Annotated in this window: 117 protein-coding genes, 2 tRNA genes and 3 pseudogenes (1 of these 122 running past the window's edge); 69 read left to right on the top strand and 53 right to left on the bottom strand. The window is 43.5% G+C overall.

Annotated elements, in window-relative coordinates; genetic code table 11:
- Positions 1-2 carry a 2-nt sliver of an AI-2E family transporter gene (locus IM475_RS06955; protein WP_287727106.1) on the bottom strand. The gene continues 1075 nt to the left of window position 1, outside the view, so a 2-nt sliver of its 1077-nt coding sequence is all that appears in the window; the start codon is cut by the window's left edge — 2 of its three bases fall inside, at positions 1-2; its stop codon lies off the left edge, out of view.
- A gap of 273 nt (positions 3-275) precedes the next feature.
- On the opposite strand from IM475_RS06955, the gene IM475_RS06950 reads away from it, so the two are divergent.
- Positions 276-1043, top strand: a complete 768-nt coding sequence (locus IM475_RS06950) for an ABC transporter ATP-binding protein (protein ID WP_287727105.1) — start codon at positions 276-278, stop codon at positions 1041-1043.
- A gap of 206 nt (positions 1044-1249) precedes the next feature.
- Here IM475_RS06950 and IM475_RS06945 read toward each other — a convergent pair whose 3' ends face one another.
- The 8 genes from IM475_RS06945 to IM475_RS06910 form a co-directional block, all read right to left on the bottom strand.
- On the bottom strand, positions 1250-1573 hold the full coding sequence (locus IM475_RS06945; RefSeq protein WP_287727104.1) for a hypothetical protein: 324 nt from the start codon (positions 1571-1573) through the stop codon (positions 1250-1252).
- Positions 1570-1854: a hypothetical protein gene (locus tag IM475_RS06940; protein WP_002803029.1), complete on the bottom strand. Its 285-nt coding sequence runs from the start codon at positions 1852-1854 to the stop codon at positions 1570-1572. The genes IM475_RS06945 and IM475_RS06940 overlap by 4 nt, the downstream gene beginning before the upstream one ends.
- A gap of 135 nt (positions 1855-1989) precedes the next feature.
- Positions 1990-2268 (bottom strand): YgiT-type zinc finger protein, encoded by a 279-nt coding sequence (locus IM475_RS06935; protein WP_159293795.1) that lies wholly within the window; start codon positions 2266-2268, stop codon positions 1990-1992.
- On the bottom strand, positions 2207-2524 hold the full coding sequence (locus tag IM475_RS06930) for a DUF4258 domain-containing protein (protein WP_287727103.1): 318 nt from the start codon (positions 2522-2524) through the stop codon (positions 2207-2209). Before IM475_RS06930 ends, IM475_RS06935 begins: the two co-directional genes overlap by 62 nt.
- A gap of 1 nt (position 2525) precedes the next feature.
- Positions 2526-2741 (bottom strand): hypothetical protein, encoded by a 216-nt coding sequence (locus IM475_RS06925; RefSeq protein WP_287727102.1) that lies wholly within the window; start codon positions 2739-2741, stop codon positions 2526-2528.
- A 16-nt stretch (positions 2742-2757) separates the two neighbouring features.
- A complete protein-coding gene (locus tag IM475_RS06920; protein ID WP_002803031.1) occupies positions 2758-3207 on the bottom strand; it encodes a PIN domain-containing protein in 450 nt (149 codons plus the stop codon).
- 91 nt (positions 3208-3298) lie between these two features.
- Positions 3299-4138, bottom strand: coding sequence for a PEP-CTERM sorting domain-containing protein (locus IM475_RS06915; RefSeq protein ID WP_287727101.1), 840 nt, complete (start codon positions 4136-4138; stop codon positions 3299-3301).
- Between the two features lie 453 nt (positions 4139-4591).
- On the bottom strand, positions 4592-5224 hold the full coding sequence (locus IM475_RS06910) for an HAD-IB family phosphatase (protein WP_287727100.1): 633 nt from the start codon (positions 5222-5224) through the stop codon (positions 4592-4594).
- Between the two features lie 86 nt (positions 5225-5310).
- On the opposite strand from IM475_RS06910, the gene IM475_RS06905 reads away from it, so the two are divergent.
- Complete coding sequence (locus IM475_RS06905; RefSeq protein ID WP_287727099.1) at positions 5311-6129, top strand: carbon-nitrogen hydrolase family protein; 819 nt, start codon at positions 5311-5313, stop codon at positions 6127-6129.
- A 253-nt stretch (positions 6130-6382) separates the two neighbouring features.
- On the opposite strand, the gene IM475_RS06900 is transcribed toward IM475_RS06905, so the two are convergent.
- Positions 6383-7600 carry a tRNA nucleotidyltransferase/poly(A) polymerase-related protein gene (locus IM475_RS06900; RefSeq protein ID WP_287727098.1) on the bottom strand — a complete coding sequence of 406 codons (1218 nt, stop codon included), beginning with the start codon at positions 7598-7600 and terminating at the stop codon, positions 6383-6385.
- Positions 7601-7694: 94 nt separating this feature from the next.
- On the opposite strand from IM475_RS06900, the gene IM475_RS06895 reads away from it, so the two are divergent.
- From IM475_RS06895 to IM475_RS06885, 3 genes are all read left to right on the top strand, one after another.
- Positions 7695-7943, top strand: coding sequence for a Ycf34 family protein (locus IM475_RS06895; RefSeq protein ID WP_002760106.1), 249 nt, complete (start codon positions 7695-7697; stop codon positions 7941-7943).
- A gap of 110 nt (positions 7944-8053) precedes the next feature.
- On the top strand, positions 8054-8311 hold the full coding sequence (locus IM475_RS06890) for a hypothetical protein (RefSeq protein ID WP_002793765.1): 258 nt from the start codon (positions 8054-8056) through the stop codon (positions 8309-8311).
- Positions 8277-8456 carry a PIN domain-containing protein gene (locus tag IM475_RS06885; protein ID WP_002795919.1) on the top strand — a complete coding sequence of 60 codons (180 nt, stop codon included), beginning with the start codon at positions 8277-8279 and terminating at the stop codon, positions 8454-8456. Before IM475_RS06890 ends, IM475_RS06885 begins: the two co-directional genes overlap by 35 nt.
- Positions 8457-8475: 19 nt before the next feature.
- Here the strand turns inward: IM475_RS06885 and IM475_RS06880 are convergent, their stop codons facing one another.
- From IM475_RS06880 to IM475_RS06870, 3 genes are all read right to left on the bottom strand, one after another.
- Positions 8476-11169 carry a DNA methyltransferase gene (locus tag IM475_RS06880; protein WP_287727097.1) on the bottom strand — a complete coding sequence of 898 codons (2694 nt, stop codon included), beginning with the start codon at positions 11167-11169 and terminating at the stop codon, positions 8476-8478.
- Positions 11170-11288: 119 nt separating this feature from the next.
- Positions 11289-13676, bottom strand: coding sequence for a DUF3769 domain-containing protein (locus IM475_RS06875; RefSeq protein WP_287727111.1), 2388 nt, complete (start codon positions 13674-13676; stop codon positions 11289-11291).
- A 140-nt stretch (positions 13677-13816) separates the two neighbouring features.
- Complete coding sequence (locus IM475_RS06870; RefSeq protein WP_002732356.1) at positions 13817-13933, bottom strand: photosystem II reaction center protein I; 117 nt, start codon at positions 13931-13933, stop codon at positions 13817-13819.
- 182 nt (positions 13934-14115) lie between these two features.
- On the opposite strand from IM475_RS06870, the gene rsmI reads away from it, so the two are divergent.
- Complete coding sequence (rsmI, locus tag IM475_RS06865; protein WP_287727096.1) at positions 14116-14955, top strand: 16S rRNA (cytidine(1402)-2'-O)-methyltransferase; 840 nt, start codon at positions 14116-14118, stop codon at positions 14953-14955.
- Positions 14956-14991: 36 nt separating this feature from the next.
- Here the strand turns inward: rsmI and IM475_RS06860 are convergent, their stop codons facing one another.
- The 5 genes from IM475_RS06860 to IM475_RS06840 form a co-directional block, all read right to left on the bottom strand.
- Positions 14992-16161, bottom strand: a complete 1170-nt coding sequence (locus IM475_RS06860) for an LptF/LptG family permease (RefSeq protein WP_287727095.1) — start codon at positions 16159-16161, stop codon at positions 14992-14994.
- A 31-nt stretch (positions 16162-16192) separates the two neighbouring features.
- The gene (lptB, locus tag IM475_RS06855) at positions 16193-16921 is read right to left on the bottom strand and encodes an LPS export ABC transporter ATP-binding protein (RefSeq protein WP_287727094.1); all 729 of its coding nucleotides are present in this window, start codon (positions 16919-16921) and stop codon (positions 16193-16195) included.
- A 156-nt stretch (positions 16922-17077) separates the two neighbouring features.
- Positions 17078-17578 (bottom strand): LptA/OstA family protein, encoded by a 501-nt coding sequence (locus tag IM475_RS06850; RefSeq protein ID WP_287727093.1) that lies wholly within the window; start codon positions 17576-17578, stop codon positions 17078-17080.
- A gap of 145 nt (positions 17579-17723) precedes the next feature.
- Positions 17724-18149: a DUF309 domain-containing protein gene (locus IM475_RS06845; RefSeq protein WP_287727092.1), complete on the bottom strand. Its 426-nt coding sequence runs from the start codon at positions 18147-18149 to the stop codon at positions 17724-17726.
- A gap of 9 nt (positions 18150-18158) precedes the next feature.
- Entirely contained in the window at positions 18159-18518 is a 360-nt protein-coding gene (locus IM475_RS06840; RefSeq protein WP_002760795.1) for a ferredoxin thioredoxin reductase catalytic beta subunit, read from the bottom strand.
- Between the two features lie 255 nt (positions 18519-18773).
- On the opposite strand from IM475_RS06840, the gene IM475_RS06835 reads away from it, so the two are divergent.
- Both IM475_RS06835 and IM475_RS06830 read left to right on the top strand, forming a co-directional pair.
- Positions 18774-19073, top strand: a complete 300-nt coding sequence (locus IM475_RS06835; protein WP_287727091.1) for a DUF1816 domain-containing protein — start codon at positions 18774-18776, stop codon at positions 19071-19073.
- On the top strand, positions 19042-19689 hold the full coding sequence (locus IM475_RS06830) for a ComF family protein (protein ID WP_287727090.1): 648 nt from the start codon (positions 19042-19044) through the stop codon (positions 19687-19689). The genes IM475_RS06835 and IM475_RS06830 overlap by 32 nt, the downstream gene beginning before the upstream one ends.
- Positions 19690-19733: 44 nt before the next feature.
- Here IM475_RS06830 and psbX read toward each other — a convergent pair whose 3' ends face one another.
- On the bottom strand, positions 19734-19853 hold the full coding sequence (gene psbX / locus IM475_RS06825; protein WP_002733679.1) for a photosystem II reaction center X protein: 120 nt from the start codon (positions 19851-19853) through the stop codon (positions 19734-19736).
- 546 nt (positions 19854-20399) lie between these two features.
- On the opposite strand from psbX, the gene IM475_RS06820 reads away from it, so the two are divergent.
- The gene (locus tag IM475_RS06820) at positions 20400-20699 is read left to right on the top strand and encodes a hypothetical protein (RefSeq protein ID WP_287727089.1); all 300 of its coding nucleotides are present in this window, start codon (positions 20400-20402) and stop codon (positions 20697-20699) included.
- Positions 20700-20734: 35 nt separating this feature from the next.
- Here IM475_RS06820 and IM475_RS06815 read toward each other — a convergent pair whose 3' ends face one another.
- Positions 20735-21667: a DNA adenine methylase gene (locus IM475_RS06815; protein WP_287727088.1), complete on the bottom strand. Its 933-nt coding sequence runs from the start codon at positions 21665-21667 to the stop codon at positions 20735-20737.
- Positions 21668-21682: 15 nt separating this feature from the next.
- The gene (locus IM475_RS06810; RefSeq protein WP_287727087.1) at positions 21683-21829 is read right to left on the bottom strand and encodes a type II restriction endonuclease; all 147 of its coding nucleotides are present in this window, start codon (positions 21827-21829) and stop codon (positions 21683-21685) included.
- Positions 21830-22113: 284 nt separating this feature from the next.
- Between IM475_RS06810 and ftsH2 the strand changes: the two genes are divergently transcribed.
- A complete protein-coding gene (gene ftsH2, locus IM475_RS06805) occupies positions 22114-24000 on the top strand; it encodes an ATP-dependent zinc metalloprotease FtsH2 (protein WP_287168432.1) in 1887 nt (628 codons plus the stop codon).
- 64 nt (positions 24001-24064) lie between these two features.
- On the opposite strand, the gene IM475_RS06800 is transcribed toward ftsH2, so the two are convergent.
- Both IM475_RS06800 and holB read right to left on the bottom strand, forming a co-directional pair.
- Positions 24065-24286, bottom strand: a complete 222-nt coding sequence (locus IM475_RS06800) for a neurohypophysial hormones like protein (protein WP_287727086.1) — start codon at positions 24284-24286, stop codon at positions 24065-24067.
- Positions 24287-24323: 37 nt separating this feature from the next.
- Positions 24324-25289, bottom strand: a complete 966-nt coding sequence (holB, locus tag IM475_RS06795) for a DNA polymerase III subunit delta' (protein ID WP_287727085.1) — start codon at positions 25287-25289, stop codon at positions 24324-24326.
- 12 nt (positions 25290-25301) lie between these two features.
- On the opposite strand from holB, the gene IM475_RS06790 reads away from it, so the two are divergent.
- Positions 25302-25643, top strand: a complete 342-nt coding sequence (locus tag IM475_RS06790; protein ID WP_002734498.1) for a hypothetical protein — start codon at positions 25302-25304, stop codon at positions 25641-25643.
- A gap of 199 nt (positions 25644-25842) precedes the next feature.
- Here IM475_RS06790 and IM475_RS06785 read toward each other — a convergent pair whose 3' ends face one another.
- Positions 25843-28173: a heavy metal translocating P-type ATPase gene (locus IM475_RS06785; protein WP_287727084.1), complete on the bottom strand. Its 2331-nt coding sequence runs from the start codon at positions 28171-28173 to the stop codon at positions 25843-25845.
- 157 nt (positions 28174-28330) lie between these two features.
- Here IM475_RS06785 and IM475_RS06780 point away from each other — a divergent pair, with 157 nt between their 5' ends.
- The 13 genes from IM475_RS06780 to IM475_RS06725 all read left to right on the top strand — a co-directional run bounded on the left by IM475_RS06780 (position 28331) and on the right by IM475_RS06725 (position 37219).
- Positions 28331-29209, top strand: coding sequence for a hypothetical protein (locus tag IM475_RS06780; protein WP_287727083.1), 879 nt, complete (start codon positions 28331-28333; stop codon positions 29207-29209).
- 413 nt (positions 29210-29622) lie between these two features.
- Complete coding sequence (locus IM475_RS06775) at positions 29623-29973, top strand: hypothetical protein (protein ID WP_287727082.1); 351 nt, start codon at positions 29623-29625, stop codon at positions 29971-29973.
- A gap of 349 nt (positions 29974-30322) precedes the next feature.
- Positions 30323-30598, top strand: a complete 276-nt coding sequence (locus IM475_RS06770) for a hypothetical protein (RefSeq protein WP_002733756.1) — start codon at positions 30323-30325, stop codon at positions 30596-30598.
- Positions 30595-30966, top strand: a complete 372-nt coding sequence (locus tag IM475_RS06765) for a hypothetical protein (protein WP_002793820.1) — start codon at positions 30595-30597, stop codon at positions 30964-30966. Before IM475_RS06770 ends, IM475_RS06765 begins: the two co-directional genes overlap by 4 nt.
- 260 nt (positions 30967-31226) lie before the next feature.
- Entirely contained in the window at positions 31227-31604 is a 378-nt protein-coding gene (locus IM475_RS06760; protein ID WP_002734748.1) for a DUF433 domain-containing protein, read from the top strand.
- Entirely contained in the window at positions 31601-31993 is a 393-nt protein-coding gene (locus tag IM475_RS06755; protein WP_193958987.1) for a DUF5615 family PIN-like protein, read from the top strand. Before IM475_RS06760 ends, IM475_RS06755 begins: the two co-directional genes overlap by 4 nt.
- A 139-nt stretch (positions 31994-32132) precedes the next feature.
- Positions 32133-32369 carry an antitoxin family protein gene (locus IM475_RS06750; RefSeq protein WP_002793822.1) on the top strand — a complete coding sequence of 79 codons (237 nt, stop codon included), beginning with the start codon at positions 32133-32135 and terminating at the stop codon, positions 32367-32369.
- A complete protein-coding gene (locus IM475_RS06745) occupies positions 32362-32775 on the top strand; it encodes a type II toxin-antitoxin system VapC family toxin (RefSeq protein ID WP_287727081.1) in 414 nt (137 codons plus the stop codon). The genes IM475_RS06750 and IM475_RS06745 overlap by 8 nt, the downstream gene beginning before the upstream one ends.
- A 403-nt stretch (positions 32776-33178) precedes the next feature.
- Positions 33179-33421: a GIY-YIG nuclease family protein gene (locus tag IM475_RS22945; protein ID WP_353737441.1), complete on the top strand. Its 243-nt coding sequence runs from the start codon at positions 33179-33181 to the stop codon at positions 33419-33421.
- Between the two features lie 365 nt (positions 33422-33786).
- Entirely contained in the window at positions 33787-34869 is a 1083-nt protein-coding gene (locus IM475_RS06740; protein WP_287727080.1) for a sulfate ABC transporter substrate-binding protein, read from the top strand.
- A 194-nt stretch (positions 34870-35063) separates the two neighbouring features.
- A complete protein-coding gene (locus IM475_RS06735) occupies positions 35064-35444 on the top strand; it encodes a DUF7980 family protein (RefSeq protein WP_002795947.1) in 381 nt (126 codons plus the stop codon).
- On the top strand, positions 35441-36109 hold the full coding sequence (locus IM475_RS06730; RefSeq protein ID WP_287727079.1) for a phosphatase PAP2 family protein: 669 nt from the start codon (positions 35441-35443) through the stop codon (positions 36107-36109). The genes IM475_RS06735 and IM475_RS06730 overlap by 4 nt, the downstream gene beginning before the upstream one ends.
- A 111-nt stretch (positions 36110-36220) precedes the next feature.
- On the top strand, positions 36221-37219 hold the full coding sequence (locus tag IM475_RS06725; protein WP_287727078.1) for a sulfurtransferase: 999 nt from the start codon (positions 36221-36223) through the stop codon (positions 37217-37219).
- Positions 37220-37393: 174 nt separating this feature from the next.
- Here the strand turns inward: IM475_RS06725 and cpcA are convergent, their stop codons facing one another.
- Both cpcA and cpcB read right to left on the bottom strand, forming a co-directional pair.
- A complete protein-coding gene (gene cpcA, locus IM475_RS06720; RefSeq protein WP_287659472.1) occupies positions 37394-37885 on the bottom strand; it encodes a C-phycocyanin subunit alpha in 492 nt (163 codons plus the stop codon).
- Positions 37886-37940: 55 nt separating this feature from the next.
- A complete protein-coding gene (gene cpcB / locus IM475_RS06715) occupies positions 37941-38459 on the bottom strand; it encodes a C-phycocyanin subunit beta (protein ID WP_002733930.1) in 519 nt (172 codons plus the stop codon).
- A gap of 666 nt (positions 38460-39125) precedes the next feature.
- On the opposite strand from cpcB, the gene cysK reads away from it, so the two are divergent.
- The 10 genes and pseudogenes from cysK (at position 39126) to IM475_RS06670 (ending at position 45983) form a co-directional block, all read left to right on the top strand.
- Positions 39126-40073, top strand: a complete 948-nt coding sequence (gene cysK, locus IM475_RS06710; RefSeq protein ID WP_287659471.1) for a cysteine synthase A — start codon at positions 39126-39128, stop codon at positions 40071-40073.
- 15 nt (positions 40074-40088) lie between these two features.
- Positions 40089-40223, top strand: a complete 135-nt coding sequence (locus IM475_RS06705) for a PLP-dependent transferase (RefSeq protein ID WP_287727077.1) — start codon at positions 40089-40091, stop codon at positions 40221-40223.
- A gap of 76 nt (positions 40224-40299) precedes the next feature.
- On the top strand, positions 40300-40836 hold the full coding sequence (locus IM475_RS06700; protein WP_002793801.1) for an MgtC/SapB family protein: 537 nt from the start codon (positions 40300-40302) through the stop codon (positions 40834-40836).
- A gap of 222 nt (positions 40837-41058) precedes the next feature.
- Entirely contained in the window at positions 41059-41733 is a 675-nt protein-coding gene (locus IM475_RS06695) for a hypothetical protein (protein ID WP_287727076.1), read from the top strand.
- Between the two features lie 157 nt (positions 41734-41890).
- On the top strand, positions 41891-42466 hold the full coding sequence (locus tag IM475_RS06690) for a Crp/Fnr family transcriptional regulator (RefSeq protein WP_287727075.1): 576 nt from the start codon (positions 41891-41893) through the stop codon (positions 42464-42466).
- Positions 42467-42496: 30 nt separating this feature from the next.
- Entirely contained in the window at positions 42497-43135 is a 639-nt protein-coding gene (locus IM475_RS06685) for a cadmium resistance transporter (protein WP_287727074.1), read from the top strand.
- Between the two features lie 241 nt (positions 43136-43376).
- Positions 43377-43856, top strand: a pseudogene (locus IM475_RS06680) (FAD/NAD(P)-binding protein); the annotation flags it as partial.
- 957 nt (positions 43857-44813) lie between these two features.
- Positions 44814-45527, top strand: a complete 714-nt coding sequence (locus IM475_RS06675) for an MBL fold metallo-hydrolase (protein ID WP_287727110.1) — start codon at positions 44814-44816, stop codon at positions 45525-45527.
- A gap of 40 nt (positions 45528-45567) precedes the next feature.
- A complete protein-coding gene (locus tag IM475_RS23115) occupies positions 45568-45774 on the top strand; it encodes a DUF6888 family protein (RefSeq protein WP_407069742.1) in 207 nt (68 codons plus the stop codon).
- A complete protein-coding gene (locus tag IM475_RS06670) occupies positions 45771-45983 on the top strand; it encodes a DUF6887 family protein (protein ID WP_002779089.1) in 213 nt (70 codons plus the stop codon). Before IM475_RS23115 ends, IM475_RS06670 begins: the two co-directional genes overlap by 4 nt.
- 34 nt (positions 45984-46017) lie before the next feature.
- Here IM475_RS06670 and IM475_RS06665 read toward each other — a convergent pair whose 3' ends face one another.
- The 5 genes from IM475_RS06665 to IM475_RS06645 form a co-directional block, all read right to left on the bottom strand.
- Positions 46018-47037: a hypothetical protein gene (locus IM475_RS06665; protein WP_287727072.1), complete on the bottom strand. Its 1020-nt coding sequence runs from the start codon at positions 47035-47037 to the stop codon at positions 46018-46020.
- A 21-nt stretch (positions 47038-47058) separates the two neighbouring features.
- Complete coding sequence (locus IM475_RS06660) at positions 47059-47553, bottom strand: hypothetical protein (protein WP_287727071.1); 495 nt, start codon at positions 47551-47553, stop codon at positions 47059-47061.
- 116 nt (positions 47554-47669) lie between these two features.
- Positions 47670-48761, bottom strand: coding sequence for a homoserine O-acetyltransferase MetX (gene metX / locus IM475_RS06655; protein ID WP_287727070.1), 1092 nt, complete (start codon positions 48759-48761; stop codon positions 47670-47672).
- Positions 48762-48776: 15 nt separating this feature from the next.
- Positions 48777-50075, bottom strand: coding sequence for an O-acetylhomoserine aminocarboxypropyltransferase/cysteine synthase family protein (locus tag IM475_RS06650; protein ID WP_287727069.1), 1299 nt, complete (start codon positions 50073-50075; stop codon positions 48777-48779).
- Between the two features lie 200 nt (positions 50076-50275).
- Positions 50276-51190, bottom strand: coding sequence for an exosortase-dependent surface protein XDP2 (locus IM475_RS06645; protein WP_287727068.1), 915 nt, complete (start codon positions 51188-51190; stop codon positions 50276-50278).
- A 562-nt stretch (positions 51191-51752) separates the two neighbouring features.
- Between IM475_RS06645 and IM475_RS06640 the strand changes: the two genes are divergently transcribed.
- Together IM475_RS06640 and IM475_RS06635 are read left to right on the top strand one after the other, a co-directional pair.
- Complete coding sequence (locus IM475_RS06640) at positions 51753-52559, top strand: prohibitin family protein (RefSeq protein ID WP_287727067.1); 807 nt, start codon at positions 51753-51755, stop codon at positions 52557-52559.
- A 71-nt stretch (positions 52560-52630) separates the two neighbouring features.
- Positions 52631-52783 (top strand): annotated as a pseudogene (locus tag IM475_RS06635) (YidH family protein); the annotation flags it as partial.
- A gap of 125 nt (positions 52784-52908) precedes the next feature.
- On the opposite strand, the gene IM475_RS06630 reads toward IM475_RS06635, so the two are convergent.
- On the bottom strand, positions 52909-54291 hold the full coding sequence (locus tag IM475_RS06630; protein WP_287727066.1) for a hypothetical protein: 1383 nt from the start codon (positions 54289-54291) through the stop codon (positions 52909-52911).
- Between the two features lie 187 nt (positions 54292-54478).
- On the opposite strand from IM475_RS06630, the gene IM475_RS06625 reads away from it, so the two are divergent.
- The 15 genes from IM475_RS06625 (at position 54479) to IM475_RS06555 (ending at position 77393) form a co-directional block, all read left to right on the top strand.
- A complete protein-coding gene (locus tag IM475_RS06625) occupies positions 54479-58246 on the top strand; it encodes a WD40 repeat domain-containing protein (RefSeq protein WP_287727065.1) in 3768 nt (1255 codons plus the stop codon).
- A gap of 21 nt (positions 58247-58267) precedes the next feature.
- The gene (locus tag IM475_RS06620) at positions 58268-58756 is read left to right on the top strand and encodes a hypothetical protein (RefSeq protein ID WP_002733689.1); all 489 of its coding nucleotides are present in this window, start codon (positions 58268-58270) and stop codon (positions 58754-58756) included.
- Between the two features lie 23 nt (positions 58757-58779).
- Complete coding sequence (locus IM475_RS06615) at positions 58780-60285, top strand: FtsZ/tubulin family protein (RefSeq protein WP_287727064.1); 1506 nt, start codon at positions 58780-58782, stop codon at positions 60283-60285.
- A 10-nt stretch (positions 60286-60295) separates the two neighbouring features.
- Positions 60296-63544, top strand: coding sequence for a cell division protein FtsA (locus IM475_RS06610; protein ID WP_287727063.1), 3249 nt, complete (start codon positions 60296-60298; stop codon positions 63542-63544).
- Positions 63545-63626: 82 nt separating this feature from the next.
- Positions 63627-64547 carry a hypothetical protein gene (locus IM475_RS06605; RefSeq protein ID WP_287727062.1) on the top strand — a complete coding sequence of 307 codons (921 nt, stop codon included), beginning with the start codon at positions 63627-63629 and terminating at the stop codon, positions 64545-64547.
- Between the two features lie 21 nt (positions 64548-64568).
- The gene (locus tag IM475_RS06600) at positions 64569-66146 is read left to right on the top strand and encodes a hypothetical protein (RefSeq protein ID WP_287727061.1); all 1578 of its coding nucleotides are present in this window, start codon (positions 64569-64571) and stop codon (positions 66144-66146) included.
- Between the two features lie 76 nt (positions 66147-66222).
- Positions 66223-67674 (top strand): hypothetical protein, encoded by a 1452-nt coding sequence (locus tag IM475_RS06595; protein WP_287727060.1) that lies wholly within the window; start codon positions 66223-66225, stop codon positions 67672-67674.
- Between the two features lie 41 nt (positions 67675-67715).
- Positions 67716-68474: a hypothetical protein gene (locus tag IM475_RS06590; RefSeq protein ID WP_287727059.1), complete on the top strand. Its 759-nt coding sequence runs from the start codon at positions 67716-67718 to the stop codon at positions 68472-68474.
- Positions 68467-69330, top strand: a complete 864-nt coding sequence (locus tag IM475_RS06585; protein WP_287727058.1) for a hypothetical protein — start codon at positions 68467-68469, stop codon at positions 69328-69330. Before IM475_RS06590 ends, IM475_RS06585 begins: the two co-directional genes overlap by 8 nt.
- Positions 69331-69332: 2 nt before the next feature.
- Positions 69333-70226: a hypothetical protein gene (locus tag IM475_RS06580; protein WP_287727057.1), complete on the top strand. Its 894-nt coding sequence runs from the start codon at positions 69333-69335 to the stop codon at positions 70224-70226.
- Positions 70227-70233: 7 nt separating this feature from the next.
- Positions 70234-72744, top strand: a complete 2511-nt coding sequence (locus IM475_RS06575) for a peptidoglycan-binding protein (RefSeq protein ID WP_287727056.1) — start codon at positions 70234-70236, stop codon at positions 72742-72744.
- A gap of 88 nt (positions 72745-72832) precedes the next feature.
- Positions 72833-74332, top strand: coding sequence for a hypothetical protein (locus IM475_RS06570; protein ID WP_287727055.1), 1500 nt, complete (start codon positions 72833-72835; stop codon positions 74330-74332).
- Between the two features lie 141 nt (positions 74333-74473).
- On the top strand, positions 74474-75517 hold the full coding sequence (locus IM475_RS06565) for an MFS transporter (protein WP_287727054.1): 1044 nt from the start codon (positions 74474-74476) through the stop codon (positions 75515-75517).
- Positions 75450-76835 (top strand): VWA domain-containing protein, encoded by a 1386-nt coding sequence (locus tag IM475_RS06560; RefSeq protein ID WP_287727053.1) that lies wholly within the window; start codon positions 75450-75452, stop codon positions 76833-76835. Before IM475_RS06565 ends, IM475_RS06560 begins: the two co-directional genes overlap by 68 nt.
- Before the next feature lie 159 nt (positions 76836-76994).
- Entirely contained in the window at positions 76995-77393 is a 399-nt protein-coding gene (locus IM475_RS06555) for a YidH family protein (protein WP_287727052.1), read from the top strand.
- A 77-nt stretch (positions 77394-77470) separates the two neighbouring features.
- On the opposite strand, the gene IM475_RS06550 is transcribed toward IM475_RS06555, so the two are convergent.
- Positions 77471-77710 (bottom strand): hypothetical protein, encoded by a 240-nt coding sequence (locus tag IM475_RS06550; protein WP_287659462.1) that lies wholly within the window; start codon positions 77708-77710, stop codon positions 77471-77473.
- 138 nt (positions 77711-77848) lie between these two features.
- Entirely contained in the window at positions 77849-78487 is a 639-nt protein-coding gene (locus IM475_RS06545) for a TerC family protein (RefSeq protein ID WP_287659483.1), read from the bottom strand.
- Between the two features lie 415 nt (positions 78488-78902).
- Here IM475_RS06545 and IM475_RS23110 point away from each other — a divergent pair.
- Positions 78903-78998, top strand: a pseudogene (locus IM475_RS23110) (IS30 family transposase); the annotation flags it as partial.
- Between the two features lie 532 nt (positions 78999-79530).
- Positions 79531-80145, top strand: coding sequence for a DUF4339 domain-containing protein (locus IM475_RS06535; protein ID WP_004160520.1), 615 nt, complete (start codon positions 79531-79533; stop codon positions 80143-80145).
- A 251-nt stretch (positions 80146-80396) separates the two neighbouring features.
- On the opposite strand, the gene IM475_RS06530 is transcribed toward IM475_RS06535, so the two are convergent.
- The gene (locus tag IM475_RS06530) at positions 80397-80582 is read right to left on the bottom strand and encodes a hypothetical protein (protein WP_287727051.1); all 186 of its coding nucleotides are present in this window, start codon (positions 80580-80582) and stop codon (positions 80397-80399) included.
- Complete coding sequence (locus IM475_RS06525; protein ID WP_287727050.1) at positions 80557-80841, bottom strand: BrnT family toxin; 285 nt, start codon at positions 80839-80841, stop codon at positions 80557-80559. The genes IM475_RS06530 and IM475_RS06525 overlap by 26 nt, the downstream gene beginning before the upstream one ends.
- A 552-nt stretch (positions 80842-81393) precedes the next feature.
- Here IM475_RS06525 and IM475_RS06520 point away from each other — a divergent pair.
- Entirely contained in the window at positions 81394-82200 is an 807-nt protein-coding gene (locus IM475_RS06520; RefSeq protein ID WP_287727049.1) for a creatininase family protein, read from the top strand.
- Positions 82201-82459: 259 nt separating this feature from the next.
- Here IM475_RS06520 and IM475_RS06515 read toward each other — a convergent pair whose 3' ends face one another.
- Complete coding sequence (locus tag IM475_RS06515; protein WP_287727048.1) at positions 82460-82846, bottom strand: type II toxin-antitoxin system VapC family toxin; 387 nt, start codon at positions 82844-82846, stop codon at positions 82460-82462.
- Complete coding sequence (locus IM475_RS06510) at positions 82843-83070, bottom strand: DUF2281 domain-containing protein (RefSeq protein WP_002734460.1); 228 nt, start codon at positions 83068-83070, stop codon at positions 82843-82845. The genes IM475_RS06515 and IM475_RS06510 overlap by 4 nt, the downstream gene beginning before the upstream one ends.
- Before the next feature lie 511 nt (positions 83071-83581).
- On the opposite strand from IM475_RS06510, the gene IM475_RS06505 reads away from it, so the two are divergent.
- Together IM475_RS06505 and IM475_RS06500 are read left to right on the top strand one after the other, a co-directional pair.
- Positions 83582-84250 carry a HEAT repeat domain-containing protein gene (locus IM475_RS06505; RefSeq protein ID WP_287670535.1) on the top strand — a complete coding sequence of 223 codons (669 nt, stop codon included), beginning with the start codon at positions 83582-83584 and terminating at the stop codon, positions 84248-84250.
- A 61-nt stretch (positions 84251-84311) separates the two neighbouring features.
- Positions 84312-84824, top strand: coding sequence for a phycobiliprotein lyase (locus IM475_RS06500; RefSeq protein ID WP_287727047.1), 513 nt, complete (start codon positions 84312-84314; stop codon positions 84822-84824).
- Between the two features lie 70 nt (positions 84825-84894).
- Here the strand turns inward: IM475_RS06500 and IM475_RS06495 are convergent, their stop codons facing one another.
- Positions 84895-85827 carry a hypothetical protein gene (locus IM475_RS06495; RefSeq protein ID WP_287727046.1) on the bottom strand — a complete coding sequence of 311 codons (933 nt, stop codon included), beginning with the start codon at positions 85825-85827 and terminating at the stop codon, positions 84895-84897.
- On the bottom strand, positions 85784-86383 hold the full coding sequence (locus IM475_RS06490; protein WP_287727045.1) for a DUF1517 domain-containing protein: 600 nt from the start codon (positions 86381-86383) through the stop codon (positions 85784-85786). Before IM475_RS06490 ends, IM475_RS06495 begins: the two co-directional genes overlap by 44 nt.
- A gap of 131 nt (positions 86384-86514) precedes the next feature.
- On the opposite strand from IM475_RS06490, the gene hpnH reads away from it, so the two are divergent.
- Positions 86515-87531 carry an adenosyl-hopene transferase HpnH gene (gene hpnH / locus IM475_RS06485; RefSeq protein WP_287727044.1) on the top strand — a complete coding sequence of 339 codons (1017 nt, stop codon included), beginning with the start codon at positions 86515-86517 and terminating at the stop codon, positions 87529-87531.
- Between the two features lie 2 nt (positions 87532-87533).
- Here the strand turns inward: hpnH and IM475_RS06480 are convergent, their stop codons facing one another.
- Entirely contained in the window at positions 87534-88907 is a 1374-nt protein-coding gene (locus tag IM475_RS06480) for an HD domain-containing phosphohydrolase (protein ID WP_149973544.1), read from the bottom strand.
- A gap of 184 nt (positions 88908-89091) precedes the next feature.
- On the opposite strand from IM475_RS06480, the gene IM475_RS06475 reads away from it, so the two are divergent.
- Both IM475_RS06475 and nblR read left to right on the top strand, forming a co-directional pair.
- Positions 89092-89574 carry a hypothetical protein gene (locus IM475_RS06475; protein WP_287727043.1) on the top strand — a complete coding sequence of 161 codons (483 nt, stop codon included), beginning with the start codon at positions 89092-89094 and terminating at the stop codon, positions 89572-89574.
- Between the two features lie 70 nt (positions 89575-89644).
- Positions 89645-90334, top strand: a complete 690-nt coding sequence (gene nblR / locus IM475_RS06470; RefSeq protein ID WP_287727042.1) for a response regulator transcription factor NblR — start codon at positions 89645-89647, stop codon at positions 90332-90334.
- Positions 90335-90480: 146 nt separating this feature from the next.
- Here the strand turns inward: nblR and IM475_RS06465 are convergent, their stop codons facing one another.
- Complete coding sequence (locus tag IM475_RS06465) at positions 90481-91278, bottom strand: glutathione S-transferase (protein ID WP_287659450.1); 798 nt, start codon at positions 91276-91278, stop codon at positions 90481-90483.
- A 332-nt stretch (positions 91279-91610) separates the two neighbouring features.
- Here IM475_RS06465 and IM475_RS06460 point away from each other — a divergent pair, with 332 nt between their 5' ends.
- The 3 genes from IM475_RS06460 (at position 91611) to IM475_RS06450 (ending at position 94357) form a co-directional block, all read left to right on the top strand.
- The gene (locus tag IM475_RS06460) at positions 91611-92798 is read left to right on the top strand and encodes a hypothetical protein (protein WP_287727041.1); all 1188 of its coding nucleotides are present in this window, start codon (positions 91611-91613) and stop codon (positions 92796-92798) included.
- Between the two features lie 33 nt (positions 92799-92831).
- Positions 92832-93824, top strand: coding sequence for a pentapeptide repeat-containing protein (locus IM475_RS06455; RefSeq protein ID WP_287727040.1), 993 nt, complete (start codon positions 92832-92834; stop codon positions 93822-93824).
- A 65-nt stretch (positions 93825-93889) separates the two neighbouring features.
- On the top strand, positions 93890-94357 hold the full coding sequence (locus IM475_RS06450; protein ID WP_287727039.1) for a retroviral-like aspartic protease family protein: 468 nt from the start codon (positions 93890-93892) through the stop codon (positions 94355-94357).
- On the opposite strand, the gene IM475_RS06445 is transcribed toward IM475_RS06450, so the two are convergent.
- Positions 94352-96013, bottom strand: coding sequence for a M14 family metallopeptidase (locus IM475_RS06445; RefSeq protein WP_287659442.1), 1662 nt, complete (start codon positions 96011-96013; stop codon positions 94352-94354). The two genes, IM475_RS06450 and IM475_RS06445, sit on opposite strands and share 6 nt — an antisense overlap.
- A 71-nt stretch (positions 96014-96084) precedes the next feature.
- Between IM475_RS06445 and IM475_RS06440 the strand changes: the two genes are divergently transcribed.
- Positions 96085-96297: a hypothetical protein gene (locus IM475_RS06440; protein ID WP_002803167.1), complete on the top strand. Its 213-nt coding sequence runs from the start codon at positions 96085-96087 to the stop codon at positions 96295-96297.
- Here IM475_RS06440 and IM475_RS06435 read toward each other — a convergent pair.
- From IM475_RS06435 to IM475_RS06420, 4 genes are all read right to left on the bottom strand, one after another.
- Positions 96294-97040 carry a circadian clock KaiB family protein gene (locus tag IM475_RS06435; protein WP_287727038.1) on the bottom strand — a complete coding sequence of 249 codons (747 nt, stop codon included), beginning with the start codon at positions 97038-97040 and terminating at the stop codon, positions 96294-96296. The genes IM475_RS06440 and IM475_RS06435 overlap by 4 nt on opposite strands.
- Positions 97041-97130: 90 nt before the next feature.
- Complete coding sequence (locus IM475_RS06430; RefSeq protein WP_287727037.1) at positions 97131-98402, bottom strand: type IV pilus twitching motility protein PilT; 1272 nt, start codon at positions 98400-98402, stop codon at positions 97131-97133.
- A 342-nt stretch (positions 98403-98744) separates the two neighbouring features.
- Positions 98745-99647 carry a three-Cys-motif partner protein TcmP gene (locus IM475_RS06425; protein ID WP_287659438.1) on the bottom strand — a complete coding sequence of 301 codons (903 nt, stop codon included), beginning with the start codon at positions 99645-99647 and terminating at the stop codon, positions 98745-98747.
- Between the two features lie 14 nt (positions 99648-99661).
- Positions 99662-100456, bottom strand: coding sequence for a DUF5131 family protein (locus IM475_RS06420; RefSeq protein WP_287659436.1), 795 nt, complete (start codon positions 100454-100456; stop codon positions 99662-99664).
- Between the two features lie 245 nt (positions 100457-100701).
- Here IM475_RS06420 and IM475_RS06415 point away from each other — a divergent pair, with 245 nt between their 5' ends.
- Together IM475_RS06415 and IM475_RS06410 are read left to right on the top strand one after the other, a co-directional pair.
- Positions 100702-101463, top strand: a complete 762-nt coding sequence (locus tag IM475_RS06415) for a hypothetical protein (RefSeq protein ID WP_287727036.1) — start codon at positions 100702-100704, stop codon at positions 101461-101463.
- Positions 101460-101870, top strand: coding sequence for a PIN domain-containing protein (locus IM475_RS06410; protein ID WP_287659433.1), 411 nt, complete (start codon positions 101460-101462; stop codon positions 101868-101870). Before IM475_RS06415 ends, IM475_RS06410 begins: the two co-directional genes overlap by 4 nt.
- Here the strand turns inward: IM475_RS06410 and IM475_RS06405 are convergent, their stop codons facing one another.
- Positions 101871-102929 (bottom strand): potassium channel family protein, encoded by a 1059-nt coding sequence (locus tag IM475_RS06405; protein WP_287659432.1) that lies wholly within the window; start codon positions 102927-102929, stop codon positions 101871-101873.
- A 126-nt stretch (positions 102930-103055) separates the two neighbouring features.
- Between IM475_RS06405 and IM475_RS06400 the strand changes: the two genes are divergently transcribed.
- The 3 genes from IM475_RS06400 (at position 103056) to IM475_RS06390 (ending at position 107349) form a co-directional block, all read left to right on the top strand.
- Entirely contained in the window at positions 103056-104339 is a 1284-nt protein-coding gene (locus tag IM475_RS06400; RefSeq protein ID WP_287727035.1) for an aspartate aminotransferase family protein, read from the top strand.
- 163 nt (positions 104340-104502) lie between these two features.
- Complete coding sequence (locus IM475_RS06395; protein ID WP_287727034.1) at positions 104503-105192, top strand: Uma2 family endonuclease; 690 nt, start codon at positions 104503-104505, stop codon at positions 105190-105192.
- 18 nt (positions 105193-105210) lie between these two features.
- A complete protein-coding gene (locus IM475_RS06390) occupies positions 105211-107349 on the top strand; it encodes an O-linked N-acetylglucosamine transferase, SPINDLY family protein (RefSeq protein WP_287727033.1) in 2139 nt (712 codons plus the stop codon).
- Between the two features lie 378 nt (positions 107350-107727).
- Here IM475_RS06390 and IM475_RS06385 read toward each other — a convergent pair whose 3' ends face one another.
- From IM475_RS06385 to IM475_RS06375, 3 genes are all read right to left on the bottom strand, one after another.
- A complete protein-coding gene (locus IM475_RS06385) occupies positions 107728-109650 on the bottom strand; it encodes a S9 family peptidase (protein ID WP_287727032.1) in 1923 nt (640 codons plus the stop codon).
- A gap of 131 nt (positions 109651-109781) precedes the next feature.
- Positions 109782-109855, bottom strand: a tRNA-Pro gene (locus IM475_RS06380).
- 92 nt (positions 109856-109947) lie between these two features.
- Positions 109948-111153 carry an FAD-dependent hydroxylase gene (locus tag IM475_RS06375; RefSeq protein ID WP_287727031.1) on the bottom strand — a complete coding sequence of 402 codons (1206 nt, stop codon included), beginning with the start codon at positions 111151-111153 and terminating at the stop codon, positions 109948-109950.
- A gap of 207 nt (positions 111154-111360) precedes the next feature.
- On the opposite strand from IM475_RS06375, the gene IM475_RS06370 reads away from it, so the two are divergent.
- Complete coding sequence (locus tag IM475_RS06370; RefSeq protein WP_287659422.1) at positions 111361-112203, top strand: methyltransferase domain-containing protein; 843 nt, start codon at positions 111361-111363, stop codon at positions 112201-112203.
- 336 nt (positions 112204-112539) lie between these two features.
- On the opposite strand, the gene IM475_RS06365 is transcribed toward IM475_RS06370, so the two are convergent.
- Together IM475_RS06365 and IM475_RS06360 are read right to left on the bottom strand one after the other, a co-directional pair.
- Positions 112540-112613 (bottom strand) — tRNA-Met (locus IM475_RS06365).
- 91 nt (positions 112614-112704) lie between these two features.
- On the bottom strand, positions 112705-114531 hold the full coding sequence (locus IM475_RS06360) for a peptidoglycan DD-metalloendopeptidase family protein (RefSeq protein WP_287727109.1): 1827 nt from the start codon (positions 114529-114531) through the stop codon (positions 112705-112707).
- Between the last annotated feature and the right edge of the window lie 812 nt (positions 114532-115343).

The following is a 115343-nucleotide window of genomic DNA, read 5'->3' as shown; positions in this document are numbered from 1 at the left end:
ATCAATAGCGATCGCCTTTTGGCTAGATGAGGACATTTCTGCAATTATGGCAGTTTTTCGTTATCGGTAGTGATTCGCTGGTAGTGGTGAGCCGTTTTGCTGATCTGGTGGGGATTGTGTAGAATGTTTTCTGATCAAAATAACTGCCCGATAAATCTTTAAAACTGATTCTTTCAGGGTAAATCTCCTGAGAAATATCTTTTTTTGGTCAGTGCAATGCTTACTTGCCATCGTCTTGATCGAGTAAAATCGACTAATTTAATCTATTAACAAGGATGCAAGCAAATTTATTAGAAGTGCGGGGAGCCACCCGTCGATTTGGGGGATTAGTCGCCGTCGATGGGGTTTCCTTTCAGGTACAAAAAAACGAGATTTTTGGCTTAATTGGACCCAATGGGGCGGGAAAAACGACTTTATTTAATCTGATCACCGGTTTAATTCCCCTATCGAGTGGTGATTTAATTTATCAAGGCGACAGTCTGGCGAATTATCGTCCTCACCAGATCGCTCAGGCGGGAATTGCCCGTACTTTCCAGAATTTGCGCTTATTTGGCGAATTATCGGCTTTAGAAAATGTGGCGATCGCTGGTCACATTCACAATAGCTCCAATCTTTGGACGGGAATTTTGGGTTTACCAGTTTCGAGAAGGGAGGAAGAAAAAACCTATAAAAGAGCAGCGGAATTATTAGATTTAGTCGGATTAACCGACCAAAGCAATCGGAAAGCCTGTAATTTAGCCTATGGTGATCAAAGACGCTTGGAAATTGCCCGCGCTTTAGCTTTGCAACCCCAGTTATTACTGCTCGATGAACCGGCAGCCGGGATGAATCCCAGCGAAAAGGGGTCATTAAGTCAGCTAATTCGACAAATCCGCGATAATTTAGCTCTAACCGTCCTGTTAATCGAACATCATGTGCCTTTAGTGATGGGATTATGCGATCGCATTGCCGTGTTAGATTTCGGTAAGTTAATCGCTTTGGGAGAGCCAGCTACAGTCAGGGAGAATCCTGCGGTGATTGAAGCTTATTTAGGGGATGAATAAGGATTTTAGATAAATACTCTTCAGGTTAATGGGAGATAAGTAGGTAGGCGTTAAAAATTATCAGACACCACCCTTATCAAGGGGGGACTAAGGGTAGGGTTGATTCATGAATCAACCCTACTATGAATCAACCCTAGGACTGAGGGGGAATCGAACCTAAAATCCATTTTTAATTTAATTATAACCAGCTACTTAACAATGATTATTTAATTACCAGAGATAGTCAAAAAAAGAGTTAAAGTTTCTCCCGATCGATATTTTGTCATAAGTACGGACGCACGATTATTTGTAGGATGGGTTAGCGGTAGCGTAACCCATGCTAACTCATCCAGTCGCTTAATTCCTTTAATCTTGTTAGCGCGTAACAACTCTCGACGCACCTCATAATCAGCAATTTCTGGAAGAATAACCCTAATACCTGCTTTAATTAGTGTTTGTAGCCAACAATTACAAGCTAGACTTTCAGGCGCTCGCTTAGGATTAGTAATTAAACCGATAATTCCCGTATCTAATAAAATTACTCTATTCACCAAGTTACTCCCTTTAAGTGAGCCGGAAATAAAGGACGCTCAGATAAACGATCTTGATCGAGTGCTTCGATTAAATATTCACCGGTTTCTTGTTGTTCCTGTTCATCTTCTTCATCAATCCAAGATTGAAGTAAATTAACCAGTTTGGTCTGTTTTTCTTGTTCTAAAATAGTATCTTTAAGTAGCTTGAGGACATAATCTTCTAGAGAAAGACCTTTCTCCGTCGCTTTTTGGCTGAGATATTGTTCGATTTCCGATGTTAAATTAAGAGTTAGTGGCATGGGCTTGACTTGAATCAATTTATCGTGTCTTTAACTATTATAAACAAAAAAGCGATCGCCCTCTACAAATATAGCGCAATCGCCCCTAATTTAAGACTTCAATTGTTGCTCGATTTGCCAGTTTTCTATTAAACACTAACTAGCAAAGTCAAATACTGGTGTTTCAATTACCCGTTTTGGTCGCTTATTTTCCCAGATAATTTCCTGCAAGCGTTCGACAGTTTCTGGTGCAAAAAAACGCTCTCCTGTTTCTACACAGACTCTAGCGGGGACATTTTCTATAATAAAAAAATTGCCATTGATTTCAAGGGTATAGGTAACTTCTTGTTCAATTAAGGTTTCTGGTCTAGAATTAGTTGACATCTGGTGTTCTCCTTGATTTAAAATCAATCCATAAATTTGGGTCGGGTTCATATAGGGTAATAATTTTGAGCAAAGGGCGATAGGGATAGCTACAATGAATGTGTAAGGCTCTATTAATTAGAGTAAATCCCAAAAGTAAACAGCTTGCGCCATACTTATCAGCTGGATAATCTTCAATAATTTCGCTTTGTTCCATCGCCTCCCGTAATTCTTGAACACTGATCTGACGCAGGATACTTTGATTGACAGCGTGTTGAGAAAATTCCAATTGGTTTTGTCTAACTTTTTGACGAATTTCCTCAATCATTTCAGTGATAGCCGCCTTTAATTTGATCGTAAATATCCGTCGCTGTCATTTCACCAAATAACTGATCTTTAATTTCTAAATAATTTAGAGGTTGGGATGATGTTTCTCTTAGAAAGAAGGCCGCTTTAGCAATTCCCAATCTTTCTACGAGAGCTTTAACTCCCTCTTTTCTAATTTCCTCAATCTCAGGAATCGTCAAATCTGTTGGAACTTTCATAGTAATTTTTCTCAATTCAAGCGTTGAAAATAATGGCGACAAACTCCACAGGAGTTTTAACAGCAAGAGTGCCACTGTATTTTTTAATCATTCGATCGTCGCAGGTAATGAAGTAGTCTGCTTCTATAGCTTCGGCACAAGCAATATGCAAAGCATCTACTCCTTTAATTTTAGCAGAGGTTTCGATTTGCTGCGATCTTGCTAAGACCTCTTCCGTAATCAGTTGAAAGTGCCTAGCTTGTTGCAGGACTAGCTCGACAAAAGTGCGGCGGTCGCTGTAAGGATTTCGCTGGGTTTCATATACTAGCGCATCAGAAGAGACAATTTCTATTGCTTCATTCTCCACCAGCAGGAAAATTAATTGCATCGAGATTGACTCCAAATAGATTCTGGCTTGAGTCTGATCGTCAAAGATTCGGTTGAGAACACTCGTATCAAGATAGACTTTCAATTTTACTTTAGTCATTCACACTTCTACTATTATAACCCAAAAAAGCGATCGCACTTTATCAATATAGTGCGATCGCTGCTAATTTAAAGCTAGATTGACCAGTTTTTTATTTTAATTTGCGCTTCAAGGCTGCACCCGCACCAAGAACACCAATGGCGAGTAAACCTAAGACTGAAGCAGGTTCGGGAACTTTTTGACTTTCAGCATAAGCCAGCACGTTGGGGGCATAAATTTGATTGAAGTTGTCTCGCGGCGGATTTGGTCCATTTCCCGCTAGGTAATAATCTAGAGGGATAGTCGCATAGTAAACAAATCCACTACCTAAACCATAGGAAAAGGCCGCTATTTGATTGGCATTGCCATCAATCTGCAAAATTGGAGTTGATCCTGCTGGTAAGGTGTTAAGCAGGGCAAATCCATGAGTTGAGGAATCTCCGCCATCCAGTGATGTGTTTGTAATTGTCCCAAAAGGCCCGCTGGTAACTAAAGTAGTTCCCGGTGGGACGACATCAATATCACTAGATATAGTGAAGTCCCGATCGAGTAGAGTAGTAGGAGCACCTACGAGCAAAGGATTTGACTGAGGATCCCCGATATTATTAGTTACAAATCGATCATGAACGATGAATTTACCACCTCCTTGTACCCAGGTTTGGATATCTCCCAGCCGCCCCAAAAGACCAGCCGAGATTCCACCATTGGACGACTCATTGACCATGAGCGCATCAACAGTGGATAGATTAAAAGTAGTAATATCCAAGATTTGGACGGGAGTGTATCCAGCTTGCGTAATCGGTGCAGCAGGAGCGGTGGTTGTTTGGTTAAAATCAGTGAAGTAACCGACAGTGAAAGCAAAGGCGCTCTGACTGCCTAACAGAAGTCCAAAAGTGATGGCTGAAGCATTAGCCCCTAGCTTGGCGAGATGATTGATAGTTGAAGTTTTCATGTTCAGAAAGTTTCCTCAAAACAAATAAACAAACAAATGTTCTGAATGCCCTTTAAAGGAGAAAACCTCGAATTAAGCGAGATTGGCAAGGGAGAAAGATTGATTTTTCCAAAATTGCCAATCACTAAATTTTAAGCTAGTTCCTCAATGACAAGACAGAGCCACAACTGGATTTTACCCCCCCCCGATTTTGTCAAGTGTAAACCAACACAAATTTACAAAAATTTATAATTATTGTTACCCTTGAGAGTAGGGTAGTAAATCTCAATTTGGTCGAAATATCTATATTACAGGGCGCACGCAGTTCGATAAACTCACTGACCACAGTGCGCCCCTACTATTGGCGCAATAATATTATTGTAGGGGCGAATTGCATTCGCCCTCTTTGATCCCCCCTTAATCCAAGGAGGGTATCTGACAATTTTTAACCCCTACCTAATTAACAGCTAATCCCTAATCTCTCAATAACAGATATTCGCAAATCTCAAAAAAGTTATCCCAAGGAATATAGGGTTGATTTTCCGCTTGCAGATAATCGATTAAACGATCCCTAGCAAAAACTAGATCAGCCCTTCTAGCCATGGTAATATCGGTGACAGAATCACCGATCGCAATAGTTTCTACTCCCGAATATTTGGCCATAATCAAGGCTTTAGCCACTAATTCCGTCTCATTTTCCCAATCGGAGTGAACTTGCAGATATTCCCCTTGAGTATGAAGATTGACCCCATAAATTGCCGTCACCTTATCTAATAGTCCCTCCCGTTTTAAGACCGTTTCAATCATGCCTTGGAGACCACCGGAGATAATAATAAAAGGGATGGATTGCTCCTGTAAAAAAGCGAGGAATTCGGCTAATCCGGGGCGAATTGGCTTGCTTTCGGCATAGGCGAGAATATCGGCGTATTTTTGGCTCGGTATCGACTCTAGCAGTTGACGGACACCCCGGCGCAGAGTCAGAGTGCGAGCGTACATTTGGGGCATAATTTGGGCCGATAAATCGGGGGCGAATTCTTTGAGCATACCCGCAAAAGTTTCCACGGCGGTGATAGTGCCATCAAAGTCACAGAAAACAATTTTACTCATGGGGTGACAAAATATCTGAAATTGGATATAATCGAAGGTTATGATTAATTTTACAGAGATTATCCGACTCTAGAGCTTCAACCCCCATGAAATCCTATCTCGCCGCCGCCATTCAAATGACCAGTCAGCCGGATTTAGAGAAAAATCTCGCTGCCGCTGAAGAATTGATCGAACTTGCCGTGGGTAAAGGGGCGGAATTAATCGGTTTACCAGAAAATTTCGCCTTTATGGGGGCAGAAACCGATAAAATCGCCCAGTCCGAGACTATTGCTCTCAAAGCCGATAAATTCCTCCGCACCATGGCCCAACGGTTTCAAGTGACCATTTTAGGGGGTGGTTTTCCCGTGCCGGTGACGGGTATTCCCGATAAGGCTTATAATACGGCTATTTTAGTCGATGGCAACGGTGCGGAATTAGCCCGTTATCAAAAAGTCCATCTCTTTGATGTCAATGTCCCGGATGGTAACACCTATCAGGAATCGAGTACAGTCATGGCAGGAATCGATTTACCGCCGATTTATGGCTCCGATAGCTTGGGCAAAATTGGCCTCTCGATTTGCTATGATGTGCGTTTTCCCGAACTCTATCGCTATTTATCGCAGCAAGGAGCCGATGTTTTATTTGTACCTGCGGCGTTTACAGCTTTTACAGGGAAAGATCATTGGAAAGTTTTGTTACAAGCGCGAGCGATCGAGAATACTTGTTATATAATAGCTCCTGCTCAAACGGGCAATAATTATGAACGCCGTTACACCCACGGTCACGCTATGATTATCGATCCTTGGGGTGTGGTTTTAGCCGATGCGGGGGAAGAAGCGGGAGTGGCAATTGCCGAAATTAATCCCCAACGTCTGCAACAGGTGCGACGACAAATGCCTTCTCTGCAGCATCGTGTTTTTGTTTAAAATTCGCTCAGAAAATTAGTTCCCAGGGACGGTTATCAATAGGGAACAGAGCCTCACTTCTGTGTTCTTCAACCACTTAAGTAGGTGGGCGTTAAAAATTATCAGATGCCCCCCTTATTAAGGGGGGATTAAGGGGGGATCGGCACCCCCCTTATCAAGGGTAGATCCCCCCGCCTATCGGCACCCCCCTTATCAAGGGGGGCAGGGGGGATCGAACCTAAAATCCATTTTTAATTTAATTATAACCAACCACTTATAATAACTTTTTAGCAAAATTGATCGCCTCCTGAAAAACTGTAACTTTGCCCTCAATTTGGGCAATTTGTACCTCGGTTAATAACTTACCGATAATCGGACTGGGTTTCAGGTGTAAATGGTTAATTAAATCATCGCCCCTTAATAAAGGTCGGGGATGGGCGATAATATTATCGGGATCGAGATAGGAAGTCAACAGAGAAGCGACGATATTTTTGTTAATCCCCATCGATAAAGCAAAAAGGGCAAAGATAGGAAATACTTTTCCCGTATTTAGATAAATAAAATACTGTTCCCGCAGACTTAAATTATCTGGCTCCTTGAGAGGAGGTAAACACTTAATCACCGTGATTACCGTGCGAATTTCCCCACGGGAATACTTGAGATCGATTAACTCTTTTTCCGCTTCTGCCAAAATATCCGATACCAATAGGGCCAATTTTGTCAACTGTAACTGAGAAGGGGAAAAGATAAAGTTTTCCGGTAACAAAGATTCTAAAAATCCCGCTGCCGCTTCCACCCCCATAACTCGCTCCATTTTTGCGGGGGTAATCCGACGCAACCAGAGAGATAATAAGCCATCTTCCCAGGCACTTTTTAGCCATTTATTGCCACGGGAATTGAGCAAAAGGTAATTCAACTCGGATTGTACCCTTTCGGCGGCTACACGGTGCAATAAAGGGGCAAGAGAACGAATAGTTGCACGGGTATGGGGTTCGATCTCAAAGTCCAATTGAGCCGCTTGTCGATAGGCCCTTAATAATCTTAGGGGATCATCCTGAAGATTTTCGGGGGAAATCATCCGCAGGGATTGGCAGCCTAAATCTTTTAATCCCCCTAAAGGATCGAAAATTTCTTGGGTGTGGAGATTATAAGCGAGAGCATTAACGGTGAAATCCCGTCTTTTTAGGTCTATTTCTAGAGATTCTCCCTCCTGTTGTGCGAAATCAAGAGTACCCTGGGGAAAAACGACGCGAGCAATTTGACGAACGGCATCTAAAACCACAAAACCGGCTTTATAATGATGGGCAATAGTTTGAGCAATTTCGATCGCTTTTTCGGGAACCACAAAATCTAGGTCAATATAGTCTTTCTGACGGTTTAATAAAGCGTCTCGCACAGCACCACCGACTAAATAAGCATTTTCTGGCAATTCTTGCTGATTAATCGCAAAAACTTCTTTAACTAAACTATCTAGGTTTTTTTGACAAGACATCGAGAAGATAAATTTACAAAAATATAATTTTGACAGGCCCCATTTGGGGAGAGACTGAGCTAGATTAGCGGAAAAGACTTATAGAGTTAAACCTATGTGTATTTGTATTAACTGCTATTTTGTTGATCGCTGTCTCACCTATCATGCCGTAGAAACACAACATCAGGAACGTCATCTCACCGAGACACCGGACTTTGAAGCGAAGAACCCTTCTATTAACGTTAACATTCGCACCAAAGAAGATTATATCGAAATGGAGTGGGATGTGGTGGGTTGTGAAAGCTTTTTGCGCGAAACCGGTAAATGGTCTAGTTTGCGGCCAGGTGAACCAATTCCCACCTAAAACACCTGAACTACCCATACATATATACTACAAGAGCCGAAAGTTAATCCACAAATATGTCTTGGACAGCCAACGATTCGAGGAATGCGTAATTTAAGAGCGAGGTATTTATGGATAAAGAAGAAGAACTACTTGAACAATGGCGAGAATTGACCCCGGAAAAGCAACAAAAAGTTTGGCAATTTGTTCAAATACTTAAATCTGAGTCACAAACAACACCAGAAGCTAAATTTATTCCCCAAACACCATTAAGCAAAAAGTTATGGGAAATCCGACATCGGGCGATCGCAGCTGGATTGCAACTGCTCAATGAAGAGGAAATAGAACAAGAACTTGCTGCACGTCGAGGAGGGTGCAGTGAGTCATGAAATTGCTGGCACTTACGGTTTAGCGGCGATGGATGCACTTCATGTTGCTGCTGCGCTGCAAATTCAAGCTGATGAACTAATCACCACCGAAAAGCCAACCAAACCAATGCACCGAGTCAGGGAAATTCAGATTGTTTCAATCTAATGTAAGGCTTTGGAGTAATCTAAGAGTAAGGAGACCAGGGACCGATGACGGTTTCTCCTCGCTTCTCTTTTTCTGCTAATTCCAGGTTTAAGGTTAATAGTTTCTCTAAGATGTCGTCGTCAGCTTGGAAGTGATAGACCTCCATCACTAGCTTGTCTAATTTCTGATGGATTTGATACAGTTGGCTACTGGGTTCGTTAAAGAATTGGTTATATAGTTTAGTGATTCCCCATTGTTTTTTATCCATCTGTTGACTACGATATTCGTGTAATTCCCCGGCGGTTTGACGGATTTTTTCGACAAGTTCCTGTGAAGGTGTCTGGGGAAAAGGGAAGGTTTCAAAACAGGTTGTATTGGTGTAGCGAGTATCGCCTTTGAGAGTTGAACTTTGAGCTTTTACCCATAGGCGATGTATTTTTGAGTTGAGAATTCCCAGAATATAGAAATCATCGGAGGCTATCACCATATTTGCTTCACAGGGAAGTATGGACACATCAACTGGAGTAAAAATAACCTGCTTTGATATTTTAGGAACTGCAAAATAAAGACTTAACCCCTCTATTGCATTTCTCATCGCTGGACTGTAGCGACGAAACCTCCACCAATATTTTTTATTTAAACTACTTCTATTTACATCTCTCTCTGGTTTGACTTTTTCTTGTACAAGCTTAAATGGTTGTTCATATTCTGAAGCTTCTTCTAAAGACATATCACCAAAATCAATAACCCAACTTAATTCTTCAAAAGGATGAATTAAATTTCGTCCATCCATCATTGGCTTCAATACATTTTTGTTTTTAGGATTAAAATCAATCCATTTTTTTGCAACTTGCTCAGATATTATAAATCCTTTACCACCCAATGCACATCCTTCAAAAGAGAAATTATTATTGACTTTTATTTTTTCAGCATTATCTACTGATATTTCAGATTTCAATGCAGTATTTAATAAATTAACTGACAAATTATCTAGAAATAATTCTTTTGGTCTTTCTTTACTCCAATTAACAATACTAACATGAACATTAGCTTCACCAGACCAAGGCTGAGTTGAAATCGCTTCATGTATAAATCCACCTTGCTTAACCACATAATCTAAGCTTGCTTTTCTCCCAGAAACTTGTGATATTGAATTAGTACCAACTAAACCGGCTCTTCCTAATTCTCCAAGATTTTCCGCAGCTTTTCTAAACCAAAAAACACAAAAATCAGGTTGTCCTTGAACATCAGGAAATTTTTGATAAATTTTTTCTGCATACTCATCTCCTAGTTCTGTCCTTAACTTTTTCCCTCCCAAAAATGGAGGATTACCGATAATTGCGTCCGCTTTTTGCCAATCCGTAAACAAAGCATCAGCACAGATAATATTACTATCCAAAGTATCCAAAGGTAAAGAAGCTTCCGTCAAATTAAACCTATCAATCGCCACCTTTCTGGCAATCATTAAAGTCACCCGCGCCAACTCTACAGCAAAAGGATTAATATCCATTCCATAAAACTGTTTAGGCGTAACAAAACTAATCTGTAATTGGTCACTAGCAGAACGACGACGGTTAGCAATCTTTTCAATTAATAACTGTTCAATGCGCTTTAATTCTTGATAGGCGACATAGAGAAAATTACCCGAACCGCAAGCCGGATCTAATACCTTATACTGCTGTAATTCTAACTGAAGTGTATTTAACTCGCCAATCGTCCCAGCTTGCTCAATTTTCTCCTCCCAGTAACGGCTAATAGTTGGGCGAACAATTTTCATAATATCCGCTTCTGAAGTAAAGTGCATCCCGTAAGTATGACGCTCTTCAGCATTAGCTGTCCCCTCAAAAATATTACCAAAAATTGCTGGACGGATCTTACTCCAATCCTGACGCGCCGCCACATCGAGAAACCTTAATTCTTCATTAGTTAATTGAATTGGATGAATTATACTAAACAGTCCCCCATTAAAATAATCCACTCCCTGATACTTGCCAGTGGGGGTAATTCCGGGTTGGTTCATCTGTTGAAATAATCCCCCCAAGACATCATAGGAATTGCCACCATTTAGACATTCTTGTACACAAGAAATAAATAAATCTCTCGGTAATAATCCTCGATCCTCAGCAAACATTGCTAATACACACTGCAAAATAAATCGCTGGGCCGTCAACTCATCAAAACCGCTTTTATGACCGCGTTTTTTTAACAGTTGAAACAACTCACCCATCCGCCGCGCGGCCGTTTCTGTAATCTCGACTTGATTATTCTGAAAAATAGGGGTACGATTCCCTACTTCCATAAAATTGAAGGCACTGACCCGATTTTTCAAATCGTTGAGATTTACTCGATCTACCGGTTCATCTATTTGAAGATCAAAATCAAAAATCCAGAACTGATCAAAATTACATAATAAGACATAGCGAGGGCGATTAGGAACCAATCGACTCCAGTATTCAAAAGCTTGGGGATAGTGCTTACTTAAATCTTCTCCTCGCTTTTTCATTTCAATTAAAACACGAGGTTTCCAAACTAAATCAGCAAATCCTGTTTTACCTTTCTTGCTACCTTTAGTAATCGCCTCCTCATAGGTTGCACCCGCTTCTAACGCACCTTTATGACCAAAAGCTCGAAAGAAACGGTCTAGGAAAATCTGAGCTTCTTTCCTTTCTTTGCCAGTAATGTGCTGTTGACAAAAATCAATAAATTCCTGTAAGCTTTCAAGAGTAGTAGTCATCTTTTGCCTTTCCATTGGAGTAGGGTGGGCGTTGTAGTGCGATCACCATCTTACACAATAATTCATCATTCATAATTCCCCCCTCCCTTCTCCCATTTCCCTTCTCCTGTCTCCTCAGCTTAACGGGTTACTCCATCCACCACCGGACGGATATCGCTGCCCTCAAAATAGCCGGGGTTGCCTGTCCAGTTGAAATCCGACACGCGGATGTTGAGTATTCCCAACTGCAGCACTGGGTTATAGCGCAAAATTAAACTATAGGTGCGACGACTCCATTCGAGAAAATATTCTGTACTGATTTCCTTAGCTTGATCGATACTATAAATGCTCTGAAAACCCACACGGATCGGACCATATACCTGTTGAGTTATACCATAGGACATTGTTTGTTGATCAACAAAGCGATCAAAGAAAAAGGGTGATTGTCCGTTAACTAAACCCTGACTAAAACTAATATTAAACCCGGTATAGTCGAAAAAATTGCGGGAAAAACGCCCAAACTGCCCTAATAATCCCACGGTTCCCGTGACGGAATTTTGCGTCTCTCCATTAGTGTAATAACTGGTGACACCGGTGACACCAGTGACAAGAGCAATATAGGGTTGAACGGGAAGAGGAGAAAATCTTAAACCTTGGTCGGGAGTCGGTGGTAAAGTAAGGGCAGACCAGAGTAAAAAACTGCGATTGAGGGAGACAGCACCCTGAAAACGGCTTAAATTAGTAACATTATCCGTTGCATTGGCCGCTAAGAGATTACTGCGATCGGTGGGTGCGTTAATATTCTGAACAGAAGCTTGATAACTGAGTCTAATATCCGTATTCGGGATGACAATCACAGGTGAGGTCAAAATTGCCCCAAAACTGCTATTAACCGTCTGAAAACCCAAAGAACCGTTAAAGAGACGCTCGCGATAATTGTACTCCACATTGAGCAGATAGGGATCCTGCAACTGTCCGATCGTCTGTTGAAAGCGAATTTTAGAACGAACACTATTTTCGATCTGTTCCAAATCTAAATTAGAAAAAGAAGCTGTCGCTTGCAAAAACGAGCGCTCACCAAAATTAGTGGCAAAATTGCCCAATAAACCAAAAGCTTTCGGACTAAGGGGCGAAACTTCCCCACCTCCGGGGTTAGCTGAGGGAAAAGCATCGGGATTAAGGACTTTTTGAATTAAATATTGCGGTGTCAACTCAAAAATAGTCTTCGGTGTCTCCACTAAAGTTAGGGGACTTTCTACGAAAAATCCGCCCCGATCCTCCCCATCATAGCCCGGGGCAATTAAAAAAGGACGACGACGACGGCGATCGAACGTAAGACTATTAATAAAAGTGGGTGCCACTACCCGTTGATCGAAAACCAACTGGGAATTACTCATCCGCAACTCATCGGTAAAGGGGCCGGTACTGCGAAAAGTGGCGGAATTGGCCCGAACTTCCAACTCAGGGGGGGAAAAAGGGTCATTAGTCAGACGCACATTAGTGGCATTCCACACCTTACCATCAAAATTCAAGCGCTCGGCCTGAAAACGGACACGATTAATCGTTCCCCCCGATGGACTACTAATATTCTGTCGATCGCGCCGACTGGGATCCTGTCCCCCGACGACAAATTGAAAACCCTCTCCCGTAGTGATTCTCTGCAAGGGTTGATTTAATGCCAAACGATCGGTTAGGGTTGCAAAAGAACTACCGGCCCCCACATCCGTGGGCAGCGTTTGCCCTAAATCCCTAGCGGTGCTGGGTTGAAAAATCTCCCCATTAGCATTAAATACCACACCGCTATCCTGGACGAAATAATATTCAAAGCGATCGCCGCGCAGGATTTGATCTCCCCGGGTTAGGATCACCTGGCCCTCCGCTACCGCTAACTTTTCGGGAAGATTAATCTGTAAGCGATCGGCCGTTAGTACACTTTGGGCAAAACGCAGGGTGACATTACCTCTAGCGGTGATAATCTGCCGATTTTGGTCAAATTCCTGCTCATCGGCCACTAATTCTAGGGGTCTTTCCCCTTCTGGATTAGCGGCCTGATCTAGGCTGTTATTGAGGGAAATCAAGTATTCTTGGCCGGTTTTTTCGCCTTTTTTCCGCACTAATAGCCGAGTTGAGCCATTTTTCTGGTTAAGAGCTTTTTGATTTAATCCTGAAACTATCTCGGTTTCGGGATGAATGGTGACACCAACGGCTGCGGGGGGTGGAGAATTCTGAACAGAAAGGGGTTTTCCTAAAGCTGCCGCGTCACCCGCACTGCTAGGTAAAGGTTCTAAGGGAATACCCTCATCGGGAACCAAGGGTTTTACCTCGACGGTTTCCGCAGGAGGAGTGACGGTGAGGGGAATAGAAACGCTCTCTTCTGAAGGCTTTTTTGCTTCTAGAGGTGCTGGGGTGACAGGGAGGGGAACTACAGACGTGGGACTATTTTCAGAAACTTGGCGCTCCTCCGTTTCGGGGTCGGCTACAGTATTAATTAGGGCAGGTGGTTCAACAGCTAAGAGAAAAAAAGACATGACTGCACGAGTCGGCGATCGAAATAGAGGACGAGCGAACCTCAATGATACTACCACGATCATTATTTCTAGGGAGACAGGGAAAGTTCGATAACTTGTTCCCTGTGTATCTACCCTAGAACCAGTTTGATAATTGTCTTCTACTCAAAGTCTTTGCGTCCGGGGTTACGGGTAGGATCGCCAGAAAGGAAGCCAAAGATAAAAAGTAAGACAAAGAAGGAAACAACGATATAAACGGCGATTTTTAGGGTTAACATTACTAAGACGTTCTCCTTAGACTAGATTAATGCAATAACAGGGTTAGCATACCTTGACCTACTTTACCCTATTTGAGTGATCCCTGAACAGAGAAAAGCGATCAATCTTCAGTTATCAGCCTACTGTTTACTGTTTACTGATCACTTAAAATACAACTAAATAGCCTATTTTTAGCCAATTTATGAATAATCTCGGTAAATTATATGTGGTGGGAACGCCGATCGGCAATTTAGACGATCTGACTTTCCGAGCCTTGGCAACTCTCAAAAAAGTCACTCTAATTGCTGCCGAAGATACCAGACACACGGGCAAATTATTGCAGCATTTTGATATTCTGACCCCTCAAATTAGTTACCATGAACATAATCGCCTTTCCCGTCTCGATCAGTTATTAAATATTCTCAGCCAAGGTCAGGATATCGCTTTGGTTACTGATGCGGGAATGCCGGGGATTTCTGACCCGGGTTATGAGTTAATTAAAGCTTGTATAGAAGCTCAGATCGAAGTGGTTCCCATCCCCGGAGTAACGGCGGTAATTACCGCTTTAGCGGTGTCGGGATTACCCACGGAAAGATTCTGTTTTGAAGGATTTCTTCCGGGTAAGGAAAAGCTGAAACAAGAGCGCTTAGAGGGTTTAAAAACCGAAACAAGAACGATGGTTTTTTATGAAGCACCTCACAAACTTATTAAGACTTTGGAGGATTTACGAGAAACTTTCGGACCCACGAGAAAGATAGTTTTAGGTCGGGAATTAACCAAGCTTTACGAAGAAATTTGGCGAGGAACTGTCGCCGAGGCGATTAATTTATATCGGGAGAATAAAACTCCTAAAGGGGAATTTACGCTCGTAGTTATGGGCAACAATCAGGCCGATAATATCCAATTATCCGATGAGGAATTAAAACGGGAATTAAAACAAATTATCGAAGGAGGAGTTAATCGATCGCAAGCCAGCAGACAATTAGCACAAGTTACTAATTTATCCCGCAGTCGTTTATACAAATTAGCCCTAGAAATTTGATGATTATCAATTTTTATTCCCACCGCTAAACCTCGATTACTTAGCCGATTGAAGTAACAAAATTCCCCCGGCAGTTAATCCTAAAATGTTGGGCAACCAAGCGGCCATCAACGGGGTTAAAACTCCGCCAATGCCTAAGGAACTGGTGACAAAAGATAGGAGATAATAGGAGAAAATTAGAACAATACAAATACCGAAACTGGTGGCTTTATTAGAATTTTGGGGACGCAATCCCAAGGCTGCCCCAATCATCCCAAAAACTAAACAAACAAAGGGTAAAGATATTTTCTGCTCGATTTGAACCTGCAATTTTCTAATTTTAGTGGGATTGCCGCTTAATTGCAGTATTTCTAGGTATTCCCGCGCTTGTCTCAGGGTCATTTCCGAACCATCTCGCGCCCGAAAAGCTAAATCTAAAGGGGTACGCGGTAGGGCTAATTGTTGATGTTGAAAGCGGACAATATTACGATAGGAACCATTAGGATCAATTAGATAAATTGTACCGTTATAAAAATCCCAGATATTTTTTTCAATATTCCAAGAAGCTGATTCTGAGGTAATAATTTGATTAACTTCCTGCTGGCTGCGATCGAGAATGGTTAAACCTAGCATCTCTTGACCGTTAAATCTTTCGGCATAAAATAACCTTCTTAATACCGTTTGCGGTTCCCCTCCATCCGGCCGCCGCACTTTGCCGTATTCAGGATAAATAATATTATCTTCAATAAAAGATTTGCGATTTGGTCGTAGGGCTTTGGTCATGGTAGCATTAGCTTCATAACTGGCAGCTGGAGCCACATAATCGTTAAAAACGTAGGTTAATCCCGTCACTATTAAACTTAGCACAATGGCCGGAATTATTAGGCGATAAACACTAATTCCAATACTTTTCAAAGCAATTAATTCGCTATCACTGGCTAAACGACTGTAGGCCATTAAAGCCGCTAAAAGTATCGACATGGGAAAGGCTAAAACGATAAACTCTGGCATTTTTAATAAGAGAATTTTTAAGGCCAAAGCAAAAGGTAAACCCGATTCAGTAATCCGTCGCACTAAATCAAATAAAGTACCGATCGCCACTCCCAAAGAAGTGAATAAACCCATACCAAATAAAAAGGGCAATAATAACTCGACAAAAATATAGCGGTCTAAGATGCTAAATCCGGGTATTCTACTTAAATTTCCTTGCCAATTGCCAACTTTCATGATATAATGGAGCGATTTTTATTAATAACAATTATCGGAAAAAATTATCACCCAAATAATACTGACGCACCAGAGGATTATTATAAAGTTCTTCGCCACTTCCCGCCGCTAAAATCTGCCCTTCGCGCATAATATAAGCCCGATTAGTGATAGCCAAAGTTTCTCGCACATTGTGATCGGTAATTAAAATTCCCATCTGACGCTCCCTTAAACTAGCGATCATCGCTTGAATCTCGGACACGGCGATCGGATCCACCCCGGCGAAAGGTTCATCTAATAATAAAAATCTCGGTCCGTTGACTCCCACCGCTAAAGCGCGAGCTAATTCTGTCCTCCTTCTTTCTCCTCCGGAAACGTAGGCTCCTTTAGTGCGAACAATCTTATCGAGGCGAAATTCTTTTAATAAATCATAGAGACGATTTGCCCGTTGGGAAAAGGGAACCCCCGACTGTTCTAGGGCTAACTGAATATTTTCTGATACAGTTAAATAACGAAAAATACTGGCCTGCTGCGTCAGATAGCCAATACCCAGACGCGCCCTTTGATTAAGGGGTAATTTGGTAATTTCTTTTTGATCGAGCCAAACGCGCCCTTGATTCGGTTTAATTAATCCCGTGGCGATATAAAAAGTTGTGGTTTTTCCCGCACCATTTGGTCCCAATAACCCGACAATTTCCCCCGGGGCAACCGTAATACTCACCCGGTTAACCACGAGCCTTTTACCGTAGGATTTATGGATATTTTCTAATACTAAAGTCATCTTTATCCGGTGTTGGGTGTTGGGGAATTATGAATTATGAATTATGAAGTGGCCAGTGGCAAGTGGGAATTAGGAAGTGGGAAGTGGGAAGCGGGAAGCGGGAAGAATAACTAAAAATAATCTCCTGATTCCTGATTCCTGACTCCTGACTCCTAATCACTGCGGGTTAATAATTGGAGCAGCGGGGAGGGAAGGGGAAGGTATGGGCGCGGGTGTCGGAGAAGCAGCCGGTTGGGGAGATGTTTCGTTATCTTTGACTAAATAAATTGACTCCACCTGCTGACTGGTTTGGGGAGTAGCGATAAATCTGCCCTCATCGACAAGATAAGTCATCGTTTCGGCGCGGATACTGTTGCCTTCCTGCAAAACGTAAACGTTACCCGTCATCACTAAACGACGTTCGCGGCTAAAATACTGAGCTTGGGCGGAAGTGGCCTGCATTTTGCGAGCGGGATAGAACACTTGTACGTTACCCCGAGCAGTAATTACCCCCGTTTTTGAGTTCGCCTCCTGAATATCCGATCGCACTGTCATGGCATTACCTGGTACAATGTTCTGCTGTGCTTTGACTAGGGGAGAATTGCCCAATCCCATGATTAAGCCAGCAGAAACGAGGGAAACTAGCCATCCTCTGATTTTTGTGTGTCTTGCTCTCATAGAAATGTCACCTATAAATAGAGTATTTTATCCCCCCTTTATCCCCCCTTTATCCCCCCTTTATCCCCCCTTAATAAGGGGGGTGCTGACAATTTTAACACCCACCTACTTAGAGGTAATTGTATTGACTAACTAATCTGGCTGTTTAGACAAGGGGATGACTTTTGAGAATTTTCGGCAGAGAACAGATAGATCGATCGAGGTGGGGATGAGGATGTTCCTGATTGCTTTTCATCGCTTCTAGCACTGCCGGTAAAGCTTGGGGATCGAGATTCTGTAAAAAGTTTAATAGATCCAAACTCTCCCCCACCAAGTGCGTCACGTTGATCCCCTCGTAATCGGGTTGATAGTGTTGTAAACGTCTAACCCCTTCTCCCAAAAGAATTACCGCCCCGCGCCAGTTATTATTTTCTAGATGGTAACAAGCGACAGCAATCTGTAAAATGCCTTGATAAAAGGTTTTTTCAGGCTCTGCGGACTCCATCCACAAAGCCTCTAGGGTATCATGACAAGCATAGAATTGCTGGCGATTAAATTCGTCGATTCCTTGGCCAAAAGCGGTAGCTGTCATTACCCTAAACTAATGCCCCTTCATCGATTCGCGGACTTCTTGGATATAGTCGAGGGAAATTATCTGTTCTTCCCCAGCAAACTCGTTATCGGGGGTAATAAATAGCATACAGTGACATTCTTTCCGTTCCCGCATCGGTACACAGGGACAATTCCAGAAAGTATTTTTTACCTCCGCTTCTTTGTCCTCGTAGTGACGACAGGGACATAAAGGAGCGCCTAATTCGTCCTTATGACGCGCTAATCCCTCAATTACTACGGCTGTCACCGAGAGATCGCTACAGAAGTAAGTATTTGTACGTCTAGCGTACTGTTCGGCAAAATTCTTCATCGCCTCAAGACTCTTATCCGTGTCCGTGATCTGGCTCATAGTTATCTGATCCCCTTAGCTTTCTAAAAAAAAACTTTTTACTATCCTATCTCGATCCGCTTCCCCTTGGCTGAGGGGAATTTTTAGAATCTCTTTTGATTTTGCGACCGATCCCCTTGTTAATCTAATACGATAAAAAGACTCTCTTTGGCCAAAAGCTCGACTTTTTGGCCAGCAAACGGGAATTATGGAGGCAAAGTTCCTCAAAACCTATCCTTGATTCCTGCAATCCCTGTCCCCTATCACTACCAGAACATGATTTTATCTTTCTTAGAGACAAATAAAATTTCTGACGATAACACGCCTTGGTGGCTGAAAATTACCTCCCTTTATCCCCACTGTATCTACTATTTTGGTCCCTTTGCCTCCTTTGAGGAAGCACAAGAGCATCAGGGGGGTTATCTCCAAGATCTAGAGTCCGAAGGAGCGCAAGGAATCAGTCTTTCGATCGAGCGGAGTAATCCCCATTATTTGACCGTTTTTGACGATGGAAATCAGCATCTAGCTAAAACTTTTACTTCCCATGCTCGAACCTTTTCTCGCTTTATTTCTTAAGTCTCCCTGTCCTCTTTGTCAACGGCAGAGCGAGCGAGAGCTTTGCCGTGATTGCGGGCGACAATTACAGGCCTATCGTCAGAATAACCCGCTTTTTCTCTGGCGTGGTTCTATTCCCCTGTTTATCTGGGGACGCTATGAAGGTAAATTAAAACAGGCGATCGCCAAAATGAAATACGATCGCCATCCCGCTCTCGGCTCTTTGCTAGGCAGTTGCCTGGGGGAAACTTGGCTGCTTCGTCCTCCCCTCACCGATAAACGTTTGACGGTGATTCCTATCCCTCTCCACCCAGAAAGATTAAAGGAAAGGGGTTTTAATCAAGCAGAAGTTATTGGCGAAGGTTTTTGTCGTTTAACCGGTTATCATCTGGCTAGTCGCGGATTAATTCGGATTAAGAACACGGCAGCTTTATTTAGTCTGGCAGCCGAGGCGAGAAAAAAGACGATGCAAGCGGCTTTTCAACTGGGGAAAAATTTACCGAAATCAGTGCCGATTCTCTTAATCGATGATATTTATACCACGGGAACCACGATCGAGGAAGCTGTGCAGGTTTTACGAACAGAGGGATATCGGGTAGTCGGTGCGATCGCTCTTGCCAGTTCCAAAATTAGCTAAAATGCCCAGACGGAATCGGTCTAGGCATTTAGGGTTAAATTAAATTAAGTGCGTTTGATCTTGTCGTATTGACTGATGAAAATCAAACCGATAGTGGCAGGGATCAGGACGATAACCGCACCTAAAACAAGGCTCCAGAGAAAGTTAGCTAAAGAGGGTGTCATGATAGATAAATCCTTTGTCATATTTTCAAAGACTTAGTTTTTTATCTTATCACCTTGGGCGAGAAGACCCCCAGTTCCACAGTCAGATAAATGCGATCGCAAGTTTTATATGTATCTAAGCACAATTAATTACACATCTAAGCCACTACTCCGTCAGACTTCTGCGGTGATGAGCAAACAGAGAACTGAAAACTCAGCTCTCTTATTCTTTGTGTGATAAGTTTAACTTATATAGTAGCGATCGGTCTTTGTGTCCTCTGTGTCTCTGTGGTTCATTCCACTCACTTGCTCGTAAGACTGTATCTTAGAATACATTTTACCCACCAAACTTAAGAGAGCCAAAACTCAAATCCGATCCCTAATAGCTGTATCCCGTCTCCTGTCTCCTGTCTCCTGTCTCCTGTCTCGACTAGGAAATTAATTTTGCACGACTACTTATGTCTTCAATCCCTCAAAATAAAATCTCCCTTGACTTCTCAAGGAGATAGGGATGTTTGACAATAGGTGATAGTTACAAAAGTTCACACTAGATTGGCAAAGATTGTTATGGCTACTGACGATCGCAAACGGCGCATTCTCGATCATCTCTCCAGAAGTACCAGTGGTGCTGACTATATTCCCAAAAAACCGCTGCCAATTGTGGAAACTCCTCCGGTGGCAGCGGAACCCGTGGCAGCGCCGCCGCCAGTAACTCCTTCACCGGAATTAACTGCTAAAGAGCGCAAAAGAAAGATAATGTCCCATCTTTCCATGAGTAGCGAAGATTTTGGCGAAATTACTAGCACTACCCCCCAAGAAAAGCGTAAACGCCAAATTAACGACCATCTGCGCCAAAGCCAAGGATAAATAGTAAGGAGTGAGAATTTGCAACTAGGCATCTTCTAGACTGTTCTCGCTCCCTCATTTTCTGCTGTCGATGGGGATAATGACAGTTGTTGCAAATCAGTTCCTCGCTCTGGCAACAAGGGAATGTTAAAGTTAGTGATGAGCGCTTCGGTGATCGGATGACGTAATTTTTCTGTGGAACCCACATGATAAAAATGCTGTTTAGTATAGATATAAAACTTATCAGCACTCCAATTTTTTTTAATTAAAGGATTGCTTCTAAAATGATTACTGTGCCAAGTGGACAAAATAAACCGACAAGAAATATCCTTTAAAATAGTCACCAAACAATCTTCATCCTCTTCAGACCAAGAGTTAAAATAATCGACGTGTCTCCCTAAATAAGGAGGATCGAGATAGATCAAGTCTGTTTTTTGCCAATCAGATAAAGTCTCTCGAAAGTCAGCAACTTGAAAATTATAATCAGTTTTAATAAGAATATTTTCTAGGGCAATAACTTGATTGACTATTTTGGTAATATATGCTTGAGAAAATCGTTCTGATTTATGACAGTAAGGTACGTTAAACTGTCCCTTACGATTGAATCTCATCACGCCATTAAAACAGGAGCGATTGAGAAATAAAAAATCTAGAGAATTAGGAGCTTGATTAAATCTTTCTCGTACTTGATAATAATAACTTTCTCCCTGCTCCTTAAGAACTTGACCATTTTCTTGCAAAAAAAGCTTCACAGTTTTACTGGTAATAACTTGATTTTTTAGATTATTATAAAACTGGATAATATGAGTATTTGTGTCCGCAAGTAAAGCCTTTTTGGGATTAATATTAAAAGCCACCACCCCTGATCCAGCAAAGGGTTCTATCCAACGCCCAAAGCTCAGATCAGACACAATATTTTTAACATCTTTTACCAATTTAGTTTTAATTCCTTGACACTTAATCGGTGGTACAAGTGGCGTTAACTTCACTAAACACTCTCCTCATCAACAGTAATCTCTATCCACAGCCAACTTAGCTCCTGTTGGCTCGTGAATAAGGGTCAAATCAGGGTAAAAATTTTGTTGAGATACTAACTCTATCTTTAATTGGTTACATCTAGCAAAATTATCAAATATGGGAAAAAGAAGCAATTCTAGGATTTTGGAGATGATTTTCGTATCAATAGATATAGTATATACTTCTAGGCAGTTTAAATTCAGTACAGCTTATCCCAGAAACCATGAGACCTTGTTAGAACAAATGAACTAAAAAAATCTCTCGTCACCATTCTTGTCAGAATTATGAGAATTACGTTACATTTAGTTAAGATTTAATTGGCTGCGGGGATTAATATCGAAAAAATAACGTAAAATCCTTGACAAAAACAGCTAAATGAGTTAAGCAAAAATCTTTATCCTAGAACCACTAAACAAACATGAAACTATCCTGGAAAACGATTTTACTGTGGACATTGCCCGCCCTCGTGGTCGGTTTTTTCCTCTGGCAAGGCACTTTTGCCACCGCCACCAGTAATATCGGCAATAACACCGCCACTACCCGGATGACCTACGGACGCTTTCTAGAATACCTAGACAGTGGTAGGGTTGTCAGTGTCGATCTCTACGAAGGGGGCAGAACTGCGATCGTACAGGCCCTAGATCCAGAACTAGAAAACCGAGTACAACGCCTACGGGTCGATTTACCGGCCAATTCCCCGGATTTGATCGCCCGTTTACGCGATTCTAAAATTAGTTTCGATGCTCACCCGATGCGGAATGACGGTGCTTGGTGGGGATTCCTCGGTAATCTACTTTTCCCCTTTTTGCTGATTGCCGCTCTCTTTTTCCTGTTCCGCCGTTCTAATAATATCCCAGGCGGTCCGGGTCAAGCGATGAGTTTTGGTAAATCAAAAGCCCGTTTCCAGATGGAAGCGAAAACTGGCATCACCTTTGATGATGTGGCGGGAATTGACGAAGCGAAGGAAGAATTACAGGAAGTCGTCACTTTCCTCAAACAACCGGAGAAATTTACCGCCGTCGGTGCCAAAATCCCCAAAGGAGTCCTTTTAGTTGGTCCTCCGGGTACGGGTAAAACCCTGTTAGCCAAAGCGATCGCCGGTGAAGCGGGTGTACCTTTCTTCAGCATTTCCGGTTCGGAATTTGTGGAAATGTTTGTCGGTGTCGGTGCTTCTCGCGTGCGCGATTTGTTCAAAAAGGCCAAGGAAAATGCTCCCTGTTTAATATTTATCGATGAAATTGACGCGGTAGGTCGTCAACGGGGTGCCGGTATCGGTGGCGGTAACGATGAACGGGAACAAACCCTGAACCAATTATTGACAGAAATGGACGGTTTCGAGGGGAATACGGGAATTATCATCATTGCCGCCACTAACCGCCCCGATGTTCTCGATTCCGCTCTCATGCGTCCGGGCCGTTTTGATCGGCAAGTAACCGTGGATGCACCCGATTTTAAAGGTCGTTTAGAGATTTTAGACGTTCACGCCCGCAATAAAAAGCTGGCCAACGACGTTTCCATCGAAGCGATCGCCCGTCGCACTCCGGGGTTCAGTGGAGCAGATTTAGCCAATTTACTGAACGAAGCGGCAATTTTAACCGCCCGTCGTCGTAAAGATGCCATTACCCTCCTGGAGATAGATGACGCGGTAGATCGCGTTATCGCCGGTATGGAAGGCACTCCTTTAGTCGATAGCAAGAGCAAGCGCTTAATCGCTTACCATGAAGTGGGCCATGCGATCGTGGGTACGCTCTTAAAAGATCACGATCCCGTCCAGAAAGTGACTCTGATTCCCCGGGGACAGGCCCAGGGTTTAACTTGGTTCACTCCCAACGAAGAACAGGGTTTAACCACGAAAGCGCAGTTAATGGCCCGGATTTCCGGTGCTTTAGGTGGTCGGGCAGCCGAGGAAGAAATCTTCGGCTATGATGAGGTGACTACCGGTGCCGGTGGCGATTTACAGCAAGTTTCTGATATGGCCCGCCAGATGGTGACTCGTTTCGGGATGAGCGATTTAGGTCCTTTGTCCCTAGAAAGTCAAGGGGGTGAAGTGTTCCTCGGTGGCGGTTTGATGACTCGTTCCGAGTATTCTGAGAAGGTCGCTACTCGCATCGATGATCAGGTGCGATCAATCGTGGAACACTGCCATGAAATTTCTCGGCAAATTGTCCGCGATCATCGCGAAGTGATCGATCGAGTGGTGGATCTGCTGATCGAAAAAGAAACGATCAATGGGGAAGAATTCCGGCAAATTGTGGCTGAATACGCCTACGTTCCCGAAAAAGAACAGTTTGTACCACAGTTATAGGTTGATTTCAATCCATAGGCGATCGGGTGGGTTAAAGCTCACCCGATTTTTTTATCCTAGGAATTTAGTTATCATCATCGTCATCGTCATCGTCTTTTTTATCCCGTTGATTATCACCGTCTTTTTGCTGCTTTTCCCCGTCTTTATCGCTATCTTCGTCTTTTTGGGGGGATTCCACCGCAGGAGAGCCATTTTTCGGTTCTTCGGCTTCTTTTCCTCCCTGACAAGCGCCTAAAAACGTAGTCAAAGTTAACATAATCAGCAACAATAAAGATTTGATTTTCATAGTCTTTCTCCCCACTCGATCGATAAATATAACGATTTTAAGACTTTTGGGCGGTGGATAGCTTGGCCAATGCCAAGAAAGTGCATTCCCAGACTAAACGGGGTTGAACGTAGGCTAACAGCTGCCGGCGGGTTTTTTCCAAGATTTCTAAAATCGATCGCTCTCGTCGTCGTTGCCAATCCTCATACTGAAGATAACTCACATACCATAATTGGGTTTCCGTGTCAAGAGTTTGGGCGATAATTTTGGCTAATTCCAGTGCTTGGGAAAGTTTTAGGGGAAATTTGCTCAAAGATCGCGGTAAATCTTGGGGGAGACTGTCGAGAAACTCTAAAGCTGCGATCGCTTCTCCGGGGCTACCTTGGGCTAAACCGAGAATTGCCGGATAATTGAGAACGCGAGCTTGTCCGTTAGAGCGGAGGACTTGAGCGAGATTTTCTTCCGAAAGACGCTGAAAAGGTATATGTTGACAGCGAGAAACGAGAGTCGGTAGTAAAGAGGAGGGACTAGGAGCAATTAGGATTAAAGTGGCTTTTCCAGGTTCCTCAAGCGTTTTTAAGAGGGCATTTGCCGCCGATTCCGTCATGGTGTCTGCTTCCTCGATCACCACCACAGAGCGGGACGATTCCAAGGGAGGACGACTTAAAAAGTTAGTAATCTCGCGAATTTGTTCGATGCGGATTTGCGGGGGAGCTTTACGCTTGAGATTGCTTTCCTGTGCTTCTTTTGCGGTGAGCAGTTTGCCTTGGTGTTGATAAGTGGGTTCAATCCAGAGTAAATCGGGATGATTGCCCCCTAAAAAGCGTTTCAGGATTAATTCCCTTGTTTCCGGCGATCGATCTCTAGTTAACAAGTCTTGACAGAAACATTTTGCTGCTAGATTGCGTCCAATCCCCTTAGCGCCGGCGAATAAGTAAGCGGGAGCGATCGAATTGACTTCAAGCGCTCTTTGTAGTAGTTCAATGGCCTGATTTTGACCGATTAACCTTGACCAATTTATCATCTTTTCCCTGCCATGGCTCGCTATTGCTGTTCCTATTTTGTCGGGATTTCTCCTCATCAGACCGGGTTTTTATACGATGATATATTAAGTTTGGGTGAATTTGAAATCATCAAGCGCCGGACCGATGTCTTGCTTTTATCGGAAGTTCCTAACGATGCTTTCTTTCCCCAGTTAGTGAAAGTGGAATTGTTTATTCATCCTCCCACTAGCTCGGAACTTCAGATCGATTTATTGGTAAAAAATCATGAATTGCCCCTGAGAACTAATAATCGTTGTCGGCGATTTTTTGAATCTATTCACCAGATTATTACCAACAATTATCAAGGTCAATCCCTGACCAGAATTACCGCTTAACCCGATTTGTTCCTGTCTCCGTCAACTGACAAAGACAGGGACAAAATGCCATCTTGGCTCTCTTGGGTAACGAACCACAAAGACACAGAGGACACAGAGATTGATCGCTCCTGTATCAGTTAAACTTATCGCACAAAGAATAAGAGAGCCGCTCTTTTTGGTGCTTGATAGATTGATCGAGAAAAAATCGGTAATTGCTTTAGTTTTTGCCTTCCTGCGTCGATTTGAGCGGAGGAAATTGACGACGTAAAAGCAAGGAATTACTCACTACCATAACCGAACTAAAAGCCATCAAAGCTGCTGCTAGGGCCGGACTGAAAGCTAGACCCCAACGGGGCAGTAATAAACCACCAGCAATGGGAATAGCAAAGGTATTATAACCCAAAGCCCAAAAAAGATTTTGTCGGATTTTTTGCCATGTGGCCAGACTTAAATGCAGAGATTGCACCACATCCTCCAGGCGATCGCTAATTAAAACGATCCCAGCCGTTTCCATGGCCACTTCCGTGCCACCGGCCAGAGCAATACCGATGTTAGCCTGTCCTAGTGCAGGAGCGTCATTGATACCATCCCCGACCATAGCCACGATTTTGCCCTCTTTTGTCTGTAGGTCGGCAATTAAGGCCGATTTTTCGGTGGGGGCAACTTCGGCATAAAATTGACTAATACCCAAACTATTAGCGATCGCTGTCACCACTTCTTGGCGATCACCACTGAGTAAAATCACCTCTAAACCGAGTTTTTGCAACTGATTAACGGTTGTTTGAGCATCGGGACGCAATCGGTCTTGAAAAGCGATCGCGCCGAGTAATTGTTCTTCCATCCCCAGATAAATCACCGTTTTACCCGCTTGTAAAAGCTCTTGAATCCCCCAGATAGTTTCATCGATTTTAATGCCGTTCTGTGCCAACCATTGCCGATTTCCTAGAACAATTTTCGACCCCTGCACCCTTGCCGAAACTCCCAATCCGGCCACAGTTTGAAAATCTTCCCCCGTCAGGTTAGTAGGGGGAGTAACCGCGTCTAAAATCGCCTGAGCGAGAGGATGATTAGTACCACTCTCCACTACTGCCGCTAATTGTTGAATTTCCAGGGAATTAAGGATAGAAAAACTCAAACAATCGGTAATTTCCGGATGACCTTGGCTAAGGGTTCCCGTTTTGTCAAAAACCACCGTTTGCAGTTGCGAGACGGTTTCCAAAACATCGCCCCCTTTAATTAAAATACCCCGTTCGGCTGCTAAACTGGTTCCCACCAGTAGGGCCGTCGGTGTGGCTAAACCGAGAGCGCAGGGACAAGCGACCACAAGCACAGAAATCGCTAATTTTAGGGACAAAAGTAGGGGAGAAGTGGGTTGAATCATCTCGTGGTGTCCTGTGGTTGATCCTAACACCTCTGGAAAGAGCCTAGTTCCCCAAAAATACCAAAAGAGCAGCACAATTAGGGCAATTATCATCACTCCGTAGGCAAAATAACCCGCTACCCGGTCCGCTATCTTCTGCACCGGGGCCTTGCGAGTTTGGGCTGATTCCACAGCTGCGATAATCTTAGCTAGGGTGGTATCGGTCCCCACCTGACGAGTTTGCACCGCAATCGCACCGGAGAGATTGAAACTGCCAGCAATGACTAGATCTCCCATTTCCTTGACCACCGGCAGCGATTCCCCCGTTAATAAAGCTTCATCTACCGTGGTTCTTCCCTGAATAATCTCCCCATCCACGGGAATTTTTTCCCCGGGTAAGACGCGCACCCATTCCCCGACGCGCAGCTGTTCCACGGGAATGGCCACGCCCACACGGTCATCTGTACTACCAATTAGGTGAGCCACTGCCGGTTGTAGGGAGGTAAGCGCTTCTAAGTCTGCGGCTGCACGATGACGGGAATGCGCTTCTAGAGTCCGTCCGAGGAGAATAAAACCTAACAGCATGACCGGTTCATCAAAAAAGCACTCTAGACCGAGATTAGGGAAGATAAGAGCCAAACAACTGGCTATATAGGCGCTACCTGTGCCTAAACTAACGAGAGTGTTCATATTTGGCATTCCGTGCCGTAATCCCCGCCAACCATCGATGAAAATATCGCGGCCGGGGAATAAAATGGCTAGGGTGGCTAAAGTCCAGTGAAAAGCAATACTTTGAAAGATGGGGATTTCTGGTCCCCCGATGTGGTGTAAGTGACCAATCAGGGAAAAAACCAGTAAACAACAAGCGATCGCTAATCGGTATAATTGTTGTTGCCGTTCTTTTTGTTGGTTTTGCAGCCGTTGATTTTGTTGAGAAAGGGGAGTCGATGAGCTGCGCGGTTGGGTGGGGAATCCAATCGCGGTTAATTTTGCAGCTAATTGCTCTGGTGCGATCGCATCCGGTTGGTATTCAATCACGGCAATTTCCGTGATTAGATTAACTTGGGCCGATTTTACCCCTTGATTTTGGCTGAGTTGTCTTTCTACGGCACTAACACAGCCGGCGCATTTCATGCCTTTTACGTCTAGAGTAGCGGTTTTTAGTCCAGTTTCGGCGGCTAGGATCATAGAAAAAGTAGGCAAGGATGGTCTTTACTTCTATCCTAGAAATTATCGACGGATTTTTAAACTATTTTGGCGATCTCTTTCCGATTCATTCTCGATCGGTAATAGTTAGACTACAATACTGTCAACTTAGTCAAAAGATTACAAAGGTGGTAATGATATGCGGCGTTATCTCAGAGAAGCATGGGAGGATATATCAAAGGGTGAAAACCTTGAACTATACGCAACCATTACTACTTCGTTAGTAATTACCATACTAAACTTGTTGGGTATTAAGGAGGTGGAGTCTAAATTAAGTGCGATAGTTTTAGCACTTCTAGGCTTTATAGCAGGCTCTCTACTATCAAATCGAAAAGCAACAAACAATGTTCAATCATCTACCAACGACTTAAAAGCAGAAATTATCAATTTCAGAAAAGCAATTAACAGCGGAAACCTTAAAATAGCTAACCAAGATATTCTTTATGCAGAGCTTATTGACTGGATTAAGCAAAATCAAACTCATCCTAAAAAGATAACTTTCATTCAACATTCAGGTTTTGTACTTATAGACACCCTTCATCGTCTCATGCCCTTTGAAACTGAGATTACTCTTTATCAACAGTGCGCTGAAATGTGGGATAAGGATAAGCTTAATTTGGGTGGAGATACAAAGGATAGGATTTCAAAAGTTCCAGGGGAATTGCATTTGAGAGAAGGTAACAACCAAAATGATCCTAATAGTTGCTATAAGGCTCATCTCTACATAAAACGCTTTTATTCCCCTGCATCTGTTAGGGCTGTCTTGGTTGATAGCGATGTATTAATTATAAGTTGGTACGTTTATTCTCAACGCGAAGGAAAAACAAACATAAAAGGCTCAGAATATCCCGGATTAATGGTTTTCAAAGGAACGACTGAATTTAATATCTTGAAGTTTATGCTGGAAACAATCTGTAAAGATCTTGACAAAGAATGTTTAGATCAACCTGAAGATTATCAAGGATCTCAGTTAATTCATATACACGAAGCTAAACCCCATTCACAGAGACAACCGTAGCTTTAGGGTGCGTTAATGAAATGTAACGCACCTTATCTAATGTTCAAAATTCGTGCGTTACGCTGACGCTAACACACCCTACTGGACTGACACAGCTAAAATAGGGCAATAGATAGGCTCAAATGAGGACATCAATCATGGGAAGATGTAGGCGAGATAAAGTTTATCTGACAGTCGCACAACGAGAAAACTTTGAACAAATCAGTGGGGAAGGGTTCATCACAGAGTACGCTAATCGGCATAACACGCTTATCGTAATATTATACGGAAAACTTCTTGCGATCGCTCCATTTGAGCGTAATATACGGAAAGGTTCTTAAAAAAATGTGTATTTAGCGTGATATACGGAGAGTTTCCGCATAATTCTTAGTTAGGGCAAATGGTTCGACAACACTTTACAAAAGGAGAAAAAAATGTCAGTAACAGGACTTCAAAACGTAACGAACGAAACGGCAACCACTGGTACGTTTAAGAACAGCGAGCATGGCGGAAACAACAGGGACCTACCGGCGTTTCCGGTAGTCAACGTTGGCAACGCTTGGATCCCATGGGCTGACAACGGCGATCAATTGAAGACCCATCATTTTGAAATTGAAACTGGTAAAGGAACGAAGTTTGTCTTTCAGAGTGGCAACAGCATTTGGTCTGCCGATTCTGCGGATCAGAAGGGCTTCGACTCGAGGATCTCGCTCTTTTCGAAGGTTGGCGTTTCCGTCAATTTGACAATAGACTCGGATGGGACTCTTACCATAGCAGAGGTTTAGTGTTGCCGCCATGGCTTGGCAATGATCAGTCGTGCTGCCGGCGGCAACTGCCACTTGTCCATGTTGGCTCGCAGACTCGACAGTGCGATCGCCGATCTTGTAGGGTGCGTTAATGAAATGTAACGCACCTTATCTAATGTTCAAAATTCGTGCGTTACGCTAACTGGACTGTTTCAGCTGTAGGGTGCGTTTCCTAATGCAGGATTTTTGGGAACGCACCATGCACATTAATTGAAACTGTGAGGTTAGGTGCGGTGCCGCTCTTGTGGGACCAGTTGAGGAATGTTAGGGAAGATTGCGAATGTTGAGGTTAAGATAGAGGGGCAAAAGTTGCCACAGGGTCGCTTCAATGACAGTTCGACAACCCCGCTACAGCAAAGAAGAATTTGCCCGACGTGGACACGAAGTCTACGAGTCTCAGGTACGCTCCCAAATCGAGGAAGGGAATCATGGGAAGATTGTAGCAATAGACATCGAAACAGGGGCTTTTGAAGTGGCTGACGACAGCCTAACAGCTGCTAAACAACTGTTAATACGTTTTCCTGATGCACAAATATTTGGTATTCGCATTGGACATCGTGCCGTCCATCGTTTTGGCTTTCGTTCCCCCAGTGTGTCGCCATGATGATGGGGAGCGTCAATTCGCGCCGAGAAGCAATTATTCAATTCGTAGTGCTAGGCGAAAATCACCAGAGGCAAGCGATTAAAGCAGTTATTGACACTGGTTACACTGGATTTCTCACGTTGCCTTCTGCTATCATTACAACACTAGGATTAACGTGGTATATGCAAGAAGAGGGAATCTTGGGCGATGGAAGCCTCTGTATGTTTAACGTATTTGAGGCAACTGTAATCTGGGATGGTCAGATCAAATCTATTGAAATCAATGAGTCAGAGACAGATCCATTAGTTGGTATGGGTTTACTTGATGGCTATGAGTTGAATATTCAGGGTTTTGCTGGGGGATTAGTGACAATTAAACCTTTGTCATAGTGCGATCACAATCGCCGTAGGGTGCGTTCCCTAATGCAAGTCCTACTGTTCCACCAATAGATTTTTGGGAACGCACCATGCACATTGATTGAAACTGTCAGTCTAAGTGGGATGCCGAAGGCACTGCCTAGCAGTACACTGATCTGGTCGCGTAAGGGGCGGGCTATAATGAACGGTGAACCTGATTGGTCAGAAAAAATTGACCAATATTTGTCTGGTGAAACCATTGACCATTAAGTGGATTCTAAGGAGCTAAGGGAATGACCTGGACGGCAAACCAACAAGCGAAAATTATCCGTACAGAGCGAGGACTGACGATCGCTGGCACGCGCATCACCCTCTATGATGTGATCGATCTCCTAAAAGCTGATTATCCTCCTAAACTGATTCGTGACACATTTAACCTCACGAACGCGCAAATTGACGCAGCTTTGTCCTACATTGAGGCAAACCAAGCTCAGGTCGAGGTTGAATATCAAGAGGTTCTTCAGAATAGGGAAGAAATTCGCCAGTACTGGGAAGATCGTAACCGTGAACGCTTTGCTCGAATTGCAGCAATGCCACATAAACCGGGACAAGAAGCGTTTTGGGCAAAGCTTGAGGAGCAGAGAGCCAGACGTGCCGCACAAAAACAATGACTTTCTTAGTTGACTACAACCTCGACGGTTATGCGCTGATTTTTCTTGGTATATTGGCAAAACGTGGTTGGCTTGAGTTTCAGTCTGTCCAATTTGTCACCTTTAGAGAGGTTGGATTGTCGATGGAAAGTAGCGATCGCGTAGTCTGGCGCTATGCTCAAGAACAGGAGATGATGATTCTTACTGCTAACCGAAATATGAAGGGTGATGATTCCCTTGAGCAGGTTATGCGAGAAGAGAACACAGAGAAATCATTTCCAGTGTTGACGATTGGAAATCTCGATCGTTTGAGTGAAGCTGAGTATAGAGAGCGCTGCGCTGAACGACTGATCGAAATTGCTGTAGATCTTGATAATTACAAGGGGGTTGGTCGGTTATTCATTCCATGATATTGTCGGCTACGCTTGAAAATTAAGGCGATTTGAAACTGTGAGGTTAGGTGCGATGCCGAAGGCACGGGGTAGCAGTACACTGATCTGGGCGGGCTATAATGAACATAGATAGACAGTCCTCAGCAGTTAGAAAATAATGCCTCAAGCACTCGAAGCCGTATTTGATGGGACAGCCCTTCAACTGGAAGAACCCTTAAACCTAGCCGCAGGCACGAGGGTGACAATTATCATTGAAAGTGTTTTACCCAATGAAGTAAAACCACCTAAAACGTTTCTGGAAACTGCTCAGTCTTTAAAATTACAGGGTGAACCTGATTGGTCAGAAAAAATTGACCAATATTTGTCTGGTGAAACCATTGACCATAATGACTGAAGTTTTTTTAGATACATCTTTTGCGATCGCGTTATCTTCCGTCACCGATCGAAATCATCTACGGGCTGTTCAGCTTGCTAATCAAATTGAGACTAACAAAACCCGTCTAGTAACAACTCAGGCGATCTTGCTAGAAATAGGTAATGCACTTTCTAAGCAAAGATACAGAGCGGCGGCAATCCAACTTTTAGAATCCCTCGAAACCGATCCCAGCGTTAAAGTCGTTTTATTAACCAATAGCCTATATAGGTTAGCATTCAATTTGTTTAAGCAACGAGAAGACAAAGAATGGGGGTTGGTGGACTGTATGTCATTCATCGTGATGCAGGATCGAGGAATCACTGACGCACTGACTGCCGATACCCATTTTCAACAAGCGGGGTTTAGAGCATTGTTAAAGGACTAATCACTTTACACGCTGATGAAAACTAGGTCTAATGAACCCGCTGCCAATAGACATCGACCTAATATTATCTCAAGACCAAAAGTCTTTCTAGTTAAGGAATCTACCCGAATAAAAATTATTTTAATTGCCTCATATTTTTTCAGTGAAATTGAATTAGCAACGATAGATATACATTCCATCTCTCGAACTATTTAGTTAGTACATAAACTAAAGGCAAGCTGTGACTGGGTTATAATTTTTGGAGATGTCTAATAGATTTTTGGGAACGCACCATGCACATTGATTGAAGCTGTCAGTCTAAGTGCGATGCCGAAGGGACTGCGTAGCAGTACACTGATCTGGTAGTGCGATTGCAGAGCCTCTGGGGTGCGTTAATGAAATGTAAAGCATCTTTTTCCGTGGCATGATCAGTTCGACAACCGACAATCTGCCTTCCGTGCCAACGAACAACTCTGAAATACAAAACCAAGCAAGAAGCGTCTTGGATGCAATTGCGTTTACTCCCTTTGAGCAATGCCAACCCTTGAGCCTGGATTTTAGCAACATTCCTGATTGTCCTGGCATTTACGCAGTCAGGCATAGATCTCAGGGATTGCTTTACATTGGTAAAACCAAAAGTTTACGGGGTCGTTTTAAAGGTCGTTAGACCGCTTCAATTTTAGGGTAATAGTTGCTAAGGTCTGCTAACTTCACCGTTAAACCCACATAGGGAGAGGTTTTTGAGCGCTAAAAAATTCTTTCCTCTCCATAAAGACGATAAAATCTCTATTTTGGAAGCATAAAAAGGCTTAAGGCAGATTTAAAGGCACATTTAAGCTATATAAATCGAATATTTACACTTTTTTTAGCTAATCAAGCCATTAATGGCTTGATTTATTGGCATCTAACCCAACTGAGACAGTATAATTTTTTCTGTGATGTATTGAAATTGTTTCTTATTTCATATAAAATACAATTTCAGAGAAAATACCTAGCAATCTCCCATAAATAAACAAAGGAGCCGATGACATCGTGATCCATGAGCCTAGATCCCAAAAACCGAAAACCCTCTTACCTTTTATTTCTCTAGCTACGGCTGCCGTCGTCACAACGGGAATCGGACTAGCTTCTAGTCCCCTATCGGCATCGAGTAATCTGCTGGCAAGTCCGGATAAACAGCAAGCTAAACAACAAACCGTGGAAATCACCCTAGTTTCCTACGCGGTGACTCAATCGGCCTACTCAAAAATTATTCCTCTATTCGTCAACAAATGGAAAAGAGAGAAAAAACAGGATGTGGTGATTAAACAGAGTTATGGCGGCTCTGGTTCCCAAACCCGCGCTGTTATCGACGGATTAGATGCAGATGTGGTAAATTTGGCTATCGGTTCCGACGTGGAACGCTTGCAAAAAGCGGGTTTAGTTAACCCCGGTTGGCAGAAAGAACTCCCCAATAACGCCATCGCCACTCGTTCCGTGGTAGCTTTAGTTACTCGTCAGGGCAATCCCAAAGGAATCCGCAACTGGCCAGATCTAGCCAAATCGGGGATTAAAGTCATTACTGCCAACCCGAAAACCTCTGGGGTGGCCCGGTGGAATTTTCTGGCCCTGTGGGGATCGGTAACTCGGAATGGAGGCAACGAACAACAAGCGACCAATTTCGTCCGCAATGTCTATAAAAACGTGCCTGTACTACCCAAAGATGCCCGGGAAGCCAGCGATGTCTTCTTTAAACAGGATCAGGGGGATGTGCTGCTTAACTACGAAAACGAAGTGATTCTGGCCCGTCAAAAAGGAGAAACCGGTTTTTCCTATACTATTCCTCCGGTCAATGTTTCGATCGATCCACCCGTGGCCGTAGTGGATAAAATAGTTGATAAACGCAAAACCCGGGAAGTAGCGACAGCTTTTGCCCAATTTCTCTTTACTCCGGAAGCGCAGCGGGAATTCGCCAAGGTGGGTTTCCGTCCCGTTAATGCTACTGTGGCTAAAGAGTTTAGTAAACAATATCCAAAAGTGTCGAATCTGTTCCCCTATACGGCGATCGGTAGCTGGGATGCGATCCAGAAAAAATTCTTCGCTGATGGGGCGATTTTTGACCAAATTCAGCGTTAATTAGTAGTAGGCCGTCAGCTAAGTAAGTGGTTCTGATTGATTGATCCCCCCTTAATCCCCCCTTAATAAGGGGGGTGCCGATCTCCCCTTAATCCCCCCTTAATAAGGGGGGTATCTGACAATTTTCAACAGCTACTTACTTAGATAGCTGATGGCAAAAAAAACAAAGATGATAGTTAGTAACTAAAAAAAAGATGTATCTACTGGACAAAATCAAAAACGGAACCTTGGTATTGATCGGTTACTTATTATCGCCCCTGTGTTGGTGGAATGATCTAATTTTTAATCTGCCGATCGCCTACGGTTTCGGTCGTTTAATTGCTTGCTTACACGCCGATTTTTTTCTACCAGCGGCCATGGTTGGTTATTGGTTATCTAATCTTGTGGGAATTCTGCTAATGCAATTCGGAACGAAAGAATTAATCGGTGGAGAGAAAGAAGAACGCAATTGGCAAAAAGAATTAAGAAATGGATTACTTTCCTCGACAGTTTACACTTTAGTTATTCTGGGCCTAATTCATTTTCAGGTATTAGAAATGCCCCTGTTATCCTCGATCGCCACTTTTTCCCCGTGATTCCCAAAACCTACTTAAACAATAGCTTATTTTTCTTAGCCATCTTGTTAACATCGCTAAGTTTTACGGATTTAGCGATCGCTATTGACAGGCATCCCCAGGGATTTGCTTGGGAAAAATCGCTGCTGCTATCTATTCATCAAACTGCTAATTTAAACCTAAACTTTTTGGCCATAAAACTAACGGGATTAGGTACTTATTGGGGAGTGGCTCCGATACTAACAATTTTACTGCTGATTTTTGCCCTAAAAAAATACTGGTATGGGTTCGCTTATCTCCTTGTAAGTATGGCGGGAGGTTGGGCAATTAGTTATAATCTCAAGATTCTTTTTCATCGAAACCGCCCGCAATTTTGGCAGTTATTTTATCCCTTACCCGATGATTTTGCCTTCCCTAGCGGTCATGCTTTATTTAGTTCCCTATTAGTGGTTTCTTTACTGATCCTATCTTGGAGAAAGCGCTGGTTTTTAGGGGTAGTTTTACTGGGGATTCCCTTCCTCTTAGTTATTGCTTGGACCCGTCTTTATTTAGGAGTTCACTTTCCTAGCGATATCCTTGCCTCTTGGCTTTTAGCGATCGCTTGGTCCCTCCTAGTTCATCTCTGGTGGCAACAGTTATTAGAGACACCCAAGGCGATCAACACCCAAGAGGAAACTAATAATTAGTTGACCGACTTGCTGCCCCAAAAAAATATCACGTTATACCTAAATTTTTGGAGAAAGCTAATCAAAGCCCTATATTAATTATCGTTTGATATTCGTCGCTGACACTGAATCATGAAATCAAAACTGCGCCAAGGGAAGGGTCTATCCCTGGGACGGTTTCAAAGCCGTCCCCTTGCTTTTCTCACTTTAGTTCTTCTGTGCATTTTAACCTTTACCTTAGCACCGTCATCGCCCCTGATGGCCACGTCTAAATCTGAGACTAAGATAGACTTTGTATCGCCGGCGTGGGTAGCACAAAATCTCAACGATCCGAAGTTAAAAATTCTCGATGTGCGGATTAATCCTTTAGAATATATCACCGGTCATTTACCGAAAGCGGTGAATATAGCCGACAATAATTTTCGTGGTCCAAACGGATTTTTACCGGTTCAATATTGGCAAGAGGATAAAATTGGCAGTCTCTTTGCCGCCGCAGGAATCACTAATGGCGATCGAGTGGTAGTATATTCCGATGGTCGCGATGTCTTGGGGGCAACCATGGTCGCCTATTTACTAGAGCGATCGGGTTTCCGAGATGTGGCCGTCTTAGATGGGGGTTTTAAGGGTTATAAGGGTTCTGAACAAAAGGTAACTAAAGAATTCCCTAAATATCAACCCGGGAGCTTTACTGTCCGTGATAATCCCTCGATTCGGGTGACTTTGGCAGAAGTAGAGAAATTGATCGGCAAACCCGATGTGGTTTTTATCGATCCTAGACCGGAAGAACTTTTTCAGGGGAAACAGGATATCTGGCTGAGAAATGGTCATATTCCGGGGGCGAAAAATATACCCTGGCCGACCTTTACGGAAGCGAATAATCCCGATGAATCTCTGAAAAATCCCCATAAATTGAAATCTTTAGACGAAATCAGGAAGATTCTTGCCCAACGCAACATCAAGCCCTCGGATAATATTATTGTCAGTTGCAGTACGGGACGGGAAGCGACTTTACAGTATGTTGTTCTCAAACATCTGCTCGGTTATCCCAAGGTGCGAATTTACGAGGGTTCTTGGACAGAGTACAGTACCACGGATCTGCCCGTCGCTACCGGGCCAGAAAAAGCGGTCTGAAGTCAAGTTTATCGGTTTATACTCGTTGTGTTTAACCATCTTGCCCAAGATGGTTTTTTTGTTAGGGTAGGTTCCCGACGACGACTAAGTTAGACGGACGCAAAAAAACCTCGGCGCTCATCCCGAGGTGAATTTAGGAGATTTGAGCTTATGTTGACGTGAAGTTGACGGGAATTAGCTAAGGGCGTTGATCACATAATCAATGTAGGAATTAGCTTCTACAGCAGCATCCCCAGTTAATCCGTGATTGGTTTTGATGTATTTTAAGGCTTCGATATACCAACTAGGAGATAGCTCAAAGGCACTATTAATTTCACTCAAACCGGCGACTAGATATTCATCGATCGGGCCCGTACCGCCTACCACGAGGGCATAGGTGATAATCCGGATATAGTAGCCGATATCACGAACGCACTTGGATTTCCCCCGCTCATCGTAGGCATAGTTCGGCCCCTGGAGTTGGGTGGTGTAGGGAAATTTTTGATAGACAGCGTTGGCTGCTTCTTGGGCTAAACTGGGGGCTTTTTGGGCGAGGATTTTTACCCCTTCTAGGGTGATGGCGGCCTGACGGAAACGACCGAACGCCACTTGTAATTCAGCACTGCTGAGAAAACGTCCTTGGGAATCGGCAGTAGCCACCGCTTCGGTTAAAGGTGTCTTGGTCATTGATGGAATTGCTCCTACAAAAGTTTAATCGGATTGAGAGAAGAAAGTCACAGCATCAGGAAACTGCCGCCGCCGCTCGATCGAAGTAAGAAGCGACTTCTGCTAGTAAAGAACTGCAATCCCCGCGAGTGATCCCGTTGGGATCGGCCGCTAGGGCAAGGGAAGCGTCCTTGAGCTTGAGAATTCCGGCCGCAACAGAAGCCCCCGGAACCCCTAGGGCGACGTAGGTTTCCCGGAGACCGTTCAAGGCGCGATCATCGAGGATACTGGCATCGCCGGTGAAGGTGGCATAGGTAACGTAGCGCAGGATAATTTCCAAATCCCGCAAGCAGGCGGCCGCACGACGGTTGGTATAGGCGTTGCCACCGGGGGCAACTAAAACGGGCTGTTCTGAAAACAAACTACGCGCGGCATCGGTAACGATCGCAGAAGAATTACTGGAAAGACGATTGACCACATCCACCCGTTTATTACCATCTTTGACGAAGGCAATTAGGGCATTGACTTGATTCTCGCTCAGGTATTCCCCCCGGGTATCGGCCTGGGAAACGACTTTGGCAAAGGCATCTAACACCATAGTTTTCATCTCCTATAATGATGATTGGTTTCGGCAAAATATCGAGGTAAATTTTCTGGCTTTTCTTTATTTTTCCGATAAAGTATCTAGGAGTTTTTTTCTTGGGACTATACTATCGTCCTTGAAAAAAATTTACTCTCCCTTGTCCAGATTTTTTGTATATCGAGGAACAATTCTTGTTAATTGAATTTAGCCTTGATAGGCGCTTCCAGACATACTTCGTTTTTGCCATGAATTATTTTATAGACCATATTTACACCTTTATTTATTAAAAATTATTTCCTAAAAAAGCAGCAAAAAAATAATTTTTTAGGATAAATCTCAGAAAACTTTCTTAAATGTGTAAACCTATACCAAGAAAAAGTATCGCTCTTTTCATCTCTCTAATAATTCGTTTAAGTTGTTTAAAGAAATGTGCTTTTATATACTAATAATAGTTCACTAAATTAAGAGAAATTTCCCAAGACAACTTTGCCGATTGTGCTTCGATATACAAAAAAAGTGGCAAGGCAAAAAAATCGACAGGGATAATCCCCGCCGACGTTGTGATCAGAGGTGCCAACACCAGCATTTTGCAGTGTACTCCGACTTAAAAAGTATTGTAAAACATCTTAAATACATATATAATTAAAAATAGCCAACAAATACAAAGCAAGTGGGATTATGCCGATCGCAAGAGACATCACCCAATTGGTAGGACGGACTCCCCTAGTCCAACTGAATCGAATCCCAGTGGCAGAGGGAGTAAAAGCCCGCATCGTCGTCAAACTGGAAAGTATGAACCCCGCCGCCTCGGTTAAGGATCGCATCGGGGTCAGTATGGTGGAGGACGCGGAAGCCGCCGGACTAATTCACCCCGATAAAACAATTCTGGTGGAACCCACTTCCGGCAATACCGGCATCGCCCTGGCCATGGTAGCCGCTGCCAAAGGCTATCGCCTAGTGCTGACTATGCCCGAAACCATGAGTTTAGAACGACGGGCAATGTTAAAAGCCTACGGGGCCCAATTAGAATTAACCCCGGGTAGCCAAGGCATGAAAGGAGCGATCGCCAGGGCTGAAGAAATAGTCGAAAATACCCCCAACGCCTATAGTTTGCAACAGTTCCGCAACCCGGCCAACCCGAAAATTCACCGAGAAACCACCGCCGAGGAAATCTGGGCCGATACCGACGGCCTGGTAGATATCGTTATCGGTGGCGTGGGAACTGGGGGAACCATTACCGGTATTGCCGAAACCATTAAACCCCGTCGTCCCCAATTTCAAGCGATCGCAGTTGAACCCTCTAATAGTCCCGTCTTATCGGGAGGACCACCCGGGCCGCACAAAATCCAAGGCATCGGCGCTGGTTTTATCCCGGCAATTTTCCGACCGGAATTGATCGATGAGGTGATTGTCGTCGATGATACAGAGGCTTTCGCCTACGCGCGACGGTTAGCTCGTCAGGAGGGACTACTATCGGGCATCTCGGCCGGGGCGGCTTTATGGGCGGCGATTCAAGTGGGCAAAAGACCCGAAAACGAAGATAAATTAATCGTCATGATTCAGCCTAGTTTTGGGGAACGTTACCTCAGCACGGCCCTGTTTAAAGACCTCGAAGATATCGACTAATAGGACAGTAAATTGATGGAATTTGCAACGAGGGCGATTCATGGGGGGCAAGAACCAGACTCTAGCCATGGGGAGGTAACGGTTCCCATTTATTCCACTTCCACCTATAACACCAGCTTTACTAGGATTATCGATCGGGATCGAGAATAGAAACGATTTAAAGCGGGATCTGGAAAAGGCCTTGATTGGTTAGGCGAAGTTTTTATCTCATTTGATGGGTTAAACAATGTTTTTTGACTCGGAAGATTGGCAAACGATTATTTTTCGGCTCAGTATGGCTATGGCCGTCGGCTGTCTGATTGGTTATAACCGACAGCGAGGCGGTCGTCCGGCTGGATTGAGAACTTTTATCATCGTTAGTCTCGGAGCTGCCATGTTCGTGATGATTCCTCTACAAGCGGAGGGAGATGTGGGTTATGCGTCTTCTAATGCTCTCAGTCGTACTATTCAAGGGGTCGCTTCTGGTGTCGGTTTTTTAGGGGCGGGAATCATCCTACAACAATCTCATCGGGAACTAAATAAGGTACAAGTGAAAGGTTTGACTTCGGCGGCGACTATCTGGTTAGCGGCAGGATTAGGCGCGGCTTCTGGTTGCGGTTTATGGCAGATGGTTCTCGTGGGAACTTTTTTCACTCTCTCCACCCTCAGTGGCATTAAACGACTGAAGAAAAAACAACCCTTAGCCAAATATATTAAAGGTCGTAAGAAAATATCTCGGATCAATCAAGAAATAGACTCATCGGATAATTCAGCGTCTCATTAATGAAAGAAGTTATAAAAATTTATTTATATTTATATTGAGAGAGTAAAAGCTTTTCTTTACTATTTTTTGGCTTGAAAAGCTTATGTTTTTGCTGGCAATTTATCGGTCAAAAAATATGATAAATTATTTATGAAATTTCTTTTAAATAAATAACAAATAAATATTTTATATGATAACATTTAGATCGAGTAACCACTTTTCTGAACAGGAGAAAATCCAACTATGATCAACCGAAATAAGAGCTTTCAAAGCCTCAAAAATCAAGTTTTCCGGCTGCTGATTTTCCTCTTAACTGTCACTTTGCTCCTCGGGGGAAGGGGAAATGCGATCGCCTTGCCACTACTCCCCGAACAGTTGGCCGTCATCGACCGTGCAACGGCAACGGGTGGCACCGTGGTGGAACCAGTTAAGAAAAAAAATGAGGTTTCTAGCCCAAAAATTCTGGAAGATGCCCAAATTGCCTATGAAAAAGCCATTCAAGCCACAAAATCGGCTATCGATGACCTAAATGCTCAACTAGCCGCTCCTTCTCTCGACAAGAAGATTATCGAAGCTCAACAGGACAACCTAGAGGACTTAGCGGACAATATTGACGATCTAGGGGAAAAAGTGAGTAAATTGACGAAAAAATTGACCAAATCCGGGGCTAAACTCAGTGAAACCCTGCAAAACAACCTTATTACCCTAGAAAATAGCCTCGTTAATACCTCCGAGACGATCGATATCTTAGCCGACGACACCGAACGACTCAAAGACAATGCTTCCCCTTTCCTGAAAACTCGCGTGGAAAAGACCATCGACGCGGTTAAACAGACTCTACAGGAAAGCGATCGAGCTTGGCAAGAACTGATCTCCTCGGCCACAACGGAACTGGAGAAGACTAACACCCCGAAATAAATAGGGCTTGCAAGGCGATAAAATCGGTCTTTTTTGGGGTAATTATCGTTTTTACCCCAAAATTCTCCAAAAAACCTTAACTTGTCTAAAAAGCCCCTTTCCCGACAGCCTCGTGCTTTTGACTGACTAAGTACCTAATCAAAATTAATTACCAATCATGACGCTTACCTATCAACCACCAACCCCCCATCGCTGGCACTTTGATAATCGGGCAATTTTGCCCCTTAGAAACCCTAATTTCTGGAAAATCGAGAGTGGAGTCGTGAAAACCTCCACTTGGTTAGAAGATGGAACCCTGATCGTCTTGGGATTGTGGGGACCCGGCAGTTTTGTTGGCAAAACCCTAGAGAGAGTCAATCCCTATCAAGTTGAGTGCATTAGTCCTGTGCAAGCAGTTTCCTTTTCCACAGTTGAGAGTTATCAAATGGCAGAAATTCTGCTGTCTCATCTTCAGCAAGCACAAGAACTAAGTATTATTCGTAGCTACAAACGTACTGATGTTATGGTTGTGAAATTACTGTCATGGTTAGGCAATCAATTTGGTAAACAAACCGGTACCGGACAATTAATTGATGTGCGTCTAACTCATCAGGATATCGCTGACTTATTAGGAACTACTAGAGTCACAATTACCCGGGCGCTTAATCATCTTGAACAACAGGGGGCCGTGGAACGTCTTCCTGTCCATCGTCTTCTTTTACGAGAGGAGGAAATCTGGCACTACGAGATTTAGAATGGGAAGGATTATCTCTTTTTTCAATCTATGAATTGGTTAGTAGCCCTTTTAATTACTAGCGTGACGAGTTTTGTAGCCACAAATCTTGATGATCTGATGGTGCTAATGTTGTTTTTCTCGCGACTTAATGCTAATTTTCGACCTCGACACCTGATTGTTGGTCAATACCTCGGTTTTACCCTGATTCTCCTAGCTAGTTCCCTCGGTTTACTATTTGGGTTACTGGTTTCTAAAGAATGGATTGGTCTATTAGGATTTATCCCTCTAATTATCGGCATTAAACAACTTTTGTCAAGGGAAAATGAGGATTATATTCAAGAAGTAAGAGAAGATGTTAATTATTCTAAAAATCGCTCCTTTATTCCTCGTTTTCCCTCCCAAACCTATTACGTTGCCGCCGTGACCGTGGCTAACGGCGGTGATAATATTGGTATCTATACCTCTCTTTTTGCCAATAATTCCCCGATGCACGTCTTAATTATCATGATAATTTTTTATCTCATGATGGGGATTTGGTGCGCCCTAGCCTATTTTTTGATTACCCATCCCAGGATAGCTAAAGTGGTTACAAACTACGGACATAAAATTAGTCCTTTTATCTATATTGCTCTCGGTATTTATATCTTAATTGATAGCCAATTCTATCGTTTATTTTTAATGTCTTAACCAAGAATGCCTAAAAATTATCTTTCAGCTAAGTAGGTAGGTGTTAAAAGTTGTCAGACACCCCCCTTATCAAGGGGGCAGGGGGGATCCCCCCGCCTATCGGCACCCCCCTTATCAAGGGGGGCAGGGGGGATCAGAGGCAAAATCTATCTTCAATTTAATTATAACTACTTACTTAGACCAAGTAATACTAACTCTTTAACCCTTACCATACCCCTAATTTCCTCCCCGATAGTTATCTATGAGCTACATTGACCGGAATCAATTTTCTGCAACTTTCGACATCGCCATTATCGGGGGAGGATTTAGTGGTTCCCTGGTGACAGCGAACCTGTTGCGCGACACGGGGACTCCATTATCGATCGCCCTGATCGAGCGCCGAAAACCCCTCGGTACGGGGATCGCCTACGGAACGCGAGACAGCGGCCACCTGCTCAATATTCCTGCGGGCAAAATGAGCGCCTTCGAGGACGATCCCGAACATTTCCTCCACTGGTTAGCGGATAACGGCTATCGATCGATCGATCCGGCCAGCTTCGTCCCGCGTCTAGTGTACGGCAAATACATCCGCTCGATCCTAGAAGAAGCGCGGGACAACGCCATTGCCGATCACCGTCTGGAAACATTTACCGATGCGGCGATCGATCTGACACTCGACGGGGAAAAGGCAACGATTACCCTCAAAGGAGGCAAGAAAATCAGCGCCGCTAAAGTAGTTCTGGCGCTGGGCAATTTTCCCGCAACGGTTCCCCAACCCCTCGCGTCCCTCAATTCCCCCTATCTCCGCGACGCTTGGCAGACGGACACACTCGCCGAGCTAAAACCCGACGGGACGATTCTGCTCGTCGGGACGGGGTTAACGATGGTGGATATGGTGGTTTCCCTGGCACAAAGGGGATTCACGGGCAAAATCCACGCGGTTTCCCGTCATGGCCTGATCCCTCGATCGCACCGACCCACCGATCCCTATCCCCCGTTCCTCACCCTCGAAACCGCGCCCCAGACCACCCGGGGACTCCTAGGGCGGATTCGCGCGGAGGTAAAAACCGCCGAGAGTCAAGGTCACGACTGGCGGGCCGTTTTAAACGCCTTACGCCCGATATCTCAAGGTCTATGGCATTGTCTGCCGATAGGGGAACGCGCCAGATTTCTACGCCACCTGAAAGCCTATTGGGAGGTTCTTCGCCATCGCCTCGCCGACGAGATCGCCGGTATCCTCGATGAGGCTGTAGAATCGGGACAATTAACCTATCATGGGGGAAGAATTGAAACTGCTGAGGTTAAAAACGGCTGTGTAGAGGTTACTATCCGTCAACGGGGAACGGGAAACCTCTTAAACCTAACGATCGATCGAATCATTAACTGTACCGGCGCGAGTAACGATTACAGGACCATAACCGATCCCCTCGTCGTTCATCTTCGCCAACGGGGGTTAATCCGTCCCCATCCTTTGAATTGTGGCATCGAAACCGCCGACAACGGGGCAATTCTCGGCGCAGACGGTACGGCATCACCAACGCTCTACACTTTGGGAAATCCCCGCAAAGGCGATCTCTGGGAAACCACCGCCATCCCCGAACTGCGTTTACAGGCGGCCGAACTGGCCCGGGATTTGTTGCCATCGCTGAAAGAGAGAATTTCTCTCCCCGCAGCCTACTCGATCGCATTCCGGCCGGCAGTGCCGATTTTTCGTCAGCTTTTTGATAGGGAATCGAGTACCTACACCTATCTGATCGCTGATTCGGTTACGGGGGAGGCAATTTTAATCGATCCGGTCCTGGAACAGGTAGATCGCGATCGGCAAATTCTTTGGCAGTTGGGGTTAACTCTACGCTACACGATGGAAACCCATGTCCACGCCGACCATATCACCGGAGCGCACCGCTTACGGGAGTTAACCAACTGTTCAATCCTCGTTCCCGAAAACCCGGAAGTGAGCGATATCGATGGTTATGTGCGCGATGGCGACCTCTGGACCGTGGCAGGTCAGCAGCTAAAAGCGATCGCCACTCCGGGCCACACCGATAGTCATATGGCCTATCTCATCGATGAAAAACGCCTATTAACGGGGGATGCACTCTTAATTCGCGGTTGCGGTCGTACCGATTTTCAGAACGGTTCGCCGGAAGTACTATACAGGACGGTGACGGAGAAGTTATTCACTCTCCCGGACGATACGCTTGTTTATCCCTGTCACGATTATCTGGGAAGAACGGTCTCCTCGATCGGTGAGGAAAAGCGCTGGAATCCCCGTTTTGCCGGCCGCAATCGTCAGGATTTTGTGGAGTTGATGAATAATCTCAATCTACCCTACCCCAAGAAGATGACCGCGGCCTTAAGTGCCAACGCACGGGGTGGTAAGGTGGTTTTCGTCATGGATTATCAGATATAAACGGGCAAGCGATTGATCGCCCCGTCAGTCCTGCGCTACACTGGATAACGAAACACCGGAGGAGTACAAGCCCATTCCTACTGCCGCGCAACAGCTAACCTGTTTTATTTTAAGTTATTGGGCAACGAAGATATATTTGCCCGTTAATATTGTTCCGATTGACGAAAGAACGGGAAATATCTTTTTTCTCGCTGGGGAAGAGCAAGAAATTATTATTTTTAAAAATGGCGATTGGAGGTATGTATGATAAAACGCGAGTTTGAATCGATGAGTCGCGAGGAACTACGGAGTTATATTCTCGAACATAGAGAGGACGAGAGGGCCTTTCAAATTTATCTCGATCGGGTGACGGCCGAACCGGGAGAAATTTATCCCGCACCGCATTCGATCGAGGATTTAAGTCATTTTCCCGATCTCGTGACCAAAAATCGTCGCAATAAACAACAGAAAATATAAATTCAAAGCATAAAAGCCTATTAATAAAAGTCCTTTAAATGTCTATAATTATGTCCTTTAAATGTCTATAATTATGTCCTTGATTATCAGGGTTAATTGAAGAATTACTTTGTTTAGGTAACATTGATTCTGCCAAATTTTGTAGGCTTCTATCATATATCCAATACTCGAACTCATGTAAAGATCGAACAATAGGAGGCATAGAAAGATTCAAATGATCGCAATAATCTGTAGATTTAACTATCGATTCAAAGACATTAGATGCTAGTAGTGCATCATAAAATGTAAGAATTAGTGGGATCACAGGTTTATCTTTGAGTTTAAGAGCTTTAATAGTTGATGATATTTGTTCTGTAGCACCATGAATTCTTCCCCACAAACTCGCCAATCCTTTGGGATTAAAATATACGCTTGTATCGGAAGACATTAAAGAATTTTTGCATTCAATAATAATATAAACATTAGGTAGAGTAATTAGAAAATCAGCCCTTTTGTCGTGAGAGCTTTGTGGATTTTCAACCTCTCTAATCTTTTCAAAACAGTTAGGTGCGATTATAGGTAATAAAACGTTAGCGAGATATTGTTCAAAAGCTTGATCCAAAATCTTATTAGATGGAAGATGCTTGCATGTTATATTCCAAGAAGATTCCATTAATGAACACGCGTCTGGCAAACAATATTTATCTTGACCCAGATCAATAAAAGGATAATCGAGAAAAGAATTATAAAAGAAAGGATGATATACTTCACTTGTATTATTTAACCTTTCTGTAACTATATTACGGAATGAGTCACGATCACTCGAACTAAAAACTCGACTATTTAAACGAACAAAAATCCTTAGATTTTCTTCGGTATAACCTTTAGATTTCAGTTCGTCATCAAAATCTATACTTTTTTTAAAATCTAGTACACCTCGAAATCTCGTTTTCAAAAAACATCCGATGCTAGACATAAACTGAACAAAATAAAATTCATGATTTAATTTAGTGGAGGATTCAAAAAAATTTATAGTATTTAAGTCTATAGAATTTAGAATTTCAAAAACCTTCATAGTTCGTTGTACACGAGCAAGTTATACAAGAGCAAGGGGGGTCCAAAATCCAGAATTTTGACAAAGTGCCTGACGCTGTAAGAAAAGATGGCCTCCATTTTTGCGTATTAGTTCTTTGGTGAAAATATCACTTAGAAGCAATTTCCAGTTACGAACAGTTTTGTAATTCTCTTGCTCCCAAGTATGTAAATAATTAAAGATATATTCTGCTTCCGTATCTAGGAGGGTTTTATCTGAAATGGTATGATTAGCAAAATTGAACAAGACATCAATGAGACTTTCAAATTCTTGAAAAGTAATCGCTTGATTACGGTAAGGATTTCCTGCACTCCCAAGCAAGATCAAGCGTAAAGCATAATTTCGTCTGGAATTTTTTATTCCCTGTCCTAGACGCGATATTCGAGGTCCCCCATTTTGCCATTCTTGCCAACATACACTTGTACCAACTTCTACAAACGAGCTAGAGTTATAACGACGGAGATATTCACGAAGCTCTTTGATACTTTTAAATTCCATTGAACGAGTTCGGGGAGTTAATACGAACGATTAAAGCAAACTTCCTTTCTCTAATTTTAACAAGATTTCCTCTCAAACATCCCGATCGCCTCCAGCGCAGCAACGCCGATCGCCTTCTACCCCACCATCCCCAACCCGCAACCGTCAAGAGTTCCCCTTTCTAAACGGAAAGTGACGAGAAGATCATTCAACGCATCCATATCACCATCCATTAAAAATGCGTCGTGACCGTGCGGCGATCGCAACCAAAATAATTCAGAATTGGGGATATATTTCGCCAATTCCTCTTGTTCTACGGGAGGATAAAGAAGATCCGAATTGATCGCCACGATCGCCGTCGGTTGTTGAATCGACTGTAACACCGATTCGTAACTTTTTCCCGTCCGGGTGACATCATGACGATCCATCGCCCTACTTAAGGTGATATAAGCATTGGCATCAAAACGTTCGACTAACTTTTTCCCCTGATATTCCAAATAGCGGGCGATCGTAAACTCTCCCCCCTCCCCGTACTCGCGGCCGAAACGGGACTCGAAACTGGCGTGCGATCGGTAGGTAGTCATCGCCATCATCCGGGCTGCCGATAAACCCCGGGCCGGAGGGCGATCGAGCGCATAATTTCCCCCTTGCCAATGGGGATCGGCGTAGATCGCTCCCCTTTGGGCCTCTCCCAGCGCGATACACCAGGCCGAATGTCGTCCCGAAGCGGCGATGACAGCGATCGAGCGCGTCTTCTCCGGGTACAGTAGCGCCCACTCCAAAACCTGCATTCCTCCCAAAGAACCCCCGATCACCAATCGCAAAGACTCGATCCCCAATGCGTCCACCAACAGCCGTTGTAGGTGAACCAGATCCCGGACGGTAATCTCCGGGAAAGTCGGACCGTAGGGTTTACCGGTACGGGGATCGATCGAAGTGGGGCCGGTCGTCCCGTAGCAACTGCCGAGAATATTGCTACAGACAATAAAATCCCGGGTGGGATCGAGAACGCGTCCGGTTCCTAACAAAGGTTCCCACCAAGCTTCCACGTCGGCCCATCCCGTGAAGGCGTGACAGACAATAACCCCGTTATCCCGCTTGTTATTCAAAATTCCCCAGGTTCGATAGGCGATCCGCACCCTTTCGAGAACCGCCCCCGATTCGAGAACAAAAGGATGCGGTGGGGAATAGAAACGGGTTTCCGGGGAGATCAAGTCTAGGCGATCCATGGGCGGGGTGATTGGTTATAAACTCTGGAAAGTTTGCTGGAAATCCTCGATAATATCGTCAATATGTTCCAAACCCACGGAAACGCGGATTAATTCGGGCTTCACTCCCGCCGATCGCTGTTCTTCTTCGTTTAACTGCTGGTGAGTCGTCGAGGCGGGATGGATAACCAGGGTTTTTGCGTCCCCCACGTTGGCGAGATGACTAGCTAGTTTCACCCGGTTGATAAAATTCCGCCCGGCCTCGAAACCGCCCCGAATCCCGAAGGCTAAAACCCCGCCGAAGCCGTGTTTTAGGTACTTCTTCGCCCGTTCGTGGTAAGGATGTTCCGGTAATCCGGGATAGTCCACCCATTGCACCTGCGGCTGTTCTTTGAGCCAGTTCGCCAGGGCCAAGGCGTTGGATACATGACGATCGACCCGTAGGGAGAGGGTTTCCAATCCCTGTAGCAGTAAAAATGCGTTAAACGGACTCAAGGCGGGTCCGAAGTCCCGCAATCCCTCCACCCGCGCCCGGATAATAAAGGCGATATTGCCCAAAGGGCCGGACGGTCCGAATACCTCATAGAAATTCAACCCGTGATAACCCGGCGCGGGTTCGGTAAACTGGGGAAATTTGCCGTTTCCCCAGTCGAATTTCCCCGAATCGACGATTACTCCGCCGATGGAAGTGCCGTGACCGCCGATCCATTTGGTGGCCGATTGCACCACGATATCGGCCCCCTGTTCGATCGGGCGACAGAGATAGCCGCCGCAACCGAAGGTATTATCGACGATCAGGGGAATGCCGTTCTCGTGGGCGATATGGGCCAGGGCGGCAAAATCGGGAATATTAAATCGGGGATTGCCGATCGTCTCGACGTATAAGGCTTTGGTGCGATCATCGATCGCCGCTCGAAAAGCCTCGGCCTCATCGCCATCGACGAACTTGACATTTATTCCTAAACGTGGTAAGGAGACTTTGAACTGATTATAGGTTCCGCCGTAGAGGTAGCTAGTGGAAACGATATTATCCCCCGCACCGGCAATATTAGCGATCGCTAGAAATTGGGCTGCCTGACCGCTAGAGGTGGCCAGGGCCGCCGCGCCTCCTTCTAAAGCGGCGATCCGCTTCTCAAAGACATCGGTGGTCGGGTTCATGATCCTGGTGTAGATGTTGCCGAACTCTTCCAGGGCAAACAGTCGCGCCCCGTGGTCGGCATCGTTGAAAACGTAGGAAGTGGTTTGATAGATGGGAACGGCGCGGGCGTTGGTTCCGGGGGCAGGTTCCTGGCCGGCGTGTACTTGTAGCGTCTCGAAACGATAACGGTCAGACATGGGCGCTCAGGGACGAAAATAAAGGATAAATTCCTCGATCTGTGCGCTCGAGGAAAAAGGGTGATTATCTCCTTAATACTGGATAAATAGAGGGTTTTAACCCATTTATCGCTATTTTTTCATGAATGACAGTTCGCTGGTTGATGGCATTTAAACAGCATTAAAAGCATTCACTTCCTATCCTACTTCGAGTAGAACGATCAGGCCTTCTCTCGTTTCACAAAGATTCCAAGACTTGCTGCGAGTAGAGTTGCGAACACGATACTCGGTTCGGGAACCTTGACATCGGCGGCGATTACTTTGAAATCTGGCCCGTTATCGCCGACTCCGTTCAAACGTTGGAGATCGTTATTGCGCTCGCTAGTTAAGCGCAGAGTTCGCGCGCGGATACCGTCGAGCCGAATCCCGATCGAACCAATATTGAACGGGCCGTTGTTGAGGACGGGAGGAACGATCGTGCTGATGTTATAGTCCGCTTTCGTGTAGTTCGCGCGTAAAATTTTATAACTGGCTAAGACCGTCGTTCCATCTTCCGCGAGCGCTTCCACCAGTAAATCGCTATCCCCCGCAACGGTTCCCCCAGGCGTTCCCCCCCGTTCCCAGAAAAAGAACGTATTCACCGGTCGGGCGAAAGAAACCTCGATAATCGCAGTATCGGCGTTCTCACGGGTTACGAGGAGACTATTCAGATTTAAATTGCCCAAACTGGCGGCGATATCCGCGTCGGTGGGGTTCGGTTTCGCTGGACCCTCCCCGACCAGGGGATCGCTGGTCGTGTTCGGTCCGTAACCCGCATGGAGAATTCCGTTAGTATATGTGATTCCCCCTACGGTAACGTCGGCGGTATCGTTGCGGATAACCCGACCCGCATTGACCAGATCAAACTGACTGACCGTTAAACCGTTGAAAACCACCGAATCGAGACGGACATCTTTAGTGGGATCGTTGAGAAGATTAGGATTTCCGGTTAGATCCGGACTCGCGGTAACGTTGGTTTGAAAGGAAAAGGGGAGAAAACCCACCGCGCGCGCGGGTGTTCCGGTCGTTAGAGCTAAGGCCACTCCGGTCGTCGTGGCGGCGATTTTGAAAAGAGCGGCGAGGTGCTGCGACCGCATGAAAAGATGACTCATCGATAAATGACCTCGTTAGGGGATGGAATTAGGTACAGTAGGCTTATCCGTTTACTGTATTTAGGGTTCTACCATAGCCATTTTTGTGAGTCAATTTATCCAGATATCCTTTATACAAAATATCTTTTATGTGGAAATTAGATTGTGTTAAGGTAATTGCTACAAAGGAAAGTAACAGCTAGACTGGTGAAATGAGAATGTACCATTTAAGACAAGGGAAATTTTGTTATAATTGCTTCTGGATAACCCCGATTGCTTTCTTGAATAAATAAATGCTTTTTGGGTCAACAACTAACGAGATGCTCGTTTTAATTCATGATTACTAAAACATTTAAGCGGCGAATATGATAACTATAAATAGACAAGTATTTCCCGATATTTTATCAACTAAAATGAAAAAATAACGAGATTAAATCTGAATTTATCTAAATAATGCAGAACAAAGTTTACCTTTATTTCTAGTTGCTAAAATTATTAAAATAGATAAAATCAGCCATTTTATTGATTTGTAATCCCATCCCATAAACTATCTCTATTATCAATTAAAATGCTCAAAATTCGCCTTTTTGCTAGACCAAGCAATCTCTTTTTTTTGTTATTAATTTTGGCGATTATTTTTAATCCTTTCGTGATTGTCAATGCGGGAGAAAGAGGAGTTTTAATGGTCTTTGGTCAAGTACAGGATAAAATACTTAATGAGGGTATTCACGGGATTATTCCCGTTGTTAACACGGTGAAAAAACTAAGTGTGAGAATTCAAAAACAACAGATAGCGGCCGAAGCTTCCTCCAAAGACCTACAGGAAGTATTTACAGATGTGGCTCTGAATTGGCATATTTTAGCATCAGAAGTTAATACTATTTTTCAACAAATTGGCGATGAAGCGGCTGTCATCGAACGAGTGATCGATCCAGCAGTGGAGGAAATTCTTAAGGCAGTTATGGCTAAATATACCGCCGAAGAATTAATTACTAAACGGGAGGAGGTGAAAGGGGAAGTAGATATTCGTTTGAGCGAAAGACTGAAAAATTATCATATCGGTGTCGATGATATTTCTTTGGTTCATGTCAACTTTTCCGATCGCTTTACCGATGCGGTGGAAGCCAAACAAATTGCCGAACAGGAAGCCAAAAAAGCCGGTTTTATGGTACTGAAAGCATTGAAAGAATCGGAAGTAAAAATCAATCTGGCTAAAGGAGAGGCGGAAGCTCATCGCATTCTCCAAGACTCCTTAAGTCCAGAAGTTTTACAGAACAAAGCGATCGAAAGATGGGACGGTAAACTTCCGCTATTTATGGATGATAATCTGCTTAAGTCCCTTGAATTGGTTAAAGATAAGCGAAAAACTAGATGATAAAAACAATTTATTAAAACCAGAAGAAAGAATACTTGATTTTATTGAACTTCACTGCGAGGAACTCCTTTATGCTGTTTAAATCCCAAAAGACAAAGCAGAAATTTAACCCCGATTACTGGCGAGATCATTCGGCCAACGAACGCACCTATCTGTCTTGGATGCGTGCCTCGATCGCTTTGATGGGTTTTGGTCTGGTCATTTTGCGTTTACGGACAGCATCTTCTATGGTCCTAGAGGTCTGTCAAAGCAATAATTATGGATAATGGGAGGAGTAAAATAAGCAAATTAACCCACTTGTATCCGTCAATTTCAACTTTACCGACTACTAGGGCCTGGTGATGAAACCCTAATTTTTCTCGATTGCGTAACAGAATCGGCCGATTTTCGGGGGATTTTCGGCCATGAGGTTGGCCGTGATCGTTTTTAGGCCTCGAAGAAAAGGGAGTAAATTATTCGTTTTCGAGCCATCTTGTTGATTATCCCGGCCGATTTGCCAGTTCCACTCTTCCCACCAAGGTTGTTCCTGTAGATTCTTGGCGACGAGATCGATCGTGAAGAGGTAAATTCCTGGTTCGGGAAACTTATCGGGGTGGATCGTGGTGACAAAATTTAGCTTTCGGGGAGCTTGTCCAGCTGGGGAATCGAGATTCCATTTGGATATCTTGATCGCTTTTTGTAAATTGGAATCATCTTTTAAAACTTCTTTTGAGTTTTGAAATGTGTTCGAGAATTTATTGGGAACCTCGATGCTTTGTAAGGGTTCGATCGAACGGACATCGATCGCCACCGTATGCTCGCTCGTATCAAGGGAAACACTATCGGAAATCTCAATCGCATCTGTAGAAGTTTGCGGTATTTTCCAGAGTTGATTATTCTGGTCTTTAGCTTGAACTCTAAAGCCATTTAAGGATAGATTCCATTCTCCTAAAACTGCTTTTTCTTCGGCGGGTTTTTCTTCAATTTCTCGATCTAACAAAAATGGTTCCTTTACAAGATGATTGGGTGAAAAAATAGCAATTTTGCTATTGGCTAAAATGTTCTCTTGGCGTTCTTTTAAGCTGGCAAAATATTGAGTTATGTCGTTGTGACGACCGATAAAAACTACATAAAATGGACGAAATTTATTGCTAGATTTCTCGTTGGGAAAGGGAAATTTTTTGATCCTGTTTTGCTCTTGCACATAGACGGTTCCTTCAAATTCGCTTTGAATCGCCCAAATCGCTACGGCGTATTCAGGATGCTTTGAGTTTAAATAAGTTTCTTGAATTTTTCTCGTGAGAAGTGTTACATCTCCCGATGCTTGATCGAGATCAGTAACGATAACCTGTAGGGAATTTTTTGTCCCTGGTTCGACAATTAGATTTTGAATAGGAGCGGAAACATCGGGAAAATCTGTACCATTATAAAAGGTGGGAAGTTGGGCTTTTCTAAAATCACTACGGGTGAGCGCATTTCCCGAACGATAGTATTGAACAGGAGTTTTACTGACTAAAGATAGGGTTTCGTCGAGCAGTTTTAGGGTTTGCACATAGAGGCTACCAGCATCGCTAACGTAGCCCAACATTGAGCTAGATCCATCCACTTGAATCGAGATGCCTAGAGGGGTTGAGCGAGTATCCGTCTGTTCGATCGGGGTAGGTACGCACGAAAAAGGCTTTTCTGCTGTATTGCAAGATACAATTCCTAAACAAGTGACTATTGTTATTACTAACCATCGAGCGCGCACCATTCGATCTCCTCGTGAACTACTGCTACCTTCTCTCCTATACTAGGACGGATTCGACGAAATTGGCAGGATGAGAAGGAGTTAACTTTTTTTACAATCCCCCGTGTTGTAATAATAGCACTATAATATGTCAAGTATAGGTGTGCAGTTAATTTCGAGATAGATTGGTTGAAGGGGAAAGATAACGGATATGTATATAGAGCGGCCAGCAGATCGAGATCTCTATGATAGGTTATCGCATGGAGATGATTGTCTTGTTTTAAGTCCTCCAAAAACTGGAAAAAGTTTTTTACTAGAAAGAACGCGCTCGCGTCTTAAAAATGATGGAGTTAAGTGCGTAAGTCTTCGGATGTCCAGAAATCAGCAAGATAACCCTAGAACTAGCATTTCTACAGAGTTATATTGGGAATTCATTCACGATCTAGCGACACAGTTCACGACCCAGAATGGTGATTTATTGCAAGATACAGATTATCAAGCCTTTAGACATTCTTCTTTGCAACCTGGTGCGGAGCTTTTAATATATTTTATCGAAAACATTTTATTAGAAAAAGTTCAAGATGACAAAATTGTTATTTTTATCGATGAACTAGAGTTTCTTTTGAATGAAAGATCTTATTTTCCCACATTTTCCCAGCACTTTTTACAAACACTACTCCATTGCTACGAGCAACGTGATCCCAAACGTGCTAAAAACCAAAACTATCGGAACTTTCAGAAAATCACCTTTGCATTCTTTGGCGAGAAGAAGTCTCTCACCTTAAATGATAATCGCCAATATGAACTTATTTTCAACCCATCCACCCAGATAAGTATCGGCGATTTTACACTTGAGGACTTAAGACAAGGGCAGGGATTGGCACATTATTCAGACAAAGTTAAGAAACTGAAAAATTTGGAAACAGCACTCCAAAAAATACTGGATTGGACGCATGGACAACCACTACTGACTCATGAATTTTTAAAATTATTTTTTAAGACTGATAATTTTACATTACCTAGTATTTCGGAAGACACAGCGCAAAGCTGTATTGAAAATATTGCCACAAAACGTATATTAGGAGGACAAAAAATTTCGGGGCATCTGAGCAATATTCGTGAGATGCTAAATAGAAACGGTCAGTACGTCAATATCTGTCAGGAAATTTTACAAAGAGGAGGCAGAGACACTTATCGTCGGACTCCAGAACAACAAGAACTAATTAATTTAGGTCTATTGGTCAGAGAAAATAATGAGATAAAGATTCACAATCGAATCTACGAAATCTTTCTTCAAGACTTTATCGCCTCTGCCCCAAATCTGCCTGAAACACCGAATCCGACTGAAACACCGAATCCAACTGAATCCCAAAATTCGACTGAAACACCGAATCAGAATGAATCCCAAAATTCGACTGAACCCCCGACCCCCCAAGCTAAAACCTCGAACTCGCCAGCATCATTGAGCAAACTCGTAGAATGTTTTACAGAAATTGTAATAGGGGTGCTATTATTTTTGGATATTTTATACCCCAACCCCCTCTGGTCAAAAATCAGCAATATTTTATCCAACTTCCTACCTAAAATAACAAATGAAATACCAGAAAGTCGGCGTAGAAAAATCGAAAATTGGGTATATACAATTAGAAATTCTTGCAATAGTCGAAACAGATCATGCTTGTTTTCTGGAGGTCGAAACAGATCACTCTTGTTCTTGTTTCTTGCAGTAGTCTTAGGAATAATCGTTTTATATTCCTACATCGATATAGGAAAAATGCAAAATGCAGGAATGGAAGCTTTAAAGAATTTTGAAAATCAAGAAATAGAAGCCTTAGAAAAGGCAATAACATCAGGGGATCAAATTTATAATAGCCGATTTAATAAGATACCCCTACTTAGAGAAAATCTGCCATCCTCTCCTCTATTAGCCCTACAAACTATCGTTACTCAAATTCATGAAAAAAACCGAATTACCCCCGATCCGAATATTCAAGACCTAATGAAAGCGGTCAGTTTTAGTCCAGGGGGTGATTTAATTGCTACTGGTGGAGAGGATAATAAAATTCGACTCTGGGAATTATCGGGAAAATTTAGAGGAGACTATAATAATTCAAAAGAAATTATAAGTCTAGAATTTAATCCTGATGGAAAACAACTAGCAGTTGGTGGAGAAAACGGATCTGTAAAAATCTTGCAAATTCCTGACTTGACATTGATTTCCGACCTAACTAAAAAATGTCATCGAGATACTCAGGGCATCCGTAGTCTTAGTTTCTCTGAAGATGGTAAGTACCTAGTTACTGGTGGTGGTGATAAAGTGTGCCTATGGAACTTGGAAACAGGCAATAAAGAACAAGATTTCGATACTAATGGAACTGTATTTAGTTTAAGTTTACGAGATCAAACAATTGCGATTGCGATTGCAGGAACAAAAGGATCGATAGAGCTAAAAACTTTAGAAGGAAAAAGTCTTATATCAAAAGAACTCGGACAAAGAGTTCCTTTTGACATCAGCTTTAATTCAAAGGATACAAAGCTCGCTACAGCAGAAAAAAATGGAAAAATTACGCTTTGGAACTGGCAAGAAAATAACTCTCTTAATTACCTAAACGATTGGGATATTTACAAAGAACCTGACAAGAATCCATACACGAAGGTTGATTTTTTTGAAGACAACTTATTTGCTGTTTATGAAAATAAAGATTTACTCAAACTTCTTGGAATTAATTTGAAAAATGAATCAAAACCAGAAATATTCAAAGAAATTGCTTTAAAAGGTTATGCCTCAAAGCAAAAAGCTAAAGACAAGGAAATTGAAAACGCCAGTTTTAATCTTAAAACTAATAAACTAATTACAGTCGCCCAAGAAAATCAAGCTCGTCTATGGGATTTTTCTCCAAAATCTACATCTACACCTTTCTCGACTGGGGGGGTATCGCTTAAAAACTTAACCTTGCGTTCTGACAATAATTCAAATGATCCTAAGACACTATCCATTGTTACTTTAGACGAAAAGGGCAACGTTCAATTATGGTCTATCGGAGGAAGGAAAATTCCCTTCAAAGATGAGGAGAAAGTATCCCCATCTATCGCAATTGGTTTTACACCAGAAAGCGATCGGCAAATTGTTTCTGTCAATAAAGATGGAGTTATTGATTTCTTGAATTTAGAAGGAGTAGTACAAAATCCCAACTCGATACCTACTAGACAGGATAATATTACAAGTATTGCCATTCATCCTTCTAAAAAGATTATTGCTACAGGTGATAAACAAGGTGCGGTCTATCTTTGGGATTATGGAAAAAAGACCCCTGAAAGCCCACTGCCTGATCCTAATGGGGGAGAAGTAAAGTTCATGAGCTTCAGTCCAAATGGTCAACAGTTTGTTTCTGTAGGAACTGAAGGTGTAAAAGGTGTAAAGCTCTGGAATATATCTGATTTGAATGATCCGAAAGAAGTGCCATTGGAAGCGCATGACAATGACTACTCGGGAGGTGTTAGCGGTTTGGATATCAATGAGAACGGGGATATCGCCATAGCGGCAACCGAAAAGAGTAAGATTTACTTATTTGATCGATCTGGTCGAAGCATTGAGCCGCTCAATACTGGATACGAAAAAGGTATTATAGATATCGGCTTTGGTCAATTTAACGAGAATCCATCAAGCTGGCTGAGTTCGGCTCGCTCGTACTTAGCTACGGTGGGTGATGATCGAGTTATTAAGATATGGGATTATTCTAAGCGGCAAAAAATCGCTGAATTTACCAGCGATTTTGTTAAGGTTAATAAATTTAGTTTCAGTCCCGATGGAAGATCTGTTGTCGTCGAGGGGGATAAGGGTAAAATTGAAGTATTTTCAGTCCAACCCTTACACGAATTATTAAAAAGTGGTTGTGACTGGCTCGTTGACTACCATTCTAATCCTAGCCGCTCAGAGTCAGAAGTGGCTAAAACCTGTAGTAAATATGTACGGAAATAATCCCATTAGATAGAGATAACTATGAAAACTGGTGAAATAATTCGTGTGATCGCTATTATCGTTGTGGGGGCGATCCTTATGTTCTTGATTCAACCCTTTATCTTTAGAACGGGAGCGATTTGGTCGCCCAGCGTTCAAGATCCGGGAGCGGCCCTAGCGAGTTGGGCGAGTGGGGCGTATATGGTGGCGGCGGGGGTGGTTTTCGGATTGTCGATCGCTTGCACAATTCTCTGGTGCGTGATGACGGCGAAATCGGCCGCTAGACGACCGGATGAACTCAGAGCTTGGAGCTTGTGGTGGTGGCTTCTCGGAATCGTTCCTATTCTGAGTATCGGTCTCGCCATCGGGTTTTTCAATCCGATCGAAGAACTGCGTTTACTCCTCGCCCTCTTTTTTGTATTGGATATCCTCATCCTGTTTTGGCTACCGACTGCCAGTAGCACCCCGGGCCTGTTGATCTACACACCACCCCTATCCCATCAACTGCGGGATATCATCGATCGATTTTAAGAAAAAAAAGGAGGCAATTCAGTATGGCCATGTATGTGATCGGCATCGGGGGAACGGGGGCGAAATGTATCGAGGCAATCACGAAACTCGCCTCGGTGGGACTGTTTACCGAACAACCGTTAAAAGTTCTCTTTATCGACGCGGACGAAACCAACGGGAATCTAGAGCGATCGAGAAACGCGCTCAGTATCTACAAGCGATGTCAGGAGTTGATCGTCGGCAAAGAGAACCAAGATAATAGCCAACTCCATCCCTGGATGAAAACTAAGATCGAATCCTTCGATCTCTGGTCGCCCTTTGGCGGGTTTAATTCCAGTAAAGAATTGAAAGCCTTTTTCAACTACAACACGCTCAAACAAAATCAACCCGCTCTCGGTAATCTATTCGATGTTCTCTACACGAAAGACGAACAGGAAGTCTCGCTAGACGTGGGTTTCCGCGGTCGTCCGGCGATCGGTTCGGCGGTGATGAGCCAAGTGGATCTCGAACGATTGGATCAAGAACCCTGGGGAGCGCTGATCAAACAAATACAAGCAGACACAGGCGCAGGAAAAGCCCCGAAAGTGTTTCTCTGCGGGTCGATGTTTGGGGGAACTGGAGCCTCTGGACTACCGACGATCGCCCGTTTACTGGCCAATAAACTGAAAAATATCGGGGTCAAAGATCGAGTCAAGATCGGTTGTCTGTTCCTGTTGCCCTATTTCGGGTTCACCCCGCCGCCAGGAGAAGATCCGGACGGGATTTTCGCTCGTTCCGAACAATTTTTACTGAACACCGAAGCCGCCCTACGCTATTATGTGACCCAAGCGCCAGAGACCTTCGATACGGTTTTTCTGCTGGGAAATGAAAACTTCTCGAAAGTGGAATTTAGCGTCGGCAAAAATAGCCAGCGCAATGATCCCCACTTCCTAGAACTCTATAGCGCCCTCGCCGCGCGGTATTTTTTCCTCCATACCGCCGAAATAGGGGAAAAAGTCGTTTTAATAGGCCGGGAGCAAATCGGTCGGCTGATTTGGGACGATCTGCCGGATCGAGCGGAAATCCAACCCGCGCTCGTCAACGGGACTCGATTCGCCTACAGTTGGCTGTCCGAGTTTGAACCCGAACTCAACGGCATCCTCAAAAGAAAAGATGATCGCCTGGTACTTACACCCTGGTCGCGCCCTTTCTTTCCCCATAGAGGCTCGGCAGACGGGATGACGCGGTTAGGTGATCCCCAACAACAGGAAGCACTGAAGACGATTAGCGCCTGGTGTCGGGATTATCTGACTTGGTTGTACCGCCTGCACCAGATCGAGGGAGAACAGATCCAACTCTTTAACACCCAAGCGATGGGTGATCCAGAAAAGTCCCTCCGACGAGAACAGTTAGCAGAACTGGTACTCGATCGCCCTCTCGATAATAAAACCAAATCGAGAGACACGATCACCTCTCTGATGCAAAGCCTACAGAGCTATAAACCGGACAACTCCGCGGAGCCTGGGATCGCCGCATTAGCCAAAGCCCTATACACCTTTTGTAAGCAATAGCCTTTAGTCTATGTTTTTATTACTGCCGAAATTAAAATCCGATAGCGATGTCCGTCCCTCCGATCAAGCGGGAAAATGGGACGCGCAAGACTTTAAAACCTTTGGCGATGTGGCCTCCAGTCTCGATTACAAATCCCCCGGCCAGGTAAAAAGTGTCAGTTCCGTCCCCACCATCTGGGCCCGTCCCCTGTCGATGCAAATGGCTCTTCACAACAAGGCCTATCCCATCCATCGGCAGATGATCGACCAGTGGCAAGGAATGTTAGCGGCCTTGGCCCTTGCGGAAATGCGGCGTTTTCCCCTCTCGGCACAACTGCTAGAACTGGGCCAACTCCGCCATCAAGATCCCTTCGCCCGTGCCCTCTACGAACTGCGCCCCAATCCCCCCAGTAAAGCCCTTTATCTTCTAGAGGCAAAAAACCCGTGGGAAGATGTCTACGTCTTTTTATGGGATGGGAAATCGGTGGGAATGTCTTCCCCCAGTACGATCGTCGTTCCCTCCGAAGCCGGCAAGTGGGAAAATCTGCCCTGGTGGAATCGGCAGACCCGTTGTTTGGAAGCGCCGCAAGGTTATCTCAATGCCAGTGAAAAAGCATTGCTGTGGCGTTGGCTGGAGAACCTCAATAACGAGTTAAATCGCTATACTGGGGACGCGATCGCCCAGAATACCATGCGGGGTCTGTTAGCGGAATTTCAGAATAGCTTGGGAGGGCAACCGGAACAACGGCTGAGTTTAAGTAATAATCCCCAATTTTTTGGCGTTCCTCTCAATCGAGGCCTTTTAAACGCCCTCAATCGTCCCGTCAAAGCCGAACCGAAAGAATCCTGCGTGCGGGTCGTGGCCAGCGAGAATAAGCGCGGCCTCGTTCCCCCTCTCCTGATTATCGATCCAGAAATCGCTCGCTCGTGGGATCGATCGCCCCAAGATATCTGGATCTATCAGGATCAAACCCTCGCCTCTCCATCTATCCTCAAGGATTTACAGACTGGGAAAATCCTCTGGAAAGATATCCGGTGGATCGAGTCCAAGGATCTATTTACCCCGGAATTTCACTTTATCGATGTGGAAGATGCCCTACCAGGGGGGTTTTTGCCGGATAACACTCCGTCGATCGTGTTCAAAGGACAGGAAATCACCCCTCTCCTGCCCCTCAACCCGATCCTCCTGGACTACTTTACCCCCGAAGAGTTACTGCGGAAGCTCCAGTTCAGTACGCTCAACGGGAGTGAGGGGCCAGTTCTGCGGGTATCCCTAGACCTGCCCCTATCGGGCATGGACAATGACGAGAGAAATCCCCAGAATTATCGGGTGTTTAAAGACTATCCCATCAAGGAAGACAACGCCCTGACCCAAGTTCCGGTTTTAGATATCTGGCCGAACTTCCGGGCCGAGGGTTGGAAGGAATATTACGCCTTTTACTACGATCTGGAATTTCTCGGTTCCTCGAATCCGCTTGATCGCACTTTTCAGGTGAATTTGCCCGGCGCCAAAGAACCGCATATTTTCCAAGATGGCAAGGGTTCCTATCAACTCACCCGACTAGAGGAGTATCCCTCCTGTATCGAATGTCGGGATCGATCGAAAAACTTCCTCGGTCTAATCCTGCTGAAAACCCCCGCGTCGATCGCTCTAGAAGGTTCCTGGAAAGTAGGGGTCGATTTTGGGACATCTTTCACCAATATCTACGTCAATCGCCGGGGAGTGACCGAACCGCTTCCCCTAGAAAGTCTGCACCTAAAAGTCACGGAGGTACTGTCCGATACTCGACTGCCCACCCTGTTCGAGTATTTCGTTCCCGAAAACTTCATTCCCCCAGAGAAACCGTTACCCCTCAGTAGCGTATTGACCACCCGAAAAGCGCCCAACGTAGCGAAAGAACGCCCAATCTACGACGGTCGGATCTATATTCCCGATCTTGCGAGATTTAACCCCCAAGAGGGCTGGATCGAAACCGATCTCAAGTGGACGAACATTACCGTCAATCGGCTTTTTCTTAAGCATTTAGCCCTTCATGTCACGGCCCTCGCGGCGAAAAACGGCATCCAACAAATCCAGTGGTCTCTCTCCTATCCTTCCGCTTTCTCCCGCGCGGATAAAATCCGCTACGCGCGCAACTGGCAGGATTTAACCGAAGAGTTGCAAGCAAAAACCGGGATCAGCCAAATTTGCCCGCAACAGGATAATCTCACCAATTTCCGCACGGAAAGTGTGGCAACAGCCCAGTATTTCGCCGATCAGGAGGGTCACAACCTCGTCAATAGCACCTGTATCGATATGGGGGGAGGAACCTCGGATATCTCCATCTGGGAGGCGGATACCGATCGCTTCCAACTGGTGCATCAATGCTCGGTACAATTAGCCGGGCGACATCTGTTCTCCCAATTTTTGGAACTCAATCCCCGATTTCTCGTCGAAAAGTTTGGGGGAGGCGGTTTAGGGGGATTGAAAGATGGAGCCTTTCACGCCAAGCTAGATGTCCTACTCCGTCGCGAAAGTGAGAACTGGCTCAAGAAAAGAGACTTTCTCGAAGACGATCCCCAATTCCAAGGATTACTCCGACTGATGGCGATCGGTACGGCGGGACTATACTACTATGTGGGGATTCTGTTACAGGTTCTCTACGAAAAAGACCGCTACAGCCGACCGGAAATCACCCCCGTGTACATCGGTGGCAACGGTTCGCGCCTGTTGAACTGGCTGGCGATTGGCGGACGGTTCGATCGTCACGCTGAAGTTAACGAACTTTTCAGTCGGATGCTGAGTAAGGCCTCCGGTTTCCCGGACACCAACGAGATCACCCAATTAAGCACCCGTCCCAAGGATGAAGTCGCCTGTGGTCTGGTACTAGACCGAACTCCCCTAGGAGGAATTATCAGCAAAAAACCGGAACCGGTAATCGCCGGGGAGGATTGCGAGGTGAACAGTCAAAAAATTACGTGGAAAGACTATCTGGAGTTGGAAGGCAATATCACCGGCTTCGATATGCCCCAACTCCAGGAAGTTCCCGCTTTTCTAAACGAGTTCAACACCGCAGTGAAAGAGATCGACATTCAGGGACTTAAACCCATGCCCGCTTTTAAAAATGGCGAACTGGAGTCTAGTTACAAAGATCGTCTCTGGCGTGAAGTCCATAAAGAACTGAGAACGAATCTCGTTCACATTCGGGGAGATTCAGAAAACATCCGCGTCGAGCCACCTTTTATCCTAGGATTAAAGGCACTCCTCCGCGTTTTAGGCAAGGAGTGGGCTGGCAAATAACGGCTAACCAGAGGGGAAGTAGGAAAAATACCGGCGAGGTCTTTTCTACTCCCCTTAGCAAAAAGTCTAAGGGAGAACGATGATGTTTAATTGTCCAGTTTGTGATGCTATATATAACGAAGGGCAAGAGAGTTGTACGGTATGTAACTGGCCTCTGAATAATGACTCTCAAAAAATTATTATCTGGGCGAAAGGTATTTGGGAAGAGAGAAGTAGTATTAAAGATAAATATAACAAGCGCAAGACGAAAGATGAAGAGTCTTTAGTTGATAAAATCAAAAAGGATTTGATCGACCCTTTGCAAGCCGAGCTTATGGATTTGAAAAAATCACAAGAACAGTTACAGGCGATACATTTAGAGCGAGATAGAACTCTAAAAGAACAACTAGAATCAATCAATAGTAATATTAAAAATATCGAGCAAAATCAAAAACAGTTAGCTACAAAAAATCAAGAAAACTTTTCTCGATCTCAAGAAGAAATTGAAAAAATTAGCAATAGAGTAGGAGATTTAGAAAACAATATTCGATCGAACGAACGTGCCAATCGAAAAATGGTTTCTAACCAATCCTCATATCCTTCTGAAACAAGCGTTTCCTATCCAGAACTTTCGCCACAAACTCAGAACCCGATTAGCCTAGAAGAATCGAATCTAGCGAAAAGATATAACCGCGATCGAGAGTCTTTTTCCCAACAGGCAATCAACGTCACCGCCACCGAAGAAAGCTTGACAAAACTAAGAATCGGTAGTTCCTCGCGGGTAATCTTCGAGAAAAATCGTCGCGGCAATTATTCGATCATCAAAGAAAACGGCACAGAATATTTAGTACCGAGTAACAACCTCAGACTGAACCAACACAACTACAAAGCGATCGAAGACTTTTTCGACTGTAAAAATCTTCAGCTAGAGGGTAACTTTGAACTTCTCAAACCCGCTAGAGTTTCCGCTTTACCCGGAGGGGAAACCTGGCAGTTAGAGGAACGCGGCATCCTACAATTCTGATATATAAAATCGGTGAATCCTATGAAAAAAATCAGCTATGCTAAATTGGCTCTATCCCTGCTCCTCGTTTCTACTGTCCTCGTCGGATGCGGGAAAGGGACTAATTCTGTAAGCACTCAAACCTCTCAAACCTCCTCGGCAACCGTCGCTCAATCTTCTCAATTACAGGCGATCGATAGTGCTTTTGAGGAATTAAAAACTGAACAGAAAACATTTATCGATAACCTTAACCAAGCAATTAACATTACTGACAAAAAAGATCGAGAAAGTATTACGAGTAATAAAGTTAGTAAAAAGATAGAAAATTTACAGCAAAAAATAACACAGTATCGTCAAAATCAGCTATCGAAGTTACAAGGTGAAGAAAAAACAACCATTGAGAAAATTTTGGGTGACATCGATAGCTCTTTAGAGGAAATCTCTCAAAAGGTAATCAATCCTTTTAAGACAGGATTGACAAGAGATGCAATTGAAAATGTTCAGAAACAATTAGATTTTTTTACAAGAAGAAATATCGCCCAAAATAATTATGGTAACTTTGGAGATACTACCGTCGAGGAAATTACAAAATTTCTCCAAGATAAACAGAAGTCACTAGAAGATAATATTAAACAATTAAAATCTCCCATCGATCTGAAAATACAACAATTATCCGAACAAATAGCACAGTTAGAAAAAGAAAAAAACTCTTCTAACACCACTTTTCTCGTTGCCATATTAGCATTATTAGCGAGCATAATTTCTTTGCTAAGATCCCGAAAAAAATCAAGTAAAATCTCCTCTTCCTCTACAAAACAATCATCACCCAATAGACAGGAGCCTACGAATAAGCACTTTCTTAGATTAATTCTTTCTAGATTCAATTTTTGGAGTAAAGAAACAAACCCTGAAGGAGATGGAGAGGGGGAATCTCCAGAGAACTCGTCCGCTTCAGTTGCTTCTCAGAATTGGAGTCCAAATGAAACTCGAATTACTTCTAAAATTTATGATCGAGTTTACAAAGATATTTATAAAGAACTCTCTAAAGAGATAAAAGATATCGAGCGAAAAATTACACAAGAAAACCGTATAATTAATGATAGAATTGCCGATTTAGAATTAGAAAAACACAATCGGAAAACCAAAGATACAAAAGTTCGGGAACAAAAAGAACCAACTGGCATAACCACTTTGAACCCTTCTGCACCACCCGCGAGCCAGACTTACCAGAGTACAGCACCTTCAGTATCTAGCTCTTCCCACTCCCTAGTAGGAGATAATTATTATCGAGATGCTCGTTCCTCATCCCCGATCGAAGTATCTCCTACAGAAGAAAGCCTAGCGAATCGTCGAATAGGAGGGAGCGAACCAATTGTACTAGAAAATAAGCGCCGGGGTTACTATGAGGTGTACCTCGACGGTAACTATCATTGTTTGGTACCTAGCAAAAGTTTTAGAATCAACCAGAATAACTATAAAAGCGTTGAGGATCTATTCGAGTGCCAGAACTACGATCCGAATTATTCCGATAGCTATACCGTCATCCGTCCTGCGGTAGTCTATCCCCTAGCGGGTGGGCAAACTTGGCAGTTACAACAGCGAGGAGTTTTACGTTTTTAGTGCGCTAGAGTACGATGAGGAGTGATGAGAGAAGTTATCCAGATGACGAAACTAAATTTTGCGATCGCCGAAATCTATGAAAAAAGTCAGCTATGCTAAATTGGCTCTATCCCTGATCCTCGCATCTAGTGTCCTCGTCGGATGCGGGAAAGGGACTAATTCTGTGAGCGCTCAAATAATTCCTTCCTCTCAACCCTCCCCGGCAACCGTCGAGAAATCTCCCCAACTGAAGGTGATCAATACAGCTTTCGACGAATTAAAAACCGAACAGCAAAAGTTTCTCAATACCATCGAGATTTGGGTATATCGAGATACAGAAAGTATTACGAGTAATAAAGTTAGTAAAAAGATAGAAAATTTACAGACAAAAATACAAGAGTATCGCCAAAATCAGCTACCGAAGCTAAAAGAAGAAGAAAGAGCATCCATTGAGAAAATTTTAGATAGTATCGATAACACTTTAGTCAAGATCTCTCAAAAGGTAATCACTCCTTTTAAACAAGGATTGACAAGAGATGCAATTGAAAATGTTCAGAAACAATTAGATTTTTTCGGAAGAAGAGAAATTTCCCCCAGATATTACGGTAATTTTGGAAAGGATACCTTTGAGGAAATTACAAAATTTCTCCAAGATAAACAGAAGTTACTAGAATATGATATTCAAAAATTAAACTCTCTCGATAGTGATCGATCTCTCCCTAAATCTATTGTTGATTTTAAGAAAGAATTTTTGATTGTTGCTACATTAGCTTTATTAGCGATCGGAATTTATTGGCTAAAGTTCCGCAGAAAATCTAATTCAAACTTTTTTATACTAAAATTATTAACTAATCGGCAAAATCCTAATAATAAATGGTTTAATAAATTCAATTTATGGACTCGAAACACCCATAAAGATGATCAGAAAAAAAATACAAATAATGCATCCAAAGTTAATATTCAGAATGTAAATAAAAATCAGGTTGAGGAAAATAATAATAATTTTCACGAAAAAGTCTCTCAAGAGTTGGAAGACAACGATCAAACAACCACAGAAGAAATCCGTAAACTTAAGAAGAGAATTGAAGACTTAGAAAGTTGTCTTCCAGAAACCGAAAACGTGGAAGTTCGGGAACAAACAGAACAAACCGATGTAACCCCTTGGCAACCTTCTGAACCACCCGCGAGCCAGACTTACCAGAGTACATCACCTTCAGTATCTAGCTCTTCCTCATTCCTGATCGAAGTATCTCCTACAGAAGAAAGCCTAGCGAATCGCGAGATGGGAGGGAATGATCCAATTGTACTAAAAAATAAACGTCGGGGTATCTATGGAGTTTACCTCGACTGGAAATATCATTGTTTGGTACCTAGCCAATATTTTAGAATCAACCAGAGGAACTATAAAAGCGTTGAAGATCTATTCGAGTGCCAGAACTACGATCCGAATTATTCCGATAGCTATACCGTCATCCGTCCTGCGGTAGTCTATCCCCTAGCGGGTGGAAAAACTTGGCAGTTACAACAGCGAGGAGTTTTACGGTTTTAGCTGATCTAACTATTTAGCAATCAACAACGAAAAATTTCCCCATGAACGTAATCATTATTGGTAATAAAAGTGTTGGTAAGACCAGTATGGTCATTACCCTATCGAAAGGAACCGAAAATGTTAAAGTGATCCCTTCTGGCCCTGGGGGTAAAATCGCTACACTGTCCAATGATAGCATTGAAAAACTAGCGGGAACTTCTCAAAAAGAAGAAGAACCTCTCCTGCTGAGAATTAACCTTCCTTCCGGTTCGGAAAGAGAGGTGAGAGTTCAGTGGATTGATACCCCTGGGGAAGCTTGGTCTAAACCCGCGTGGCAAGAAAGCAACCCAGAAAAATATCAAGATCTGGTACACACTCTCGGTCAAAGTCAAGCGGTTTTACTCCTGCTGCCTCCCTATCGATATCGAATTCGAACTCAAGAAATAGAAGATACTCCCGAATTTGAGGAAATTCTCGACCCGGAGACCTGGAAAAAACAACTCAAGGAACGTCTCACCCTCTTGCGATCGCACTGTCCCAGCGTACAACATATTTTAATCTCTATCCATAAAGCCGATCTATTTCACAACCTAGAGGAGGAAAAAAACACTTGGCAATACGACACCAACGCTTCCTTTCTCTGGGGGAAACACGACACTCATATCCGAGAGACCTATTTTTCCCTAGCTGATGATATAATCCGCGAACATAACTCCCAACCTCCCTACCTCAATCCCAAATTTTTCGTCACCACCATTCACTATCCCACTCTATTAGAATTACCCTGGGTCTATTTAGGAGCTTATTTCGCCAATGCCTAAAGCCTCTACAGAAATTCGCGTGATCGGGGCGAGAAGTTCGGGAAAAACCACCTATCTTGCCACCCTAGCCGTTCTTCCATCGGGTTTACTACAAAAATATCCCAAGTTAGAGGTGATTCCTCGCAATGATGAAGCCACGGCCCTACGGAAACGCGCGCTCGATACGCTCAAAAATCAAGGAAAGATAGCGGGAGATGCCTTCGGTGCTGATCAACTTCATAACCTCAAGGACTATGACTTTCTCATCAAAATCCCGCCGGGGAAAAAGCGATCGAGCATCGAACTAGAACTCCTTGCCAAAGATTTCCCAGGGGAATTTTTTGAACATATTCCCATCCCTCATCAATGGAAAAAAATCACCCCTTGGGTTGATGACCTATTCACTACCGTAAGCTGGATGGTGATGATGACCGATTGGGAACCAGAACGCGACACATCGCTATATCTCCCCGCATTTACCAAACTATGCGAGGAAATTCGCGAGCGGGAAATTCGCAACCCAGAAATTGAAAAACTCCGGATCGCCGTCGTCATGGCTAAATGTGAAAGGGGAGAACTCTGGCCCTGTCGTCTCGATCCCGACGAGGATTTATTCGAGGTACGATTGCCCAAAACCTATAAACATCTCACCAAAACTTTAACCCCCGATCGATTACAATTCTTTGCCTGTTCTGCATTCGGGGTTTTGGGAAGTCGCCGCGATCGAGATTTTGATCCCCGGCCAAACTGCTACTTACCCGACGACGGTTCCCCAGAAGAAAAAAACGCCTATTTACGAGAACCCGATCGCTGGTATCCCTACGGATTAATTCCTCCGCTATACTGGTTAGCGACAGGCATTCGACTCGAAGAATAATTATGTGGAGTCGTCAACAACCCCCAGAAACCACCGATTCTCAGCCTACCGAATTTCGGATCATCGGACCGAGGCGATCGGGTAAAACCACCTATCTATCTGCGTTGGCCTACTGGCCGAACGCGAAACCCGATAGTCCGATCGAGAAAGTTATTCCCCGCGACGACGATACGGCTAAACTAATCGCTATGGCAAAAGATATCCTAGAAAATAATGCCATGTTAATGGCTACCTATCTAGCCAGCAATCCGAGCGAAATTCCCACTTATAACCTCTCGATTCAAATGAAGCCCACTTGGCAAGGGGGACAAGCGATCGATATAATTTGTAAAGACTTTGCTGGGGAATTATTTGAAAAACTATCCCAAGGCAAAACTTCCCACATCGAAGAGTATCTAGAAGAATGTGCCTCTGCCCTAGGATTACTCATCCTACTCGATGGTACTTTCTTCACAGAAGATCAAAAGTACGCCCAGGGATTGGCCACCTTGAAACAACAATTAAAGTGGCGACTAGAAAAGAAAAATCAAAACCTCTCCCAGTATCGGATCGCCTTAGCCTTTACCAAAGCCGAACAATCTAAAATGCGAATCCACCGACAGGATATCCCCAGATTTATGAGGCTAAAATTTAATAAAACCTATCAATTACTAGAAAATTGGGGCAAAGAGTGGCCCTGTCCTGTTAAGTATTTTTTTTGTTCGGCATTTGGCATGAAGCCAGGTGCTTCTCCCGACTCTCCCCTCGCCAACGTTCAAGTTACTAGCCGTGAAGGGGGTGTGACTTCTGGAGTGATCGATAACCCAACAGTGTGGAGACCCTTGGGATTAATGGCACCAATTTACTGGTTACACACGGGTACCGATCATCCCCAACTCAGAGACATAGAGGATTAGAAAAACTATGAGCGATTCCATTTTGATCAAGGAATTTTCTCGGAAATTGTTAGAACCGAAAAGACAGGGCGATCGGTGGGTTTCTAGCGGATTCGACAAAGAAATCGGTTTAAGAACCCATGAGGATCCTCCCACCCCCATTCAAAATGCAGTCCATAACCACTGGTTTCGGATTAATGATAGTTATCCTCCGGCAGAAGGAAAGATTGCCCTCATCGCACGAGAAATCGATAGATACGCAGTTTTAGCGGTAGCCTCTCCCCTAAAAGATGATTGTGATCGACCTCTGGTAGGCTATCGTTATTTCTGGCTAGAAAAGCCCCTAGATGGAGAAATAGATGCCGTGGAAACGCTCCTCCGATGGTGGGACAAGAACGAGCGACCCCGTTTCGAGCTAAAGCCTTGTTCAGACATCATACATATTCAGCAACAGAATCGTGGACAGGGATATTATTCAGCGATTCTTCACAGTCCTCATGATTTCGATAAAGTTCGTCAATTTGAGCAACTTGCTTTAGAAGTACAACAAACTCCTCATATTTTTACTCCTAGCAATAGCTTTATTCCTAGGTATTGGCATTTGCATTTTTTTTCTCGATATCTCAAACAAAAATATAATCGCCCGATCGCTTGGGCGTGGAAGGTTACTGTTTTAGAAAATCCTAATCAATTTACCCTAATCGCTTGCACTACTCAAGAATACTGTCAGATCAATTCCGATGTCAACAAAATCCCAACCGCATTAACTCCCCATAAAACTGGGCAAGATATACTAGATACTTCCCCTGTACAGGTTGAATCAATTCAAAGTTTAAAAAGAGCATTAAAAGAACTCTCAGAAGGCAAAGAAATTGATAAAAACCTAAATATCTTAGTTCAAGAACTAGAAAAAACCGATAGCACTCGATGGGATTGGGCAACGCTGATCGATAGCACCTGGCTGGAGCAACGACAGCACACCCAACAAGAAAAGATTTATAAATCATTGATTCTACTATTAAATCCCAATTTACAGCATACTGACTTAACGATTACCGTCTCCGATTGGCTCAATAGCCTACAAGCGCCAGGATCTCCCGCACCTCAAAAATTGCTGGATTTCTCTCGCTTTCTTCCCTCAGCCTTATTGACTCATTTCCAGCCATCCGAATTACCCGTTACTCAAGAAGCGAAAGAAGCACTCGATCGACAGCAGCAGTTGATACAATTGTATTCTAGAAATTCGGTCATATTAGCCAAGAATAAAACAAGACTCCATCAACTCATCGCTCGGTTATTTCTCCTACTGCGATCAAACCTCTCCCCCAAATCAGAAGAAGTAATTCAATGGCTACTGATCGACTACTCCCCACTCTGGAAAGAATCTCTAGAAATCTACACCAACGATCTGTTTAGAAAGCTCGATCGAGCCTATCTCAAAAAAGAACAATTACCCCCTCAAGAAAGCGATAAGTTTATCGAGAAAATTCTCGAAGACTTAAAACAGTGTGAGCAAGGACAAACCGCCGAAAATCCCTCGTCCTACGAGAGCATCGCAGGGATTCTAGAAAAGAATAAATCCTATCCGATCGCCGCTTTTTTCTATAAACTCGCTACGGGTAAAGTTCCCGATAAAATTTGGGAAAACTGCACGAACCTCCCCGAAATTATTCCCCTAGAAAGACCCCCCGCCATTCCTCCACAATCCTCCGAGAAAAGTCCCAATTCTCTCAAGAAAATCGCCCTAATTCTTTGGCAAAAATATCCTTGGCAATGTCTAGGGTTGAGTGTGGCAGTCGGGACGGTGTTGGGGGTGGGAGTCCTGTGGGGAGTTCAATCGATCGGACGGGTATTTTCTCCGAAGATTTCCGCAAATCAATCGGCCATTATTCCCTCCGATCCCGTTCGGGAACTATACTTATATTTTAATCTCCTAGAATCGGGCGATCGCCGACAAGATCTGCAAGCGAAAAATCTAGACAACCTAAAGAAGTTACGGGAAAAGATGCCCGATTTCAACGCTTCCCAGTGGAAAACCAGCACTCAACGCGAAGCATGGCTAAGAGAAAGATCAAGTATTATCAAAAATCCTTTATATCCCTTCCTTCAACAACTGACACCAGCAGTTCCGGTAGAATTAAATAAAACTTACACCGCTAACCAAGTGACAGCCAATCCTCCCCTCAATGCCCCAGAAATTGCCCTAGGGAAAAGTCTTCTCCACTCGCTACAATTGTATGAGGGGGAAATCACTCCGATTTGGGATCAGAAAGTATCGGATGCGATCGCTAAGTTCAAAACACAATACCAGATTCAGCCAGCAGGAGGGGATTTAGATAAAAACACTTGGTCGATTCTCGCTCCCATGATTCAAGATCGGCAGATAAAAACAGCGATCAATACCCTAGAAAGAATCCTAAAAGAGAGCGAAAATTACTCGATCGCTCTCCCTCGATACAAAGCCTTTCAGCAGTGCAAAACTCAGACAAATACCGCCTATTCTGCCTGCCTAGATCAAATATTCAAACCCGATAAATAGACGCTTAATGATGTGGAATCGATGCGAAATTTATCAATTCTCTCGAAAACTTCTAGAGCCAAAATGGTCTAAAAGACATGAGTGCTATGTGAGTACAGGATTTGATCGAGAAATCGGCGGAGAAAATCAGGAAGTACCCCCGGAAATTGCGAATGCCGTCCATAATCATGCCTGTCGAATTAATGATAGTTATCCTCCCCAAACTATCGCCCTAATCTCTAGAGAAATCGGCAAATATGCCCTATTAGCGGTGGCGACAGCCTTAAGAGATGACAGCGATCGCCCTCTAATCGGCTACCGCTATTTCTGGTTAGAAAAACCCTCGCAAGATGGCGAAATAGACGGAATCGGAACGCTGCTAGAATGGTGGATCACTCAAGGTTCTCCCACCTTTCAACTACAACCCTCCTCTTCATCTCCCAAAACACCCCAAAAAGCTTCTAGTTCTTGGCTAAATCGCCATGATTTTTTAAAAAAATATTCAACCGATTCGGTGAAAATTTCTATCAAAAAAATAGAACAAGAAAAAAAATACTCTCGATCGCCATTATATTTAGACAATATAACTTTTGAGGATTGTCGAGAATTTCATGCTCTAGCCCTTTCTCTACAAGCAAACGATTCTAGTCCCCTAAATTGGGCTTTTCGAGTGTCTCAATTAGAGATTCCCGAACAATTCTCTCTGGTTTACACCCAGGATAGCGAGCGAGAACAATTAATTATTCGGTTCGATCGAGTTCCCGAATCCTTCTCGACGGTTTCCGAATATATATCCAGTGATATCCAAGTCAAACGATGTTTACTAAATCTAGCGAAAAATAAAGATCTAGAACGAAACTTACAAGCCCTCTCTAGTTATTTATCTAGTCTTGACAGTGACCATTGGAACTGGGAAATTATTGTTGATAAAACTGCGCTTAAAAATCATAATATCACGGCGGCTAGATATCGAGCATTACTGGCTATTTTAAAACCATTTCCAGAAATCGCTAACTGGCTAGACTGGCTACGGAAACGAAGAAGAAATAAACAGTTTGGGCGTGCGGGCATCGAGATGCAACAACAAGCGCTCGACCAAAATCCCCACCTCGAACAGCGACTATACGCTCTCATCGATGATCTATTAATAACGGAGCAATACAAAAATAGAAAAATTCCCGATCTACCCAAGGAAAAACAATGGTTATTAATTCGCTCCAAAAGCTTCTGGTCAGATTATTTTTATGACTCCGCAAAATATTATACTAAATCACTACTCATACAAATCCACTATCCAGAATATTGTCAACTAGACAATCATTTTTTTAACAAAATTTTACAAAACTATCAACAAAAAAAATTACCCGATGCTACTAAAAAACGATACGAATTTCTCGCACGACTATTCGCCGAAGTGCGCGCCTATAGCCTAGCGGCTCTGTTTTATCAAGTAAGCCAAGGAGAAGTTCCCGCAGATATATACACCCAAGCCGAAATCCATCTCATCGATCTTCAAAAAAGCCACCGCTCATCTGGACTGATCGGCCTAGCTTGGGCGAACCTGACACAGGATCTTATGCTATTATTTAGAAATCTGAGGGGAGGCTAGGGCAACCCAACGATCAAACCGAAAATTCCCCAACTACGAACGCACTAGCAGCATTAGACTATGGCGGAAACCTTTCTAGTCAATACTAGGAATACTTTGTCTCTAAACGTTTAACTGGATCAGGAAGGGAGTATTGAAAAAATGAGACTTGTTTTTTATCTGTTGGGGGGCATTATTTCAGCGCTGATCGGCTGGAACTTGAGCTTAGTGATCTTAGACCTCTTTAAATTCGCATCGAAGACAATTACTGGAAGCACTTTCCCTTTTTACGTCGAGTTTATTCTCTTCCCGATCGTCACTATCTGTTTAAGTGTCACCCTTGTCCTAACGACCATTTATCTGAGTAATCCGATTCACTACAAAGCGAATCGAAGAATCCGCAATAGTTATCTCAAAATCGCCCTAAAAACTGGTTTAATCGCTGGAGCGATCGCCGCAGTGCTAACTGTGATTATTTACCAGGGAAAATTCCCCCCGGCAAGTGTTCGCATAGTGGGCTGGAGTTTAATCGGTTTAGGGGCCGGTGTAGCCGAGGGATTATCTTGGCGATCGCTGAGTACCGAGGGTGCGAAAAGTAACACCTTTGAGCGACCGATAAAATCTGCCCTTTTCGGATTACTTGCCGGTTTAATTGCCGCCCTAGCGATCGAATTTCTCCGAACAATAATCCCCCTTGGCGGTTATGAAGATCTGTTAGGATTCACCCTTTTCGGTGCTGGTTTAGGGATGGCGCTCGCCATTTCCACAACCCCCACCTATCAAGTCGCACTGAGAGCCGGTAGAGGATTCGGACGCGCCCGAGAAGATAACCAATCGGGAAACTATCCCAAAATTAACGATCGCTCTTTAAGAATTGTCAATTTCGAGCAAACCCAAATTGAAGAAGGATTATCTATCCAGCTACCTCGCCATACTTCCCAATCTTTACAGATCGGTTCTGCGGAAGATGCCGATATATTTTTGCCAGATGTACCTGCAATAGCCGCCAAGCTCAGTTTAGAGAGAAAACAATGGAGACTTAGCACCCCTGTGGAAAATAAAGTACAAATACAAAGAAGAATGTTATCGGAAAATGCCACGGAAACCTTATATCACAATCAAATGTTGACTTTCTATCATGAAAACACGAATACTCGCTATTACCGATTTATTTTTTGCGATCGCTTTCTCGATCCGGACAACTAAAAAAGCTGGTAGAAACCTTCTGCTTTTTCCCCTATCGATCCTCGCGTTCACTTTCTTCGATTCTGCTTCCGTCCGAGCGAATTCCGTCAAGATTCTCCGCGCCATTACCGACCACGATCAAGTGACTTTAAAAGTACAAGTTCGCGACCATCGTGACCTGCTCGTACCCGGATTACAAGCGAATAACTTTACCGTCCTCACCACGGCGGCCAATCAAACCGAATTTAAATATCGATTAACTCCCCTAACTCTCCCGAAAATTACTATAACCCCACCCGATCAAGTCAAACCCGATCCCGCCTATTTAGTGATTTTGCTAGATATGAGCGGCAGTATGGATAATCGGGATGAATCCCAACAAGTCAAACTCCAGGGAGCGATCGAGGGAATCCAAAAATTTATTACCACGATCAAAACCAAAAAACTTCCCGTAGAAATTGCCCTAGTTCCCTTTGGGGAAGGGTGCGCCCATAGCTATCCGGTCGATCAGACAGTGATTCAAAAGTATCTAGAAGCCTATCCATACAAAACAACCAAAACTCGACTTTCCCAGTTAGCCAATATTGATGTCTGCGCCTCCACCAATCTCTATCAACCCCTCGATGAAGCGGTCAATTTTCTGACCACTTCCGAACGTTTTCAGCAAAATTCTTGGGGTCTGCCTCCCCGTCTCGGCGTGATCCTATTTACCGATGGATTCGATGCCGATCCCGATCGAAACAAGGAAGAACAACGCTTTCAGTCCACTCTGGCTCTGCTGGCCCGTTCCCCTCACGTCACCGTCCACACGATGGGATACGGCGAATCCCTAACCCGACTCCGCGCCCGCGCCCAATGCGCCCAGGAGTTACGCGGCCGCCCTCTCACCGTGGATACTCTCCTTACCTACTGTCAGCTTCCTTGGGGAGAAGATATCCGCGAGTTTATCGTCGATCGATCTCGATTGACAGCGATTGCTAAAGAGACCGGCGGAATTGCCCGATTCCCGCGTTCAGCTGAAGAAGTGAGCCAAGGATTACGAGAGTTCCTGACCGCGCTCCGAGAATACGAGATCAGCTATCCACAACCAACCGCCGATCGGCTCACCATCCATCAAGCCAAAGTTATCGTCAATGCTCCAGGACGAGGTATGTCCTCTCTCATCTCCGCACCGATCGAATTCCAGATGCCGAATTATCTCTATCACTCTCTCTCGATTTGGGAACGTTTGGCGATTTTTCTCGGTACGCTAGTCGCAACGGTATTCGGTGTTCGCCGGTTCAATGCCTGGAGCCACCAACTCAAAGAAGAAAGCCGCCGAAATTTAGAGGGGTTTTAATGGTTTTTGGACAGGTGCAAGATCACCTATGGATGATAATCTGCTCAAGTCCCTTGAATTGGTTAAAGATAAGCGAAAAACTAGATGATAAAAACAATTTATTAAAACCAGAAGAAAGAATACTTGATTTTATTGAACTTCACTGCGAGGAACTCCTCTATGCTGTTTAAATCCCAAAAGACAGGGCAGAAATTTAACCCCGATTACTGGCGAGATCATTCGGCCAACGAACGCACCTATCTGTCTTGGATGCGTGCCTCGATCGCTTTGATGGGTTTTGGTCTGGTCATTTTGCGTTTACGAACGGCATCTTCTACAGTAATAGGATTGGGGTGGTTGTTGGGTTTTGTCTTCGCTATGGTGGGATTATTAACCGTTGTCATCGCCACGCGCCGGTATTTTCTCATCCGGCGAGCGATCGATAGTAATAGCTACGAACCCGCTCAAGTCTGGATTATTTGCTTTAGTATAGCGATCGCTTGTCTCGGGTCGGGAATTCTCTATTTTGTCGCGACCAGTCCCGATAGCGGTGGAGTGGAAAGCATCGGTTTCGATTAAAACCCCATCCTCGGACGGAGCGGGATGGGGAGAAAATTGCTCGATACAGGTGGTAAAATCCAGATAACTACTTAGAATTACCCATTTTCCGACCTTTCCCAAGAAGGGGCAAAAGGTGGACAAATTAAAGGACAAGCGCGCCAATGACTGTGAACAGGGACTCCCAAGCGCTGACAATAGCCATTTCCTCTCCCCTGAAACTTATAAAACCGACAGTAACGACAGGTAGAGGAACAAGTGGCAACTTTCGGGAGAGGATTTCCCGTGGTTTCGAGCGCTGTTAGTTTTGGGGATAGGGTGGAAATGGTGTCTAGCAAGGAAGTCTCCAAGGCTAACGGGGTTCACTAGCGACTCTTACCGTACCTAGTCACAAATTATGTCACAGTCGCCCGTCGTCCCGGAGTATAACGATTGACACGCTCCTAAAAAATTGAGAAAATCCCTTGCTGCCAGAACTATTCCACCACAACAGGCCTAGAAAAGCCCCAACTTAACGAGACCGCCACCATCATCAATACCATCCACTCTGGCGGTAAATAGGTTGGTTGACAAGCTTTTAATAACAATCTTCCCCCTACCGCTAAAACCGTCAGATAGGCCGCATCTTGTAGGTAAACAAACTCAGCTAACCACTTAACAAATAAACCGGTCAAAAATCCTAGGGCTAACATTCCCAAAATACCACCAGTCAGGAGAATCCAGAATCGATCGGCTAGGGCGATCGCTGTTGTCATACTATCAAGAGAAAAAGCCAGATCCGTAAAAGCAATCAGAACAATAACAGAACCCAAAGATTCTATTCCGAAATTAGGGTCAAAATTTTGGTCTTCTGTCTCTATATTGCGAAATTTCTGCCAAAAATGCTTACCCGCTAACCAGATCAGATAAATAGCGCCCAGTACCTCCACCTGCCAGAATTTAACTGTCCAACTGGCACTGACTAACATGGCAACTCTCAAGACAAATGCCCCAGCTAATCCCCAGTTTAAAGCTTGGCGTTCTTGTCTGGGGTCGGGAAGTTCTCGCACCAAAGCGGCCAGGGCGACGGCATTATCGGCCGATAGAATGGTTTCTAAGACTGCCAGGGTGAGAATAGTGCCGCAAGTGGTTAGAGAGAGATTTTCAGCGATTTTGAGGGGACATAAATTAGCTTTTCACTCCTATTACTGTGTTGAGACAGATTAATCCTTCTACGGTTCTTGGCCAGGTAATGATTTGGTAGTAGTGGCGTAGCCCTCTTGCTCATCTGGTATGAAGTGTGTAAAATATTTATTAATAAAAATAATGGCTCTTCTGGTTTCTGTGTGGAAACGAGGTCTATACTGATAGAATATCCGCAAAATAGCGCTAAAAGTCTTGTCTGATAAGTATTTCACGATTCCATAAGCAAAAATTATCACACAAAGTCGAGAAGAGCCGTTGGGGAACTGTTTGGTATTTTATCCATGACTACAATGCAGAGCAAAGCAAAGGATTAAGCCTCCATCACTACTACCGAATCACCACCCGAATTTGAAAATCGTTAAGCCAGAGGAGGTAGAAAGAGCCTTAAACTTAATTAACAATCGTCCTCGAAAATGCCTTGACTATCGTACCCCAAATGAGAAATTGGCCATGTCTAGCTACTTATTCAGGTCACTTCCTGAAATGCGTTGGACAAAAATTGACCAGACTTGGGGATCAATGTTTCCTCTCCAACTATTAAGAGTGTCGAAATAATAGTGAAATTTTGTGACAAAGTGCAGTCAGATATAAGAATCTTTGCCAGAATCCCGGAAAGCTTCTGTGATAAGTCTCCTTAAAGGAGATTGTTTGCAGTAAGCTCATCTGGCTAACACGCTTTTGGGCGTGATATAGGGAAAAGTTCTGGCGATTGCGCCTAAATGGAGTGATATACAGAAAGTTGACCCATATCGTTACTCTGAAGAGTGTTATACAGAGAGTTGACCTATAATATGTAGTTAGACAGAAATTCAGGAGTAACTTAACGAGGCTATATCCATTAAGGTTTCGCAATTAATGGCGATAAGTTTACTGTTATTAGGAGAACAAAGCCCAATATCATTTTTAAAATGCAGTGAATAATTTTGGTTTTTTTATCATCCAAACAGACTATTAGTAGATAGGTTCAAAAGTTATGTGGTACTTTATAGAAGACAATCAAAAAAGAGGAAGTTTCAGTCTTGAAGAGATGGAATCTTTAGCCAATCAAGGTGATATTAATGAAAATACTTTAGTTTGGAAAAAAGGTATGAAAGAATGGCAACCCCTGAGCCAAACTGAATTAAACGATATTCTACCAGAGGATGCACCTCCACCCATTCCACGCGAATTACCTCCCCCGTTTCCGACTACTTATAGAAATGTTCAAAAAGAAAGAGTTGAAACAACAAGTCCTTATTCCCCAGCACCTGCCTCTCAAGAGGATGCTAGAATAAAGCTGCTCTATGCAGCAAAAGCTAGAATATGGGCGCACTGGCTATTTTGGCTTTTGATTCCCTTCATTGGAGGTATAATTAGTGTTACAAAAACTAAATTAGAAGGTGATGAACCTCGCAATCAAGCAATTAGTGTACTAATCTTGTCTATAATGAATACTATATTTCCAACCTGGTGGTGGTTCAGTTTAGCATTATTGGCAAATATGATTTTCGGTGCATACAAAACCCAAGAACTTATAGAAAAGGCAAGACATCAATTAAATATAAAAGATCCCTTACAAGCTGAAAAACAACTTTTTAACCATTTTTAGTTGCCGTAGGGTGCGTCCCCTAATCTGGATCCTACTGCTCCACCGATCGATTTTTGGGAACGCACCATGCACATTGATTGAAACTGTGAGTTTAAGTGCGATGCCGATTTTGTAGGGTGCGAAAACGCGCGTGTAACGCACCTTTTTCAAGTTAGCTATAATGTCGGTTAGACAATACTCTTATGAAGCGTTTAACCATCAGATATACATTCATGAGCATATTGTTCCACCAGTAATTCGATTATTTTTTCCTAAGTAATTTGCTTTCGGGCAGCTTGAGATTTAAAGAAGGTTACACTTTCTTCTGTTAATTCTAATGTTACTTGAGTAGTTTTGGTTTTACCTTTAGGAACTAACTGGTCTGGAGGCGGTAAAAAATCTTTAACGACTTGTCCCAGTTCCATTGGTTCATCAGTATAAGTTATTTTGCTGTTCATATAGTTTACGTCCTTTTCGCCAATAACCAGCTCCAAAAATTCTAACTTTTCCTTCCAGGTAAGTAAAGCGTACTGTGATAATTCCTTCATCGACTTGCCCCATACAGTAAAATCGATTTTCTTCTTGACTGTGAGCCAGATCTTGTACGATAACTCTTTTGGGGTCAAAAAATGCGTATTGGGCTAATTCAAAGGAAACATCGTGTTTCTGTTGGTTTAAACGATTTTTATCTTCATCCCATTCAAAGCTTTCATCCATAGGCGGAGTTGATAAGCCTAACCACTATGATTTTAACATAGGCTTTAAAGAACATGAGTTGAATCAAATTGATAGGCTGGTCATAGAACATCAAACAACATTACTCGATACATGGCATGACTACTTTGACACTTGAGACAGAACCAACCTTAAATCAAGTGCGATCGCCGTTCTTGTAGGGTGCGTTCCCTTCCACCGATCGATTTTGGGGAACGCACCCTGCACATTGATTGAAACTGTGAGTCTAAGTGCGATGCTGAAGGCACTGCGTAGCAGATCGCTGATCTTAATAAGCTACATTAACAATAATACTTAAAGAAAAGGCTTAAAGATGCTCAGTAACAAGGGTAAAAAAACAAGTCGCCCCTGGTGTTTTTGCCCGACGATATTGCATATTATAATTAATGAAACAGGTTTTGTTGCTAGATGGATTCGGTTTGGCCAGCCATTACCGATGAAGATGATTGGCAACCTTGCCAAGAATTAGTGGTAAAATTACCAAATAAACCGTTATTTTTCCCCTAACCATAATCCCCCACCCCCAATAAAATTATGATGCACGGTTTTATTCCCCCTCATCGTTATTTTCCCTATCTTACTTGGACCGATATAGATTCAATGCCAGATAAGGAAAATGTGGTAATTATTCAACCCATCGGTGCGATCGAACAACACGGCCCCCATCTCCCTATTGCCGTCGATGCTGCCATTAGTTTAGGGGTTTTAGGCAAAGCTTTCGAGAAATTAAATACAAATGTTCCCGCCTTTGCTTTACCCTGTCTCTACTACGGAAAATCTAACGAACATTGGTCTTTCCCCGGCACGATTACCCTCTCGGCAACAACCTTATTAACCCTCATTCAAGAAATAGCTGAAAGTCTCTATCGTTCAGGTTTTCGTAAGTTAGTATTAATGAACTCCCACGGCGGACAACCGCAAGTTATGGAAATTGCCGCTAGGGATATTCATCAACAATATCCCGATTTTTTAGTATTTCCTTTTTTCACTTGGCGAGTTCCCCACAATGCAGCTGAATTATTCTCGGGATATGAATTAGAATACGGTATTCATGCAGGAGATGTGGAAACTAGCATGATGTTATCATTACTGCCAGAACAGGTAAAAATTGAGCGCGCTGTCCGAGAATATCCCCAAGGTTTGCCAGAAAATAGTTTATTAACTATGGAAGGAAAATTACCCTTTGCTTGGTTAACTAAGGAATTAACTAAAAGTGGAGTGATGGGAGATGCTACTAATGCAAGTAAAGAAAAAGGCGATCGATTATTAGAATCCGTTGCTAATGGTTGGGTACAGGCGATCATTGATGTTTATCGATTCCGTCAACCGAAGTTATACTAATAGAAGATTAATCAGAATTGTTAATAAGCTGTACTGCATTTAAACCGTCTATTGCTAATTTTATTAGCAAGGATCAAACTCCATCTCTCTTATCCTTTGATTCGGGAATTTGATCACTATTTTATATTAACATCAATAGAGGAAATTTTAACCAGACAGGGGTAGTTTTTAGCATAATTATTAATCTCAATCGTGAGTTTTATCCTTGAGTGTTTAGAAATTTTGTAAACGGTAACAAAAAGAAAAAAAACGACATTTTTTACCATATTTTTTGTACGGGATAAGAATCGAAAACAGAATCAACGCCTAGGATAATTAAGTTTTCTGTAATTGCTTGAGAAATTAATAAACGATCAAAGGGATCTTTGTGATAATAAGGTAAGGTGTCTAATGTCCAAATATGAGATAATTTCATGGGTAAAATCTGCACATCATTAATTTTAGTTTGATCTTTAACTATTTCCGAGAGAGAAATATCTAAATTTAATTTGCCTAACTGTACCTTGATCTGTATTTCCCAGACGCTGACCAAACTCAAGAAAAGAAGATTATTTCTATCTTCTAGTATCTCAATTGCTGATGAGGAAAGCTGAGGAGAATTCTGGGAAAACCAGATTAAAGTATGACTATCTAAGAGAATATTCATGAGTCAAAATTCCAGAAGTTATCGGGTAAGGGTTGATTGAAATCATCACTCATCCAAATTTTTCCCTGATGCAACCCAAAGACTCGTTTTTTAGGGGAAGATAACGGCTCCTTTTCCTCCGTGAGAGCTTCTACATATTCTAAGATTTGTTTTTGTTTATCTAGAGGAATTTCCTGTAGCTTGTTAATAATGCTTTCTGTAATTTTATTGCCAGAAATAGTCATGGTTTTCTCAATATCTACTGAAATCTACGATGCAAGCTTCATGATAGCATTTTAAACATAAATAAAGTTAATTTTTGTAGAACCACTTCCCCAACTTGTTTAAGAGAGTTCCTGCAAAAATCAAAAATCTTCCGTGAGGAGACTCCGAGACGGTTTACAGGAGGAGAAAAAAGACAAGAGACAACTATTCTGTCCATAAAACCCAAGATTATGTCAAATTTATCTGAGGTTTTCGATATTTTGAGCCGATAGCACCTCGAAAACTTACTTTTACAGGAGGTTTAAGCTAAATTAATCCTATTGTTAAGGATATTAGTTAGAGCAGTTATCTTAATGAGCAGGTACGAAGTTTTCGTTTTCGGCAGTCGGTCTTCCATACCAAATTAGATTACACTTCATCTTTATGAGAAACACTGTAACAGACAGAAATTAGCTGTTTCAGTCCCCTAAGGCTGCTGACTTAGAAACAATTGCGTTAGAATTAAAGAAATATTACAAGTGATTGACAAAAATGAGTAAGCCTGATATAGAAAGCATTGCCCTCCAGTTAGAAAGCAGCAACTCTAAAGATCGTCTGCTGGCCTTGGCATCCCTGCGAGAAGTCGCCCCGGAGGAGGCTGTACCCTTGATCAAAAAAGTCCTTTATGATGAAATGCTGCCGGTGCGATCGATGGCTGTCTTTGCTTTGGGAGTCAAACAAACCGAGGAATGCTTTCCTATCCTAGTAGATTTGTTAGCCAATGATGCCGATTATGGCATTCGCGCCGATGCTGCGGGAGCTTTAGGTTATTTAGAAGATATTCGCGCTTTTGAACCCCTACAGAGGGCTTTTTACGAAGACACGCAATGGTTAGTCCGCTTTAGTGCCGCCGTCGCTTTGGGCAATTTGGGCGATATTCGGGCTAAACAGGTGTTATTATCGGCCCTCGATAGTAACGAAGCGGTTATTCAACAGGCCGCTATTGCTGCCCTTGGTGAAATCAAAGCAGTGGAAACCGTCGAGAAGCTTTTAACCTTTGTTAACTCCGATGACTGGTTAATCCGGCAGCGATTAGCGGAAGCTTTAGGCCAGCTTCCGGCGGAAAAAACGATCGCAGCCTTAAAATTTTTGGTCAAAGACGAACACCCACAAGTGCGCGAAGCGGCCCGTTTATCCTTGCAAAAATTGGCCAACGTCTAGGGATAGGATAGAATAAATAATCTATTCTTCCAGAGCGATCGATCTTTGCCTACAGCCATTCATGGACATTCAAGAATTTATTAATCTCTGTGCGGGGAAATGGTTTTCCCAGCGTACCAGTTATCAATTAGCTGCCCAAAAAGTTGCCAATAATAAAGCAGAAATCACCATCGATTTGCTGGCTGCCGATGCTGCCGATGTGGTGCAACTATGTTTAGGAAATAACTGTCAGTCCCAGGCCAGTCTGGGGGGATGGAAAGCGACTTGGGATAATTCTGTGGACTATGGACAACCGAAAAAAATCGGTTCTAGCTATTTAGTTTGGCTGCCCTCAGAGAATTCTTGGCAAGGAAAATTCATCACATCGGACGGTAAATCGGCAGCACTGGGAGAATATCATCTCAGAAGCGATCAAGCTTTAACTTTAACCATCGAGGATAATCACCATCGTATCGAGGAAAGAATCTGGTTTGCTAGTCCTAATCTGAGATTGCGTACCAGTATTATCCAGTCGGCCAATGGCGATCGCCAGACGGTTTTCTACTCGGAAATTCGCAAAATGGTTGCTTCTTAAGTAGCTGCCATCCCCAATGTCTGAGGTGGGGAAGACAGGGTTAATCTTCCACCACTCCAGTCAAATCCTCCTAACGTCGGCCGCGTCTGCTGCTGCCGAAACCACTGCGACTAGGGGTACGACGAGAACCAGAGGAACCGAAACTAGGAGAACGTTTGACATTATCAGATTTACCCGAATTCTTCAGGGTACTGGAACCATAACCGGAACCACTGGGTTTTGTGGTGGTTGTGCTGCTGCGATTGGGACTAGAGGTAGTATTGCTAGGATAACGACGTAAATTGCCGGTAGAACGGAGAGTTTGCCGATTTTTGACCGCCGGAGGTGGACTATTATGTTTAGTCCGGTATTGATCCACTGCCTGATTATAGGTGGAACCGTAACCACCAAAACCGGTCATCACACCCCCCGGAGTATAGAGGGGAGGAACGTAATATTGAGGACGAAAGAGCAAACTACCCAAAGCTTGACCAGCAACAGCACCGAAAAAAGGACTCCAAAAACTCGATTCTTGCCGAATCACCACGGTTTCCTGTTGTCCGGTTTGAGGATTGTTCCGCACTTCCGTGACATTATGGACATACTCGATTTTAAAATCTTCGGTCATGTACAGGGTAGCCTGATCACCGTTGATTTCTACTGCGGTTTTTTCCCCTTTAGCGATAGCTTCATCGCTTAATCTAGCCATTTGCAGGTTAGTGGTGCGAAAGAGGGGAGAAGTCCCCCCAGGGGTGTTTAACAGCATTAAGGTATAAGTGCCATCTCCGTCATCGTAGGTAGCTTGTTGCACCTCGTAGCGACCGCTACTAACCTGATTGGATTCTTGTCTTACACTACTGTTATTAGCTGACGGTGACTGAGTTTGATTTGACGACGAACCGCAGGCCACCGTTGTGCAACAAAGGGTAAGAATTAAAAGGATTGTCGTTACTTGGCGCAGCATAAGGGCAAAATTAAGACTATAAAGGCAGCAATTCCGGGAAATTGAGTAATAGTTGCTCATTGGTCAATTCATCTCCCAATTGAGCAGGAGAAAAATGTACCTGAATCGCACGCAGCCGACCTTGGTAGTGGAGGTTAATTATTGATTTTAAACCATCTTCCAGGGCCTCTCGATCGGCTAGGCTAGTTTCTAAAGCAGCACTCTCACCCTCGAAGGCTATTGTGATCATAACAACTAAGTTATCGGTGACGGGTAAAGTTAAGGGTTCCTTTTCCCCCACTTCCAGAGACACCGATTCACTTAGGTATCTGGCCGCGGAATCGGTAAACAGTTCGTTAACGTAGTCTCCCGCTTCCCCCTCATGCCAAAAAACATCGCCCTCATTAGCCACAGAAAACCAATAGAGGTTCATCTGCAGCAGATTTTGACAAATTTCTACTAAACCCTCCCCCATGACCTCTAAATCGCCTTCGGAATCGATCGCCTCCCGGCCAGTACGATTAAGGATACCGATCAGGGGTGCGACTTCTTGTCCGTAGAGATGCAAAAATAAGCGACAGACCACATAGCGAGTTCTACCCGCAAATTTCTTGAAGCGATCACCTAAAGAACTCATAATCTATCCGATAATCAAGTAAACAGGAAAAAAGCCATCAGCTTTTATTTATTTTGCCATTTTCTAGGCTTCTATGCCTTGATGTCCTGTTAACAGTCTATAATGACTTAGAATCCTATTGGTGTGAGCAAATGGCTGTCCAACTGCAACAAGCTTTAGTGGTTGCTTCTTATATCTTGAAACAGCGTCTAGCGGGAAAAAAGCGTTTTCCCTTAGTTTTAATGCTAGAACCCCTATTTCGCTGTAATTTAGCCTGTACTGGCTGCGGTAAGATTCAACATCCCCCAGAAATCCTCCGCAATCATCTCACCCCAGCAGAATGTTTCGCAGCGGTGGAAGAATGTGGGGTTCCCGTGGTTTCCATCCCCGGGGGCGAGCCGCTTTTACACCCACAAATTGATGAAATTGTCAAGGGGTTAGTGGACAGAAAAAAATTTGTCTATCTCTGTACCAATGCTCTGTTATTGGAGAAAAGCCTGGATAAATTTACTCCTTCCCCCTATCTTACCTTTAGTGTCCATCTGGACGGGTTAAAAGCACATCACGATCGCTGTGTGGATCGAGAGGGAGTATTCGATAAGGCAGTACAAGGGATTAAAGCGGCGAAAGCGAGAGGTTTTCGGGTTACTACTAATACCACGGTTTTTGAAGGCACAGATCCGCGAGAAATGCAGGAATTTTTCGATTTTCTCGCTACTTTGGGCATCGATGGCATGATGATTTCCCCCGGCTACAGTTATGAGTGGGCCCCAGATCAAGATAGTTTCTTAAAACGGGAGCAAACCAGAGCTTTATTCCGAGAAATTCTCTCACCCTGGAAATCAGGGCAGAAAAAGTGGAATTTTAACCATAATCCTCTCTTTCTCGATTTTCTCATCGGTGAACAGGACTATGAATGCAGCCCTTGGGGTAGTCCCAGCTATAGTCTTTTAGGATGGCAAAAACCCTGTTATCTGCTTAACGAAGGTCATTACAAAAGCTTTCGGGAACTTTTAGAAGAAACCAATTGGGATAACTACGGTCGGGCCAGTGGCAATCCGCAATGTGCCGATTGTATGGTACATTGCGGCTATGAACCGACCGCGGCCATGGCAGCTTTTAAACCGGCTAATATGGGACGTGCCATGCAGAGTTTAATCGGAGTCTAATCCTAAACTGATTCTAACCAGACGGCGGGGACTTGACTAGGGCGATCGGGTAATTGCATCCACCCCATTTCGCACAGACGAATTACCGAACTTAATTTTTCTACCAAAGCGGGATCGAAACGAATCCCGCTATAATTTTGACAGCGCTCTAGGGCCTCTCCTAAATCTAGAGCTAGTCGGTCGCCTCGCGGTTGAGTTAATTCCTGAAAATAGGCTGATAATCCTAAAATTCGCGACTCTAGGCTGATTTCTTCCCCTTTTAAGCCGTTGGGAACCCCGCTACCATCCCAGTATTCAAACTCATGGTAAATAATCTGTTGAATTGGGGCTAATTCGGGCATAGTGGCGAGTAATTGTGCGCCTAACACCGATCGATCCCGCCAAAATAACGCATTTGCTCCCTCTAACTGACTGGCACGCTGTCTAAAAACTTCGATCGGAGCCTCCGCTAGACCGATGCGGTATAATAAACCTGCTAATCGTAAGCGTCGTAATCTTAGGGTGGGTAAATCGAGCAATTGTCCCAACATTTCCGCTAAAGCGGCCACCTGTAGGGAAGCAAGGGGATTATCAATATCTCTTTCATCGACTTTTTGAGCCATTCTGAGAAAAGCTTGCAGTTTATTCGCGGCTAAATTTTTATTTAAACGGGATGCTTGTCCTTCTAAGTCGCTTAATTCTCGTGTTTGTCTGCTGACGGTGACTAACTGCTGTTGACTGGTTTGCAGATAGGTGACAATGCGAGAGACTACTCCCGTTAAATCCGTGGGAATGGGATTAATATTTTGACTAATTTCCTGCTGTTGTCTGCTTAAATCGGCCGCTAGACTGGGATTATAAGGATGCAGACGCTCAATTAAGATCGTAGCGGCTTTTTCGACTAAATCGCGATCGAATGTCCATAAACCGTAGAATTTTCGCTCCGTGTCTATTTGGGGTTGACTATCGGACCGGTATTCTTCCGGGGATAACTCATGACAGAGTACCATGGAGGCGTAATCGGGGGAAAGAATGATTAAATTCCACTCATTAACCAAACTATCGCTATTATCTAAGTTCACTAGCGAAACATTCTCTAAACTGCCGGTTTTATGCTCAGAAAAACCACTATCGGCTACGGCAGCGATCGCAATATGACGAGAAGAGCGAGCCATATCTAAATAGCGCTCGGCCTCCTGTAAATACCATTTACCCTGTTGAAAGGTGACTAAGACAAGTGGTTTATTTGTACTATCAGGGCTGCTAGTTTGCAAGATATGATCTTCAAGAGCATGACAGAGAGCCACCAGGGTATTCTTAAAATAGACCCCGTAACTGCTGGGTAATCGTCCCGATGAAGCTCTTTTTAACTGTTGTAAACTGGATTCTACGGTCATAAGTGGCAAGATTAGGGGAAGTGGGAATTATGAATTATGAATTATGAAGTGGGGAGCGGGAATTATGAATTATGAATTGTGAATTATGAAGTGGGGAGACGGAGTAGGGGAGCAGGGGAGCAGGGAGAAAAAACTGATGACTGATAACTGATTACTGTCTCCTCATAGCTTTTTACTTAATTTTATGACCTTAGTGATTTGTACGGGTTTTCATGATTCTAGATTGACCGAGGATTTTTTAGGACATCTGGGGAGCAAATCGGTCAAATTACGTCCCTATATTATTATTTCTCCTTTTTCTTGCTTAAATGAAGCTTTTTCACCGGGAGAAGACCTAACCTTAATTGGGTTTAGTGCGGGGGTGGTAAATGCGATCGCTTTAGCCTATTATTGGCAAGCTCAAGGGGTGAAAATTCGAGCTTTAATTGCTCTGGACGGGTGGGGAGTGCCATTAATCGGTAATTTTCCCATTTATCGCCTTAGTCACGATTATTTTACCCATTGGAGTTCCTGTTTATTGGGTAGCGGTCAAGAAAATTTTTATGCGGATCCCCCTGTAGACCATCTTAGCCTCTGGTCGTCCCCCGATCGAGTTATTGGTTGGTCTGTCAATGGTAATTTTGTCCAACGCACCACAGCGTTAACTTTTTTATCTCAAATCGGTTAGGCGAGAATCAATTAAGTATAATTGGCTAGTCTCCTCCCTATCTTTCCTATTTCTTTACCGCTGCCGACTCATGAGTACATCAGTTCTGAGTTCTTCGATTCTCTTGGTGGGAATTGAGGAGAATATCGCTAAACTAGCCAGTGCGGACTTGAAAGAAGCAGGTTATCGTCCCCTGATTGTGCCTAGCATTGATATCGCTTTTCCAGAAGTGCAAAGTTGGCAGCCAGCGATGATTATACTCGATCGCTTCCTGGCGGGGGAAGCGGGTGTGACTTTTTGTCGTCGTTTACGTTCCCAGGGAAGTTGCGTTTATATTATTTTGTTAGTATCTCAAGAAACCCTAGAAGAACGTCTCGCCTGTTTGGAAGCGGGAGCCGACGATTATTTTCTCAAACCCTATAATTCGCCATCTTTTCTCAAATTAATCCGTTTTTACCTGCAACCTCTGGAAACTATCCCCGAACAATTGCGCTTCGGTGACTTAGTATTAGATTTAGCCACTCGTCGTCTCTCCTATAAAAACAAAAATATTGAGTTGACGATGAAGGAATTTGAACTGCTGCGCTACCTGATGATTCACCCGAAAGAAGTATTATCAAGGGATCAAATTCTCGAAAATGTCTGGGGAGACGAATTTCGAGGAGAATCAAACGTTATTGAGGTATATATTCGCTATTTACGCCTGAAGATGGAGGCTGGTGGTCAAAAACGCCTCATTCATACCGTGCGCGGTGTCGGCTACGTTTTACGCGAATCTTAACAGGAGTCAGGACTAAGGAGTTAGGAGTCGGTCGACAGGAGATTATTTTATTTATTCTCCCCACTCCGGTGCTCCCCACTCCCTAATTCATAATTCATAATTCATAATTCATAATTCCCACACCCCACCAGCCTAGTCAAGCTCTGCTATTCGATCTGGATGGAGGTGGGGGAATCTATAGGAGGGGTAGAATTGCCAGGGGTAATAGTTTGACGGTATTGACTATAAAGACGGTCGCGCCAGACAAAAAAGCCCTCATAGGCGCTATTATCGGCTAACCCCGGGATTCCCTTGCCTTGCAATTCCCTGGGTAAGTTGAGATAGGAACCCTGGGGAAACTGAAGCAGTACACTTAATCCCGCCACGGCTAAATCGGCTAAAGTAGGCTGATCCCCGACTAAATAGGGACGATTGGCTAAAATGAGGTTTAAAGCTTCTAAGTCCTGTTGTAGCCCTTTTTTCGCGGTATTGATAGCATCTTTTCCCAGACCTACACCCGTCCCCAAAATATCAATTAATTCCCCCGGCAAGGAACCCAGCAACAAGCGCATAAAATCGGGAGTTTCCCGGGGTAAAAAAGCGGTACGAAAGTTTTGATTTTGGGCAAAAGCGCCGAGAAAAGCGGTTCTTCCTTTTAATCCCAGGGATTCATCGGCCCATTCTTCGATTAATAAACATTGACCCCGTTGTAGGGGATCTGTGGGGATAATTGGTTTTTCAGGATACTTGCGATCGAGATAAAAAGCAATCTCCGTCGAGTCGGCGATATAAGTATCACCATCCTTGAGGACGGGAACCTGGCGCTGTCCGGAAAGACGGAATAATTCTAATTGTCCCACTCCAGGCACCACGTCCCTTTTTTTATAGGCAAGTCCTTTATAGTCGAGGATGAGACGGACTTTCTCACAATAGGCAGATAATTCAAATTGGTAGAGTTCTAGCATAGGATGATATGGCCTCTCGATAAATCAGTTTCTCCCTGATTACTCTAACCCTATCGGGCATCGATCGCCTAAACTTAAAGACTTTACTCCGATTTTGCTCGAACATTTGTACTAAAAACGAGAAAGGCGAAAAAATAATCTTTTGCTAATTTTAGGGACCAGATGTAGCAAACCGAACTCAATAGCTCCACGCTTTTAGGTTAGGATATTTTCAAGCTCCAAAAGCTGGGAATAACATAATATATTCCTATAAGCTAACTTGCGAGAGGCCAATAGCATACCGCTATAGTAGGGGTGCGAGGGCTAACTCCTTTCTCGGATCAGAGGTTACTATGCAATTATCCATGGACGTTTTTAATGAGGTAGTTCGCTATCTCGACAGCCACGAAGAAAAATTACGGATCAAGAAATTAATCTTTTGTATCTGTAAAAAATATTGGGAAAATGATCCTAATATTTTAGACGGTGTGGCTATGGAAGACTTGGTGAAGGAGTTAGTGCAACTCAAAACCAGTAAGGAACAATTAACTTTTTCTGTTTATAAGTTAGTTAAAAGCCTAAATCGTCCTGAAGTTTATGCGGGAGTAGCCACGGTTATTATTGAGCAAATCAGTAAATTATATAGTGGTATTGCTGCCGCCTATGACACCCAATTATCACCATTAGAACCAGCAGTTAACCCTAGGTTTACTGCTGTTAATAATGCTGTCAACAACGAGGAAGATAATTCCTTAAGACAGGTGGTTAGTAGCCTAGAAAATCATCTAGAGACAGAGAGAATTCAAAAATTAATGTTTGCCGCCTGTAAAAATCGTTGGGAAAATGATCGATCAGTGATTAATAATTATGGCTTAAAAAATATTGTTTTAGAACTTCGGCAAAACAATCCTGATTTTTTAAGCTTGCGACAAACTCTCAACCAAATTGCCGAAAATATTAATAAAAAAGCTCTCTACCTAGCCCTAGCCGATATTATTCTTACCCAGCTAGAGCCTCTCTACAATACTAATAACGATTACAAAGAAGAGGATAATGAGTCAAAAAGTGAAATCTTTAACGATCAAATGGTTCATCTAGATGATGATTGTGATTCTTCGGCTAAAACTGCATCTTTCTCCTCCTCTAGAACTAGAAGTAAACCTGTGGATTTTGCCTCTTCGAGAATGGAATTGCCCTTTGCCGAGCCAGCTTTCTTAAACAATAACCCCAGTAATTCCCCACAAATTCCTGCCTACGACCCCTTTGAAATTCGTTTAGAAATTTTGCATTATGCTAATCCTTTACGAGCCAAAATATTAATTTTCTCGCTCCTATTTTATCCTTGGGATCAGAGCAGTCAAGATTGGTTAACCCTGCGAAGTTATACCCTAGAAGATTTACTACAACAACTCATCCAAAGCGGGAAATCTCTCAAGGATATCGAAATTCAACTATACAATATTGCTCACAACCAAATGGATAAGGATGCTAATGTTCAAACCGCCGGTATTCTGTTGCAAGCTTTACAAAGAATTCTCTAATTTTTTACCCCAATTTATCTGGATATTCTACCTATGAAACCCAACGAATTAATTGCACGTTATGCCGCGGGAGAAACTCAATTTAGTGGCTTAAAATTACCTAGAGTTAATTTAGTTGGTGCTGACTTAATTGGCATTGTTTTAAATGAAGCAGATCTACACGGATCCAATCTTCTCTTTACCTATCTTAACCGGGCTAATCTCGCTCAAGCTAATCTTGTGACAGCTAATTTAAGCGGTGCTAGTCTCAACCAAGCTGACTTAAATGGGGCAGATTTACGCAGTGCCAATTTACACGGAGCGATGCTACAAGGGGCTAATCTTCGTGATACTGATATAACCCTAGCTATTCTACTTGATGCTAACTTGAGCGGGGCGGATTTACGCGGGGCTGATTTAAGTAGTGCTAACCTCACTGGTGCTTGTTTGCGGGGAACAAATATGCGTCGGCAAAATAAAAATTGTAACACTAATTTACAAGCGGCTAATCTCTATCGCGCCGACCTGCAAGGGGCTAATATGAAAGGGGTTAATCTGGTGCGAGCTAATCTAGTAGGAGCCAATTTAAAGGAGGCTAATTTGTGTGATGTTGACCTCAGAAACGCGGATTTAACTAATGCTAATCTCCAAGGTGCTTTACTCACTGATGCCAATTTAGTCGGGGCGCGTTTAGTGGGGGCAAATCTAGCGGGAGCCAATTTAGTGCGGTCAAAAATGAGCGATACGGAGGCAATGGGTGCAAATTTTCATAGTACAATTATGGCTCAAATAAAACTCGATCGAGCTAATCTTAGTCAAGCTAATTTTCAAGCGGCAAGAATGAATCATGCTGACTTAAGAAGGGCTAATCTTTCAGGAGTTAATCTCAGGGAAGCGGATTTAGTCGATGCTTTCTTTGCCAGAGCAAATCTCACCGGTGCCGATTTAAGTAATGCTAATCTAACTCGTGCTGAGTTAATGAGTGCTAATCTGATGGGAGTTAACTTCCGCGGTGCAATTATGCCTGATGGCCGGATTAATAATTAAAATTACTAGACAGTGTTGTTGGCAATTATTCTGGTATAATTAGGGGTAGAATTGAGGGTAATCTTATGGTTGAGCCAGCAGTTATTGCAGAAGATCTGGGCAAAATCTACACCACCATTACAGTGATCAATCGCGCCGATCAAATTCGTGCGGAGTATGGTATGATCGCGCCGGAACAAATTCGCTCTCTTACCCTAGAAAATGTCTTGGTGGATACGGGGGCAACTACTCTTTGTCTAGTGCCGGAAGTAGTCTCCCGCTTGGGTTTACAGCTTTTAAAAGAAGTAGATGTGGCTACGGCTAAAGGGATAGGAAAAGCGAGAATTTTTCGCGATGCTACCTTGATTATTGCGGGACGAGAAGGGACTTTTGAATGTTTGGAATTACCCGGAGGTCAAAACAATTTATTAGGAGTAATTCCTTTAGAAGCTTTGGGATTAGAACCGGATCTTCGCAGCCAAAAATTGCGAGTTTTACCCACAGAATCCAAGGATACTTATTTCACAATTTTATCGAACAAAATAGCTCTATAAAATCACTTTTTGTCTGACTGTTCCTGCTCTTTCAGCTATAGCGATAATCTCGATTTCTTGACCAGAAACTCCCTTAATCACCCATTCCACCGTACGGCGATAATCTAAACCGTGAGCAAGACTACTATATACTTTATTTGATCGTCCTTCTAAGTGACCGATTTCTTGATCTAATTTTCCCACTATTAAACTCACCTCATCGGCTAAATTTAACTTGACTTGAATGGGACGAACTATCTTTCTTTCCAGTGCTTTTTTGCTGGTATAAGTGGGTAAGAATCCCTGATTTTCTAACTGTAAAACCAGATGATAAATACCATTGCCCTCCGACTTAAGATCAAGACGAGAGATAGCTAAAAGAGGTGACATTAAAGCATGGGCAATAGTAAACTGACATTGTTTCTCACATAAATCCGGTAAATACTTTTCTGGGGCATTTTGCCAGACATTTTTAAAGTCCCAACCGCCAATTTCCACCTCTCCCAATTGGGGATGATGAAAACTTTGCCAATTAATAAAACCCTTTCCCGCTAAATTCTCATCATTCCAACGCTGTAACTTCAATTCATCTTCAAAAGGATGCCAGCGAAACCATTGAACATAATCATCTTTTTTCACTCCCGCTTGGGTGGGTGCATCCCATAGCTCTACCGTAAAACCATACCAACCAAAATGATCGTAACCGTAATCATCCATGGCACCGTTAGTCACTTCTTTGGGATGATAACGAAAATCGTGATAGACAGAAACGCATTCATAACCAGTCATTGCTTTTCCCTTATCAGCAATATATTTATACATTTCTAAGTCTTCCACGGGGAAATATTCATCGGGATGGGTGCTATAGGGACGCAACATCACTGCTGAATAGGTATGATAGGTAACGAAGCCATTAATATTGGTGTTATTTGCCCAAAATTCCGCTTCTGCACGGGTTTCTGGCTCCGAAAAGGGAAAATCTCCAGCCCCCTGTTGTTCCCCTTCAGGAACCCAATAAACGGGATAATTGCGGTTAAAATCCAGGCCTTCTAGGGTGGGGGCAGTGGTAAAATTATAGCCATCGTAATCGCGGATTAAACCTTCGGTGAGCAAAGTGTAAAAAGTTCCTTCAAATTCCTCTGGTTCGCGACGCACCATAATGCGAGGATCTTGTTCAGAAATTTTCCAAGCGCCACAGGTATCTTTTTGGCGCATTTGTAGGATTAAACCATCGCCGTTAATATCTTCAGGATATAGCCCCGGTTTCTCATCCGTGTGGGGATAGGGGCGAATACTCGATCGTAACAGATAGGGAGTAGTGAGATATTTTTCCGCTCCATCCACGGCTAATCGCGGCAAAATATAGACAGTGTAATGGTCAAGAAGTCTGGTAATTTGGGAATTATGACCGTATTGGCGCAAAAGATGAGAGATAGTGTAGAGAGCGACGGCAGAGCCTGTTACTTCCCCCGCATGGGTGTTAGCATCGATCCAATAGGCAGGTTTTTCTAAATAGGGGCCTGTGGCTTGATTTGTTAGGGTAGTTAACCAGATATCTCGATTTTCGTAGCTTTTACCGATCGAGGTGAGGCTAATTAAATTAGGATAGGATGAAGCTAGGTTTTTCAGGAAAGAAACTAATTCGGCGTAGGGGTAATAGTGGCTAAAATCAAACATAATCTTCTGCAACTAAAAAAAGGATTCTTGGGTTAATTTGACAAAATATGGGATAATAACAGTAAAAAACTATGGATAGTCAAGATATCGCTCGCTATATTGAAGAAACTCACGGTATTTCCAAGCCTTGGCTGTTGGTGCAATTGCGTCTCAAAAAACTGCAAGAACGTCGTGCCAGTCTTTCCCAACAGGAATACATCCAAGAATTGGATGATATTCAGCAAGACTTAATGAAATTGGGCGAATGGTGGCGAGGAATCGAGTCAGAAGTCTTTAAACCCTAAGCGGTGGCGATAATCTGCAATACTCGCGGTAAATCCTCAAATTCGCCGATGATGCGTTTCACCGGTTGCGGCCAAACCCGGACTAAAGTGGGAATAGCAGAGACATGATTAGATTCTGCTTGTTCTGGATGTTTAGAGATATCGATCACTTTCAGGGTATAGGGATGGTGTAATTCTCGTTCCAGAAGCTGATGGATCGATTCTAGGGTGTGTTTAGTATTGGCATTATTGCCGGAGACAAATAACCGCAAAACATAACCCTTGGGACTAGGGTTAGTATAGTCGGAGTCAGCACCAATCACCGGAGTAGCCGCGGGAAGCTCCTGATAACGGAGAATCAGATCGTGGGATTGCCAAAGTTGGGGAAACTGCTGACGATAGGTTTCTAAGATAGTGGGATTAGAGGATTGTTCCTGCCAAGGTACAGTAAACCAAGCTTGATCGTCCGTGGCGAAAATAGCATTTAATAAAGGCTGATAGCGACGGACAAGGGGATAGACCTCGGCTCTAGTATGAATACGGTGACTGTAGGGATCTCGCCAGCGATCGATGGTAGCGGTAAAACTAGGAACTAAAAAATGGGGGGGTTCTGGCAACCCTAAAGCGGACTGGAGAGCAGCGCAGAGATTCAGATGCCAATGAGTTTGTTTATCAGGATCGATACAGTAAATTAGATCGCCCCCGGGGGTAAACAGGGCGATGCCTTTAAAAATATCGGGCAACACAATCGCGGAAGTAGTCACTTGAGGGGTTCCCCTAGAGAATAAGTAGGAGCTTCTATTTTTCTAGCCTACTAAACTCTTGATCCCTGAAGAATTTCCTTCAGGGTTTTTCTAGATTTTACCCCGGAGCATCATCGCCAGTTCATTGGGAACTGGGGACATGGCCATGGCGACCTCATCGGTAATCCGTCCCTCTTGATAGAGGCTAAACAGGGATTGATTAGTGGTAATCATGCCGTGGTATTCGCCGTCTTTCATTAATTCAACAATTTCGTCATTTTTGCCGCTGCGAATGTAATCCTTGACGGCCTCTGTATTGACGAGAATATCGTAAAAAGCGGTCCGTTTACCGTCGGTGGTGCGACATAAACCCTGCGAGATAATACAAACTAAAGATTCTGCGATCGCCAACCGCGGCGATTCCCGTTCCTCGGCGCTATAAAGAGTTAAAATCCGCTCCAGGGTTTTTACAGCACTGTTGGTGTGCAGGGTTCCCAGGACTAAGTGACCGGTTTGGGCAGCTTTCAGGGCAGTATTAACGGTGGCTTTGTCCCGCATCTCCCCCACCAGAATAATATCTGGGTCTTCCCGCAAACAGGCTTTTAGGGCATTATCGAACTCATGGGTGTGTATTCCCACTTCCCGTTGTTTGATCAAACTGCGACGACTTTGATGGACAAATTCGATCGGGTCTTCGATGGTGATAATATGTTTGGGGTGTTCTTTATTGATGTAATCGATCATGGCTGCTAGGGTGGTGGATTTCCCTGAACCCGTCGGACCGGTGATTAAAATCAATCCCTTCTGCACATCGCACACATCCCGGAAGACAATCGGTAAGCGCAATTGTTCCATAGTGGGGATTTTCATGGGAATCAGACGCAAAACCATCCCCGGACCGCGCAGACTTTCAAAGATATTAATCCGCGCTCTAGCGAATTCGTACTGAGTCGCACCGTCAAATTCTAGGTCTTTTTTAAAGCGAAGGATTTCTTCTTCACCGAGCATTTCGCGTAACCAACTATAAAAAGTGTTGATGTCAATTTCAGGATAGTCGAGAATAATCATGTCGCCACGATCCCGCATCCGGGGTTGTTCTCCAACTCCCAGGTGAACGTCCGAATAACCCCGATCAAAGGCAAACCGAACCAAATGTTCTAAGGTGGGTTGATTGGAGGCGCGACTTTGGGGAGGACGTGAAGGTGAAATTTGACCATTTTGCTGCATATTACGCACATTTTTGGTCGGTGTCGCCACCTGTTGGCTCATTTCTTGATTTATCTCTGGTGCGGTTCCCTTGATTAACTCCGAGGGAGGCATCGGGATGGAGGGAACCGGCAGCGGTTGTAGTGGTCGCGAGGAAAAATTGGGATTTTGACTCATGAGAAATAGGGGTTTTTCCTTTACTATTCCCCGATTGTACTAACATCTCATCCTCAATTTCTCAATTCCTGACAGACGTTAGGTTGAGGAGTAAGGAGCCAGTAGTCTCGGAGTCAGGAGTCAGTATTCTCCGAGTCAGCTTTTTTCTCCCCTCTCGGCTCTCCCCACTTGATAATTCATAATTGATAATTGATAATTTATAATTGATAATTCATAATTCCCACTCTCCTATACCTTTTCAACAGGATTTAGTCCCGAAAATCGTTACAATGGAGGTTGCGGGCTGATGATTTTGACTACTCAAGTTTGAGCGAGTTTGACTTGAAATATAAAAACCAAAAATTATCCTTGTAATTTTAGTTTTTCGTAACGTTTAAAAATATCGTTAGTAATTTTTATAGCAGCTTCACGGTGGCTGGCTAAACACAAAGTATATAAAGCGGCATTCTTAGAATTTTTCATGATAACTGGGTTGCTAACGTAGGGAAAAAGTGTTTTTAATCTTTCTGTATATAAATCTGCTAATCTATCGGCAGAGATTTTGTCACGACTGGCATTAGGTTCTTGATTATCAAACAAATTTAATTGAATATTTTGTGGTGGTTGGTAAATTTGCTCTAGCCAATCTACGTTACCCATTACTTTATTCAACCGTTCTAATGCCTCTGTTTTTGGTTCTTGATCCTTTGGCAAAAGCCGAGTAACGCCCATCAACGAAAAGTTAATAAAAATATCGCAAGCTTTAGTTTCTGCTAATTTGATAATAGTTTCCCAATCTACTTGTAATCCATAGGGATCTAAAAAAACAAAAGCTCGTTGAGTAAATTTTTTCTTGAGCAGTAAATTGGGTATAATATCGTTACATAAAATCTCATTACAGTTACCGCGACAGACATGAATTTCACGGACAGAAAACTCCTCACATAAACGTTCTAAACGTTCGGTGCGTTGAGGGGAAGTATCAATAAACCAGTAACCATCAAATGGTGGTTCTGTTCTCAAAGCACGCAGGGGAGAACCTTCAATATATCGTTGTTCATCTTCCTTCGCTGTTGGTCTCACGGAACCAGCAAAAGCGTCTATATAGTAATAAGCTTTAAGCCAAGGTTTTTTTCTGGGATTCTTGGGAGTTTTTTGATTATTCATGATCACAGAATAAGCATTGAGATACTGAGCGAGTAAATCTAACTTATCCTCAGACCATTTACCAATAATATCTTCGCCTTCTTGCCCTCGTTGACTCATATCGATAACTTTGTTTAGGTCAATGTTAATAAATTATCTTGTTGTTTATTTTTTGAGAGTTTTTTTAGGGAGGAACCTGCTCTGATTGTCCATTTAGCATTGTGTTCGTTCCAAGCCACAGGCATTTCATCCCAAATACGCTCATCAAGCATTCTACCACCAGCTTTGGAATAGTTACCACCCCACTGCTTAAAGAAAAAAGCAACTTTAGATTCTCTGGTTTGAGCCAAAATTTCCCTAACCCAATCTGGCTCTATGGGACGATGTTGATAGCCTGATTCACCGCCAACAATAACCCAATCAATCAGCGATAAATCCAGATTTAGTGGTCCTAAAAGAGGTTCACAGGAAAGAAAACGTACTTTGGCTGGTACTGTTTTTAAAGCCTCAATTCTATGGGTATATTGCTGACTTTCTACAGAGACACCCATCCAGATATTTTCCGACCATTCCAGTTTATCTGCTAAAGTTGCTAGTTTTTGAGGACGCTTAGTCAAAATTTGATAAATATGCCAAGGAGTGTCTCGCATCACCGCAAAGATTTCCTGTAAATAGCCAAAGTCTAAATCTTCATGAAAAAGATCACTCATCGAATTGACGAAAATTCGACTCGGTGTGCGCCATTTTTTCGGCTGTTCTAGTCTTTCTCGATGAATAGTAAAATTAAAACCCGTGGGAAAACTTCCTGGAAAACGCATTGTTATTGCTTCTGCATAGCAATGACGACACCCCGGACTCACCTTTGTACAACCAGTGGTGGGATTCCAAGTTTTATCCGTCCATTCAATACCAGTTTTACTACTTGACATTTTTTTACCAGATACTTCAATATAAGGTTAAACTTTTAACAAAGTATTATAGTACAAATTATCTAAATAGGATCAAAGGCTGACAAAAATTAATGCTACTGCCTGATCTCTCCCGATCTCCCTCAGAGGCTATAGTAACTATAATCACCCCTTTAGACCCTAAAATCGTTACAATGGAAGTTGAGGGCTGATTATTTTGACTACTCATTTCTGTTTGATCGTCAGTCTTAGGAGAGGTAAATACGATGAATAGTCGGCAAACTTCAGTCGAACGGGAAAATTTAGGACAATTTTTGTTAGAAAATCTGCAAGATATTACAGATAAACTCGATCAAATTGTCACCGATTCTGATCGGATAATACTGGATAATTTACTACAAGAAACTAAGATTTTAGTTGAGCAAGTTAAGGATAACTCTAAAACTTATCAAGCAAGAGCCGATATATTTTATCAAATTAATAAATTATGGTTTCAGGTATGGAAACAGTATAGAGATGAGGATTCAGCACTGGAGTTAATCCAATATATAGACCAATTTACTAATCAAATTACTGCCTATAATCAATTATTTATCAGCCTTGCTCAGATCAATGAGGGAAAGACTGGTGAAGAAAAAGCCGATTTAATCAGAGTGGTGGAAGGTTCACGCATTCTCTCGGAAACGATAGATGTGTTTATTGATATGTTTGCCGATTCAGAATTAGAGCAAATTTACCAGGGAGCTAAAAATGCTCTATCGGTTTCTAATCGTACTATAACCGAATATTTCCAAGATACTGACAAATCTTTAGTCACCCAACTGAGAGCTTATAGTAGTTTAATAATTTTCAGAATTCAAGAGCGATTTAATCCTAGTAATGTATCCTCAGAAACTACCTCTCATTCCCTAACAGATGACTTAAGCGATCTTGATCCTTGGACAAGAGACTTAGTGGGGGTTGTTGATTTAGGATCAGAAGACCCAAAAGAATCGTATATTGATTATTTAGTGGAGAAGTATCGGTGAAACGAGTCTTATTCGATAGTGATGTATTGCTAGATGTTTTGGGTAAGCGTGAACCACATTTTCCAGCATCTGTACAAGCATTAAATACAGTTAAAACAGGTAAAACTCAAGGATATATTTATGGTCATGCCGTCACTAATATTTATTATATTTTGTCTAAACAAAACGGAAGGGAAAGCTCAAGAAAGTTGGTTATAATTCTTCTAGAGAATTTGCAAGTTGCTAGGGTGACAGACGCAATAATTAGGCAAGCATTGGCAAGTCAGATGAAAGATTTTGAAGATGCCGTTACCAGTGCCGTTGCTGAATCGGAAAAGCTAGAAATAATCATAACGCGAAACCTAAGAGATTTTGCCGCTTCCCCTGTTCCCGCAATGCTACCAGCCGATTTTTTATCGATTCTTTAACTAATGCTTCGGTAAACGTAAACCATCCGATCGCATAGGGATTAAAATCTGAGTTAAACTGCGTAATTGTTCGGCCGTTCCCATACAAATTAACAGATCCCCGGCCATTAATTCCGTATCTCCAGTCGGTCCCCCAATTAGCGTACCATCAGCGCGACGTATAGCCAAAACTAACGCCCCCGATCGAGATCTTAAATGTGCTTGACTAAGACTTAAACCGACACAGGGACAAGTCCTCGGATCGATTAAAAATTCTTCCATATAAAACGATCGATCGGTTCCGGTTAAAATCCCATCAACAAAATCCATCACCTGCGGTCGTAGGGCCGCGGCCGCTAATCTTCTACCGCCGGTAATATAGGGAGATACTACCGCATCGGCCCCGGCCCGTTGTAATTTTTGTACTGCTTCCTCGGTACTGGCCCTAGCAATGGCGCGGATTTTCGGATTAAGAGTTTTAGCAGACAAAACTGTATATAAATTCTCCGCATCGGAAGTTAAAGCGGCCACAATACAAATAGCGCGTTCGATTCCTGCCATTTGTAAAGATTTATCTAAGGTAGCATCTCCTTGAACAACAATATAATTTAATTCTTTGGCCCGATTTACCTGTAGGGGGTCTGTATCAATAACTACAAAAGGAATATTTTCCGCGTAAAATTCGATCGCCACCTGTCTCCCCGTGCGACCCAAACCACAGATGATATAGTGTTCTGATAGTCGATCGATCAAGCGTTTCTCCTGTCTCTGTTTGAGTCCCTCTTGAAAATAGCCTTGAATTAAAGCTTCGGTCAAGCGATTAACAATATAACCGATGCTGACTACTCCCATGATAATCAAAACCATTGTAAACAGTCGTCCCCGTTCACCTAGGGGATTAATTTCGCCAAAACCGACGGTAGCGAGGGTACTAATCGTCATATAGGCCGAATCTAGCAAAGTCCAACCCTCGATCAGATGATACCAAAGCGTACCCAGCAAAAATACCACGATCAGGGCAAAAATTCCCCCGATTAATTCCTGACGCAGACGACGATATTTATCTTCACTGATAGACAAGCAAAATTCACCCCTAGGACTGTCTAGTAACTTACAATGAAATCAGTTTTTAATCTAAATAACCCGTCCTTCTCAGACGGATTTGATTATAATTTCCCCTATGTCTAATCGCGCAGGAGTTCCCCAGTGAGTCCAGAAACCCTTTTAGAACCAACCCTAGTTGATCCCACTCCCAATTTAAACCCGAATCAACCCTTTGATCGAGATAGTTTTAACAGCTATGTGATGAATACTTATGGTCGTTTTCCCATTGCGATCGCCAAAGGGTTAGGCTGTCTTCTCTGGGATACTTCCGGGAAACAATACCTTGATTTTGTCGCGGGAATTGCCACCTGTACCCTCGGTCACGCGCACCCTGCTTTAATTGAAGTGGTTAGCCAGCAAATCCAAAAACTCCATCATGTCTCGAATTTATACTATATTCCCGAACAAGGGGAACTAGCTAAATGGATTGTCGATCATTCCTGCGCTGATAAAGTTTTTTTCTGTAATTCTGGTGCGGAAGCGAACGAAGCGGCGATTAAATTAGTACGAAAATATGCCCATACGGTGCTAGATTTCCTCGAACAGCCAGTGATTTTAACCGCTCACGCTAGTTTTCACGGTCGGACTTTAGCTACCATCACCGCAACCGGTCAACCGAAGTATCAAAAAGACTTTGAACCCCTGATGCCGGGGTTTGCCTATATTCCCTATAATGATATCGAAGCGGTGGAAAATGCGATCGCTGATCTCGATGAGGGTAATCGTCGGGTGGCTGCGATTATGTTGGAACCGCTGCAGGGTGAAGGGGGAGTTCGTCCAGGGGATATCGAATATTTCCAACGTTTACGGCAAATTTGCGACGAAAATAACATTTTGCTTGTCTTTGATGAAGTACAGGTGGGAGTCGGAAGAACTGGTAAACTCTGGGGTTATGAGAATTTAGGAGTGGAACCGGATATTTTCACTTCTGCTAAGGGTTTAGCGGGTGGTATTCCCATCGGTGCGATGATGTGCAGAAAATTCTGTGATGTGTTTGAACCGGGTAGTCATGCGAGTACCTTTGGAGGTAATCCTTTCGCTTGTGCCTCAGCTTTAACAGTATTACAAACCATTGAACGGGATCATCTTCTCGAAAATGTCCAGCAGCGAGGGGAACAATTACGGGCCCGTTTACGCGTGATTGCTTCTCAATATCCCCATCTATTTGTTGATGTGCGCGGTTGGGGTTTAATTAATGGTCTGGAAATTAATTCAGAAAGTGAGTTAGTTTCATCTACTATTGTTAATGCAGCCTTGACAGAGGGTTTATTAATTGCTCCCGCAGGTCCGAAAGTCCTCCGTTTTGTACCTCCTTTAATTGTCTCGGAAACAGAAGTAGATGAGGCTATGGATAAGCTAGAAGCAGCCATCGCTAAAGTGGTTTAATTTCAGTTATCAGTTATCAGTTATCAGTTATCAGTTATCGGATGTAAGTTTTAAGTTGACAGTTTCCAGTTATGAGTCAATTCTTTTTGAGCTTTCTTCCCTAACTGTCACCTTTTCACTGGACTAGGGGAGGATAAATCTACTGTTGTTCGGGGCAAATAAAATGATCACTTCTGAACCTATTTATTCTCTCCCTAAAACCCCTCCTTTGGAAAATGGTGATCAACTAAGTCGCCAGGAATTTGAGCGTCGTTATCAGAACCTTTCTGAAGTAAAAAAAGCCGAATTAATTGAAGGAATAGTTTATATGTCTTCTCCTGTGCGAGTGCGGAGTCATGGAGAACCTCATTCTGATATTTTAACTTGGTTAGGGGTCTATAAAGCCGCCACAATTGGGGTGATGTCTGCGGATAATACTACTGTGCGTCTGGATGCAGATAATGAAGTACAACCAGATGCTTTACTAAGAATTAAAATTGCTGGACAATCAACTATTAGTGACGATGATTATATCGAAGGTGCGCCGGAATTAATCGTAGAAATCGCCGCTTCTACTGCTTCCTATGATCTCCACAATAAATGGCGAGTTTATCGTCGTAATCAAGTGCAAGAATATCTTGTTTGGCGAGTTTATGAACGTCAATTAGATTGGTTCCGATTAAATGCTGGAGCATATATTAAACTTGAACCCGATAGTCGAGGGATAATTTACTCGCAGGTTTTCCCCGGTCTTTGGTTAGATGTTAATGCTTTATTAGCGGGTAACTTAGGACAGGTTTTGACAGTTTTACAGCAAGGTTTAGCCAGTCAAGAACATCAAGATTTTCTGAAGATATTATCTCAAAAAAAATAATAATTGATATTTAAATTTATGAATTGGCATCCTGACGCTTATCAAGCTTTAATTGCCGAAGATTATCCTCAAGTTGCGGCAATCTACGAGGAACTAATCGATAACAATCCTGAAAATGTTTCTGACTATTGGTACTTGGGAGTTGCCTATCTTCTGCAAAATTTAGCAGCAGAGGCACAGGTGATGTGGCAAAATGTTTTAAGGGAAGGTAATCTGGAAGAAGTTAAGCAATGGCAAGCAGAATTAGAAGCGGTTTTAGACGCAGAAGCGCGACGACAACAAAGAAAAGGTGATCTGGCAGCCGTAGAATATTTTCGCTATCATCTACAGGAAATTGTTCCCAAGTCAATTAATAATTTATTAGCTTTATTCGACTTAGCTTTAGATTTAGAAATATTCGATCCGGGAGAACTACTTAATTATCCTATTCAAGAGAATCTCAGATATAATCCTAATCGAGAATTGCTTTTAAATGTAGTTCTCAAAAGTCTTTTATATCCCCATGAATTAACTTTAGATTTAGCTCAAGCAAGTTTACCTTACCTAGGGGAATTAGCCGATAGTTTTATCCCGCAAGCTTTTCAGATATCAGCACGAGTCACCAACGAGCAACAAAGTCCCGCTTTTGGAGTAGAAATTATTAAACTTTGTCTGCAATTAAGACCAAATGATCTGAGTCTTTTGGAACAATTGGTTAACCTCTATATTTTAGCAGAAGACTTTGATAATTCTTTAATAACTGCCTATCAGTTGCGAGAAATTTGTCTAACCCCAACCCTAAAGTTATACAGTAATTATCTAATTTTGTTAATACTTTTGCGCTGGGGAGTTTGGCAAGAAATTGATCATATCTATCAAGAATATCAGAATTTATTACAGGAATTAACCCGTCGGAAAAATATTACTCTAGAACCGATTATTAAAACTAGCTTTCTCAATGTTTCTAGTCCCCTACCCTACCTAGGCGATCGAGCCTTAGCCAACCGACAATTAACTAATCGCGTCGCCGAAATTTTCCTTGATAATAATAGTTTAAAAACTCCTTTAGTTACAAGCAAAAAAGCTCCAGAAAAACTAACGATTGGTTATCTTGCTAGTACTTTAAAACATCATTCTGTCGGTTGGTTAAGTCGTTGGTTAATTCACCATCATGATCGAGAAAAATTGCAAATAGCCATCTATACTATTAACCAAGAAGAAGATGAAATTACCCGTCAATGGTTCCGGGATAGCCGAGATATTATCCGTCATTTTCCCTACGCTCAAAATCCCCTAGAAGTTGCCCAACAAATTCAACAGGATCAGATAGATATTCTAGTAGATTTAGATAGTTTAACCCATAATCTCACCAATCAGATTATCGCCCTGAAACCCGCAGCAAAACAAGTGACTTGGTTAGGTTGGGATGCTTCTGGATTAGCAACTATAGATTACTATATCGCCGATCCCTACGTTTTACCCCAGCAAGCGGAGGAATATTATCGAGAAAAAATCTATCGTTTACCAGAGACATATTTAGCAGTGGATGGTTTTGAAATCGGCACTCCCAATCTCCGTCGAGAAGATTTAGAAATTCCCCCCGATGCTACCATCTATTTTTCCGTACAAAGTGGCATGAAACGCCATCCTGATACTATTAAACTTCAGATGAAAATTCTCGCACAAGTGCCTAATAGTTATTTTCTGATTAAGGGAGTCGGTAAGACTGAAAAAATTCAAGAATTATTTACTGAAATAGCGATTCGGGAGGGAGTTAATCCCCAAAGATTGCGGTTTTTACCGAGAGATATAGATGAATATACCCATCGCGCTAATTTACGGATTGCCGATGTGGTTTTAGATACCTATCCCTACAATGGCGCTACCACCACCTTAGAAGTTTTATGGCAAGGAATCCCTTTAGTTACACTGGTAGGAGAACAATTTTCCGCCCGCAATAGTTATACTTTTATGATTAATGCTGGTATTGAAGCCGGAATTGGATGGAATGAGGCAGAATATATCGACTGGGGAGTAAAATTAGGACTCGATCGTGCCTTTCGTCAAGACATCAGTCATCAACTGTTAGGAAATCGTGACACAGCCCCCCTCTGGCAAGGGAAAAAATTCGCCCAAAATATGGAAAATGCCTATTTAAAAATCTGGGAGGGAAATTGATAATGAGAAAGTTATTCGCAATCAATAAAGTATCGAATCGGGGCAAGAAAAATTCAGCGTCGGGGAGTTTAAAAAGATTAGAGGATTTAATAGAACTCTTGCCAATTAATTAGGGTTTGCTGAAAAAGTTTGTTGGTGGGGTTAGGAGTCGGTCGTCGGGAGTCAAATGAAAGTGCAAGGATTTTGAGTCCCTCGGATCGATTTCTCAACGTTTGTTTCTGGCACTTTTTTGGCCAAAAAAGTCTCAAAACCGTTTTCTAGTAAGGCTTACAGTAATTTTCAGCAAGCCCTAACTAGAAAGACTTTTAGTCTTTAGATAATATTAGGTCTAGATCTCCTGTTCACCGATTACTGACCTAGTAAATTAACTTGGCACGACTACTTAATTTCTACGGGTTCTAAATTGTCGGCAGGAGTAAAACCAAAGAGACGGGAATAAAAATAAAATTCTGCATCTAATGCTCGTTTTATCGATTCAGCTTGACGAAATCCATGTTGTTCTCCCGCAAAGGGAACGTAAGCGACGGGTAAACCTTTTGCTTTTAAAGCTTCTACCATCATTTCCGCTTGATTGGGTGGAACCACTCGGTCTTCTAAACCTTGGAAAAAGATCACCGGACAAGATAACTGAGCGGTAAAATGAATAGGCGAGCGCTGATAGTAAATTTCCTTTTCTTCGGGATAACGTCCCACCAATTTATCTAAATATCTCGACTCGAATTTATGGGTATCGGTGGCTAAAACCTCTAAATCACTAACTCCGTAATAACTAGCTCCTGCTTTAAAAGTATCATGAAAAGTTAGGGCTGCTAAAGTTGTATAACCCCCGGCGCTGCCTCCAGAAATTGCCAATCTTTCCCCATCGACTAATCCCTGATTAACCAAATATTTTGCCCCGTTGATGCAGTCTTCCACATCGACAATTCCCCAATTTCCCTGCAAACGCTGACGATATTGACGACCATAACCCGTACTACCGCCATAATTGACATCTAGATAGCCAAAGCCGCGACTGGTCCAGTATTGCACCCTTAGACTTAAACTAGAGGTAGCCGCGGCCGTCGGTCCACCGTGACTTTTGACTAAAAGGGGCGGTAATTCGCCATTGGGGGCGGTATAATCGGGGTTTTTCGGGGGATAATACCAAGCATAGGCCGTTAGTCCCTGACTGGTGGGAAAAGCGAGCATTTCCGGAATCGAGAAATAATCGCTAGAAATGGTTAAATTACTGGAAGATTTGAGAATTTCTCTAGTTCCTGTGGCTAAATCCATTGAGACAACCGCCGTTATTTCCCTGAAAGAACCGCCAATAAAAACTATTTTGTTATCGCTAACTTGTAGGGAAGAAATGTTAGTATCAGCAGTAATAATTTCTTGGAATTCTCGATTAACAGTATCGATACTTCCTAAATACCAACGACCATCTTTTGTATAGCTACAAATAATCTGGGATTCCCCGGCGAAGCCGTAGTTAGATAAACCAAAAACCCAATGAGGATAGGCAAATTCAGCCTCGATCCGTTCGAGAACTGCTTCTATTTGTTCATCGTGTTTAAAGCAATAAAAGTTCCAGAAATCATTGCGATCGCTGGTAAAATATAACTGTTGATCGGCAGACCAGCGCGGTTCACATACTGACTCATTTTCACCACCAGCAATGACCCGAATATTACTTAAATAAAGATTATTAATATCCGCCACCCAGAGAAAAGAACTATCCCAGGGCATATTAGGATGATTCCAACTAATCCAAGCTAATCGAGAACCATCGGCAGTTAAGCGAGGAGAGGTATAAAAATCATCGCCAGATACTAAAGTTTTTATTTCTCCCGTATCCACATCGATGCTGACAATACTATTAACTGGTTCTCGATCTTTTTGGCTATGATCTTCACAAATACAGATTAAACGATTGCCAAATTTATCGAGAATTAAATCCGCATAACGACAGGAATTTTCTGGGGTCAGAGGTTGGGGTAAACTATCGGCAGTTTGGCGATAAATTCTTTGGTCGGCAAAATTACAAAAATAGATAATTCCGGCAACAATTAGATAGGAACCTCCCCCGTATTCATGGACACGAGTTCGCACATTAAAAGGTGCTGGGGTGATTTCTGTGGTTGTGCCGTCGGGGTTTAATTTAACTAAAACATTTCGCCCCTTTTCCTGTGGTCTGCCTTCTAACCAATAAATATCTTCTCCATCTAGAGTTACACCGCCAAGACTAATCGATGCTGCCACAATTAGATCGGAAGTAATCGGCGATTTCCAGGAACCGTAAGCTGATATTTGATGAGACATTTTCGACTAAAGCAGTGATCCTAATGGTGAACTAACTTGATCAGAAAGGCTGATAAATTAAGAAAATTTCGAGTAAACAGGACAAAGTAGGGATTGGCTGCATCCCTACCTAACTCTCTGTTTTCCTGCAATCGGAGCGGCGGGATTCGAACCCACGACCCCTACTACCCCAAAGTAGTGCGCTACCAAGCTGCGCTACGCCCCGATATTGAACCTTAACCATCATAGCGATAATCGCAGCATTTTGCAAGCTTTTTTTTTCTTCCTTTCTCCCCCATTCCAGGAATTAGCGGCCAGCTATCTAGCTAATTGGGGAATACGTCCTTTTAATCCCGTCATTAATTGCAGGGCAAACAATTTCAACGGGGGGAAACCGCGCATCATTGCCAATCCTAGACGACGGATGACAACGATGGGCGGCCAGTTATTGGAGAACAGGCGATCAAGAAAATCCGTGAAGCCTAAAATCGCTAAATTCTCCGATCTACGCCATTTTTCGTAGGATTTTAGGGTAGAAAGCGCTCCTATATCTTCTTGCTTTTCCGCTGCTTCCTTTAATACCTGCGCTAAAGCGGCCGCGTCGCGAATGCCTAAATTTAAACCTTGACCACCGACGGGATGACAACAGTGAGCGGCATCACCAATTAAAGCCAGTCGGGGTTTAACATAAGTATCACTCTGCATTAACTGTACGGGAAAGAGAGCGCGGGGGCTAACTAATTCGAGTTTTCCCAGTAATCCCCCCGTATATGCCTCTAATTTCTTGATAAATTCCGCTTCGGGCATTTCTTGCAGTTTTTTCGCTTCCCCATGCGGATTTGTCCAAACGATCTGACAGCGATTACCCTGGAGCGGTAAAATGCCCATCGGACCGGTGGGCCAAAATCTTTCAAAGGCGGTATCGTTGCGATCGAGTTGATGTTTAATGGTGAAAGCGACACAGGATTGCCAATATTTCCAACCTTTGGTTTTAATTTGCGCCCCTTGCCGGATAGCGGATCTAGCTCCATCGGCCCCGATGACTAATTTTGTGGTGATTTTTCGGGTTTGACCGGCTTCTTCCAGGGTGACAGTGGCTGTTTCTCCTCCGTACTCCACTGTTAACACTTTGGCAGGGGATAACCAGTCAATGCGATCGCAATCTTGGCTGGCCTTGTGCAGGGCGGTTAAAATCACTTGATGTTCGCCCACATAGCCTAAATAATCGGTTTTTAGCTCATCGACCACAAAGGGGACAAAAATCGGGTAATCGGCATCAGAAAGGCGAATATGACGAAATTTACCGATACTGGGCGAGATTTTATCCCAGATACCCAAGCCTGTAAAAATCCGGCTGGACATCAACGAGAGGGCATAAGCTTGACGACGGGAGGCGGCCACCTCTAGGGGACGTTCCTCGATCATAGCGATATTTAATCCTGTATTTTTTAAAGCCACCGCTAGGGTGGTTCCGACTATACCGCCCCCGACAATGATTAAATCGTAGCTGTCCCGTCTTAACATATAAATATTTTTCTCAAAGATCATCAGTGACTACACTGATCTATTCTGACACGATTTTCGGGGTTGCTGTCGGGTTTGATGGTCTTCACCCCACCTAGCCATTGAGAGACTTTCAAGGGTTTTGTCCGTGGTTGAGAGTTTCGGGTTAGGGTTAAGTAAGTGTTTTGGCTCTCTGGCAAGAGCGCCTCTCTTAACTAGGAAATCACCATGGAACTTGATCAACGAATAGCCGATTTTTATGACTCCTCTAGTGGACTATGGGAAAGGATTTGGGGCGAACATATGCACCATGGTTACTATGGTCGCGGCGGCAAGATTAAACTCGATCGCCGTCAGGCACAAATTGATTTAATAGAAGAATTATTAACTTGGGGAAATGTCACTGGCGCTAATCAGATTCTTGATGTCGGTTGTGGTATTGGTGGCAGTAGTCTTTATCTGGCCGAAAAATTTCACAGCCAAGCGGTGGGGATTACCCTTTCCCCAGTACAAGCCGCTAGAGCCAGCCAAAGAGCGCAAGAGTTCAATTTAGAAGAACAAGTCAGTTTTTGTGTGGCTGATGCCCTAAAAACCCCTTTTCCTGACGATAATTTTGATCTGGTCTGGTCATTGGAAAGTGGCGAACATATGCCCGATAAAAGGCAATTTCTGCGGGAATGTTATCGGGTTTTGCAGCCCGGGGGGACTTTTTTGATGGCTACTTGGTGTCATCGTCCCACCACTTCCCTGGCCGGTAATTTAACGGAAGGGGAGATTAAACTATTAAACGAGATTTATCGGGTTTATTGTCTCCCCTATGTGATTTCTTTGCCAGAATACGCCGATATTGCCCGTGAAGTTGGCTTTCAAGACCTAAAAACCGATGATTGGTCCCTATCGGTGGCGGCCTTTTGGGATGTGGTGATTGACTCGGCCCTCAGCACAGATGCGATCGCTGGTTTGTTAGCAAGCGGTTACACTACTATCCAAGGGGCCTTATCTTTAGGGTTAATGCGGCGCGGTTACGAGTCGGGTTTAATTCGTTTTGGCCTACTGCAAGGGAAAAAATAAAGGCTGATCTCTCCATTTCTTTTTAACAAAACTTAACAATTATTGGCAAAATTTTGCTTGCTTTTCTGGGGAGATTTTGAGATAATATTTTTAAAAGATTTTATTCATAATGGAAATACTGACAATCATTGAAACTTGCACAGATTCCCATTATAAGAAAAGCATAACGCAAACCGCCGCCTAAGTCAAGCCCTTTCCCATACTTATGGGTGCGAATTTCCAGAAATCAAAAAAAAGGCTTTGGTGGGGGGCAGTGATCAGGTAGAACCGGGGAACGAGATAATCTTCAAGCAAGATTCTGTATTTCTAAAATTCTACACTTAGGTTTTCCTAAAATGGCTCAGGGCAGATTTGAACTGCCGACCTTGGGCTTATGAGTCCCCTGCTCTGACCAACTGAGCTACTAAGCCGTTGTTTACACAGTTATCAATCATAACACATAATCACCCAATTGCACAAGAGCAAAAAAGGGAAGAAAAAATCTTCCCTTTGGGGGTATCTTTAACGTCTGCCTGGCAGGAAAGCGATGGGATTAACTGCGCCCTGGCCGGAGGGGTGAACCTCAAAATGTAGGTGAGGGCCGGTGCTAAAACCGGTGCTACCCATCTGGGCGATTGGCTCGCCTTGCTCAACAGTTTGGCCGCGACGCACCAACAGACGGCTGTTATGGGCATAGAGAGTGGTGCTACCATCGGGGTGACGCAGTTTCACCAGATTGCCATAACCGCCCGAATTCCAACCGGAGGCGATTACTTCACCGGCGGCCGCCGCCACAACTGGTGTACCCACTGGACCGGCGATATCGATGCCGCGATGAGGTCTGCCCCAGCGCCAACCGAAACCGGAGGTTAACACACCTCTAGTGGGCCAGATAAAGCCAGTAAAAATAGGGGTGGGATTAGGTAAATGCTCATCGGGATTAGTGAGGGGAGGAAGGGAAGGTTCTACGGTTTCGCCGACGGGAATTCGTAGGCGGTCATTATATTCTTCCACATTAGTAGGAGCCGAACCGATAATCTGCGGGGGGGTGCTTTGGTTAGAACGCGAACGAATGGCAGTCCATTGGGGATTAGCGGTTATTTGCCGATCCTCGACAGTTTCTGGGGGATTATCGACGGGAATAGCGATACTTTTCTGGGTTTCCGAAAGGTTAGTTTCCCGCAGATTAGCCACCTCTTGGCGCAATCTTTCCCGATAGCTGCCGGTGATATTTTCGGGGAATTCTTCCGTCTCCGTGGTGGCAGTTTCCGGGGGTGGATTTTGTCGATTGCTGGGGTTAAAGGACAACCTAGGACGATCGCCGACCAAGGGGGTAAGATTTTGATTAACTCTAGCGTTGGCAGAGCGGTCGGGAACCACTAGGGTTTGATTGACTTTAATCCGGTTGGGGTTGTCAATGCCGTTTTCCCTGGCTAATTCGGCGGGGGTGATGCCGAGAGCGCGAGCGATCGTGTTTAAGGTATCCCCGGGCCGAACCCGATAAACTTGGTTTTCTGGGGGAACTATGACCCTAGGATTGGGAGCGGCGGGAATTTCAGTCACAGGAGCCGGATTTCGTAGGGCAACGCTGGGAATTTCCGGTCTGCTTGTCAAGGGAGGATTAACGGGAATTGTGGCTATCGGGCGATCACTTTCAGGGGTGGGAACGGGAATCGGGATCACCTGGCCAGTTGGTCGGGGGGATTCTTCGGGAGCAATAACGGGAATCTCGACACCAGTTGGCGAATTATCGGGAACGAGAGCGGTAGTTTCAGTAACGATTACTGTTTCCCCAGAATTGGACTGATGGGGGGTTTCCTCGGTCCGCAAGGCGGCCAAACTTTCTTGGAGACGTTGACGGGTTTGACGGAGACTAGCAGAGGAACTATCCAACTGCTCAGGAGTTGCTGCCGGGGCTGCCGAGGGCAACTGCTCAGGAGTGGGTATTTTTAAAGTTTGTCCGATAATCAAATCGGATTGGGGGGAGAGATTATTGCGGGTAGCGATCGCTGTGGGGGTGGTTTGATAGGTGTCGGCTAAACTCCACAGGGATTCTCCCGGTTTTACCTGATGCTCAACTACTGATGTGGCGATGAATTTGACGGTGGCAAGTGCTTGGGATTGGATTATCTGCGGTTCTTTGAGTTTTTTACCCGCATCCTTGGCTTTTTGGGACAGGTCGATCACTTCCCATGCCAAGGGTAGAGAATTGGCGGCCTGGGCTGATTCTGAGGTGGAGTTGAGAATGCTAGGTACTCCCAGGGAGAGTGCTAATCCCAGCAGAGCAACTGAGTAACGGACTCGGTTAGACTCAGCGGTGCAATTCTGTTCTGGGGTAGCGGATGTGATGGGGGGGTGGATAAAAGTCTCTTTCAAACAGACCTCCTGTGGTGTAAAGAGTTAGCTAGAGCCAGTGGATTAAGCCGATGATTCTAGCTTTCAGCATTAGCCTTGAGGCTAGAGTAGAAGTTAGACAACTTTACTTTTTAGTCAAAATACCTAAAGGTGACTTTTAAGAGAGACTAACTTAGATTTTGCAATCATGCAAGTCTCCCTCTGACCATTAGCACCGGGATCACGGCAAGTTGGTGACATTTTGAATGTCCAGATTGACGATGCTCTATCTCAGTTGTTCCAAGCTGATCAGCATTTTTCGTCTTGCCAATTTTTGCCAGTTTTTTGATAGAAAATTTTTATCGGTTTTGCCGTTTAGAAAGAAATTATTAATCATTCGCTGCTCGCAAGGGGCAACGATGGCTATTGGGGGGGCAATAATTAGGGTCTGCCCAAAAAGTTTTTCGTGGGGTGTGGGGTGTGGGGTGTGGGGTGTGGGGTTTTACCGAGAACAATACGGGGCGTTGATGTCAAAACAAATACAGCCTAACGCCTACCGGCTCTTCATAGAAATTCCCCAAGCTAGAGAAAATTATTGGGATGAGCCTCAAAGATATTATTGATGCGTTACCTGCGGGTTTTTGCACCCGACAAGAGCGGTGATCGTACTATCCTTATAGTTGGTATCCTATAGCGGTATGCACTTGCATGAGGTACAATAGAAGAGGACAATAAATTATAGACCTAGGCAGGAGCCACGACCCGATGAAGCCCTATTCTTTAGACTTGCGACAAAAGATCATCGAGACCTACGAGGAGAATAACCT

This window comes from Microcystis sp. M061S2, from assembly GCF_020245605.1.
GTDB lineage: Bacteria > Cyanobacteriota > Cyanobacteriia > Cyanobacteriales > Microcystaceae > Microcystis.
Note: the sequence above shows the minus strand (reverse complement) of the source record. Positions and strands in the feature narration are given on the sequence as shown.

Coding starts and splice junctions, on each gene's coding strand:
- IM475_RS06950 (WP_287727105.1), top strand. CDS start 276: ATGCAAGCAAATTTATTAGAAGTGCGGGGAGCCACCCGTCGATTTGGG.
- IM475_RS06940 (WP_002803029.1), bottom strand. CDS start 1,854: ATGCCACTAACTCTTAATTTAACATCGGAAATCGAACAATATCTCAGC.
- IM475_RS06935 (WP_159293795.1), bottom strand. CDS start 2,268: ATGAACCCGACCCAAATTTATGGATTGATTTTAAATCAAGGAGAACAC.
- IM475_RS06930 (WP_287727103.1), bottom strand. CDS start 2,524: ATGATTGAGGAAATTCGTCAAAAAGTTAGACAAAACCAATTGGAATTT.
- IM475_RS06925 (WP_287727102.1), bottom strand. CDS start 2,741: ATGAAAGTTCCAACAGATTTGACGATTCCTGAGATTGAGGAAATTAGA.
- IM475_RS06920 (WP_002803031.1), bottom strand. CDS start 3,207: ATGACTAAAGTAAAATTGAAAGTCTATCTTGATACGAGTGTTCTCAAC.
- IM475_RS06915 (WP_287727101.1), bottom strand. CDS start 4,138: ATGAAAACTTCAACTATCAATCATCTCGCCAAGCTAGGGGCTAATGCT.
- IM475_RS06910 (WP_287727100.1), bottom strand. CDS start 5,224: ATGAGTAAAATTGTTTTCTGTGACTTTGATGGCACTATCACCGCCGTG.
- IM475_RS06905 (WP_287727099.1), top strand. CDS start 5,311: ATGAAATCCTATCTCGCCGCCGCCATTCAAATGACCAGTCAGCCGGAT.
- IM475_RS06900 (WP_287727098.1), bottom strand. CDS start 7,600: ATGTCTTGTCAAAAAAACCTAGATAGTTTAGTTAAAGAAGTTTTTGCG.
- IM475_RS06895 (WP_002760106.1), top strand. CDS start 7,695: ATGTGTATTTGTATTAACTGCTATTTTGTTGATCGCTGTCTCACCTAT.
- IM475_RS06890 (WP_002793765.1), top strand. CDS start 8,054: ATGGATAAAGAAGAAGAACTACTTGAACAATGGCGAGAATTGACCCCG.
- IM475_RS06880 (WP_287727097.1), bottom strand. CDS start 11,169: ATGACTACTACTCTTGAAAGCTTACAGGAATTTATTGATTTTTGTCAA.
- IM475_RS06875 (WP_287727111.1), bottom strand. CDS start 13,676: ATGTCTTTTTTTCTCTTAGCTGTTGAACCACCTGCCCTAATTAATACT.
- IM475_RS06870 (WP_002732356.1), bottom strand. CDS start 13,933: ATGTTAACCCTAAAAATCGCCGTTTATATCGTTGTTTCCTTCTTTGTC.
- rsmI (WP_287727096.1), top strand. CDS start 14,116: ATGAATAATCTCGGTAAATTATATGTGGTGGGAACGCCGATCGGCAAT.
- IM475_RS06860 (WP_287727095.1), bottom strand. CDS start 16,161: ATGAAAGTTGGCAATTGGCAAGGAAATTTAAGTAGAATACCCGGATTT.
- lptB (WP_287727094.1), bottom strand. CDS start 16,921: ATGACTTTAGTATTAGAAAATATCCATAAATCCTACGGTAAAAGGCTC.
- IM475_RS06850 (WP_287727093.1), bottom strand. CDS start 17,578: ATGAGAGCAAGACACACAAAAATCAGAGGATGGCTAGTTTCCCTCGTT.
- IM475_RS06845 (WP_287727092.1), bottom strand. CDS start 18,149: ATGACAGCTACCGCTTTTGGCCAAGGAATCGACGAATTTAATCGCCAG.
- IM475_RS06840 (WP_002760795.1), bottom strand. CDS start 18,518: ATGAGCCAGATCACGGACACGGATAAGAGTCTTGAGGCGATGAAGAAT.
- IM475_RS06835 (WP_287727091.1), top strand. CDS start 18,774: ATGATTTTATCTTTCTTAGAGACAAATAAAATTTCTGACGATAACACG.
- IM475_RS06830 (WP_287727090.1), top strand. CDS start 19,042: ATGCTCGAACCTTTTCTCGCTTTATTTCTTAAGTCTCCCTGTCCTCTT.
- psbX (WP_002733679.1), bottom strand. CDS start 19,853: ATGACACCCTCTTTAGCTAACTTTCTCTGGAGCCTTGTTTTAGGTGCG.
- IM475_RS06820 (WP_287727089.1), top strand. CDS start 20,400: ATGGCTACTGACGATCGCAAACGGCGCATTCTCGATCATCTCTCCAGA.
- ftsH2 (WP_287168432.1), top strand. CDS start 22,114: ATGAAACTATCCTGGAAAACGATTTTACTGTGGACATTGCCCGCCCTC.
- IM475_RS06800 (WP_287727086.1), bottom strand. CDS start 24,286: ATGAAAATCAAATCTTTATTGTTGCTGATTATGTTAACTTTGACTACG.
- holB (WP_287727085.1), bottom strand. CDS start 25,289: ATGATAAATTGGTCAAGGTTAATCGGTCAAAATCAGGCCATTGAACTA.
- IM475_RS06790 (WP_002734498.1), top strand. CDS start 25,302: ATGGCTCGCTATTGCTGTTCCTATTTTGTCGGGATTTCTCCTCATCAG.
- IM475_RS06785 (WP_287727084.1), bottom strand. CDS start 28,173: ATGATCCTAGCCGCCGAAACTGGACTAAAAACCGCTACTCTAGACGTA.
- IM475_RS06780 (WP_287727083.1), top strand. CDS start 28,331: ATGCGGCGTTATCTCAGAGAAGCATGGGAGGATATATCAAAGGGTGAA.
- IM475_RS06775 (WP_287727082.1), top strand. CDS start 29,623: ATGTCAGTAACAGGACTTCAAAACGTAACGAACGAAACGGCAACCACT.
- IM475_RS06770 (WP_002733756.1), top strand. CDS start 30,323: ATGACAGTTCGACAACCCCGCTACAGCAAAGAAGAATTTGCCCGACGT.
- IM475_RS06765 (WP_002793820.1), top strand. CDS start 30,595: ATGATGATGGGGAGCGTCAATTCGCGCCGAGAAGCAATTATTCAATTC.
- IM475_RS06760 (WP_002734748.1), top strand. CDS start 31,227: ATGACCTGGACGGCAAACCAACAAGCGAAAATTATCCGTACAGAGCGA.
- IM475_RS06755 (WP_193958987.1), top strand. CDS start 31,601: ATGACTTTCTTAGTTGACTACAACCTCGACGGTTATGCGCTGATTTTT.
- IM475_RS06750 (WP_002793822.1), top strand. CDS start 32,133: ATGCCTCAAGCACTCGAAGCCGTATTTGATGGGACAGCCCTTCAACTG.
- IM475_RS06745 (WP_287727081.1), top strand. CDS start 32,362: ATGACTGAAGTTTTTTTAGATACATCTTTTGCGATCGCGTTATCTTCC.
- IM475_RS22945 (WP_353737441.1), top strand. CDS start 33,179: ATGATCAGTTCGACAACCGACAATCTGCCTTCCGTGCCAACGAACAAC.
- IM475_RS06735 (WP_002795947.1), top strand. CDS start 35,064: ATGTATCTACTGGACAAAATCAAAAACGGAACCTTGGTATTGATCGGT.
- IM475_RS06725 (WP_287727078.1), top strand. CDS start 36,221: ATGAAATCAAAACTGCGCCAAGGGAAGGGTCTATCCCTGGGACGGTTT.
- cpcA (WP_287659472.1), bottom strand. CDS start 37,885: ATGACCAAGACACCTTTAACCGAAGCGGTGGCTACTGCCGATTCCCAA.
- cysK (WP_287659471.1), top strand. CDS start 39,126: ATGCCGATCGCAAGAGACATCACCCAATTGGTAGGACGGACTCCCCTA.
- IM475_RS06705 (WP_287727077.1), top strand. CDS start 40,089: ATGGAATTTGCAACGAGGGCGATTCATGGGGGGCAAGAACCAGACTCT.
- IM475_RS06700 (WP_002793801.1), top strand. CDS start 40,300: ATGTTTTTTGACTCGGAAGATTGGCAAACGATTATTTTTCGGCTCAGT.
- IM475_RS06695 (WP_287727076.1), top strand. CDS start 41,059: ATGATCAACCGAAATAAGAGCTTTCAAAGCCTCAAAAATCAAGTTTTC.
- IM475_RS06690 (WP_287727075.1), top strand. CDS start 41,891: ATGACGCTTACCTATCAACCACCAACCCCCCATCGCTGGCACTTTGAT.
- IM475_RS06685 (WP_287727074.1), top strand. CDS start 42,497: ATGAATTGGTTAGTAGCCCTTTTAATTACTAGCGTGACGAGTTTTGTA.
- IM475_RS06670 (WP_002779089.1), top strand. CDS start 45,771: ATGATAAAACGCGAGTTTGAATCGATGAGTCGCGAGGAACTACGGAGT.
- IM475_RS06665 (WP_287727072.1), bottom strand. CDS start 47,037: ATGAAGGTTTTTGAAATTCTAAATTCTATAGACTTAAATACTATAAAT.
- IM475_RS06660 (WP_287727071.1), bottom strand. CDS start 47,553: ATGGAATTTAAAAGTATCAAAGAGCTTCGTGAATATCTCCGTCGTTAT.
- metX (WP_287727070.1), bottom strand. CDS start 48,761: ATGGATCGCCTAGACTTGATCTCCCCGGAAACCCGTTTCTATTCCCCA.
- IM475_RS06650 (WP_287727069.1), bottom strand. CDS start 50,075: ATGTCTGACCGTTATCGTTTCGAGACGCTACAAGTACACGCCGGCCAG.
- IM475_RS06645 (WP_287727068.1), bottom strand. CDS start 51,190: ATGCGGTCGCAGCACCTCGCCGCTCTTTTCAAAATCGCCGCCACGACG.
- IM475_RS06640 (WP_287727067.1), top strand. CDS start 51,753: ATGCTCAAAATTCGCCTTTTTGCTAGACCAAGCAATCTCTTTTTTTTG.
- IM475_RS06630 (WP_287727066.1), bottom strand. CDS start 54,291: ATGGTGCGCGCTCGATGGTTAGTAATAACAATAGTCACTTGTTTAGGA.
- IM475_RS06625 (WP_287727065.1), top strand. CDS start 54,479: ATGTATATAGAGCGGCCAGCAGATCGAGATCTCTATGATAGGTTATCG.
- IM475_RS06620 (WP_002733689.1), top strand. CDS start 58,268: ATGAAAACTGGTGAAATAATTCGTGTGATCGCTATTATCGTTGTGGGG.
- IM475_RS06615 (WP_287727064.1), top strand. CDS start 58,780: ATGGCCATGTATGTGATCGGCATCGGGGGAACGGGGGCGAAATGTATC.
- IM475_RS06610 (WP_287727063.1), top strand. CDS start 60,296: ATGTTTTTATTACTGCCGAAATTAAAATCCGATAGCGATGTCCGTCCC.
- IM475_RS06605 (WP_287727062.1), top strand. CDS start 63,627: ATGTTTAATTGTCCAGTTTGTGATGCTATATATAACGAAGGGCAAGAG.
- IM475_RS06600 (WP_287727061.1), top strand. CDS start 64,569: ATGAAAAAAATCAGCTATGCTAAATTGGCTCTATCCCTGCTCCTCGTT.
- IM475_RS06595 (WP_287727060.1), top strand. CDS start 66,223: ATGAAAAAAGTCAGCTATGCTAAATTGGCTCTATCCCTGATCCTCGCA.
- IM475_RS06590 (WP_287727059.1), top strand. CDS start 67,716: ATGAACGTAATCATTATTGGTAATAAAAGTGTTGGTAAGACCAGTATG.
- IM475_RS06585 (WP_287727058.1), top strand. CDS start 68,467: ATGCCTAAAGCCTCTACAGAAATTCGCGTGATCGGGGCGAGAAGTTCG.
- IM475_RS06580 (WP_287727057.1), top strand. CDS start 69,333: ATGTGGAGTCGTCAACAACCCCCAGAAACCACCGATTCTCAGCCTACC.
- IM475_RS06575 (WP_287727056.1), top strand. CDS start 70,234: ATGAGCGATTCCATTTTGATCAAGGAATTTTCTCGGAAATTGTTAGAA.
- IM475_RS06565 (WP_287727054.1), top strand. CDS start 74,474: ATGAGACTTGTTTTTTATCTGTTGGGGGGCATTATTTCAGCGCTGATC.
- IM475_RS06560 (WP_287727053.1), top strand. CDS start 75,450: ATGAAAACACGAATACTCGCTATTACCGATTTATTTTTTGCGATCGCT.
- IM475_RS06555 (WP_287727052.1), top strand. CDS start 76,995: ATGCTGTTTAAATCCCAAAAGACAGGGCAGAAATTTAACCCCGATTAC.
- IM475_RS06535 (WP_004160520.1), top strand. CDS start 79,531: ATGTGGTACTTTATAGAAGACAATCAAAAAAGAGGAAGTTTCAGTCTT.
- IM475_RS06530 (WP_287727051.1), bottom strand. CDS start 80,582: ATGAACAGCAAAATAACTTATACTGATGAACCAATGGAACTGGGACAA.
- IM475_RS06525 (WP_287727050.1), bottom strand. CDS start 80,841: ATGGATGAAAGCTTTGAATGGGATGAAGATAAAAATCGTTTAAACCAA.
- IM475_RS06520 (WP_287727049.1), top strand. CDS start 81,394: ATGATGCACGGTTTTATTCCCCCTCATCGTTATTTTCCCTATCTTACT.
- IM475_RS06515 (WP_287727048.1), bottom strand. CDS start 82,846: ATGAATATTCTCTTAGATAGTCATACTTTAATCTGGTTTTCCCAGAAT.
- IM475_RS06510 (WP_002734460.1), bottom strand. CDS start 83,070: ATGACTATTTCTGGCAATAAAATTACAGAAAGCATTATTAACAAGCTA.
- IM475_RS06505 (WP_287670535.1), top strand. CDS start 83,582: ATGAGTAAGCCTGATATAGAAAGCATTGCCCTCCAGTTAGAAAGCAGC.
- IM475_RS06500 (WP_287727047.1), top strand. CDS start 84,312: ATGGACATTCAAGAATTTATTAATCTCTGTGCGGGGAAATGGTTTTCC.
- IM475_RS06495 (WP_287727046.1), bottom strand. CDS start 85,827: ATGAGCAACTATTACTCAATTTCCCGGAATTGCTGCCTTTATAGTCTT.
- IM475_RS06490 (WP_287727045.1), bottom strand. CDS start 86,383: ATGAGTTCTTTAGGTGATCGCTTCAAGAAATTTGCGGGTAGAACTCGC.
- hpnH (WP_287727044.1), top strand. CDS start 86,515: ATGGCTGTCCAACTGCAACAAGCTTTAGTGGTTGCTTCTTATATCTTG.
- IM475_RS06480 (WP_149973544.1), bottom strand. CDS start 88,907: ATGACCGTAGAATCCAGTTTACAACAGTTAAAAAGAGCTTCATCGGGA.
- IM475_RS06475 (WP_287727043.1), top strand. CDS start 89,092: ATGACCTTAGTGATTTGTACGGGTTTTCATGATTCTAGATTGACCGAG.
- nblR (WP_287727042.1), top strand. CDS start 89,645: ATGAGTACATCAGTTCTGAGTTCTTCGATTCTCTTGGTGGGAATTGAG.
- IM475_RS06465 (WP_287659450.1), bottom strand. CDS start 91,278: ATGCTAGAACTCTACCAATTTGAATTATCTGCCTATTGTGAGAAAGTC.
- IM475_RS06460 (WP_287727041.1), top strand. CDS start 91,611: ATGCAATTATCCATGGACGTTTTTAATGAGGTAGTTCGCTATCTCGAC.
- IM475_RS06455 (WP_287727040.1), top strand. CDS start 92,832: ATGAAACCCAACGAATTAATTGCACGTTATGCCGCGGGAGAAACTCAA.
- IM475_RS06450 (WP_287727039.1), top strand. CDS start 93,890: ATGGTTGAGCCAGCAGTTATTGCAGAAGATCTGGGCAAAATCTACACC.
- IM475_RS06445 (WP_287659442.1), bottom strand. CDS start 96,013: ATGTTTGATTTTAGCCACTATTACCCCTACGCCGAATTAGTTTCTTTC.
- IM475_RS06440 (WP_002803167.1), top strand. CDS start 96,085: ATGGATAGTCAAGATATCGCTCGCTATATTGAAGAAACTCACGGTATT.
- IM475_RS06430 (WP_287727037.1), bottom strand. CDS start 98,402: ATGAGTCAAAATCCCAATTTTTCCTCGCGACCACTACAACCGCTGCCG.
- IM475_RS06425 (WP_287659438.1), bottom strand. CDS start 99,647: ATGAGTCAACGAGGGCAAGAAGGCGAAGATATTATTGGTAAATGGTCT.
- IM475_RS06420 (WP_287659436.1), bottom strand. CDS start 100,456: ATGTCAAGTAGTAAAACTGGTATTGAATGGACGGATAAAACTTGGAAT.
- IM475_RS06415 (WP_287727036.1), top strand. CDS start 100,702: ATGAATAGTCGGCAAACTTCAGTCGAACGGGAAAATTTAGGACAATTT.
- IM475_RS06395 (WP_287727034.1), top strand. CDS start 104,503: ATGATCACTTCTGAACCTATTTATTCTCTCCCTAAAACCCCTCCTTTG.
- IM475_RS06390 (WP_287727033.1), top strand. CDS start 105,211: ATGAATTGGCATCCTGACGCTTATCAAGCTTTAATTGCCGAAGATTAT.
- IM475_RS06385 (WP_287727032.1), bottom strand. CDS start 109,650: ATGTCTCATCAAATATCAGCTTACGGTTCCTGGAAATCGCCGATTACT.
- IM475_RS06375 (WP_287727031.1), bottom strand. CDS start 111,153: ATGTTAAGACGGGACAGCTACGATTTAATCATTGTCGGGGGCGGTATA.
- IM475_RS06370 (WP_287659422.1), top strand. CDS start 111,361: ATGGAACTTGATCAACGAATAGCCGATTTTTATGACTCCTCTAGTGGA.